Consider the following 94021-nt stretch of genomic DNA (forward strand, 5'->3'; position numbering starts at 1 on the left):
AGATTGTCTTTTCGTGCGGATGGTCGATGAGCACCTTGCGCACCAGCGCCTCGGCGATCTCGGCCAGCATGGCGGTTGCCGAAATCGGCTGGTCGAGCGTGATCGAGCGCGTCACCGAGCGCAAATCGGCAAAGCGGACGCGAACCGTCACCGTGCGGCCGGGCCGGGATTTCGCCCGCAATCTTGTGGCGACCCTGTCGGCCAGATGCAGCAAAGCGGGCACGAAGACCTGCTCCTCGGCCGGTTTTCGGCCAAGCGCCGACTGCGCACCCGCCGAGCGCGCCCGGCGCTGCGTCTCGAGCTTGCGCGGATCGCGGTTCCACGCCAGCGCGTTGAGTTTCTCTCCCGCCGCCGGCCCGAGCAGGCGCTCAAGCGCCCCACCATTGGTCTTCGCCAGCTCGCCGATGGTGTTGACGCCGATGCCGGCCAGCCGCTGCCTGGTGACCGGGCCGACGCCCCACATCAACTCGACCGGCAGGTGGTGCAGGAACTCCAGCTCGTGGCGCGGATCGACCACCACCAGCCCGTCCGGTTTTGCGACCTGTGAGGCGATCTTGGCCAGATGCTTGGTGCGGGCTACGCCGACCGAGATCGGCAGGCCGAGCTCGGCCCGCACGCGGCCGCGGATCTTGCCGGCGATCTCGGCCGGCGAGCCGAACAAATGGGTGCAGCCGGCGACGTCGGCAAAGGCCTCGTCGATCGAAATCCGCTCGACCACCGGCGTGAAATCGCCGAGCACCTTGATTGCCGCATCGCCCAGCCGCTGATAGTCCTTGAAATGGCCGCCGACGAAGATGAGTTGCGGGCAGAGTTCCCGCGCGCGCCGTCCCGGCATACCGCCGCGCACGCCGAACGCCTTGGCTTCATAGGAAGCGGCAAGCACTACCCCGCCGCCGACGGCAATCGGCTTGCCGCGCAAGGCCGGGTCGAGCAACTGTTCGACCGAGGCATAGAAGGCATCCAGATCCGCGTGGAGGATGTTGGCTTCCATCCGGCCCGTTCGCCCGCGGCGGTTCGAACGCCGCATTGTCTCGAGTTGTGATGAGAACATAAAGAGAACATTGTGGGTGAATTGTCAAGCAGCGCGGACGACAGGTGAAGGGGCAATCGCTTCAGGTTGGCGCCGCCCCTCATCGCCCTGCCGGGCACTTCTCCCCGTATAGTGACGGGGAGAAGGACGCTTTCGTCGATGGCTTCGCCAATCACTAACGTTGCAGGAAAGTGCCGAGTTTGCGGACAGCCCCTTCTCCCCGTCGCTATACGGGGAGAAGGTGCCGGCAGGCGGATGAGGGGCAGCGCCGACTTCGGCAATCAGCCGAGCGCTACAGCGCCATCTTGTAGCCGAGATGACTGGCGGTGAAGCCGAGGCGCTCGTAAAAAGCGTGCGCCTCCCGTCGACCTTTGTCCGTGGTGAGCTGGACGAAGCTGCAATTGCGCGAACGGCATGTTTCAATCGCCCATTCGATCATCAGCTTGCCGAGGCCGCGCGAGCGCCATTGCCGGGCGACGCGAACGCCTTCGATCTGGCCGCGCCAGGCGCCTTTTCTCGAAATGCCTGGAAGGAAGCTGAGCTGCAGCGTTCCGACCACTTGCCCGGCGTTGACGGCGACGGCCAGCAACTGGTTGGGATCGGTATCGATTGCGCTGAAGGCATCGAGATAGGACGGCGCAAGCGGCGTGGACGGGTCTTCCCGGTCTGCGCCGAGCACATCGTCGGCAAGCATTGCAACGATCGCCGGCAGGTCGGGCGCCTGCGCGCGACGGAATTCGATCTCGCTCATCGCGTGGAGACATACGGCGCGGATTTGGGGACGACAAGCGTGAAGGGATGCAACTTTGCCGGTCTACTGGAAAGCAGCCGTTGAAAGACCTATGACAGGCGAGATCGGGAGGCTACGATATGGATGTTCCAGCCAGCATGAAGGCTGAATTGGCAGCCTGGAACAATGGGTCCGGCATCGATCTACAAAGCTGGGTCGGGTGCGAGGGCCGATTTGCGCTTGCTGTGGGATACAGCACCATTTTCTGGCCGAAATTCGTGACGTTCGAACGCTACGTTTTGATGGAAGGGTTTAGCGAGGAAGGCCTGCGAAGCTTTGAACGAGACCCCAACGCCACACGACAGTCCGTGGAAGCGGTTATGAACCACCTGCACATTGCCGACATTCACGCCTTGGGCGCCGCCGACATCTCTCGCGACAAACTCGTGTTTCTCGGCTCGGTTCTCAAGGAGATTTATGAGGCAAAACTGCAATGGCAGTTTGCGAACCGAAGGTTTGTCGTCGAGTTTTTCGCTTCAGACTCCAGAGACCTGGAGGATTATCAGCTGTCTTTCTGGCAAGCAGACTAGGGCAATGGGCGAGGCGAGCAACTTAGCGAGGGTCAACCCTTCAATGCGGATCGAAATCGAGGGTGTCTCCCTGGAGACGTTGAGGGCGCTGTCGCGCGCGGACCAGGATGCGTTGCTGGCCTTCGGCCGGCCGATCTCCTTCGCCATGGGCAGCGCCACCGTCCTGGCCGAATTCAATCGCAATGGCGGCACGCTTCTGGTCAATTTTGCCCATATCGACGGCGGTGGCGAAGGCGTCCTGCTCGTCTTGTGGAGGCTTGTCCGGGCCTATGCCATCGATCGGCAATTCAAGCTGATCCGTTGGAATGTCCATGCCGCCACCTGCGCCACACCGAATCCCCGGCTGCAGCGTTTCCTGCGCTCCCATCACTTCGCAGAGATCGACGATGCCAGCTACGGCCGCATTTTCGCTCGCAGCCAGCAGCTTTGATCGGCTGGCTGGCCGCTCCGCTCGGGCTTACGCCGCCTCGAGCGCCCAGAGGCGGTGGCCGTAGCGGCGGAAGAAGCGGGCGAACAGGCGCTGCTGCCTGGCGCGGGTGAGGTCGGCGGCGCGCCTTTCCTGTCGCCAGTACGGCATGTTGCGGAACATCGACAGGAAGCGGGCGGCATCCTCGAGTGCCTCCTCGGCTGACTGCGCCGGGCGGATCGCCGCCAGGAACAGAGCGCGGCTCGGCTTCAACCGGTCGATCGCCGCCTTGCGCTGGCGATGACCCTGGCGTGCCTTGCGGATGCCGTCCTGGCGGATGGCCGCGAAAGCGGCAAACATGGCCGGGCTGTCGCCGCTATAGCCGCAAGCATGGGCGAACTGGGCTGGGTCCATCGTCATTCCCTTGCTGCCGGCCGGCTGCGGTTCTGTTGCTCGCGCCGATTCCAGTCCACACCATGTATAAGCATAACTCAAATAATCGAACAAGTGAAACTTTCACGTTGATGTAAGCGGAACCGACTCGACTCCGCTCCAAAAACCGATAATGTTGCGAACAAAGCAGGAACGATGATGGGGATGACCATGGCATTGGCAGGCAAGGAAGCGACGATCGCCGATGTTGTCTCGATTGCCGTCGAATGCATCGACTGCGGCCGTAACAGGTGGTGGAAGCCGGCCGAGCTCAAGCGGCATGGGGTGAGGCCGGAGACGCCGCTATCAGCACTTTCGGGGCGCCTGATTTGCAAGGCCTGCCGGGCCGACGGCCTGCCGGGCGCCGCCGTCTCGATCCAGGCCGCCTTCATCGACGACCGGCAACGGACCCGCGCCGAGGCGCGCCTGCTCAACGGTCGAGAGCTGCAGTCGAGGCGGGCTTGAGGGGGCGGGCGTGCTGCTCTTCCCTTCTCCCCTTGTGGGAGAAGGTGGCCGAGCGAAGCTCGGTCGGATGAGGGGTGTTGGACGGATCGCTACCTTGATGGCGTAAGTGCTTAAAAATCGCTTCTACATTTCCTCCGCCGCGTTCCTTCCAGCACCCCTCATCCGGCTCGGCGCTGTGCGCCGATCCACCTTCTCCCACAAGGGGAGAAGGCAACAAGCCCTCAATACCCCAGCAATTCCTTGAGCGGGATGACGCGGAAGACGTTCTTGATGGCGTAGCGGTTGAAGGACAGCGTCTTGGGCGGGTTGTACTGCTCGACGATCAGCTCGGCGGCGGTGCGCTTGACCAGCTTCTTGATGAAGGCCTTGCCGTTTTGCTCGTTCTCCTCGGGCAGGGTCTCGATCACCACATGGTCGCCGGGCAACGCTTCGCGGCCGCCGCAATAGATCATCTCGCCGGGCTCGTAGCGCGGCACCATCGAATCGCTCAGCACGTGCAGCGCAAACACGTTGCGCAGATGCCGGATCCCCGGCGGCCGCTGGACATAGCCGGCCGGCTGGCCGTTGAAGGTGAAGTCGCCATCGTCGCCGCCGACGGCGGTGCCGAGAAGCTGGATGTCCATCGGCCCGGCGGGCAGGGGGCCGGGATCGGTGACGATCTCGGCATCGGCGACCGGTCCGGCATCTTCGAGGAAAACGACCTCGCCCTTGCCGAGTGCCACCGGGTCGACGCGCAGGAACGCGGCGGTCTTCAAAAGGTTCTCGGTCTTGGGCAGGTTGCGCCCGGTTTCCCAATTGCCGACGGCAGCGACGTCGGTGTCGTTGTGCTCGGCAATGTGGCGCATCACCAGGCCGCGCTGCTTGCGCGCCCGGCGGATCGCCGCTCCGACCTTGATCGACAGTGCAGTTTTCGCCATGGCTCCATCTGAGGCATAAGAATCGGTTTCGTCTATGCAAGAATCGCTTGCATAATTGATTGAGTTATGCTCTTATACGGTCATGCACAAGTCGCTTCACCAGCTTTCGGTCCTCGAATCCGCCCTTCAGCGCGCCGGCAGCGCTCTCCTGGAGGCGGTACCACAACCGGTCGCCAAGGCCATGCATGTGCCAAACCTTTCCCCTTCGTCGCGGCTGTCCTCCTCCCCGGCCGGGACGATGCCCGAGGCTCGCGCCTCGGATCCGGCAGCGCAAGCGGCCGGAACGGCCGGAGCCGTTCCCCTCACGGCTCCGGCCACGAATTACCTGCCGGCCGGCAATGCGGATGCCGCAGTTTCCTGCACCCGCACCGAAGACGGCGCGGTCATCGCCTTCGACGAGCGGACGGGCAAGGCAGTGTCCGGCGCAACAAGGCAGGCGGCCGAGATGAAGCTCGATCGCAGCAGACCACGCGAAGGCTGACCGGCTTTCGAGCCTGAGGCCGGCGAAGCCGGCGCCGCACACAACCATTTTTGCAGGAAATGAAACATCATGGCCGCCCGCTATTCCGCCTCGGAACTGGAACAAATCGAGAACTGGCTGATGAGCGGGCTGTCGGCCGCGAAGATCGCCACCCGGTTGACCGCGCTGCGCGGCCGCCCGGCCTCGCGCGCGGCCATCATCGGCATCGTCCACCGCACCGCCCGTCTGCGCGCCATCGGCCTTGCCAGATCCAAAGGCTGGTGTGGCCGACGCTCTGGCGGCCGGCTCGGAAATTCGGCGCCTGAGCCATCAAGCACTGCTGATCAAGCGGAGTCGGCTCCGAAGGCCGAGCCACGCTGCCGCCCGGCAAGGCTGTCGGCCAGGCTGGCGCCGCCGGCCTGGCAGCCGGGTCCGGCTCGGATCACCGGGTCAGATGGCGCGCCGCTCGAAATGCCGGCGCCGCGCCCGATCGCCGCCGGCGGTCGCCAGCCGCATTTCGTTGCCATGCGCTTCATCGATTGCCTGTTCGAGCGCTGCCGCGCGCCGCTCGACACGACGCTGCAGGAGGATGCGGAAAACGATGCCCCCGGCAGCCGGCCCGGTTTGGACATGCTGTGCTGCGGACTGCGCACGAACCCATCGAAAAGCTACTGCGCCTATCACGCGGCGCGCTTCCTGCGCACGCTGCCGGCCGAAGCGATTTGAGCCCGTTGGATGACGGAAGTTCGCCAGAGCCCGACGACCAAAACCCAGGAGGACCGAGCCGATGAGCACCAAAACCGTCCAGAAGATCAAAGCCAGGCCGCCGCGATTGCCGAAAGGCGAGGCCGAGCAGGTGCGCATCCGCAAGGAGATCGGCCATGATTTCGCGCTGAAGGACGACAGGTTCGGCCGCAAGCGGCTGGCCAAGGGGACGCAGGAGGGCGCGCGCCTCTATGAGGTTTCCAATGACGGCCACACAGCGACCGGCGGCATCGTGCGGGTGCGCAACGTCGACCCGCTGAGCGGCCTCACCTCGCTGTCGCGCCAGCAGCGCGAGGCGGGCATGCGCTACCGCCAGGATTTCCGCAACTCGTCCGAGGCAACCGCCAAGCCGATGGCTTGGGCCGAGCGCGTCGACGGCGGCCGTACCGGCAGCGGCGTCGCCGAACACATCCTGTCCGCCGGCCGCGACCATGCCGAGGCAACCAGGGCGCTTGTCCATTGGGAGATCGCCGGCATCGTGCAAAAGGTCTGCTGTGCCGACGCAACGGTCAAGAGCCTGGCCGAACAGGCCGGCGAGCCGCGCGACGTGGTGGTGAAACTACTCAAGATCGGGCTCGACATATTGGCCGTGCATTACGGCATGATGCTGATGCGCAAGCCGAGGTGAGAAGCCCCGCCGATCCGGCCGGCAATACCGGCCGGATCGATCCGTCAACGACGGCAGACACGGATTCTTTCGATAATCCGGTGGTGATGACGCCAGTGCTTGATGACTTCGGTGTGGCAGCGCCGGTGGTGGTACCGGTAGCGCGGCCTGTAGTCCTCGTCGTAGACATCATAGCGGTAACGGGGGACGTACTCATCGTCGTAATCGGAATATCGATGGTGGCGATAATAATAGTCGTCGTCATAGCCGTTGCCGATGCCGATCGTGACGCTGCCGCCGGCATTCGCCGGGCCGATCACGGAAGCCGCCGAGGCGATGGCGATCACCGAGGCAAGCAGGAGCTTCTTCATAGCTACCTCCTTCTTTAACGTCCCTCTAATAGAAAAACCCCCGAGGGGCAGCCTCGTTCCATAGATTGGCAAGATGTAAGGAACGGACGGGCCCGAAGTTTAGCGCCTGCTGGCGCGAAAACGCCGCTGGCTGCGCCGGGGTCGGATCGTCGACGCAGCGTGGCCGCTCCTCTCATCAAACAGCGGCAATCGCGCGTCAGTCCCGTCTTTTGCCGACGTCTGCCTACAGAACATGGCCCAATTCCAGCAAAACGAACGCGGTCGCACCCAGCACAGCGAGGGCGTAGGCCGCATAAAGAACAAGCAGCATTACCTCAAAGTCCCGGACGAAGCTTGTGGCAATCCTGGTCTCCTTAGGCTCCGCTTTCTCGATGCGGTCGGTTTCCAGTTGCTCCGTTGCCACAACGAGGCAGACAATCCTGTCGTTGTCGGCCGCCTGTAATATCCGTTCCGTCAAATCGACTGCAATCACTGGATCATCGGCCAACTGATCTCGCGATAGCCGGCTTTCAGTGACGGTCTGGATTTCACGCTTTCTCACGCACGCATAATTGCGTCGACTAAATTAGGTTCCACTAAAATAGATAGATTGCCTCGACCCGATCACGACGTGGTGAGGCGTGAGCCCAGCTGGGCGGTGAACTCCGCCTGAGGCCGCCATTTGCCGACCGTCGAGGCGAATCTCGATCGGCGCATCCTCCGATCAAAGGGCGCGGGCTTCTTTATAGGCTGCTACGGTGCGCCATTGCTGGTAGGTCGCAATGCCAAAGCCGCCAAACTCTCATATCGCGAACGCAGCGCCGACGTCTTCAGTGCCGACCGGTTATGACGAAGATCGCATGCTTACTTATATCCGGCTGCTCGACGCGTCGGCTGAAGGGACCGATTGGCGTGAGGTCGCCCGCATCGTTCTGCACATTGATCCGGAGCAGGAGCCGGAGAGGGCTTTCCGGGCGTGGGCGACACATCTGGCGCGTGCACGATGGATGACCAGGAAGCGGAACGAGTTGCGCCAATTGCATGATGAGTGGTGGGGGTGAGCACTATCTAAGCGGAACTGCCGTCTCGGTCTGGCCGTTGAGGGAGGAGGCCAACATGGAAAAGCGCCCAATGACTTCTTGGCGAGCTTTCGAGCTGTGCTGCCTTCTTGCAGTTCCGCTGTCGCTTATCCTTACGGTTTTCCTGGCGGGTCTTATCCTTAGCTGACCCCCGCATGGTTGCTTGCCGAGGGCTGGGTCGTGATCCGACAAGATCCGGAACCGTTACTTTACGGCCGCCGCCATCACATCCGAAAACAGCGCCCGCTCCACTGCCGGTTCCAGCGTTTCGGCGAAGGGCGTCGCCAAGTGGTGGCGGTCGCGGAAGGCTAGTTTGCCGTCGATGAAGACATGGCAGGTGGTCTGGTCGCAAAAGCGGTCGGTCATGTCGATGTAAGCAGCGTTCGGTGTCGAGCGCACGATATCGCGCTCGATGGTGGCGATGTCGTCGTTTGCCGCCATGATCCTCGGCGTGTCGCATGTCGCGGGCGTCTGGCCCCGCCACAGCGCCCGCGCCACGCATTTGTCGGCGTAGCTTGCATTGTAGGGAACGTCCCTGATGACCGCGACCTTGATGCCGGCCTGGCTGAAGGCTTGAAGCGTCCAGCTGAGGCCGGTCCGCCACTGCGCTTGCCAATCGGCGTGCTTCAACTCCTCGGGCGATTCTTTCATCACATTTCCGATCGAGAACTCCGAGATCACCACCAGTTGCGGGTGGAGCGCGATGATGTCCTTGACCGACTGCTCGCGCCATTGATCGCATTCGGTGTAGTCGCGCTTCAGCCGCCAGTTCCAGGTCGTCACCCGCGAAGCCCGGCAGGAGGATTTGAGAAAGGTGACGACGCGAAAATTGTTCTTCTCGGCCGCCTTGATCAGCGGCGTCGACCAATGGTCGGCATGCGAGTCGCCGAACAGCACGACCGAGCGCTGGGCATCCTTGCGGCCGAACATGCAGGGCTTCGGCTTGACGGTCTCGAAATCGAGCACGCAGCCGCCATTGGTCGCGCGCACGGTGGAGAGCTGGGCGGCGCTGTCGGCGATGACGTGCTGTTCGGGGCTGAGATTGTGCTCGGCAAAGCGCGCATTGCCATAGGCCGCGACCACGCCGGCGCCGGTCAGCGCGACGGCGGGCACCAGCGCCCGCGCTGCTCCGGCCATCAGCCAGCCGTTGCGGCGGATCGGGTTCTCGATGAAATGATAGGTGAACATCGATAGAAGCAGCGTCAGCGCCGCGCAGGCAAGGCGGTCCAGGATGGACAGGCTGGGAACCACCATCGCCGCATAGACGATGACCGGCCAGTGCCAGAGATAGAGCGAATAGGACAGCCGGCCCAACCATTGCATGGGCGGCAGCGCCAGCACGGCGCTCGCCAGATTGCGGCCGCCGCTGCCGCTGAGCAGCAGCAGCACGGTGCCGGCAACAGGCGCCAGCGCATTCACCCCGGGAAACGGCGAGTCTTCGTCCAGCATCAGATAGGCCCAGGCGATCAGTGCCAGACCGAGGCATGCCTGGAGCGTGGCCAGCAGCGGCCGGTCGCGCCAGATCTTTGCCGGCGCCATGGTCGCGAGGCCGCCGGCGGCGAATTCCCAGGCCCTGAGCGGCGAGAAATAGAACGCCCAGGGCTGCGACACTTCCGTCAGCCAGGCGCAGGCGGCGAAGGAGGCCGCGCCGGCGACGCCGATGACGATTATAGCGGCGCGCTTGCCGGGACGCAGCCAAGCGGCGGCAAGAAGCAGCGCCGGCCATGCCAAATAGAACTGTTCCTCGACCGAGAGCGACCAGAAGTGGATGAACGGGTTGTTGGTGGCGTCGGCGGCGAAATAGTCGAACGACCAGCGGATCAGCCAAAGGTTGATCATGTAGGCGGAGGCGAACATGGCGCCTTTCGAATAAAGCGCCTGTTCCTCCGGCGACAGGATGAAGTAACCCGTGAACAGCGTGGCGAGGATGACGAACAGTGCCGCCGGCAACAGGCGCCGGGCGCGCCGGGCGTAGAAGCGCCAGAGGTTCAGCCGCCCGGTCTCGGTGATTTCCGTAACCAGGTGACGGGTGATCAGATAGCCGGAGATGACGAAGAAGATGTCGACGCCGGCAAAGCCGCCGGGCAGGCCGGACAGACCAAAATGGAAGGCGATGACACCCGCCACCGCCAGCGCGCGCAGCCCTTCGATGTCAGGCCGAAATGATGCCGACACAATCACCTCATGCAAGGAATGCCCACCTCGCAGAGGCTCGACCCGATGCGACGATATTGCAATGCAACAAATCTAACGCAGTGCAACATAGGGGGAGGGCGCGGCTCCTCCAGTTCCTCGCGTGGGCGATTCACTCACATGAGCGATTCGAGAGCGACTGATATGGAAGCGAAGCGAAGGGTGCCGAGGCGATCACGCCTTTTTCAAAAACTCGGTCTTCAGCACCAGGCCCTTCACCTGCCTGGTGCTGCATTCGATCTCGCCGGGATTGCCGGTGAGGCGAATATTCTTCACCAGCGTGCCGCGCTTGATCGTCTCCGACGTGCCTTTGACCTTGAGATCCTTGATCAGGGTCACGGAGTCGCCCTCGTGCAGCGCCGTGCCATTGCTGTCTCTTATGATCGCGTCGGTCATGGCAGGTCTTTCGTGGGACTCCGGTGCGGAGGTGGTTGGCTCATTACCCGGCCTATCCCACGGTTGGCGGCGAGGTCAAGCGTGCCGGGGGCAGCGTGCCGGTAACCAAGCGTGCCGGCCGCTAATGCCAGGCGGACGGCCGACCGGAAAACCCGGATTGTGAGCAGACTGGGACCCCTGGGCGGTAGTGGCATTGCCGCTTCGCGACATGCGCTCAGGCCAGGCCATGCCAATGGCGCCACGGCAATCGAAGTCGTGGCCTTTTACGCGGATATTCCGGCACGAGTTCAAATAGATGAGCGCCCGCCCGTGCGGACAGGAAGGTCGCAGTGACAGACCTGCCCGCCCTTTCGCTTGGTGCGTTATTTCAATTGGCAACGATCACTTGTTGGCGCCACCGAGCTGGTTGGCCATCTTGCAGAAGTCGGCATGCATCGTGGCAATGCCTGCGTCGCTGCATTCCTTCAACATCATGGCCCGGTCGCTCGTGGACATGGCCATCCATGCCGCCTTGAATTCGGCTTCCGACTTCATGGTCTTCATGCCGGCGTCGGTGAAGAAGGGGTTCATTTTCTGCGGATCGTCGAGCGCCGAAGTGCCAGTGGCACCGGCGGCAAGCGCTGCGCCGGTCATCATCGAAAGCGCCATCGCGCCCATGCAAAGCGTCTTGATGTTCATGATCATTCCTCCTGAGCTGCTGCTTTGAGGTTGTCCATCAGCGATCTACGAAGGAACGGTGTTTTGACCCAAAAGTTCCACGTTCTGGCGCAGACATGGAACAGGATTGCCCGTGACGTCATTAATGCAAAAAATTCTACCATGACTGAATTTGCCGCGCTGCCGACCAGGGCAATCGGCGTCCAGCTGGGTGAGACGCTGCGAAGTTGCACGCCGGCTCAATATGCCCGATCATGGCGACGGCGGGGCGGAGGTATCAAGTGGCGGCAAATCGTCGAAACGACGCGCACCTGTCGGAGCCCCGGCGGGCGGGCATTGTTTCCGCGGCCAGGGCGCTTCCGCGCACATCGTTGCCCAGCGTAGCGTCGGTCGTGACGGCCGTCGCGGCGCTCTATTTCGGGCGCGAGGTCTTTCTGCCGATCGCAATCGCGCTGCTGCTTACCTTTGCGCTCGTGCCCATGGTGTCGGCACTCAAGCGAGCCGGCATTCCGCGTCTTCCTGCCGTGATCGCCAGTGTGCTCGGCGCATTCACGGTGCTGGCTCTGTTCTCCTTCATCGTCGCCACGCAGGTCAGTGAACTGGCGCAGAACATTCCGCTTTACCAGGCGAATATCCTGACCAAGGTCCGGTCGCTCAAGGAAACCGGCGTCGGCGGCGGCATCGTTTCCAGATTGAGCCGGGTGATCGAACGCGTCGGCCAGGAGCTCGACAGACCCGAGCCCGCACAACCCGCCGCCGATCAGCCTCCGCGGGAACCGATCCCGGTCGAAATCGTCGCGCGCGAACGACCGCTCGAGGTTCTCCAGAATCTGATCGGCCCGCTGCTGAGCCCGCTGGCATCGGCCGGACTGATCGTCGTGGTCGTCATATTCATGCTGCTGGAGCGGGAGGACCTGCGCGATCGTTTCATACGCCTCGTCGGCTACGGCGATCTGCACCGAACCACCGAGGCGCTGCAGGATGCCGGCAAGCGCGTCGGCCGCTATCTGCTCATGCAACTGGTCGTGAACATCGTCTATGCCGTCCCAATTGCAATCGGACTTTGGCTGCTGGGCATACCCAATCCATTGCTGTGGGGCTTGCTGGCGCTGGCGCTGCGCTTCGTTCCCTATATCGGCCCGGTCATAGCGACGCTGTTGCCTCTGTTCCTGGCGCTGGCCGTGGCGCCCGGCTGGTCGCTCGTGCTCTGGACTGCAGGGCTTTTCGTCGTGGTGGAACTGATCACCGGCAACGTGATCGAACCTTGGCTCTACGGCTCGCGCACCGGGCTGTCGCCATTGGCCATCATCGTTGCGGCGATCTTCTGGACCTGGCTTTGGGGGCCATTGGGCCTGGTTTTGTCGACGCCGCTCACGGTCTGCCTCGTCGTGCTCGGCCGCCATGTGCCGCAGTTCGAATTCCTCGACGTTCTGTTCGGCAACGAACCCGTGCTCGAACCGCACGCCCGGCTTTACCAGCGGCTGTTGGCCGGCGATCCCGAGGAAGCGACGGACCATGCCGAGGAGATGCTGGAGGAAGAATATCTGGTCGAGTTCTACGACAAGGTCGCGATTCCCGCACTTCTGCTCGGCGAGCAGGACCGGGTGCGCGGTGTGTTGAGCGATGAGCAAAGACAGCAGGTCGCGGGCAGCGCGCTGACGATGGTGGCGAACCTCGACGACAGCGCGCAGGAGGAGGCGGAAGCGGACGACACGGCCGCGGCCGAGGACCACGGCTCACGCGAGGACAAGCACGTTCAGGGGGAGGTTCAGGGCGAGGAAGACACCGAACTGCCGGATGGCACGGGCATGTCGGTGCTGTGCGCCGGAGGGCGCGGCGAACTCGACGACGCGGCTGCCGCCATGCTGGCGCAGGTGCTCGAAGTCCAGGGCGCTACGGTGTTGAGAGCGAGCTTCGCCGAGATGGAACCGGGGAGCATTCGCCGCCTTGAGCTCGACGCCGTCGATACTGTCGTCGTCGGATTTTTGAACCGGGATTCCGTCAAGCACGGGCGGTTCCTGGTCCGTCGGCTGAAACGCGCCAAACCAAGGTTGCGAGTGGGCATCGTGTTGTGGTCGGAAGCCGACAGCGACAACCAGGAGGCAGATGCCAGATTGGCCAACGAGATCAACGCCGATTTCGTCGCACATGGCATGGTAGGCGCGGTGCTCGGTGCGTTGTCCAGCGCTGCGCCGGTGGCGCTGAAGACCACCGCCAAACGCCGCATGCGCCGCCTGACGCCGGCGCGCAAGAAAGAGCCGCTCGCCGCGGCAAAATGAGCGCGGCGAAGACTGCGGCAGGTCGGGTTATTACCGCTTTCGCGAAAGTGGTAACAACGAAACGGATCAGGTTATCTTCGCAAGGTCGCGCTGAACCGTCCGCCGCGGCAAACGGCGCCAACCTTCATACAGTCCAGAAATAGCGCACCGTATGGAAGAAGACCGGGGCGGCGAAGACCAGGCTGTCGGCACGGTCCATCATGCCGCCATGGCCTTCGATCAGATGGCCCCAGTCCTTGACGCCTTGATCGCGCTTGATGGCGGAGGCGACCAGCCCGCCAAGGAAGCCCATCAGGCAGGCGATGAAGGCGACGCCGGCTGCCTGCAGCGGCGAGAACGGCGTCAGGAACGACAGCAGCGCGCCGAGCAGGCTCGATGCCGCCAGCCCGCCGACCAGCCCCTCCCAAGTCTTCGACGGCGAGACCGTCGGCGCCAGGAGATGCCGGCCGAACAGCTTGCCGAAAATATATTGCAGCACGTCGCTGCCTTGCACGGTGATGATCAGGAAAGCGATCAGCAACAGGTTGCGGCCTTCGAAGCCTGGCACCTCGAGCGTCAGCAGCGCCGGCACGTGGCTGACGCAGTAGACCGAAATCATGACCGCCCATTGCTGCGCCGAGACGCGCTCGAGAAAGCGTTCGGTGTCGCCGTGCAGCGCGGTGATCGCCGGCATCAGCAGGAAGCAGTAGACCGGGATGAAGATGGTGAACAGGCCGTACCAGGCGGTCCACACCAACCAGTACTGGAACGGGATGACGATGCCGAACATGCCGAGCAGCACCCAGTGGTCGCTGCGGCGGCTGTGCGTCAGCGTCACGAATTCGCGCAACGCGGCGAACGAAATCAGCGCGAACAGGATGGTCATGCCGGGGCGGCCGAAGAAGAAGGCGACGGTGATCGCCACCACCATCACCCACCAGGCATTGATGCGCTGGGTGAGATTGACCAGCGTCGGCGACAACGGCTTTGGCGCGCGCCATGACAAGACGCCGGCGACGACGCTGGCGCTGATCAGCACCGCCAGCAGGCCGACAATCAGAATGAGGGTTTCGTGCATCATCGGCAGCATTTTGCCTTGGTCCTCAATCGTCTCGCTGCGGCCGGGGGTTCAGCGCCAGCAGCGTTTCGCGGGCGCGGTCGAGAAAGGCGCGGCGTTCCTCACCCGGTTGAATGGCGATCGGCGCGCCGAAGACGACACGGCAAAGCAGCGGCACCGGCACGAATTGCCCCTTGGGCAGCACCCGCGACATGTTCTCGATCCAGCACGGGATGAGCTCGACATCGGGCCGCGCCATCGACAGATTGTAGAGGCCGGAGCGGAACGGCAGCAGCGGTTCGTCGGTCATGTTGCGCGTGCCTTCGGGAAACAGGATCAGCGAATGGCCCTGGTCGAGCACCGACAGCATGATCGAGATCGGGTGCTGCGTTTCATCCGTCCACTGCCGGTGGATCAGCACGGAAGACAGCATGTCCTCGGCAATGAAACGGCGCAGCCGCGTCTTGCTCCAATAATCGGCGGCCGCCACCGCATGGGTACGGGCGCGCTCCTTCTCGCTGAGGCAGGCCGACAGCAGGATGAAATCGCCGTGGCTGGCATGGTTGGCGAAGTAGATGCGCTGCCGGTCCGATGGCTGGCTGCCGTTCCAGATCGGCCGCACTCCGGTGACCACCCAGGCCAGCGCCGACAGGCCGACCGAGGTCACCGTCTGCAGCAGGGTATAGGTGCTGACGCGAAGCTTTGTCATGGACGGGCTCAAAAGAATGCCGCGACGACCGAGGCCGCCGCGAACAGGCTGAAGGCGATACGCTGCTTGGCGAGCAGACGGCGCGTGCCGGCCATCCGCTGGTCGAGCGAGCGGCCAGCGGCCGCCGTGGGTTTCAGCCGCATGCGCGCCAGCACGTCGTCGATCGCCGCACCACCGCCTGCCTCGCTGGCGTGGCTGGCCATCAGCCGGAACAGCAGCGCGTCGAACAAAAGCAGGGCCGAGAGAATAATTGTGGCTATGGCACCCGCGGCGGCGATCAGCCAGGCCGCCGCGGACAGCGACGATGTTTGCGGCGCAGCCGCCAGGCCGATGACCGGCGCCGCCAGCAAGGCAGCAGCAATCAACAGCAGCGGCCACGCAACCTGCACCATCAGTCCGGCGGCGAACGTCTCGGCCTTATCTCGAAAGGCGGTCATGTCGGCGCGTCCATGCCAAGATGCACAGGCCGGCCGGCGGCGGCGAGCTGGCCTCGCGCCTGATCCGGCGTGGCGGCCCGGCCGCTGGCGACCAGCCATTCGGCGACGACGGCGGCGCTGCGCTGGAAGCCGAGCGCACAGCAGACCAGCACCGTGCCCTTGCTCTGCGCCGTCTCGATCGCCGCCACCGCTTGCGCACGCGCCTCGCGAGACGGCGGCAAAAGGTCGACCATGGGCAGGCTCAACCAGCGGATCGAGGCGCCGCGCGGCCTTTCCAATTCGCCGGCAAGGTCGATCACCGTGCCGAAGGCGTCGGCCTCGGCGGCGGTCGGAAAACGGCCAAGGGAAACACCGTCGGCAATGACGATCTGCGCCGGAAGCTTTCGCGTCCATGCCCACACATTGACCTTGGCGGCAACCCGGTAGGGCCACAGCAGAAGACGGCTGGCCAGCGACACGCGGCCATCGGCTGTTTTCTGGAACACCTTGGCGCCGGCGCCGGCATAGGCGAAAGCGACTATGGCCAGCGCCAGTGCCGGCCACAACAGGATGAGCCACAGCGCCGAGACCAATGCGCCGGCAGCGGCGCCGGCCAGCGCAAGGCTTGCGCCGAGCGCATAGAACAGCGCCAGAAGCCGCGCCTTCGGATCAGTGCTCAGGCGGAAGCCGGCGAACGGCAGCTCGCCGTCGCGCGAAAACAGCCACAGCGCGAAAAGGCCGAGCAGCGCGCCGGTCGGAATGTCGATGAAATGGTGCTGCCACGTCGTCAGCACCGAGGCGCCGATCAGGAAACACCAGACATGCCAGGCGACGCCGGCGATGCCGGTCAATCGGTGACGCCAATGGTCCCAGATGATGACCAGCAGCGCAATATGCAGCGACGGCGCCTGGTTGAAGGGTTTGTCGAAGCCGCCGAGCACGGCGAACATGAAGCCGGGCAGGCCGCTCGTCTGCGGGCGCACGAACGTCGCAGTCAGCGGGAACAGGATGAAGCAGGCGACGGCGACGATCTGTGCCGTCAGATAGCGGCCGGCAAGGCGGTCGACGCCGCTCTTCGAACTGTTCAACAGCAACGACAAGCCATAGAACAGGTTGATCGACCAGTAGGGCACGATCGTCCAGGCAAGGAACGCGACGCCATGCTCCCAGCCGAACACGATGCTGCCGAGGTCGTCGCGCCGCGACGCCAGCCAGTTGGCGAAGCCGTAGGTAGCGTAGAAGAACGGCGCCAGAAATGCCAGCCACAGCGCGGCGCGCAGGACTATCCCGGGATACGGCTCGTGCGGCAAGGCCGGAAGGGCAGGGGCATCGCGAGGTAAGGCAGAGGCAGGCAAGTCCATGTTCAGACGCGCCGCGCGACCGAAACGGTGAAGATGCCCCACTGGTCGATGCGCTGGTCGAGCTTCTCGAAGCCGGCGGCCGCCACCAACTGGTCCATCTCGGTCTGCGTGCGGCGGCGCATCACCCAGGCCTGGCCGCCGCGGTGCGAGGTCAGGCTGCGCGCGATCATCTCGAGCTGCGGATGCCAAGGCTGGTTGGTGTAGACGAGCAGGCTTCCGGGCTGCATGGCGCTGGCCAGTCCACCGAGCGAGCGGGCGATCATGGCATTGTCGGAAAACAATTCGTAGAGCCCCGAGACGATGGCGAGATCCGGCGCCGGGTCGAGCCCGGCCAGCATCGTGGCGTCGAAGGCGTCACCTTGATGGAAAGTGACGCTCGCCGGCAGCTTGCGCTCGGCGGTCAGCTTGCGGCCGAGCGAGACGTTGAGCTCGGAGAAATCCTGCAGCCGCACGCTTGCCGGCGGCGCGGCGCCTTTCTGCACGGCATCGAGCACATAGCGGCCATGGCCGGCGGCGATATCGACGATATGGACCGGCCGGCCGGCGGCCTTGAGCGAGGCGGCGGCGCTGCCGATCAGCTCTTCCAGATGCAGCTTGCGCTGGCGGATGCCGCGCCAGCCGATGGCATCGAGAAAGGTGCGGTCGATCATGCGGCCAATGGGGCTGATGCCGCGCGCCTCGTTCTCATAGACATAGTCGAGCGTCGAGCCGGAATCGAAGCCGGTGGCAATCCCCGTCTTCATGCCGGACGACAGCCAGGCGCCCATGCGGATCGAAGCGCGGCTGATTGTCCAGTAGAGCCCCCTGGGAGACAGCAGCGGCAGCGGCGAGGCCAGCCGGTCGGCCTCGTCGCGTGTGTAGCCGGCACGGTCGGCCTCGGTCAGGTCGACCGGCTTTTCCGGCGCTGTGAACTGCCTTTCGAGGAAAGGCCTGATCAGGTCGAGTGCCTTGTGGCGGTCGCGCTCGCCCAGCGTGTCGTGAAAGAAGCCGGGCAAAATATGCCGCTCCTTGGCCGGGCTCGCCAGATTGACGAAAAACTCGTGCTGCGGTCCATGGCGCACCACCCAGTCGCTGCCGGAGATCAGAAGCTGTGTCGGCACGGTGATGGCGCGGGCGTCGGCGACGATGCGCGCGGCATGGTCGTAGAGCTCGACCAGGATGTTGGAGGCGATCGGCCGGGTGATCAGCGGGTCGGCGTCGAAGGAGGCGATGCGCTCGGGGTCATGCGTCAGGAATTTCGCCTTGACGTAGGAATTGACGAAGAAGCGGCCCTTCAGCTTCTGCCACAACGCAATGCCTTGCTTCGCGAAGGGCACGTAGAGCTTGACCGAGAAGGCCGGCGAGGCCAGCACCAGGGCGCGAATGTCGGGCGCGTAATCGTGCACCCAGGCGGCGGCAAGCACGGCGCCGAAGGATTGCGCGATCAGCGCGATGTCGCGCCGGGCAAAGCCGTCGCTGCCAATCTCGCGCACGAAACAATCGATGTCGCGCACCAGCGTCGCAAACGACGGCGCATAGCCGCGTTCGCCGGCGGAGCGGCCATTGCCGCGCGCATCCCAGGCATAGAACGCGTGGTCGGGCATCTCAAGCTCGTCGACCAGATGCGCCATGCGGCCGCCATGCTCGTGGCCGCGATGGAACAGCAGGATGGCACCCTTGCGGTGTTCCGACAGCGCCGGCCAACAGCGGTAAAAGATCTCGGTGCCGTCATGGCTCTTGAAGCTGCGCTCCTGCGCCACCCGCTCGATGTTGGCTGAAGCCACTGCCGCAACCGTCTGTTGGTGAAGCATGTTGTTCTCCCTGGCGAGACCGGAATTCAGCTGCCGCTCCCGTTAAGGCCGCTGTGTATCCGGTTGATGGCGGTCGCCAGCGAGAGTGTAGCCATGGCCGGAAACACGAGCGGCGTGAGCGCCGGGACCCACAGGCCGGACGCGATAAGCACGGCGAGGATGCCGAGCGCCAGCGCCCGGTCGCTTTTGCCGAACGGGCCGGCATAGTTGCGCCCGGTTCCTGCGGCGATGCCGAGCACGCCGGCGAACTCCGTGATCATAGCCGCGATCGCAAATGCAACGACGCCCCAGGCAGGAAAAATGACGGCAAAGGCCAGGATCAAAGCGAGATCGGAGACAACATCGCAGAGCTCGTTGAGATACATGCCGAGCTTCGAGGCCTGGCCATGTTCCCTCGCGAGCATACCGTCGATCGCATTCAGCGCCATTCGCGTAAACAGCACGAGCGGCATCAGCAGAAAGACCACGCGGTGGCCGGCAAGGGCTGCCACCACAAGGCCGGTGGCGAGCGAGAGGGCAGCGGCCAGCAACGTGATCTGGTTGGCGGTGATGCCGGCTCTGGCCAGTCCGTCGGCAAGCGGCCGCAACCTGGCCTGGAAGGCCGGTTTCAGCGCATAAAGCGTTGGCATATGCGAACCCCCCGGCCGCGGTGCAAATTGATGTTGGCGAGGATGGTCAATTGGCGCGCAAGACGCAAGGGCGGCGCCCACTACTTTCCGCAAACTTGCCGGACGGCTATGTCCTCGCTTTGACCGTGTCGCCCGGGAACAGTGCGGGCAAACTTTGTTCGGCCGCCGCCCAGGCGCGACTATGGTAACGCCGCAGGATGAGAATGCATGCGGCGAAGACCAGCAGCCCGCAAATCACGCCGGGCGTCATGCCCCCGCCGAAAGCAGACTTTACAACGATGCCGGTGAAGACGCCGGCAATGGCGCCATTGATCGTGCCCACCATCCCCGCGGTGGTCATGAAATATTGCAGCGGCGAGGGTCTGAGGCCCTTGTCGACCAGCACCGCCGAGGGGTCGTCATGCGTGGAATTGACAAGGTATTTTTGCAGCACGGGCGCCAGCTCGACGAAATAGTGGCGGATCCGGGCCATGCCGCGGGCATGCACCATGTCCTCGATGGCAACCTGCACAGCGCGTACGAAGGTGACCAGGCCGATGAAGAACAGGCAAGGCAGCAAGATCAGGCTGAACAGGATGAACGGCCTGCCCATCTCCGTGACCTGCGCGACGAAGGACAAGGCAATCGTTGCGCTCGAGACCGAGGTCAGGAACAGATCGGCTCGCTGGTTCGCTTCCTGAATGGTCGCGGCGCGAGCGTTTTGCAGCACGAAATGCTCGGTCGTCAGGCACTGCAGGGCGTGCTGCGCCTGGTCAGGCGGAACCGGAGCGTCGGGAGAACGGGTCATCGACATTTGCCCGCTTCTGCCCGCCGGAACCGGCAGGCAGAAGGGGGCGTCGTCCTGCGAGCTGTCAGGTCTTGCCGTCGCCGCCGCTGATGGCGATACGCTTGGCCTTTGCCTGGGCGCGCTCCGTCTTGGGCAGCGTCACGCTGAGCACACCGTTCCGGAACGCGGCGTTCACCTTGTCTTCGTCGACTTCGTAGCCGAGCGGGATACGCCGCTCGAAACGGCCATAGAAGCGTTCGGAGAACTGCCTGTCCTTGTCCTCGGTCTCTTCGCGCTTCTCGCCGCGCAGCGTCAGCACGCCGTCATCGAGCAGCAGCTCGACATCTTTCGCGTCCATGCCGGGGATCTCGGCGGTGACGCGGATCTCCTTTTCGCCATCGGCGATGTCGATACTGGGCCAGCTGGCGCTGGCCGCGGAGAGGCCACCGAGCGACGGCAGCCGCGTGTCGAAGCCGCGGAACGCCTCGTCGAACAGGCGGTTCATTTCGCGATGCAGCGTCAGGAAGGGATCGCGATCGGCGTCACGGAACAGGCTGGGGCCTGATTGTTCTCCCGGCCCCAGGGAATGAGATCACGAATAGCCATTGCATAGTCTCCTTTCTCGACTGGTGCATTCAGGCAGCCTGCTCGACCTGCGCGACCTTCGGCCCGGTCTTCGGCGAGGCGACATCGGTCGCGATGGCGATGCGCCGAGGCTTCATCTCCTCGGGCACCTCACGTACCAGATCGATGCTGAGCAGGCCGTTGTCGAGCGAGGCGCCTGCGACCTTGACGTGATCGGCAAGCTCGAAACGGCGGGTAAAGGGCCGTGTGGCGAGGCCATGATGCAGATACTCCGCGTTGTCCGGCTCCTTGTGCTGGCCGGAGACAATCAGGAGGTTGGGTTCATGGGTGATTTCGAGGTCGTCCTCGGAAAACCCGGCTACGGCGATAGTGATGCGGTAGTTGTTCTCGCCGCTGCGCGCGATGTCATAGGGCGGCCAGGCGTCGAAAGCCTGCGGCGCATTTTCCAGCAGGTTGAAGACGCGGTCGAAGCCGATGCTCGACCGATAGAGCGGGGAAAAGTCGAATGCGGTTCTCATAGCTACATCCTCCATCGAGCAACATAGATACGAGGAGCGCCAAAGAGCTGGCGCTCCCTGGCTTCGCCGGCCCCATTTCGGCGACCGGTGCCTTCGATCTGGTTATTGTCCGCCGCAAGTCAAGACCCGGTGGCTTTCGCTTTGCCGGTTTTTCGGGCCGGTTTTCGGTCGGCTCGGCGAGGCTGCCAATCTCGCCACAAGTGGGGAGATGTCCGGCAGGAGATTGCCTGTTTGGTTTCAATTGCCAACGCTGACTTCCCCGGCCGGTTATTGTCTGCAGCAGGTCAAGACCCAGATTTCTTGTGTTGCCGGGCCCGTTCCCGGCACTCGCAGATGGAGCTGACCATGACACGCGACGAGATCATTTCTGTGTTGGGCCCGGTCGACGAAGCCGTGATCGCCGACATTGCGGCGACGGACGGGACGGTCCAGGAATTGCGCGAGGCCCTGGCCTGGATCGCCGCCGACGAGGCGTTGGTGAACGAGGGCCGACCGCTGCCGACGGCAAGAGTAGCGACGCTGATCGAACTGCTGCAAGGGCCCGACGAGGAGGAATAACCGGCTGTTGCCGCGATGCTCTTGAACCGCGCAGAGAGACGAACCATGTCCTTCAGCGGCGTCGGCCGGCCGCCGGTGCCTGCCAGCATAACGTTGCTTGCTCAAACAAGAAGACGATCAGAAAACAAGGAGGAAGTGATGGACGACGTCCGCTTTGCCGAGCCAATCACGTTGAAATTCCAATCCAGCGAGCGCAAGGTCGCCAGCAGTTGGGAAGCCATCGAATGCATGCGCCAGCAGTGGCCGGACCGTGCACGCGGCCGGAGCTGGCGCGCCGCCTATCGGACCTGCCGCGACGCGCTCGACGGCTGGCGCACCGCGCGTGATGCGCGCAAGGCCTTCGTCAGGGCGGCGCGCAAGGCTGGATTGCTCGCATCGGCCCGCAAGCCTGTCGACCACGCCGGCTAGCCCGGACCTTTCCGACATTGTGAGACCCAAAACAAGTGGGGGAGAGTCAGCTACCTCTCTCCCCCGCTTCGGAGACTTTGTCCGCTGTCTAGCGGCAGATCGGCTTGCTCCTCAGTGGACGGTTATAATGCCGTTTACGGCCCGCCATTCGGAGGGCTGGATCAGGTGATGATGGGCGACGCGCACCGAATGCAGCGGGCCTTCGATCTCGCGCTCCCAGAAATCGAGGAAATGCTTCAGCGTCGGGAAATCAGGGGCGATATCGTATTCCTGCCAGATATAGAGCTGAAGCAGGCTTCGATGATCGGGCAGACGGTAGTGGATCTCCGCCGTGGTGAGGCCAAACCCTTGCATCTGGAGCTGAAAGTCCCTGCTGGTCATGCAATCCTTCCTTTCCCAATGAACCTCGGTCTGCAAAACGCCTCGCCTTCCACATAGGTTCCAGCCGCCGGCAAGCGGCTCAGGAGACGGACAGATTTGGAAATCCGGCCGGGTCATCGCGCCGGAAACGGCGAATGTGCGAACAATTACAGCGTATTGGCACTCTCAGGCGTCGAGTGCTAAAATTTTTGCATGATCCTCTTGAAAGCTGAAAAAAGCGCGACTAGTTCGTATGCGCGCGATGCCTGATGAAGGGGTCGCGCACCCCGTGCCCGGCCGATATTGCCGGTCCGGTCAGGAGGATGTTCGAAAATCTGTTTGTCCCGAGAGGAGAACGACATGGCGTTCCGTCCATTGCATGACCGCATCCTGGTCCGCCGCATCGAGGTCGACGAAAAGACCGCGGGCGGCATCATCATCCCCGATACCGCCAAGGAGAAGCCGCAGGAGGGCGAGGTCATCGCCGCCGGCCCCGGCGCGCGCGACGACAGCGGCCAGTTGCGGCCGCTCGACGTCAAGGTCGGCGACCGCATTTTGTTCGGCAAATGGTCCGGCACCGAGATCAAACTCAATGGCGAGGATCTGCTCATCATGAAAGAGAGCGACGTGCTGGGCGTGATCGAAGCCACGGGCGAAATGAAGAAGGCTGCCTGAGCGGAGCCTGAACAAGCATTCCAGTCAACGAAAAGCTGCCTATCGAAGGAGTGTTCCAATGGCTGCCAAAGATGTGAAATTTCATACCGAAGCCCGCGAGAAGATGTTGCGCGGCGTCGACATCCTCGCCAATGCGGTGAAGGTGACGCTCGGTCCCAAGGGCCGCAACGTTGTCTTGGACAAATCGTTCGGCGCGCCGCGCATCACCAAGGACGGCGTGACGGTGGCGAAAGAGATCGAGCTTGAGGACAAGTTCGAGAACATGGGCGCGCAGATGGTGCGCGAGGTCGCCTCGAAGACCAGCGATACCGCCGGCGACGGCACCACGACCGCGACGATTCTTGCTCAGGCCATCGTCAGGGAAGGGGCCAAGGCCGTCGCTGCCGGCATGAACCCGATGGACCTGAAACGCGGCATCGACAAGGCGGTCGACGCCGTCGTCGCCGACCTGAAATCCAATGCCCGCAAGGTGACCAGGAACGACGAAATCGCCCAGGTCGGCGCCATCTCTGCCAATGGCGATGCTGAGATCGGCCGCTTCCTTGCCGAAGCGATGGAAAGGGTTGGCAATGAGGGCGTCATCACTGTCGAAGAAGCCAAGACCGCCGAGACCGAGTTGGAAGTGGTCGAAGGCATGCAGTTCGACCGTGGCTATCTCTCGCCTTATTTCATCACCAACCAGGACAAGATGCGCGTCGAACTCGAAGAACCCTATGTGCTGATCCACGAGAAGAAGCTCTCCAACCTCCAGGCCATGCTTCCCGTGCTCGAAGCCGCCGTGCAATCCGGCAAGCCGCTGCTGATCATTGCCGAGGACGTCGAAGGCGAGGCGCTGGCGACGCTGGTCGTCAACAAGCTACGGGGCGGCCTGAAGGTTGCGGCCGTCAAGGCGCCGGGCTTCGGTGATCGCCGCAAGGCCATGCTCGAAGACATTGCCATCCTGACCGGCGGCACGGCGATCTCGGAGGACCTCGGCATCAAGCTCGAGAACGTCACATTGGAGATGCTCGGCCGCGCCAAGAAGGTGCTGATCGAGAAGGAGAACACCACCATCGTCGACGGTGCCGGCCCCAAGGATGAAATCCAGGCGCGCATCAGCCAGATCAAGGCGCAGATCGAGGAAACCACCTCCGACTACGACCGCGAGAAGCTGCAGGAGCGGTTGGCCAAGCTCGCAGGCGGTGTCGCCGTCATCCGCGTCGGCGGCTCGACCGAGATCGAGGTCAAGGAGCGCAAGGATCGCGTCGACGACGCCATGCACGCCACACGAGCGGCGGTTGAGGAGGGTATCCTGCCCGGCGGCGGCGTGGCGCTGCTGAGAGCGGCGAAGGCGCTCGACAATATCGAGGTCGACAATCCCGACCAGAAGACCGGCGTCGAGATCGTGCGTCGCGCGATCGAGGCCCCGGTGCGCCAGATCGCCGAAAATGCCGGCGCCGAAGGTTCGATCATCGTCGGCAAGCTGCGCGAGACGGCCGATTTCGGCTATGGCTGGAACGCGCAGACCAACGAGTTCGGCGACCTCTACAGTCAAGGCGTCATCGACCCGGCCAAGGTCGTGCGCACTGCTCTGCAGGGCGCCGCCTCTGTTGCCGGCCTGCTGGTGACGACCGAGGCCATGGTGGCCGAGAAGCCGAAGAAGGAAACGCCCATGCCTCCGATGCCCGGCGGTGGCGGCATGGACTTCTAAGGCCAGGCTTCCAAAGCGCGACTTCGAAACGGCAAGTGGACCGTGTCCGCCTTCGTCGCCCTCGCCCGCCGCAACGACCTGCTTGCGCCGCAGACGAGCGGGATGGTTGCCGGCGAGAGCGTTGCTGGCGCGACGGTTGCCGACTGGGCAACGCGCGCACAGCGCGTCAACGCCCCGGTCTGAGCGGTCGGAGAAGTCGCCAATCTCCCCCCTTGAGGGGGAGATGTCGCCGAAGGCGACAGAGAGGGTCGGTACGTCCTGGCGCGACGCCCTGTGGGACGAAAGAGAAGGTTGGCGCTTCACGCGAGGCGCCCCCCTCTGTCCTGCCGGACATCTCCCCCTCAAGGGGGGAGATTACGCGCTCAGCCGCTTTCGCTTGCTAAGCCATCGGTAGCAGCCGGCGCATGATCAGCGAGGCGTGGCCGCCCACGCCGTGTGCAGCCGGCCGGCGCTCGACGACCTCGAAGCCGTGCTTGCGATAGAAGGCGATTGCGCGGTCGTTGCCCTCGATCACTTCCAGGGCGATGCTGGGAATACCCGCATGCGCGGCAAGAACGGCATGCAGCAGGTCGGCGGCAAGGCCGGTGCCGTACTCGCTTTTGTCTATATGGAGCCGCTCGAGCATGACCTCGCCTTTGTCGTCCATCGCGGCCATCGCATAACCGGCGAGCGAGCCGTCAGCCCGCTCGGCGACGAAGGACATCTTGCTGTCGTCCCTGAGCTCGGCCGCCAGCCGCTCCGGCGCGTGCCTCTCATCCGACAGCCGCGCCGTGGTCTCGGCACCCAGGATCGGCGAATAGGTGTGTCGCCAGGACCCTCCAAGCAGCCGCGACACCGCCGGAACGTCCTGTTCGGTCATGGTTCTTATCTGGGTCATTGGCACCTCGCCTCAGAAACCTGCCCCTTTTGAGCGGAGATGTCCCGCAAGACAGAGAGGTGCTGTCCCGCCGACCCTGCACGGCTGAGTTCAGCGCACATCCGCGCCGGCCACCATGACTATGTGCTGGCAGACATTATCGATATCGCGAATGACGTCGTCGTTCCAGAACCGCAGGATAGTCCAGCCCAGCGCTTCAAGCCGTGCGCTTCTGGTAGCGTCCCATATTGAGGCATCGGCCCGGGCATGCTGGGAGCCATCCAGTTCGACAATCAGCTTTTTGTCCGGGCAGGCAAAATCGACAATATGGCCTGCAATTGGCATCTGCCGCCGAAATGCCAGCCCCATGAGTCGATGCGCCCTGACCTCATTCCAGAGCTTCAGCTCGGCATCCGTCATGGCCTTGCGCATCTTGCGCGCATTGCCGCGGCTACGGGGAGGTACGGGATAGTGATTCACTACTTCTATTCCTCAGCGCGAAACTTGCCCATCTTCCCTATGCTGCGCTTGAACACCCCCCTCTGTCCTGCCGGACATCTCCCCCTCAAGGGGGGAGATTGGCAGCTTCGCCGAAAGTTCTCCCTTCTTTAGAGATTGGCGAAAGCTGGAGCGACGTCCAATCTCCCCCTTGAGGGGGAGATGTCCGGCAGGACAGAGGGGGGGTGCTGGCCCGCCGACCTGGATAGGTATGGCACCTGTATCACCGCCTCACCCGCGATTTCAGCCAGCGATCGAAGGCCACCGCGAGGATGAGGATCAGGCCGATGACGATGCTTTGCGTGTAGGACGAGACGTTGTTGAACTGCAGCCCGTTCTGCAAGACGCCGATCAGTCCTGCACCGACCACCGTGCCGCCGACGCTGCCGATGCCGCCGAACAGCGAGGTGCCGCCGATAACGACCGCCGAGATCACCGTCAACTCGTAGCCGATGCCGGCGACGGCTTCGGAGGAGTTGAGCCGCGCCGACAAAACGAAGGCGGCAAGGCCGGCGAAGAAGCCGACGATGATGTAGACCGAGATCAGGATGCGGTCGACACGCAGGCCGGAGAGCCGTGCCGCCTCGGCATTGCCGCCGACGGCATAGACCGCGCGGCCGTAACGTGTGTAGCGCAGCACGATATGGCAAAGGATCGCGGCAATCGCGAAGATGATCGCCGGCACCGGCACCGGGCCGATCAGGCCGGTACCGAACCAGCGCATCGAGGCGTCGAAGCCGGAGATCGGGCCGCCATTGGAAATCGTCAAGGTCAGGCCGCGAAACACGGTGAGGCCGCCGAGCGTGACGACGAAGGGCGGCACTTTCAGCCTGGTGATGGCAAAACCCTGGACGCCGCCGGCCATGGCGCCGACGACGACGGCGGCGAGAAGGGCGGCGAACCAGCCGTAGCCTTGCGTGCCAGACGTCGACAGCGACAGCGTGTTGGCGGTGCCGCCTTTGGCCACCACCGCCGCGACCATGCCGCAGAAGGCGAGCAGCGAGCCGACCGACAGATCGATACCGGCCGTCAGGATGACGAAGGTCATGCCGAGCGCGATCAGCCCGGTGATCGAGATCTGGCGCATGATGTTGAACAGGTTGATCGGGTCGATGAAGCTCGGCTTCAGCACGGTGAAGACGACAATCAGCAACGCCAGGAACATCAGCGGGCCGAAGCTCATCAGCAGGCGCGCAAGATTGACGCCGCCGCGCTGGCTTCGTTCGGTCGTGCTGGTCATTGCGTTGCTTCCTGCTTCTGGTCGAGCGCCATCAGTTCCATCAGTTTCTCCTCGGTCGCCTCGATGCCGGGCATCTCGCCGGTAATGCGCCCGCGCCGCATGGTGACGATCCTGTCCGACACCGCAAGCACTTCGGGCAGCTCGGACGAGATCATCATGATGGCGATGCCGCGTGCCGCGAGCTCTACCAGGATCTGGTGCACCTCCGCCTTGGCGCCGACATCGACACCACGCGTCGGTTCATCGACGATCAGCACCTTGGGATCGCGTGCCAGCCAGCGGGCAAGGATGACCTTCTGCTGGTTGCCACCGGACAGTCCCTCGATCGCCTGCTCGGGCGAGGCCATGCGGATCGACAGCGTCTTCCTGTAGTTCGCCAACGCCTCGCGCTCTCGCCGCTCGGCCATGAAGCCGACATTGGAGTAGCGGTCGAGCGCGGCGATCGAGAAATTGGTGAGGATGGCGAGTGCTGCGAAGATTGCCTGGTGCTTGCGGTCTTCCGGAACCAGCCCGATGCCGAGCTCGATGGCGTCGGCGGGTGAGGCGGGCGCGATCGGCTTGCCGTCGAGCATGATGGTGCCGGCTGCAATGCGGTCGGCGCCGAAGATGGCGCGGGCGAGCTCGGTGCGGCCGGAGCCGACGAGCCCGGCGACGCCGAGGATTTCGCCCGCCTTGAGGTCGAGATCGACGCCTTCGAGCACGATGGCGTGCGGCGCCTGCGGATCGCGCACCGTGCGCAGGCCGCGCACCGAGAGCCGGACGTCGCCGGCGACATCGCGCTGCGTCGGCCTGGCATAGAGCTCGGAAGCGGCACGGCCGACCATCTTCTCGATGATCTTCGGCAACCTGATCGGCCCGCCTTCGCGGTCGAGATGGCCGGCCAGCCTGCCGTCGCGCAGCACCGTCATGCGGTCGCAGATCGCCGATGCCTCCTCTAGCCGGTGGGTGACGAACATGATGGCGACGCCATCCTTGCGCAGCCGGTCCATGATCGACATCAGCCTGTGCACTTCGGTTTCGGTCAGCGCCGAGGTCGGCTCGTCCATGATGATCAAGCGGCTCTTCAGCGATAGCGCGCGGGCGATCTCGACCAGCTGCTGCTCGGCCACCGACAATGCGGAAACCGGCGTCGCCGGGTCGAGGTCGAGACCGACGCGGGCGATGATCGCGCGCGAATCTTGCTCCATTCGCCGCCAACTCACCAGCCCGAACCGGCCGAGCGGCGCGCGGCCGATGAAAATATTCTCCGCCACGGTCAGCGTGGGGATCAGGCTCAGTTCCTGGTAGATGGTGACGATGCCGTGGCGCTTGGCATCCTGCGGATTGTGCGGATTGAATTCGACACCGTCGAAGACGATGCGACCACTGGACGGCGGCATCACGCCGGACAGGATCTTGAGCAGCGTCGATTTGCCGGCGCCGTTCTCGCCGAGCAGGCCGAGTATCTCGCCGGGGCGGACTTCGAGCGAAACGTCGTTCAGCGCGGTGACGCCGGCAAAGCGCTTGGTCACGCCCTCGACGGTGAGCAGGGCGGGAGAGGGCGCGATGGCGGCTGCCTTGGGCAAAGTTTGCTCCTCGATCATTCGGTTGTCACGCAAGGCTGGCGGGGCAGCGCCCCCCTCTGGCCTGCCGGCCATCTCCCCTCAAGTGGGGAGATTGGCAGCTTCATTGGCTTCGCCTCTTCTGCAAGATCGAAAACTAGCGAAAGCCGACGTGACATCCAATCTCCCCCCTTGAGGGGGAGATGGCCGGCAGGCCAGAGGGGGGCTGTCCCGTCGGCTTCGCCTACTTCGTCTCGCCCAGCCTCTCCGCCTTGTCGAGATTGTCCTTGCCGATGACGATCGGCGTCAAAAGCACCAGCTTTTCCTTTGGCTCGGTCTTGTCCCTGGCGTAAGCGACCGCGATCTGCACGGCGGTGCGCGATTGTTCGCCGGGGAATTGCTCGACCGTGCCGGCCAGTTTGCCGTCGCGCACGGCGACCAGCGCTTCGGGAAGCGCGTCGAAGCCATAGATTTTGACGTCGGTGAAGTTGCGCGCCGCGCAGGCTTCAACCGCGCCAAGCGCCATGTCGTCGTTGGCGCAGATGATCGCGTCGGGCTTGCCGTTGGCGGCAAGGCCGGCCTCGGTGACGGACAGCGCCTCGGCGCGGGCGAAGTTGGCGGTCTGCTCGAAGATGATCTGGTACTTGTCCTTCATGGGATCGAGGACGTTGTGCACACCCTTGTTACGGTCGATCGCCGGGCCGGCGCCGGGCTGACCCTGCAGATGGAAGATCTTGGCGCCGTTCGGGAACGCCGCCACCATGGCCTGTGCTTCGGCCTCGCCGCCCTTGACATTGTCGGCGCCGACATGGGCGAGGATGCCTTCGACGCCTTCGACGCGGCGGTCGATGGTGACGACGGGAACGCCGGCCTTGACCGCTTCCTCGATGGCTGGGGCCAGCGCGTTGACGTCGAGCGGCGAGATGACGATGGCGTTGACCTTCTGCACCAGCGCCGCTTCGATATCGGCGGTCTGCTTGGGCGCCGAATTCTGGCCGTCGCTCTCGACCAGGTTGACGCCTTGCGCCTGGGCCTCAGCTTTGATCTGGTTCAGCATGTGCACGAAGAATGGAAAGCCGAGGCTCGGCACCGAACCAAGGATGGTCAGCTTGTCCTGCGCAAAAGCCAGTCGCGGAGCGGCTAGCGCCAAGGCGCCCATCGCCGCCGACGACAGCAGGAATTCACGTCTGTTGATCAATTTAGTCTCCTCCCAGATGAGCGCATGACCCCGAAACCGGAATGGGTTTTCCGGAAGGTTCCTTGCGTCGATTCAAAAATGGAGTGTCCTTTGAGCGCCCAACTCGCTTTGAAGGGACGCACGGCGCTCCAGCCGGTCCACCGCGACGTTCTCCTCCGCTCGGTGCCTGCCGGCGGATGCTAGCCAAGGCCGGAGCTTTGCGCAAGAACGGGGGCAGGCAAGACCTACCGATCGATCATCACCATGGTGCGCTCGCCGTAGCGCGGCCCGGCGACCTTTCCCGGCGCCAGCGCGTCGTCGAGCACTTGCATCTCGGCTGGGTCGAGCCTGATCGAAGCCGCGGCGACGTTCTCCTCGAGGTATTTTCTGCGCTTGGTGCCGGGGATCGGGACGATGTCGATGCCGAAGTCGCTCCCCTTGTGGAGCAGCCAGGCCAGCGCGATCTGACCTGGCTTGACGGGCTTCGCCGCGGCGATGTCGAGTACCGTGGCCGCCGCCCGCATGTTGGCGTCATAGTTGGCGCCCTGGTAGCGCGGATCGCCGCGCCGGTAATCGCCCTCCGGATAGTCTTCGGCGCGCCTGACATCGCCGGTGAGAAAACCGCGGCCGAGCGGCGAGAACGGCACCAGGCCGATGCCGAGCTCTTTCAGCAGCGTAATGATTTCCGGCTCCAGATTGCGCTCCCACAGCGAATATTCGCTCTGCACGGCCGACACCGGATGCACGGCATGCGCCCGGCGGATATTGGCGGCGCCGGCTTCAGAGAGGCCGAAGAAGCGGACCTTGCCCTGAGCGATCAGCTCGCCGACAGCGCCCGCCACATCCTCGATCGGCACCGCCGGATCGACGCGGTGCTGATAGAGGAGGTCGACGTGGTCGGTGGCGAGCCTCCTCAGCGAACCTTCCAAAGCCTCGCGGAGATGTTCGGGCCGGCTGTCGCGCTCGGTGCCGACTTGCTTGCCGTTTTCAATGCGGAAGCCGAATTTCGTCGCGATCGTCACCTCATCGCGCCGGCCCTTCAGCGCGCGGCCGAGCAGTTCCTCGTTGGTGAACGGCCCGTACACTTCCGCGGTGTCGAGGAAGGTGCAGCCGAGTTCGATGGCGCGGTGCAGCGTGGCGGTCGATTCCGCCTCGTCGGCCGGGCCGTAGGACTGGCTCATGCCCATGCAGCCGAGACCGATTGCCGAGACTTGCAGCCCCTGGCTGCCGAGTTTGCGCATCGTCACTGTCATGTGAAGCTCTCCGGACCAGCATCGCGTTCCAAGCCGCCAGGGCAATATAGCGCACCGGCTCGATTTCCACAGAGCGGGAGGCGCCACCGCGCGAGGGCTCAGTGCGGCCGCCAAATTGACAGCCGAGCCGCTCTCGGCCATCCTTAAGGCACGCCGCCTTGCGGCTTGTGCGTGAGTAACCAGCATGGCCAGTTCCGTCGCCAGTCAGAAATCCAAGCGCGCCGCGGTGCGGAACGCGCTCGACCGCCACAAGGTGTACATCACTGCGCAGCGTTTTTCGGCCGGCAGCTACAGCGCGCGCGTGCTGGTCGACGGCGAGGCCTATTGGGTCGACGAATTCCGGCTCAGCCAGCTGCAGCAGGGCCTGTCGCCGGCCGAACTCGAATTGACGCCGGCCACCGACGATTGAGCGGCGTGACCTGCCATCCTTCGTCATCCCAGGGCGGAGCAGGAGCTAAGCGACGTCGCGGAGACCCTGGGATCCATGCCGTGACATTGGAGCGCCGCTGCGATGGGATTTTGATGCCGCGCTCGTTGCTTTTGCCCACCACCCGCGCCTAGTCCATGCCAGCTCCTTCGAAGCTCAAGGCTTATCGCGCCAAGCGCGAGTTCACGAGGACGCCGGAACCAGCCGGCGGTCTGGTTGAGGGCAATCGTTTCGTTGTCCACAAGCATCACGCCACCGCCGACCACTACGATCTGCGCCTGCAGGTCGGCGACGTGCTGAAGAGCTGGGCGGTGCCGCGCGGCCCGTCGCTCAACCCCGCCGACAAACGGCTGGCGGTCGAGACCGAGGACCATCCGCTCGAGTATATCGACTTCGAAGGTGTCATTCCCGAAGGCGAATATGGCGGCGGGCCGATGATCGTCTGGGACACCGGCGTCTGGGCGCCGATGGACGATGTCGAGAAGAGCCTGCGCACCGGTTCCTTCAAGTTCCGCCTCGCCGGCGAAAAGCTGAATGGCGGCTGGATGCTGACGCGGCTGAAACCGAAGCCCGGCGACGATGAGGGCAAGAAGAACTGGCTGCTGTTCAAGGAGCGCGATCTCGCCGCCGACGCCAAGCTCGACATACTGGAAGCCCGGCCGGAAAGCGTCAAATCCGGACGCCGCATCGAGGAGCTGGTGGCAACGCCGAAGCCTGCCGCCAAACCTGCCAGGCCGGTGGTGCTGAAACCCGGCGCTTTGCCGGGCGCCGTCAAGGCGCCGCCGCCTTCCCGGATCGAGCCGCAGCTGACCACGCAGGTTCCGAAGCCGCCGGGCGGCGATGACCCAGCGGCCCGAACGCGCGAAGCCTGGCTGCACGAGATCAAGTTCGACGGCTACCGCACCATGGCGCATGTTTCCGATGGGAAGGTCAGGCTGATCACCCGCGCCGGCCTCGACTGGACGAAGCGCTATGGCGACCTTCCGCTTGCCTTCGCCAGGCTGCCGTGCCGCGAGGCGATCATCGACGGCGAGGTCGTCGCGCTCGACGCCAAGGGCATCAGCCGCTTTGCCCTTTTGCAGGATGCGCTGGCCGAAGGCGCCGGCAACAAGCTCCACTTCTATGCCTTCGACCTTCTCTATCTCGACGGCTGGGACCTGAGGCAAGTGCCGCTCCGCCGGCGCAAGACGCTGCTTTCGCAGCTGCTGTCCGGTCTCGGCGCCAACTCCGCCATCCAGTACAGCGATCACGCCGAGGGCGACGGCCAGGCGCTTTATGACCAGGCATCGGAAATGGGGCTGGAGGGCGTCGTCTCGAAACGTGCTACGGCGGTCTACCAGAGCGGCCGCACCAAGACCTGGACCAAGACCAAGGCGCTTCAGACCGGCGATTTCGTTATCGCCGGCTACACAGTCTCCGATGCGGCCGAGGGGCTGGCCGCACTCGGCCTCGGCGAATTCGAGGATGGCGAATTGCACTATCGCGGCAAGGTCGGCACCGGCTTCGACGCCGCCACCGCCGGCGAGTTGCTGGCGCGGCTGGAGCCGTTGCGCGCCGGGGCATCCGCGCCCGAAGGGGTTCCCCGCGAAATCATGCGCGAGATGAACTGGGTGCGGCCGCTGCTTTCGGCGCATATCCACTACGCCAACCGGACCACCGACAATGCGCTGCGCCATGCCGTGTTCCGCGGCCTGCGCGACGTCGGCCTGTCGACGCCGGTTTCGGCCAAGCGCAAGCGGCTGATCGCCGAGGCCGACCTCGCCACCATCTGGGTGACCAACCCGACGCGACGGCTGTTCGGCAAGACCGGCCCGACCAAGCTCGACATTGCCGTCTATTACGCGCTGGTCGGCGATTTCATGCTGCCGCACATTCTCGGCCGGCCGGTGTCGCTGGTGCGCTGCCCGACCGGCAGGCCGCAGGACTGTTTCTTCCAGCGCCACGCCTTCACCGGCATGCCGTCCTCTGTGGCGACTTTCGAAGCGACCAATTCGGAGGGCGAGACCAAATCCTATCTCTCGGTGGAAGACGCCAAGGGCTATCTGGCGCTGGCGCAGTTCGGTGTCGTCGAGTTCCACACCTGGGGCACCCATCGCACGCGGCTCGACAAGCCGGACCTGATCGTTTTCGACCTCGACCCGGGCGAGGGGATCGCCTGGCGCGAGGTGGTTGAGGCGGCGGTGCACATTAAGGGCGAGCTGGAAGCGCTAGGGCTGGTGCCGTTCGCCAAGACGTCCGGCGGCCACGGCATCCACATATCAGTGCCGGTGACGCAAAAGCAGAACTGGAAGAAATTGCACCAGGCGACCAGCGCCATCTCGACGCATCTTGCCGCCACCGCGCCCGACACTTTCACCACCACCATGGGCAAGGATAACCGCAAGCGGCGTATCTTCATCGATTATCACCGCAATGCGCGCGGCCACACTTCTGCGGCTCCCTATTCGCTGCGCGCCCGCACCAATTTGCCGGCCTCGACGCCGGTGAGCTGGAGCGATCTGGAATCCATCGACGCTCCGCAGGATCTGAATTATTCGTCGCTGCCGGGCCTGCTGGCGACGTCAGGCGATCCCTGGGCCGACATGGAAGATTTCGCCAGGGATTTGCCGCCGGTTGGACCTGAGGCTGGCTGACTGTTGATTCATGTTTCGGGAAACAGCCTCGGGAACAGCGTGTCCAAGGCCTTGGCGGGAAAGCGCAGGGATACCGGCCCTTTGGGCGTCTCGGATTCCAGCAGCCCAAGCGAAATGACATCATTGAAAACCCGCCGCGCGGTCCGCTCGGGCAGTCCGGTAATGCGCGAGATTTCGCCTCGCTCGAATTCGCCGCGTATCAGCGCCTCTTCCAGCAGACGGCTGGCTTCCGGCTTCAACTCGCTGCTTGTAGCGTAGGCGCGAAGACGCTTTGCCAGCGTGGCGAGATCAAAAAGGCCGGACATGAAGGTCACTTGGTCAACACAGACGCGCAGGAACCACAGGGTGAAATCCGCTAGCGCGCGCTGTGAGAGATTGCCTCTGCCGTCGAGATCGCCCTGGCGCGGCATGTCGGCATGATCCATCATGGTCTTGTAGTCTTTGCGACTCTTCAGCCCTCGCGCCAGTCCACGTGAAATCGACCACAATCCATGAGCGGCGATACCTGCCTCATGTGCCATCGCATGGCTCATCAAGCGGCTGACGCGCCCGTTGCCGTCGGGAAATGGATGGATGAAATTGAAGCGATGATGCGCAGCAGGAATGGCGAGTATCCGGCCTGCCTTGCCGAGCTTTGCGAAGCCGTAGCGCGTTTCGAAATAGCACATGAAATCGTCGACGCGGACGCTGGATGGCGGTTGATGCCTGCCGACCGCAACATCGTGCTCAAGTTTCGATCGCCATTCCCCGGGCACCATGAGAAATTCGCGCCCTGCACCCTTGACACGCAGCATGAGTTCCTCGGCATCCCGATAGAATTCCTGATGCAGCCACAGGATGAAGGCGCGGGAAGCCGGATCAGGTAATCGGCCCCGCGCAGCCATCCGGTCGATCTCGGCCTGGAGCCTGACGTGAGTGGCGGCTTCAAGTTGCAGGTTCCGCCGTTCCTCATCCTTGTCGAAATTTCCTGCCAGCGCGCGCTCGATGTCGCGCGGACGCGTGTCATGGCCCTCTATGAGGTTGCTGTAATAGGTATTCATGATGCGCACGAGATCGGCGAGGTTGGCAGCTGTACGGGGATGAAGGCTGCCGCCCAACGTAGCGGACGCCGCCGACAATTCCGCCAGGGCATCCGAGATTTCCTCGGATACTTCCTCCAGACGGGCCGGTTCGATCCGCTGTACGCCTTCTTCCATGGTACGGCTGCCTCCAATTTTTGGCCGATCTTCAGAATTAATAAGTACATAATCATAAATAGTTTTTTTCTAGATTAATAGAAAAATTGGCCGATCATTTGGCCGATTGTCTGCCAGCCGGCCGGCGATCGGTCATGGCCGATCGCAAACGGCGTTATCAGATTGAAACTCCAGCATCAAAGCGGGTCGAGGCACAGGTTTGGCCGATCTTTTGGCCGCTGCACAGAGCCGTCCGGTAGAATGGTGACGGCGGTGCGCCGGTCCGATCTGCAATCCATCGACGCTCCGGAAAATTTGAATTATTCTTCGCCACGGATCCCTTGCCTGCAGGCGGCTCTCAGCGGAGGAAGATTTCGCTAGGGATTTGCCGGTATTGTAAGGGGCAATGTAGGATTTCGGCAGTCCCGTTCGTCCTCCGGACGAATGAACGCTGCGAACAGTTCGACAGCACAAGGCCGCGTAGGAGTATTTCATGGCGCCCAGGGCAAGTTGGAAAGGTTACCTCAAGCTCAGTCTGGTCAGCTGTCCGGTCCGGCTCTATCCGGCGACCAGCGCCAGCGAGCGCATCAGCTTCAACCAGCTGCACAAGAAGACGCACAACCGCATCAACATGAAGCCGGTCGACCCCGAACTCGGGCTGGTCGAGCGTTCAGACCTGGTCAAGGGCTACGAATACGAGGACAAGCAGTACATCATCATCGAGGACTCCGATCTCGATGCGGTACGCATCGAATCCAATCATACGATGAACATAGAGGCCTTTGTCGACGAGCATTCGGTCGACGTCATCTATCAGGACGCGCCCTATTACCTGGCGCCGGACGGCGCAATGGCCGAGGAGACCTTCGCCGTGCTGCGCGAAGCCATGCGCAAATCCGGCAAGCTGGCGATCGCCCGCCTGGTGCTGTCCAGCCGCGAGCGCGTGGTGACGATCGGCGCGCGCGAGAACGGCATGTTCGTCTGCACCTTGAGGAATCCGAACGAAGTGCGTGCCACGGCTGAGTATTTCGGCAATATCCCGGCCGGAAACCCCGATCCCGAAATGCTGCAATTGGCCGAGGCGCTGATCAAGCAGAAGGAAACCACCTTCGAACCGAAGAATTACGAGGACCGCTACGAGATCGCGCTGATGGCGATGATCCGCGAGAAGCTGAAGGGCCATAAGCCGATCATCGCGGCGGCCCCCGAGCGCGGCAATGTCATCAATCTCATGGATGCGCTGAAGGCGAGCCTGTCCCAATCGGCCAAGCCGCCGGCCAAGTCCAAGAGCAAGGCCGATGAGGCGACGAAACCGGCAGCCAAAGCAAAGTCCGCCAAGGGCGGCGCCAAGGAAAACCCGCTCAAGGCCAATCTGCTGCAGGCCGTCGGTAAGAGCAAAGGGTGACGGCGCCCACTGGCACGATCTTCGGCACTATCGGCGCGCTCGCGGCGTTTCCGCTTCGCATGGCGGCGCGCGAGGTCGCGCGCCGGCAGGGCCAATTGCGGCGCGGAGTCACCAGACGGACCACCCATGTGGTATTCGGGCGGACGTTCCTCGCCAAGGCCGATGATGCCGAGATTGAGCGCCGCGTCGTCACCGAGCGCGCGGCCGGGCGCAAGCTGGTCAGCGAGAACGGCTTCCTGCGCCTGCTCGGCCTGATGAAAGCGCCGGAGGCTTCGGCGCTGTCGCGGCAGTCGCTGATCGACCAGTCGCGGCTGACCGGCGAGGATCTCGACCTTTTGTCGCTGTTCGATGCCTTCGAGCATGATTGCGAACCGTATTCCTTTCGCGACCTGATCCTCGCCCGCAAATATGCCGGGCTGGTTGCCGGCGGCGCCTCATGGGGGGCGATTGCGCGCTCGGTGCACCGGTCGGGCCCGGTCGCCTCGCTCACCGCCAAGTCGCTCGCCGTCGGCTCACAGCATGGGCGGGCCGATGCGATCTATCTCGAGGGCGGCCAGAGCGAACTCGACGGCCAGCTGCTGTTCGATCTGGGAACGCAGGATGACGACACGCTGGAAGAGCTGTTCGCCGATGCCGAGGCGGCGGAAGGGGCTGAAGACCACGAGCAGGCGGCGGCGCTCTACCGGCGCTGCCTGGTCATCGACCCAAGCGATGCCATCGCCGCTTTCAACCGCGCCAACTGCCTGCGCGCCGCCGGCCACGCGGCCGAGGCGGCGCACGACTATGCCCGCGCGATAAAGCTCGATCCCGGCTTCGTAGAGGCCTGGTTCAATCTCGCCGGGCTGATGAGCGAAGAGGGGCGGGCGGCGTCGGCGCGCCGGCATTTGCTCAAGGCGATCGCACTCGATCCCAATTATGCCGACGCGGTATTCAACCTTGCGAGGCTGGAGTTCGACGCCGGCAATCTCGCCGAGGCGCGGCGTCGCTGGGTGCGCTACCTCGAACTCGATCCCAACTCCGAATGGGCGCGCACGGCCGCCAAGGGGATACAGTTCGTGGATTTGCAGCTGGCGCGGATGTCGGCGGGGTGAGGTAGTAGCGCCTCCTTCTCCCCTTGTTGTGGGAGAAGGTGGATCGGCGCGCAGCGCCGAGACGGTTGAGGGGTGTTGGAAGAAATGAGGCGTCGGCGTTCCCTGGAACACCCCTCATCCGACCGAGCTTCGCTCGGCCACCTTCTCCCACAAGGGGAGAAGGGGTCACCAGCGTTGGAGTCCCCATGACAACCTTCCTCTTCGACGGCCCCGACACCGCCCCAATCACCATCTTGCTCGCCCATGGCGCAGGCGCTCCTATGGACTCCCCCTCGCTGACAGCCACGGCAAAGGCGCTCGCGGCGGCCGGCTTCCGCCTTGCGCGCTTCGAATTCCACTACATGGCGGCCCGCCGCTATGGCCACCGCAAGCCGCCGCCGCGCGCCGAGACGGTTAACCCGGAATACGTCAAGGCGATCGCCGACCTCCGGGCGAAGGGCGTGAAGGGTCCGCTGATCATCGGCGGCAAGTCGATGGGCGGACGCGTCGCTTCGATGATCGCCGACGAGATGTTTTCAAAGGGCGAGATCTCGGGCCTGCTTTGCCTTGGCTATCCCTTCCATCCGCCGGGCAAACCGACGCAGCTTCGGACAAAGCACCTCGCCGATCTCAAGACGCCGACAGTGATCTTCCAGGGCACGCGCGACGAGTTCGGGACCAAAGACGAGGTCGCGACCTATGCTCTGTCCGACGCAATCGAGATTTTCTGGCTGGAAGACGGCGACCATGATCTGAAGCCGCGCAAAAACATCTCCGGCTTCTCCACCGCCGATCATCTGAAGACGCTCGCTGAAGCAGTGAAAGCGTGGACCGAACGCATCGTGCGCTGAAGCAGGCCGATGAAGATCGCCACCTTCAACGTCAACAACATCAACAGCCGGCTGCCGAACCTGCTCGCATGGCTGGCCGCCGCCAAACCCGACATCGCCTGCCTGCAGGAGCTCAAGGCGAGACAGACGCAGTTTCCGCGCACTGCGCTGGCGGCGGCCGGCTACGGCGCGGTTTGGGTCGGGCAGCCGACCTGGAACGGCGTCGCCATCCTTTCGCGTGGCGCAGAACCCGTTCTGACCCGCGAGGCGCTGCCCGGCGACGATAGCGACCAGCAGGCGCGCTACATCGAAGCTGCGGTCAACGGCATCGTCGTCGCCTGCCTCTACGCGCCGAACGGCAATCCGCAGCCCGGCCCGAAATTCCAGTACAAGCTCAAATGGCACGAAAGGCTGGAGGCGCATGCGGCGCAGTTGCTCGACACCGGCCTGCCGGTGGTGCTGGCCGGCGACTACAACATCGTGCCCGAGCCGCGCGACATTTACCCGACCCGCTCCTATGACGACAACGCGCTGGTCCAGCCGGAAAGCCGCGCATCGTTCCAGCGGCTGCTCGATCAGGGCTGGCTTGACGCGCTGCGCAAGAAGCACCCGAACGAGACGCTCTACACATTCTGGGATTACCGCCGCAACCGCTGGCCGCGCGATGCCGGCCTGCGCCTCGACCATATCTTGCTCAGCAAGAAGCTGTCGCGCCGGCTGGTAGCGGCGGGCATCGACCGCGACGTGCGTGGCGAGACCGGCGCCAGCGACCACGCGCCGGTCTGGGTGGAATTGAAGTGAGGGGGACATTGGCCGTCATTGGCGCTTTCGTCAGGTTGGTCGCGCTGCTTCGCGGGCGAACGCCTCGGCTTGCCGGCAACCCTCGACGATCTCGAAGGCCATCTGATGGTCGGCTTCCGCTCGTCGCGGACCGGCGAGGTCATGCCGCTCGAATTCACCGTCGGCGGCGCGTTGAGTTATGTCAGCCTGCCCAACCGGGTGACGGTCAACGGCTCCGACACGATGGCGGAGCTGGCGCGTCTCGGCTTCGGCCTGGTGCAGGCGCCGCACTACCGCTTCGCCGGTGATTTCGCACGCGGCACGCTTGTCGAAGTGCTGCCGGATTACCCGCCGTCGCCGACACCGCTGTCGGCGCTCTATCCGCAGAACCGCCAGCTGGCGCCACGGGTACGCGTGTTCATCGACTGCGTGACCGGGATTTTTGGCGAGGATGGGACATCGGGCCAGGTGTGATCGTCCGGGCCGCCGGCTACTTTGCGAAGGGCGATCGGACGAGATAAACATCGCGCTTGGGTTTAGTGACAAGCGCACCGCCGGCACCTATGCCGTGATGGGCGGGATTGGGTGAGGACAAAAGCTGCGCTCTCCCCGCGTTCATCATCCTCGGGCCGGCAAACTGTAGGAGTTCACCGACATCGTTGCGCTGATCGAAGCGAGGGAAACCGAAAAGCCGATGGTCGCGGAAGGTACAAAAACGGACCGCCTCACCTTCACGATGGAAAATTCGGACAGTTAGCCGACAACTCGGCCCATGCTCGATCCAATTCGAGTTTCGATTGGGTCTTTTCAATGCTTTTCGCGGTAGCGTTGTCGATGAAGTTGCTTACGACCCGCATGACTCGAAAATTTCCACCTGACGGCCGCTGATAGAGGACAATATAGCCGCAGTAACGATCGATGTTTTCAAACTTCGCCGCTATGTCGACTGCGGCATAGACGCCAGGAAAGGCAGCGTTCTCTGGGTCCTTCAACCACGTGAATTTGAGTAGCCGGCGCTCGCGCACAGCGCCGGCCTGAGAATGAAAATGTTTACTTTGCTCCACGAAGGCGTTCGATGGGATCGAAGCTTTGGCGGTATCAGTTATCATTTCGTATACCCGCCCATACTCTTGGCTATCGAGCGAAAGGAAATAGCGACCAACCGTTTCCGTTGCATCTCGAACCGCGTCCTCCGAGGGCGTCCACTCTTGCGATTGTGCGGGTAGGATCGCGACCAACACCGAAGTCACGATCGCAAGGAAAGCTACGGCTGCATGTGTCATGGTAATTTCTTCGCAGGAGCTTGCCACGAATGCAATCCGGTCACGGCCGATAGCCAGAATTTCGAACTGACCCACATCCCAATGGCGCGCTATGTTAGCGCTGCCGCAAGCGGATTGTCACATATCTCGAACTCCAGCCACTTGCGGTTGCCCGTGCGCGCCATCGCGGCCCTGATCCTTGATCAGCTCCGCCCTCGTGCTATAAAAAACCATGTCAGGGACCAGCCCCGCGGCCACCGCGCCGCTCATCGTGATTGACCTTCAGACCGGCATGTTCGACGGTGTCGCCGAACCGCCGATCCATGATGCCGACGGCATGGTTGCCCGCACCCGCGCGCTGATCGAATGGGCACGGCGCAGCGGGCGCAAGATCGCCTTCATCAGGCATGACGGCCCGCAGGGCGATCCTCTGGCGCCGGGTGAGCCGGGCTGGTCGGTGTGGCCGGCGCTCGGCCAGGCCGAGGACGAGCCGACTTTCGCCAAGCGTGTCGGCGATGCGTTCAGCAATGCCGCCCTTGCAGAATGGGTGGCCGGGCAGGGCGCCGGCGAGGTCGTTCTGATCGGCGCGCAGACCGATTTCTGCGTGGCGGCCACGGTGAAGGGCGCCTTTGCAGCGGGCCTGGGCGTCACCGTGGTTTCCGACGCCCACAGCACGCTCGACGCCGCCAGCGAGACCGCCGCGGAGATCATCGCCCGACACAATGCGGCATTTGCCGCCGCCGGGGTCAAACTGGCGACGACAAAAGCCCTGACCGATAGCTGATCCGCCGGCTCATCCCTACGCCGTCAAAGCCTGATCCAGCCGGGAAGCAACTGGCGGGTTCAGACAATTTGGCGCGGGGCGCCTCATCAATTGCGGGCTTCCGCAAGCGCGGCCTATCGCGTATTGGCGCGGGAACTCTCCTTTGGCCTTCCCCGGAAAACCATGATTCGTCTCGAAAATATCAGCAAGCAGAACGGCAGGCAGATTGTCTTCATCGAAGCCTCCGCCGCGTTGCAGAAGGGCGAGAAGGTCGGGCTGGCCGGGCCTAACGGCGCGGGCAAGACGACGCTGTTTCGCATGATCAACGGCGAGGAGCAGCCCGACGAGGGCCAGGTCTCCGTCGATCGCGGCGTCACCATCGGCTATTTCAGCCAGGATGTCGGCGACATGGAGGGCCGCAGTGCGGTGGCCGAAGTGATGGACGGCGCCGGGCCGGTGAGCGAAGTGGCGGCCGAGATGCGCGAGCTCGAGCACGCCATGGGCGACCCCGATCGCGCCGGTGAAATGGACGAGATCATCGTCCGTTACGGCGAGGCACAGCACCGCTTCGAGGAGCTCGACGGCTACGCGCTGGACGGGCGCGCCCGCGAGGTGCTCGACGGGCTCGGCTTCAGCCAGGAGATGATGGACGGCGACGTCGGCAAACTGTCCGGCGGCTGGAAAATGCGCGTGGCACTGGCCAGGATCCTTTTGATGCGGCCCGACGCCATGCTGCTCGACGAGCCGAGCAACCATCTCGACCTCGAAAGCCTGATCTGGCTGGAGCAGTTCCTGAAGAACTATGACGGCGCGCTGCTGATGACCTCGCACGACCGCGAGTTCATGAACCGCATCGTCAACAAGGTGGTCGAGATCGACGGCGGTTCGCTGACCGCCTACTCCGGCAACTACGAATTCTACCAGCAGCAGCGGGCGATTGCCGACCGGCAGCAGCAGGCGCAGTTCGAGCGCCAGCAGGCGATGCTGGCCAAGGAGATCGCCTTCATCGAGCGCTTCAAGGCGCGGGCTTCACATGCCGCCCAGGTACAGAGCCGGGTGAAGAAGCTGGACAAGATCGACCGGGTCGAGCCGCCCAAGCGCCGCCAGAAGGTATCGTTCGACTTCCAGCCGGCGCCGCGCTGCGGCGAGGACGTGGTGACGCTGAAGAACGTGCACAAGGGCTATGGCAGCCGCTCGATCTACGAGGGATTGGATTTTCAGGTGCGCCGCCGCGAGCGCTGGTGCATCATGGGCGTCAACGGCGCCGGCAAGTCGACGCTGCTGAAGCTGGTCGCTGGCGCTTCCGAGCCGGACAATGGCACGGTGGCGCGCGGGCCCAGCGTCAAGATGGGCTATTTCGCCCAGCACGCCATGGAAGTGCTGGAGGGCGAGCGCACCGTGTTCCAGACGCTGGAAGATGCATTTCCGCAGGCCGGCCAGGCGCCGCTCAGGGCGCTGGCCGGCTGCTTCGGCTTTTCCGGCGACGAGATCGAGAAGAAATGCCGCGTGCTGTCGGGCGGCGAGAAGGCGCGGCTGGTGATGGCGCTGATGCTGTTCGATCCGCCCAATTTGCTGGTGCTGGACGAGCCGACCAACCACCTCGACATCGCCACCAAGGAGATGCTGATCACGGCACTGTCGCAGTACGAGGGAACCATGCTGTTCGTCTCGCACGACCGCCATTTCCTGGCGGCGCTGTCGAACCGGGTGCTGGAACTGACGCCCGAGGGCATCCACACCTATGGCGGCGGCTATACCGAATATGTCGAGCGCACCGGGCAGGAGGCGCCGGGGTTGCGGAGCTGAGGCCGGCTCTGCCGCTCACGGTCACGTAGACGCTCGGTTCCGGAGGCCAAGCACGAGGTGCTCAGCCATGTATCGCAATTTCGCGCAGCGGATCGCCGCCGTCGATGAACAGCCGGCCTTGCGCGGTCAACGCCGCCTTGAGCCGTCGCAGGGCAATTTTTCCTGCTTCGGGATGACGCCCGTCCAGCGCGCCGACGCGCACCGCAACGGCAATGTCGAAGTGCTTCTCATCGGCCTCCAACTCGAAATCCTCGATGGCGATCTGGCGAAGGCTCAGCCGGCCTGCCGCAATCTCGGCGCGCGAGGCGGCCCCGGCCTGCGCGATGGCCTTGGCCGAGCGGTCGATCGCCAGCACGTGCCCACCGCCGATCCGGCGCGCGATCTCGCGCGCTGCAGCACCCGGTCCGCAGCCGATCTCCAGCACTCGCATGCCCTGCCGCAAGGGCAGCGCATTGACGATCTCCAAAAGCCTTGGCGACAAGTCGTTCGCCATACGCTCTTCTCCAGCTTTTTCGCAATCCGAGATTAGCGACCGCGGCCGGCGACGGGAAGGCCGAGAGACGCGGGCATCGCCGATGTGTTCAGCTGGTATGTTCAGTTGGGTGCTGCTTGAGGGGGATGATCGACATCGAAGAGGTCGACGATCCGGTCTCGACCGCGGGCGACCGGGCGAACCCGAGCGGCCCGGCGTCGTTGACCTGAGGGGTAGGGAGGGAACTGGCGCCGAGCCTAACCGGTTGGGGGGTAGATCACCGGCCGTTTATGTGTATACGCTCAAGCTAATATAAGAGCAAGCTAATGTTTTGCGTCAGCGATGTTGGACGATTGTTCTGATCAGTGGCCGGTTGTGGCTTCCTGCCGCGCCCTCCAACCCGGCCAAACACCGCTTATTGCCTTCAAGTCCTGGCTCCAATGCTGTACCCCGGCCCGAAATTCAAGGAGCCTGCGATGACCTCACATCCCGACATCCCCGACGCCAGCATGGCGGTCGATGCGGCCGGCGTGGCAGCCGATGACCGGCGCGCTCGCGAGGCGGATGCCGCATGGCGGGACGATGTTCGCGAGGGCGTGCGGCATGTAGGCGATCTGGATTCGCTGCCGCTGTCGCCAGCCGAGCGGGCGGCGGCCGAAGCCGCGGCCACGCGCCACAAGGTTCGCATTCCCAAGGCCTATCTCGACCTGATCGACTGGAACGACCCCGCCGATCCGATACGGCTTCAGGTCATCCCGTCGCCCGACGAACTGGCAGAGCAGGAGGGCGAACTCGACGATCCGATCGCCGACCACGCCTTCAGTCCCGTGCCTAGATTGACGCATCGACATGCCGACCGGGTTCTGTTGTTCCCGACCTATCAATGCGCGGTCTATTGCCGGTTCTGCTTTCGCAAGGAGCAGCTGACGTCGATCGGCCGCGGCTATACGCGCGAAGCTCTCGACGAAGCCTTCGCCTATATCGCGGCCCATCCGGAAATCCGCGAGGTGATCCTGACCGGCGGCGACCCGCTATCGCTGCCGGACAGGGCGCTGGCGGAAATCCGCGCCCGTGTCGAGGCGATCCAGCATGTGCGGCTGTTGCGCATCCACACTCGCGTACCCGTCGCGCTGCCGTCGCGCGTCACCGGCGGGTTGATGCAAGCCTTGCAGGGCCGGCTGATGGTCACTGTCGTCACCCATTTCAACCATCCACGCGAAATCACGGAGGCGACCGAGCGGGCCTGCCGCACGTTGCGGCAGGGCGGCTTCGTGCTGCTGAACCAGAGCGTTCTGCTGAAAGGCGTGAACGATACGGTCGAGGTGCTGGAAGAGCTGTGCCGCGAGCTGATGTATCGCCTTGGCGTCAAACCCTATTACCTGCACCACGGCGATCTCGTGCGCGGCATGGCGCACCGGCGCACCACGATCGCCGAGGGCCAGGCGCTGGTCAGCGCCTTGCGTGCGCGCCTGTCGGGCATCTGCAATCCCGTCTACGTGCTGGACCTGCCGGACGGCGGAGGGAAAGTCCCGCTCGGCCCGTCCCATCTTGAGGCACGGGAAGGGGAGACGTGGCGAATACGTGGGCTTGATGGGGCGGTGAGGGGGTATGGAGAGCTGGTTGGGGAGGAGGGGACGCGCAGCCGCCGTCCAAGCCAGCCCACCTTGGTGACCTGACATGCAGCCCTTGATCACGGAAGCATGCGTTAACTGCTGTTCTATTTGGTGCTTGCGCAATTGCTAAAATGGTGGAAATGTTGGTGCGGGGTAATGGGTTAGGGGAGTTCGTCCCGGCTGTAGCGAGTTCCGGGGCGGCGCAGAAAAATCATGAACTTTCCACAGTTCCTGGTGGGGCTGACCACCACATCGTCCATCGTGGCGATCTCGACTTACCTTGCGACGGGTTCAATCTGGAAGACGCTGGCCTGGACGATCTTGACCTTGATCGTCATGCAGGTTGGATATTTCCTGTTCGTCGTCCGGTTGATCTACGGATCCGGGGCGAAAAGCGCGGAGGCAAAGCCGCGGCGTCTGAGGGCTGTGCCGCCGAACCGTCGAGGTCGCGTTCAGCTTATGTAGTAATGTCCCATATAGATATCATGGTCTAGACAGGACATGTTCGGTTCTGGGAATGTGCATTGGACGTTCCGCTAGTTTAGTCAACTAATATATATCGCCCAACTCATATCGTCGTTTTTGGGCTAGCGGGAAAACCTGCCTGCTGCTTGTAGGACGGTGCCTAAGGCCACATTTTACAACCGGCTGGCAAGCTGCCTTTTGTTGATGCCAGCTTAAATCCGGCTGGTGTTTTCGATGGGCCATTGAGGCTATAAAGCCGTTCAACCGGGCGGCATCGAGATGCATTTCGGCCGGTCGAGAGGGTTGTGGTGATCGACGGAACGCCAAACGTGATCTTGCTGATCGGTAGCGCCCCCGATGTGGTGCGCTCCGCCGCCTGGCCCAAGCAGGCCTTCGGCAAGATCGTCGCCATCAACAACGCCTGGCGCGTGCGCCCCGACTGGGATTTCCTCGTCCATGCCGGCGATTTCCCGGCGGAGCGGATGCCGCAAGGCGGTCCCCTGCAGCAGGCGCAGATCTTCAGCGCCTCGCATTACGTGCCGGCGCAAAACAGCTTTGGCGGCTTCGTCTATGCCGGCGGCACCATGTCGATGACGGCGGCCTACTGGACGATCCACAGTCAGAAGCCGGACGTGCTGGCATTCCTTGGCTGCGACATGATCTACGACCAGCCCGGCAACACGCATTTTTACGGCGTCGGCCGCGCCGATCCGCTGCGCAACGACGTCACCCTGCGCAACCTCGAGGCGAAGTCGGCCCGCCTGCTCATCCATGCGCTTCGGCGCGGCTGCCTGTGCGTCAACCTATCCGACCTGCCGCGCAGCCGGCTGATCTTCCCGCGGCTGACGCTCGATGAACTCGGCGCGCTTTCTTCCTCGCAGCTTTCGGAAATGAAGGCCGAGATGCTTGCCGGCCTGCGGCTCGATCAGGCGGAGGAGGCCGACAGGATCGAGAAGGAACTCGGCTATCTCTTCGAGGACGGCATGTACTGGAAGCACCTCGACAAACTCGACGAGAAATTCCTGGCCAACATCGACCGGCTGTGGATGGCGGCGGTGAAGGCGAGCTTGAGCAGTCGGCCGAAGCTGCCGATCTCCCCTACAAGGCGGGAGATCGGCGCGTCGTCCGCTTAGCTTTTGGCCGCCGCGAGCTTGTCTTGCGTCTTGGTCTCGAAATCGCTGGCGTCATGGCGCTCGTGCAGCTGCATCGAAGGCTCGCCGAAGGTGCGGTTGACCATGCGGCCGCGCTTGACCGCCGGCCGCGCGTCGATGGCGTCGGCCCAGCGTTGCACGTTCTTGTATTGCTCCACCTGCAGGAACTCGCCGGAATCGTCATACATACGGCCCTTGGCCAGCCCGCCATACCAGGGCCACACCGCAATGTCGGCAATCGTATAGTCGCTGCCGCCTAAATACTCGCTTTCGGCGAGGCGTCGGTCGAGCACGTCCATCTGCCGCTTGGTTTCCATGGCGAAGCGGTCGATGGCATATTCGATCTTCGTCGGCGCATAGGCGTAGAAATGGCCGAAGCCGCCACCGAGATAGGGCGCCGAGCCCATCTGCCAGAACAGCCATGACAGGGTCTCGGCGCGAGCCGGCCGCTCCGTCGGCAGGAATTCGCCGAATTTTTCGGCGAGGTAGAGCAGGATCGATCCGGATTCGAAGATGCGGACCGGCTTTTTCCCACTGCGATCCATCATGGCCGGGATCTTCGAGTTGGGGTTGACCTCGACGAAGCCGCTGCCGAACTGGTCGCCGTCGTTGATCCTGATAAGCCAGGCGTCGTACTCGGCGCCGCTGTGGCCGAGCGCCAGAAGTTCCTCCAGCATGATCGTCACCTTGACGCCGTTCGGTGTCGCCAGCGAATAAAGCTGCAGCGGATGCTTGCCGACCGGCAGTTGCTTGTCATGTGTCGGGCCGGCGATCGGCCGGTTGATGCTGGCGAAAGCGCCGCCATTTGCCTTGTTCCAGGTCCAGACTTTTGGCGGCGTGTATTGGTCCGTTGCGTAGTCGTTCATTTGGGAGGCCTTTGGAAGGGTTGGGTTGGGAGGATATCAGATATCAACGTGGGCAATGGCGGAGGAACTTTGCATAGGGCAGCTTGGGATAGCCGTAGGTACAGATAGGGCTGCCGGCGCTGTTGCAAAACCCCGGCGCGAACGGCGCGGCGCCGGTCCACGCCAAAGCCGGCGCCGCCTCTTGCGCCTGATCACCTGCGCCATACCTATAGCCCATATCAGCCTGCGAACATTGCCAGGAACCAAAGCATGAATATCGAACCCCTTTTGCGATCCATTGTGGCCGTCCGCGCCACCGTGCCAGAGGACGCCTTCACGGCAAATACACTTGGCACCCGCCGCGAGGGCAGTGGCGTGGTCATCCGCGGCGACGGGCTGGTACTCACCATCGGCTATCTCATCACTGAGGCCGAGGAGGTCTGGCTGGCCGACCAGGACGGGCGCGTGGTTCCCGCCCATGCGCTCGCCTACGACCAGGAGTCGGGCTTCGGCCTGGTGCAGGCGCTGGCGCCGCTCGGGCTGCCCGCCATTGCGCTCGGCGATGCGTCCAGGGCCAAGATCGGCGATCCCGTCGTGCTCGCCGACGGCGTCGGCCGCTCCGTGCGGGCGCGGATCGTCACCAAGCAGGAATTCGCCGGCTATTGGGAATATCTGCTCGACGAGGCGATCTTCACGGCGCCGGCTCACCCCTCATGGGGCGGCGCCGGCCTCATCGGCGCGGATGGCAGGCTGCTCGGCATCGGTTCGCTGCGCCTGCAGATGAGCCGCAACGGCGAGGTCGCCGACATCAACATGGTGGTGCCGATCGATCTTCTGCCGCCCATCCTCGACGATCTGCTGACGCGCGGGCAGGTCGCCAGGCCGCCGCGGCCGTGGCTCGGCGCCTTCTCGGCCGAGAGCGACGGCAAGGTCGTGGTGATGAGCGTCGCCGAGGGCGGTCCAGCCGCCCAGGCGGGCCTTCGCCAAGGCGATGTCATCTCGGATGTCCGCGACACGGCGGTCGATGGGCTTGCCGATTTTTATCGCAAGCTTTGGAAGAGCGGCCCGGCGGGTGCCGAGATCCCGCTCCGGGTGCTGCGCGATGGCCGCGAAACCTGGCTGCGCGTCAAGTCCGCCGATCGCAACAGCCTGCTGTGGAAGCCGCCGCTGCAGTGAGGCAACCGAAACCTCTCACTCTCCGCAAACGCTGAAGCCAGTGCCCGGGGTCCACTCCGCGAATGGGATGACCTTGCCTTCGACCGATACGGTCGCTTGCCTGGTGGTGCCGTCCGCCAGCTTCTTGCTGCTTTTGCCCTTGCCGGTCAGCACATTGTAGTCGCAGTCGCCGGCAACATTGTCGTCCATGTAATCCCAATACTCGTAGGCAAAACCGGCGACGACGAACGTGCCGTTGCGCCAGGCGAGCGTCAGCGTCTTGTTGGTCCGCTCGCTGCCGATCTCCATCGCCGGAATATAGAGCTTGATCGAACCGTTGGGGAGCGTAGTGAGTTCGGGCTCGGTGTCGGATGTGGCGGGGCCCGGCCGGTCGTAATCCTTCCATTCCCCGTCAATCTGATCATGCACGATCCCGGCAGGTTTTAGAAAATCGCCATTGCGATCTTTGAGGAAAAAATACAGGTCCATGGGAGAGCCGGGCTCGGTCTCGACGATCATCGCCAGATCGGCGGCGCCGTCGCCGTTCCAGTCGCCGGTCGCCGCCGTGATGATCTTCTGGGTCTCGATCGGCTCCGCCAGGGCGGCGGCCGGCAGCAGCAGGACCAGACCGAATATTGTCGATCGCATGTAAAATCCTCTTAGCCTGGGCAGGCCTGAGACGCACGCGCTTCTCAGGAGGCCCGGCTCTGCCGCGTCTCGGAACGGCTCGTCTCGTTGAGCAGCCGGCAGAGCGAAACCGCTTCACGACGGCTCAGGCCGATCAGCGCGATTTCCGAAAATTGCGCCGGCAGATCGTGAACGATGTCCCACACCATCCAACGGCCGTTCGGCTCCATGACACATTCGTAGCGCAATAATTGTTCCTGCATCCGACCCCCGGCTTTGCTCACCGGACTGGTACAGCGTCGAGGTAAATGAGTTGTTGCGCCGCGCGAGTATTCCGCGGCTGTCAAAACCAGGCGTTGAATCCCACAGGGGCGAACCCGACAGGTCACGGCTGACGGTGCCGATACTCTCGACAAGGCGGCAGGGCAGCGACGCTTCCGGCATGAAGGCGGCCGCCGCCAGAATTGGATCAGGCGTTGCGGCTCGCCATATGCGCGTCGAGCTTCCTCCTCGAGGGGCCGTAACGCTTGATGATGGTCGCGGCCTCGCTTTGCGGTATGCCGTATTTGCGGGCAAAGGCAGCGACCTCGTAAGGCTCTTCGCCTGAGACCAGTTTGCGATCCTGCTTGGTCTTGGATTTGTCGTCGGCCATGGCGTCCTCCATCACATCTGGTCGTTATAGGGCTCCTTGGTCCGGCCGACCATCCTGGCCAGTTCGGCAAAGGACGGTACGCCGGTTTCACCCTGGGCATTGTTGGCCGCCTGCAGCAGCCTGAGCGGAAAGCAGACGGCGTCGCGGTTGGATGGCGACATGTCTTCATAGAGACGCTCGTCGCTGGTCATCGCCGCCTCGGCGCGGCGCAACGCCATGTCGACCTCGTCGACCGACAGCAGGCCCTTGTGGACCAGCGCGTTGTTGACGGCCGCGATCGCCATCATCAATCCTTCGAGCTGGAGATTGGCGACGTTCATCGTCTTGCGTCCTTGCCGGGCTTCTTGGCGGTAGCCTTGCCGTCTGGCCGGATCGCTGTGCGCGGCGGGTTCTGGCCCTCCGAATGCCGGGTCTTGTCGTCGAAATCGTCAGCCGGCCTGGTCAATCCCATGCCGCCGGGAGGCGGCTTGTTGCCGGCCGCATCCTGCGAGAATTCGTCGGCCGCGTCGGGGCTCGTCTTTGCCGGATATTTCCTCGCGCCGGTCTCGTAGCGGTTCTGGTCGTCGGCCATGTCCTGTGCTCCGGTTGCAATGAGCAGATAACTTTCAGGCGCCGCCAGCGGTTCCGTGGTGAAATCGACCTTGCCGGCGCCGAAGGCTTCGCAATCTGTCGGGTTTTAGTGCATTCTTGTGCATGCCAACAATGCTTCGCCCCGACGCGCCGGCACAATGCTGCTCCTACTGCGGCGGGCGCGACCACAATTACGAGGATTGCCCGAAGCGCAAAAGCGATGCCGAACGGCAGAAGGAGACGCCAGGCAACGCGTCCCAGCCCGCTGCGGCGGCTGCAGGGGAAATCCGCTAGGGCGGTTCCGGAAACCAGGGCGGTTCCAGGAAAGTGTCGGCGGTCTTCCGTCCGGAACTGCGCCAAACAGACAAGCGGCTTCAAAGCCGATCTCCATTGTCCGCCTAGCCTGACGGCGAGCTGCCAACAACTACCTTGCATAAACAGGTAGCGTGTTATATACACCCCTTGAATTTTGGACGTTGCGCATGACCGAATCGATCCAGGTGCAGTTGCGAAAAGGCGCTCTCGAGCTGTGCGTCCTGGCCGTGCTGTCGCGGGGCGAAAGCTATGGCTACGAGATCGCCAGCACGCTGGTCGCCGCTGTGAACATGGGAGAAGGCACGATTTATCCGCTGATGCGGCGGATGCAGAATGACGGCCTCGTCGCCACCCGCATCGTCGAGTCGAGCAGCGGGCCGCCGCGCAAATATTACCGGCTCACGCCGCTCGGCCGGCACGCTTTCGAAGCCCATCGCCGCGACTGGCGCTCGCTCGCGGGCGCGGTCGACAAACTTCTTGAGGATTTGCCATGACCAGGGATGCCTTCCTGCGTAAATTGAGACTGGAGCTCGCCGGCCTGCCGCCTCAGGAGATCGAGGATATCATTGGCGACTACGCCGCCCATTTCGCCGATGCCTCGGGCCGCAGCGAAGCGGACGTCGCCGCGGCCCTGGGTGACCCGGCCAGGCTTGCCCGCGAACTCCGCGCCGAAGCTGGGCTGCGCCGTTTTGAAACGCATTGGAGCGTATCGAACATGTTGGCGGCGACGTTCGCGCTTGCCGGCCTTGCCTTCGTCGACGTCGTCTTCCTGCTGCCGCTGCTCATCACCGCGGTCGTGCTTGCGCTCGGCCTTGGCATCACGCTTGTCGCCATCGGTGCGCTGGGCATCAAGATCATTCTCACCACGCTGCTGTTCGAGCCCGGCGCCACGCTCACGGCGACGCTTGGCCGCGTCTTCATCGGCGCCGGACTGGTGTGCGGTTTCCTCGGCGGCGGCGCCCTGCTGTTGCTGGGCTCGAGCGCGGGCATACAGGTCTTCGGGCGCTATGCACGGATGCATTCCCGTCTGACCCAGCCGGACCGCAACCAGGCTTGAGCGGTGCCAAGCTCGCAATTTGTCATCACGTTGAAGGAAACGGACCATGACTGGAAAACTGGCATTCGTCGCGGCGGCCGGACTGGCCGGCGCCGCGCTCTTCCTGGCCGTGGGCATCGGGCTAGCCGGGCCGGACTGGATCAACGCCGGGGGTTCATGGATTGGCGGACAATCAACCTGCGGAGCAACCACATCGACTAGAAAAGAGGTTACGCTGCCGTTCCGCAACGACGGCAGTTTCGCGATCGCTTTGCCAGCATCAGTCCGTTATCAGCCGGGTGACAAGGCTGAGGCCGTCGTCAGCGGCAAGTCGACCCTGATCGACCATGTGCGGATGGAAGGCAGCAGACTCACTTTGGATTGCGAACCGGGCTGGTTCGCATCCCGGCTCGATGTCAGGGTGTCGGGGCCGGCAATTTCAGACTGGAAAGTGGTCGGCAGCGGCGACCTTGCCCTGTCGCAGATCAATCAGCCCGGGTTGCGGCTGAACATCCGCGGCAGCGGCAGCGTTACCGCAACCGGAACCGCCCAGACGGTCGATCTGGAGATCCGCGGTTCGGGCACCGGCCGGCTCAGGAATCTTATCGCCCAATCCGCTCGGATCGAGATTCGCGGCAGTGGCGACGCAGAGATTACCGCACAGGCGGATGCGGATGTCACGATTTCCGGCAGCGGTGACGTCGACGTCTACGGGCACCCGACCATGCGGCGTTCGGAGGTCCGAGGCAGCGGCAGCATTACACAGGTGCCGTAAAGCAATTCCGGCGTAGGGAATTGCCCTGGACCGCCTGAACCACCCCGCCGGTCCGGCCGGCTGGCGCGAAGGTCCTTCCATATCCAGAGGATTGCAATGCCGCCACTATTGTGGGCAAAAGCAGCACGGGCAATCAGGTTGGGGTGGGGTGATGACCGAAACGCAAGGCAATTCAAGCCGTCCGCAGGGCAAGCCGGGGATGGCATCGGGGTCGATCGGTTCCGGCCTGATCGCACTCGTCATCGTGGCGCTCGGCGTCTTTGCGCTCCTGGGGTCCTGGTACACGATCGACCAGGGCGACCGCGGCGTGCTCTTGACCAACGGGGCGCTGAGTTCGGTCGTCGATCCCGGACTGCATTTCAAGCTGCCGTGGCTGCAGCGCGTCGAGAAGATCAGCTTGCGCCAGCAGGTGCTCAAATGGGGCTGCGAAAACCAGAACGATTGCAGCGGCCTGCCGGCCATGCAGGCCTATTCGCGCGACCAGCAGCCGGCCGACATGCGCGTTACCGTCAACTTCCACGTGCCGGCCGCCGAAGTCAGCAACGTCTACACCAATTATGGATCGATCGAGGCACTGGCCGACCGTGTCATTGCCAGGAAAGCACCGCAGGAGATCAAGACGGTGTTCGGCCAGTACGACGCGGTGTCGGTTATCCAGAACCGGGCGAAGTTCAACAAGGACGTCGCCGACGCCATCGCGGCGGTAACCGACGGCCCGGTGATGATAGACAGCGTGCAGGTCGAGAACATCGACTTCTCCGACGCCTACGAGCAGGCGGTCGAAGCCAGGATGACGGCGCAGGTCGAGGTGCAGAAGCAGGAACAGAACCTGCAGCAGGAAAAGATCAAGGCCGATATCGCCGTCACCCAGGCCAAGGGCCGCGCCGACAGCGTCAAGGCCGAAGCCGAGGCCAGCGCCTACAAGACCAGGGTCGAAGGCGATGCGACCGCGGGCGCCATCAAGGCTCGCGCCGCCGCAATCGCCAACAATCCGCTGCTGGTCGAACTGACCAAGGCGGAGAGATGGAACGGCGAATTGCCGAAGTCGATGATCCCGGGCTCGACCGTACCGTTCCTCGAACTCAGCACGCCTGCCGCAGCATCGAACTGAGGCGCGGCGCAAACCAGATCAGGGCGGCGGCGCGATAGCCGTCCTGGTGCGGTTACGGCTGAAGCACGGCGCCTCGGGCGATTGCCTGCGTTTGACTTAGAAAAGCTGTCAGCAGCTCCATTCCCGCCGGCCAGTCGCCGAGCCCGCTGTCGCCATTGATGTGGCCAAGCGGTCCGGCGATATGGAGATCGCTGCCCCATCGCTCGGATTTCGCCCTGGCATAGTCCAGCGAGCCGTAGGGATCGTTGGTGCTGGCGACAATCAGCGACGGAAAGCGAAGCCGTTGTTGCGGTGCGTCGGCGAAGGCCCGGGCAGAGGAGGGGAAGGCCGGCGACGCAGGGTCCGGAACCGCGACCAGCAACGCGCCGCCGATAGAGCGGGGGGAGATCCGCTGCCAGTGTACGACGAGCAGACAGCCGAGGCTATGGGCGACGAGCACCGGCGGTGTCCTTGCCTGGCATACAGCGGTTTCCAGCGCAGCCACCCAGTCGTCGAGGTCCGGCGCGTCCCAACTCGCCGGGTTGAACCGCCGCATCGCCGGGTTTGCCTGCTGCCAACGTGTCTGCCAGTGGGCTTTGCCCGATCCGCCGATGCCCGGCACAATGATGAAGTCGGTCATGCGAAGCCCTTCTTTCCTGATGCAGCGCGTGCAATTCTAGGTCTTCTCCCAGGTGGCGGAATGAGAGATCATCGGAAAGCAGCGACGAAATCCGATGGATTAAAGGCGATCATGCGGAACGGCGATTATCGGCCAAGGCTCGACCCCACCGATCTGGCGATCATTGAGATCATGCAGGAGGATGGCCGCATCGGCATCTCCGAGCTTGGCCGCCGCGTCGGACTGTCCCAGCCCGCCACCTCGGAACGGGTGAAGCGGCTGGAGGAGCGTGGCGTCATCACCGGTTACAAGGCGGTGATCAATTCGGCAGCGCTCGGGCTCGGCACCATGGCGGTCATCCGCCTGCGCACCACGCATGAGCATATCCAGGCCTGCCTGAAGAAGTTCGCCCAATTGCCGGAGGTGGTCGAGGTGCTGCGGGTGACCGGCGAGGATTGTTTTCTGGTCAAGGTCGTGGTCCCGTCACCGCCCGATCTTGAAAGCATCGTCGACAGCATCGGCCACTACGGCACGGTGACGACAAATGTGGTTCTGCGCGCCGAGCAACCGAAGCGGCTGGGACGCGAATTGATGACCAGGGCCTGACCGGTCTATCGCTTGGTCTGCGTATGCCCGACGGCATTGGCGAACGAGATGCCGCCCTTGATCTCGCGCATCGCCATCGAGGTGATCGTGCGCCGCACGCCGGGCAGCCGGCTGAGCTCCTCGCGCAGCATCCTGTCGAGCGCCATCATGTCGACGGTGACGATCTGCAGGAGATAGTCGGCCTCGCCAGTCGTGGCGTGGCAGCGGCGGATCAGCGGATGCTTTTTGACCGCCGCCTCGAAGGCGTCCGATAGCTCGAAATCGATCGACACCTGGATGAAGGCTTCGATGCCGAAGCCGAGCTTGGCCGGGTCGATCCGGGTCGAGTAGCCGCGGATGACGCCGGCGTCCTCAAGCGCCTTGACCCGCTTCCAGCACGGCGTCTTGCTCAAGCCGACCTCATCGGCGAGCGCGGCAAAGGAGATGCGGGCCTCGCGTTCGAGCGCCGCGACGATCTTCCGGTCGACCGCATCCAGCATCATTCGTTCTTCCAATCTGCTTCAGTGACAATTTTCGTCCTTCGTTTCCCGCCAATCGAATAACAGAAAGGGACAATGTTCGGCAAGAAAGCGATTAGACTCGGGCTGGGATCCAACAAACGCCTGCGGCCCAACGGCCGCGGCAAGGAGCATGGCCATGGACAAGCAGGATTACTACGCCCGCATCGAAACGCCTGAGATGCGCGACTATGGCGTCTACCTCAAATGCGACAGGCTGCTTGCCTGCCAGAAGCCGCTGGCCGAGATGGTGAATGCCGACGAGCTGCAGTTCCAGATCGTTCATCAGGTCGAGGAGCTGTGGATGAAGCTCATCGCCTATACGCTGGTCGATGTCGTCGATTTCCTGGAAAAGCAGGACACGCATCGCATCGTCACGCTGATGGGGCGCGTGCATCGGCTGATGCGGCTGATGACGGCGCAGCTCGACCTGCTCGAAACCATGTCGCCCAAGGAGTACCAGCAGATCCGGCTGCAGCTCGGCAATGGCAGCGGCCAGGAATCGCCGGGTTTCAAGCAGCTGCTGCGCCTGCCGCCCGATCTGTGGCGGGCCTTCAAGGCGTCGTACCTCGACGACCGCGGCCTTTCGGTCGAGGATGTCTACGATACCGGCTACGATCACGGCGACAGCTATGTCGTTGCCGAAGCGCTGATCGAGTTCGACGAGCTGTTCCAGAAATTCCGCGCCAACCACCTCTATCTCATCCACCGCACGATCGGCCTCGGCGCGAAATCGCTGAAGGGCCGGCCGGTCGAATTGCTGGAAGCCGGCGCCCGCCACCGCTTCTTCCCGGAACTCTGGGACATACGCTGGGCGATGACCGACCGCTGGGGCAGCCAGTATGGAACGGTACGGGAGCCGATCAGCAAGCCGGGGGTCAAGGTGGGGTAGTACAACCTTCCTTCTCCCCTTGTGGGAGAAGGTGGATCGGCGCGCAGCGCCGAGACGGATGAGGGGTGTTGGACGGAGTGCCGCCGGCGCCAAGCTGGAGCACCCCTCATCCGTCGCCTTCGGCGACACCTTCTCCCACAAGGGGAGAAGGGAAGGCGCCACTTTGGTGTCGCCGGCTTGTATCCCTCAGGTTTTTCGGGGGATGATGTCGGGCTTGCGGCTGGTGGTGCGTCCTTGGGGCACAACCATCGTAACTCTTGGGAGGACATCATGACCTTGGAAACCGCTCAATCAACCGTTCAGTCGCCGTGGCAGACCGCGGCAATCCTTATCGCCCGCCTGATCTTCGCCGCCGTCTTCCTGATGGCCGTGATCTTCAAATTCGTCGATATCGGCGCCACCGCTGGCTATATCGCGGCGGCTGGGTTTCCATTCCCGCTGTTCCTGGCCTGGTGCGCAGCCCTGCTCGAGGTCGTCCTCGTTCTATGCTTCCTGACTGGCGCCTTCTTCTCATGGGCAGCACTCGTCGCGGGCGCCTATGTGCTGTTCCTCGGCATTGCCTTCCACGGGCCGTCGCACTGGGCCGGCAACCAGGCGGAGTTCGGCTTCTTCGTCGATCACTTCACCTTCCTGGCCGGGCTGCTGTTCGCCGCCGTGCACGGGCCGGGCCGCGTCCTGGCGCTGAGGCTAGGCAGGGGATGATCCCCAACCTCGGATCCGGCGTTCTCGTAAAGGCGCTCAGAAGGGTGGCTGCGACAATGGCGGTCGGGTCTATGACCGCAACCATGGCCAGATCGGCAGCACGATCCGCACCAGCATCGTCGTGACGATCGAGAGCGGCCGGATACCGTCATTCAGGCCATTCGCAGGTCGCGCGCAATAAAAGCGACAGCTAAAGTACGAGCGTTCGAGGTTTATGCTTTTTGTAGATGCGCCTGCATTCCCTCTGTACTTCCAACTTTCGGCGGGCTAAGCAAGACACGGGTCTTGAGGGGGAATTCATGAACATCGCTACGCGTTTTGCTGCCGCCATGATCGGCGCGTCACTGCTTGCCGGCTGCACTACGTTGACCGAAGGCGAATTCAACACGATGCATACCACGCTTGAAGGCAGCCCTGTCACCAAGCGCGTGGCGATCAACGAATGCATTGCACGCGAGAGGTCCACGCCGCTCAACGAAAGAAAGACTTACGCAGCAATCATGAATGTCAGTGTCGCAAAATACGATAGCGCCTTTTGTAACCGGCTCTTTAATGCCGTTGCTAATGGCAGGCTAACTTACGCGGACTACCGCAGGCTTTCCTCGCCGGGGGCCGACAGCAGCAAGTTGATCAAGATCCTGCAGGGCCGCTAGCAGGCGCCGCCAGCAGTCTTGCCACCCCGCCGCGGCAAGCCGTTGTGGCGGCGTCAGTTATGATCGCCGCATCACATCTGGTCGTTGTAAGGTTCCTTGATCTGACCGACCATGCGTGCCAGTTTCGAGAAGGACGGCATGTCCGTCTCCGGCTGACATTGATTGGCCAACTCCAGCAACCGGATCGGGAAGTTGACGGCGTCGCGGCTCGACGCCGACATGCCTTCGGACCTTTCCTCGTTGGTCTCGCTGGCTTCGGCCTTGCGCAAGGCGATGTCTATCTCCTCGACGGAGAGCACGCCCTTGCGGACCAGGACCTGATTGATCGATGCGATGGCCATCAGCAGGCCTTCGAGTTGCAGATTGGCGACGTTCATGGCTTTTGCTCCCATTGGCTGGGGTTCAAACGCGCGAATGCCTGTTCTGATCCGCGGCTGCGGCTGCTCGTCGGCCGGTGAGATGCCTCGGCAAATGGAGGAAGCGCCAATTGCCGACGCTGCGTTCGCGCCCACAAAGTGGCTGGCGGGCAACGCGAGGCGCCGAAGAGAATTCGGTTTTTTTGTCGCAACGCCACATTTTGTTCTTGCTTTGTGCCGGCAGCTATGCTACTAATTTGGGTATGGTCCTAATTGGCTCCAACGACCCGCCCACAGAGGCGGGTTTTTGTTTTCAGGCTTCTTTTCGATCGAACGTTGCTTGTGTTGCCGGCTTTAAGTCGGCGGGACAGCGCCCGGGACAGTACCCCCTCTGGCCTGCCGGCCATCTCCCCCTCAAGTGGGGAGATTGGCGGTTTCGGCGCTGCGCTCTTCCTGCAACGTTGGAGATTGGCGAAAGCCGGCGCGAAAGCCGATCTCCCCCCAAGTGGGGGAGATGTCCGGCAGGACAGAGAGGAGCGCGAAGGAATGCAGCCTAGCGGTCTTCTTGGAAGGTCAATCGGGAGGCGGACAAGGCGAGGCGCTGAAAGGAAATCGCATTTTTTGGTCGCCGCGCCACATTTTGTTCTTGCTTTGTGCCGGCAGCTATGCTACTAATTTGGGTATGGTGCCAATTGGCTCCAACGACCCGCCCGCCGAGGCGGGTTTTTTGTTTCAGGCCGGTTTGGAGACGATCACGGCGAGCGAGGCGAGTTTTCCGTCACTCAGGCTTCGGATGTAGTTGCGGCGGCGCTGCAGGAATTCCGCGCCCATGACGACTTCATTTGCCTGCTGCTGCGCCGGCGAGGGCACGATGCCGGAATTGGCCCTCTTCAGCGCCAGCTCAACATGTTCGCCGGTTTCGTCGACGATTTCGTCGATGCGAAATCCGGCATCGACAAACAGGGTTTTCAATTTTTCCCGATCGGCGAGGTGGCTGGTCGCCGCAGAAACCGCCCAGGGCATGGGATAGTAGGGCTCGCCGCCGGCGAGCACGGCTTCGGTCCAGATCAGCCTGCCTCGCGGTTTCAGCACGCGCCAGGCCTCGTCGATGACCGCGGCCTTGTTCTCGATGTTCATGCCGACATAGAAGCAGATCGCCGCATCGAAGGTGCTGTCGCCAAAAGGCAGTTTCGTCGCGTCGGCCTGATGGAAGCGAACCTTGTCTGCCAGTCCGCTGAGTGCGGTCAGTCGGCTCGACGCGGCGACAAAGGCTGGTGTCAGGTCGATGCCGTCGACCTGGCAGCCATAGGTCGAGGCCAGAAACCTTGCCGGCCCGCCAATGCCGCTGCCGATATCCAGGATCCGATCTGTCGGCGAAGGAGCAAGACGGGCCGCATGCTCCCGCGTGGCGATCAGTTCGCGGCCATGGAGCTGATCGAATGGATAGAGTTGCGCGGCCGCGAGTTTTCCGGCCGGGTCGGCGTCCGGGATCGCGGCCAATATGCGATCGACGATGCCGTCGCTGCCGTAGTGACTGGTGACATTGCCCATGACGCGTTCCCCTCAAGCGCAACCACCATCCCATCAACGCAAGTCTCACGCAATGCCCGCCCTTTTCGCCCTCCTTCCAGCCGTTCACCGACGAGGGTGCGAGGTCGTCAGTGCATTTTCTTCCACCGCGCCACATTTTGTTCTTGCTTTGTGCCGGCAGCTATGCTACTAATCTGGGTATGGTGCCAATTGGCTCCAACGACCCGCCCGCCGAGGCGGGTTTTTCATTTCGGGCTCCTGTTCGACCGAATGTTGCGTGTGCTGCCGAGGTATGTCGGCGCAAATGAACGCGACCGACTATCCCGGTCCGCAACCACCTATCGTCCATAGATTTCCCAACGCGCCCGTGCGCCCACTTCAGAGAACACCCCATGTCCAACCGTTATGCCACCATCATCACCGACGATGACGGCCGCGAGGTCGTCAGCGCCATTGGCGAGTTCGCCGGCACCGCACCCTATGCACGCCATGGCCGCTTCGAGCAGGTGGCCGCCGGCGTGCGGATCGGCATGGTGCGCGGCGGTACCGTCGATGCGGTCGGCGGCTTTGGCTTCCCGTCGGGAGCACTCGACGGCAAGGCGGTGGCAATTCTCAGGGCAAGGCTGAATGCCTTGCCTGACGCCGGTGCGATGAAGCCCGGCACGACGACTGATGCGAAACCGGCAAGCCAGCCGCGGAAGCCGAAGTCGGCACGCGCCGGCAAGAAGGCCAGGCCGCGCAAGCGCATCGTGCGGCCAGTCAACAAGAAGCCGGCGGTCTCCGCTGGGACGGCGGAGTAGGGCATGGCCGAAGCTCCTTCCACCGGCGATCCGCAGCCGCACGATCAAGCACCCGGCAGCCGAACCAAGCGGGCGAAGAAGACGCTGGCCGACGGCTTTCTCGAAGCGATCCGCGCCGATTTTCGCGCCCATGGCGCCGGCGTTATCGCCGAGGTGCGCGCCGAAAAGCCCGACCAGTACCTGAAGCTCGTGCTGTCGGTGCTGCCCAAGGATATTAGTGTCAACATCAACAATCTGGATGCATTGAGCGATGACGAAATCAGGCAGCGCATCCGCGGCCTCGAAGCCGTCCTTAGGCCGTTCCTCGAGAAGCCGGGCTTCGCAAAAGGCCTCGCACAGCCGGGCGGCAAGGACGGAATATCTCAGCCTGCTGGCGGAGCTGGACCGCAGGCGCCGCACTAACCAGCTTGCCGCCTATCGGCCCTATCCCAGGCAGGCCGAGTTCCATGCAGCCGGCGCGACCAATCGCGAGCGCCTGTTCATGGCCGGCAACCAGCTCGGCAAGACCAGGGCCGGCGGCGCCGAATGGGCGATGCACCTCACCGGCCGCTATCCAGATTGGTGGCAAGGCAAGGTTTTCGATTGTCCGGTTCGGATGTGGGCGGCCGGCGTCACCGGCGAAAGCACGCGCGATAACCCGCAGCGCATCCTGATCGGCCCGCCGCAGCAGCAGGCGGCCGGCACCGGCATGATCCCGGCCGACGCCATCGTCAGCACGATGGCGGGACGGGCGCCGGGCGCGCTCGACAGCGTCGTGGTGCGCTGGGGCGGCGGCGGCGACGTCCAGGCCGGTGAATCGGTGCTGTCGTTCAAGAGCTACGAGAAGGGTCGCGAGAAATGGCAGGGCGAAACGCTGCACGGCGTCTGGTTCGACGAGGAGCCGCCGCTCGACATCTATTCCGAAGGGCTGACCCGCACCAACGCCACCGGCGGCATCACCATCGTCACCTTCACGCCGCTGCTCGGCATGTCGGACGTGGTGTTGTTGTTCTTGTCGGCTGAGCAGGTCGAGTTCATTGGTGAAGGGGAAGCAATCGGCTGAATAAGCCAGCCCGGCGCAATCATTATCCCAACTGACTGTGGCGCACGGAATAAGTGTGGAGCACTTCTCTTGCAGCAAAATTGTAGTTATTTGGACAGAGGATGAGAGCCGTAACGGAGGGGTGGGCAGTGGGAAATCACTATCGGTCGCTAGTCGTGATCGGTGCAATAATGCTTTCAGGATGCGTAGTGACTGAGAGCCGGTTCAACACAATCAACGCTGGAATACAAAGAAGTCCAGCTTTCAAAAAGGATTTTATGACTCAGTGTGCGGTGGGATTAGGGGCAAAGCCACTAGCTTACCGCAAACAATGGGCAAGAATAATAAACACAAGTGTTGAAGCGTTGCCAGAGGTGTACTGCAAACGCTGGACTGATGCGGCGATGAGCGGGCGAATGACGTATGCGGATTACAAAAATGGATTGTCGCGACCTACCTACGAAAGTAAGTTGATCAAGATACTTCAGGGCCATTAGCCGGCCCGCCTGTGTTCGTGGCGCGCCGTCCCGGTTTTGCTCCAGCAAGGTATCTCGCATGAGCCGCGACGTCCCCTTCATGACCAGCGCGGTTGCCAAGCCATGATCCGGAACTAGACTGGCTACATTGGGCGGGAGATCACAACTATGAATAGACGAATGGTGTTGATCGGCGGCCTTTCGTCAATTGTCGTATCACCAGAAGGCAACGTCGGCATGTCAGCGACCTTTCCTCCCGTTCCGAAATGGCGGCCATCGTTTTCGCAGCCCATCGATCGCATCGAGGAGCGCTTTGGCTACTACTTCAACCAGGAGCGTGACTTTGCCATCCTTGAAAACGGCACCTGTGTGCTGACGGAGGCTGGTCTTTCCGATGGCGCTGCATCCTTGGCAGCCATCCAGACGCTTGCCGAGATCTACAACTACCACCCGGACATGAAACCATCTGATATGGACGATGGCAATTTGTTGGTCAGTTACAATCATCCTGCCTTCAACGTCGTGCTGACCGATATTGCCAAGGCGCATTGGCCAGAGATCGAGGCTCGCCACCAGGACGGACTGACGACCGACGAGGTGTTGTTCACGCCGCTCGGGCAGAACGTATTCGATGATTTTGGCAAAAAGGCGCTGCTAGGCCGGTGCTACATGTTCATGGATGCACAGGCGCCGAAAGTCGTGCGCATCAAACGTCGGGCGATCTGATCCCGACTTTTCGACCGGCTCCGTGGCAGGTGTTCCGAGCGATGCAAACGGAGCTGCGAGGCGGGGCGTTGGAGCGCGCACCCGCCACCACGATTCAATGCCGCGAGGGTGAAAAACAATGACCCGTCACGTCACCTTCATGACCATCGACGATGCCGAGCACTATACGCCGCAGCAGCGCGCCGAGATCATTGCCGCCTATCCGGCGCATGAGCGCGAGGCGCGGGCCAAGGGCATTCCGGTGCTGGGCTCCGGCCGCATCTTTCCGGTGGCCGAGGAGCTGATCGCCTGCGAGCCATTCCCGCTGCCGCGCTATTGGCCGCGGCTCGGCGCCCTCGATTTCGGCTGGGACCATCCCTCGGCCGCGGTCGAGCTCGCCTGGGATACGGAGGCCGATGTCGTCTATGTCACCAAAGCCTGCCGCGCCTCGCAGCAAACTCCGGCAATGCAGGCGCTGACGTTGAAACCATGGGGCGAATGGCTGCCATGGGCATGGCCGCGCGACGGCCGCCGCGAGACGCTGGAAGGTGCCGGCACCGCCCTTGCGAAGCAATATTCGGCAAATGGGCTGAACATGCTCGCCAGCCATGCGCAGTTCGCCGATGGTTCGGTTTCGGTGGAGGCCGGGCTGATGGAGATGCTCGACCGCATGCAATCAGGCCGGTTCAAGGTGTTCTCGACGCTTTTGCCGTGGTTCGAGGAGTTCCGGCTCTATCACCGCCGGGATGGCCAGGTGGTGAAGCTGCGCGACGATTTGATGGCGGCGACCCGCTACGGCGTGATGATGCTGAGGGAAGCGGTGGTCGACCCGGCTCTGTTCAAGGCCGCGCGGCGGAAGGCGGGGCAGAGCGATCCGCTGGGGGCGTTTCGGTGAGGAAAATCGGGGAGGGAGGCAATGCGCTCCGGCTCCGATTGGAAAACTGTAGTGAACGTCCGTGGACGTGGTGTAGCATCGAATGATCCCGCTCAAGGGACGCATCGGCGTGGCCTCACGGGGGCATTCGCCGATAGGGGAGGATCAGATGAAAAACGGAATTTCTCCAGACCACATACTGCAAATTGGCTTTGGGTTCTGGCCAGCCAAGACATTGTTGAGCGCCGTGGAACTGGGACTCTTCTCGCTGCTTGCGGACGGCCCCAAAACGGGCCTCGAACTGCAAGGCGCGATGGGGCTGCATCCGCGCGCAACGTATGATTTTCTCGACACCCTCGTCGCGCTCGGATTGCTGCAGAGGGACGGCGCCGGTGAAACCGGCAAATACGGCAATACGCCATCGACCGCGCTGTTCCTGGTCAAGCGGAGCCCCCAATACATCGGTGGAATCCTTGAGATGGCGAACGCACGACTGTATCGGTTCTGGGGCGATCTCACACCGGCATTGCAAACCGGAAAGCCTCAAAACGAGATCAAGGAGACAGGCAAGTCGATGTTCGGCGAGCTCTATGCGGACCCGGCGCGCCTGGAGCAGTTCATGGACGCGATGAGCGGCATCTCCATGGGCAATTTCACGGCGTTTGCCGAGAAATTCGACTTTTCCAAATATAAGACGCTGGCCGATATAGGCGGCGCAACCGGGCAGCTTTCGGCCATCGTCGCGGCGCGGCATCCGCACATGCAATGCCGGACGTGCGATCTCGCCGATGTGCAGCCGATCGCCGAACGGCGCTTGAGGGAGCGCAATCTCGGCGGCCGGGTCATCGCCGAGACGATGGACTTCTTCGCGGACGAATTCCCCAAGGCGGACATCATCACGATGGGAATGATCCTTCACGACTGGAATCTCGAGAACAAGAAAATGCTGATCGCCAAGGCCTATCGTGCATTGCCGACCGGCGGCGCGCTGGTCGCCATCGAGAACATCATCGACGATGAACGCAGGCAAAACGGCTTCGGTCTCATGATGTCGCTGAACATGCTGATCGAATTTGGCGAGGCGTTTGACTTCACCGGCGCCCAGTTCACCGAGTGGTGCAAAGTGGCAGGGTTTAGTCGCTGCGAGATTATTCCATTGGCGGGACCTGCAAGCGCAGCAGTGGCTTACAAATAGAGGCTTGGCACCCGCGCGCAGTTCGCCGGCGGCTCGGTGGCGGTCGGGCCGATGCTCGGCCGCATGCAATCAGGCCGCTTCAAGGTGGTTTCGACGCTCTTGCCCTGGTTCGAGGAGTTCCGTCTCTATCATCGCAGGGACGGCCAGGTGGTGAAGCTGCGCGACGATTTGATGGCAGCGACACGCTACGGCGTGATGATGCTGAGGGAAGCGCAGGTCGACCCCGCGGTGTTCAAGGCCGCGCGGCGGAAGGCCGGGCAGAGCGATCCGCTGGGGGCGTTTCGGTGACGATGCTTGCGTTTATGCACGCCCGGCGGCAAAACGACGATGTAGCGGCAACATCATGTTAGGGGGCAATATGGAATCGGAAAACTCGCTGCTCGGGATATTCATCTCCTGGATGCCGATGCTGATTTATCTCGCAGCAAGCCTTTGGGTAACGATCTGGCTCACCTTCAAGCTGATCCGCGTTCAACAGGCGATGGTGCAGGCGCAGGAAGGCATTCTCGCCAAGCTGACCGAGATCGACAGCCGGATGTCCGCGAAGATACGCCAGGACTGAGATTCGCGGCGGACGCATAGGACGAAGCGCCGAAAAGCTTAGCCGGGCTCCTTAGCCCATTCGCCGCCGCTGCCATGATAGGTCTCTGCGGAGAGCAAGAAAACCTGTGCGCAGGTCGTGCACCGAAAGCGGTAACGAAGCAGATCGTCCCATGGTCCATCCGGGTTGAGATCCGAAAACGGGATGACACTCGACATAGGACCACCCGGTACTTCCTGCAGAATACCGTCGCGTATGGCCTCTTTGGCCATCGTGATCGCCGCCGCGAGACGACCGGTGCTAAAGATCGTACGGGTCTCCTTGATCGGCGCACAGTTACGACAAGTCATGCGCTTGTCCCATAGGTACATCCACAAGTCACAGGCCAAGGAAATCCAGACGGCAAAGAGAGTCAATCTAGCTTGGCGGCCTCGTTTCCCTAGGGCTCTCCGCTTCGCAGCGTGCCGGAAAATGACCCAACATGACCGTCCGCATCATCCCTGCCACTTTGCGCGATCTCTCCTACATCGCCGCCAACCTCCGGCCCGAAGACCGGGCCGAGATCGATTGCCAGTTCGATGACTGGTCGCCGGCGCTGCTGGCGTTGACGGCGCTGCAGGGGTTTGCCTATGTCGCCGAGCTCGACGGCAATCCGGAGGCCGGCTTCGGCGCTGCCGAACAGCGCGGCGGCTTATGGATCGCCTGGAGCTGGGGCACGCGCCGCATGAGGCGCTGCGTGCCTGGGATTACGGAATTCTTTCATGCCGTGCTCGGGCCTGAAGTTGCCGCGCGCGGCGCGTGGCGGGTCGAGGCGCGAGCGCTGGCCGCCAATCAACTGGCGCTGCGCTGGCTTGCCCGGCTGGGTGCAACGCAACGCTGCCGCCTGCCGGGCTATGGCCGGAACGGCGAGGATTTTCTGCTCTACGACTGGACAAGAGCCTCTCACTTTGGAGAAAACCATGTGCCTCTTCCAAAAACCGCCGGCGCTGAAGCCGTTGCCGCCGACGCCGACCATTGCCGACAAGGACGTGCAGGCGCGCGAAGCCGCTTTGCGGGCCCAGCTTGCGGCCAATGACGGCACCGCCGGAACCGTGAAGACCGATTTGTCGCCCAGTGAGCTCACCGGCCAGCGCCGCGTGCTGCTGGGGGTGTGACATGGGCGCCATGAGAAGAGTGTTCCGCAACCGGGTGCTGGCGTGGTGGTACTGGCGGCGGCATGCGCGGTTGGTGAAGAAGAGAGGCGGGATGAGGGCTCTTCCTTCTCCCCTTGTGGGAGAAGGTGGATCGGTGCGGCAGCGCCGAGCCGGATGAGGGGTGCTGGAAGGAATGAGGCGAAAAAACCTTTAGCGATTTGAAGAGCTTACCTCTGCAAAATAGCGATCGGTCCAACACCCCTCATCCGACCGAGCTTCGCTCGGCCACCTTCTCCCACAAGGGGAGAAGGTCAAGGCAGCTTCCGCCTTTTCCGTAACAGCACAGCGCAAATCGTGTTCCTTCCGCACGGTTGACATTCCTCCCTCAGCCGCCATGCTGCATTGCAACATGGCAATCGAGGAGTTCGGCATGACAGAAGCCCGGTCATCGCGCATCGAGTGCCTGGACGGGCTTCGGGCGCTTGCCGCGATCTGGGTGCTCATCGGGCACTGCTTGTTGTTGACCGGCTGGCAGATTCCTGTTCTTGGCGAACCGGATCTCGGCGTCGATCTGTTCATCATGCTGTCCGGCTTCCTGATGGTGTTCCACTACCAGCTGCGACAGGACAAGGAGCCCTGGCAAAGGCCGGAAACCTGGCTGAAATTCTGGACCCGCCGCTATTTCAGGATAGCGCCGCTGTTCTACATCATGCTGTTCGTTGCCCTGGCGCTTGGCCCCTATCTCTACGGGTCGAGAATGGTCATCGACGAGTTCCTGCTGCGGTCGCCGCAGGCGCCCGAGCGTTATCTCGACAGCGGCCTGAAGAATATCGGCGCCCATCTGCTGTTCCTGTTCGGCCTGGTGCCGAATTTCGCCTATCGCACGCCGCTGCCGGACTGGAGCCTGGGCTTGGAGATGCAGTTCTACGCACTGTTTCCGGCCATCATGCTGCTGGTCCGCAGGCTTGACTGGCTATGGGCGGCCATGCTGGTCGCGGCGACCGGCAGCGCGATGGTGTTCTTGATGGGGCAGTTGTCGGTGCATTTTCCGATGCCGTCGTTCCTGCCGCTGAAGATGCAGATTTTCCTGTGCGGGATGCTGCTGGCGGGCGTCGTCCATCAAAGGCAGAAGCGGCCCTTCGTGCATCTGGCATTGGCCATGCTGCTGGCGGCGCTGCCGTTCGGCGGCGGCTATGGGCTGAGCAAGCTGTTGATGCGCGAAGCGCTCGTCCTGGGGTTCTTTGCCTTGGTTCTCTACCGCATGCTGCCGGGAATGGCGGGTATCGTGGCCAGAAACATCGCCATGATGCTCGCCAACAGGTTCTTTCATTTGATGGGTGAGCTTTCCTTCAGCATCTATCTGATCCATCTGCTGGTTCTCCAGCCGGTTGCGGCTCTGGTCATCACCCAGTTCGGCCACGAGCTGTCGGCGCCGCTGCGCTTCGCGATCGTCACTGTCGTCGTCTTGCCAGTGGTGTGCCTGCTGTCCTGGATCACCTACATGCTGATCGAAGTACCCGGCCAGAAGATGGGCCGTTTCGTGGTGCAGCGCTTTGGGCGGAGCCCGGCGCTGGAGACGACGCCGGCGGAATAAGGCGCTTCCAATCTCCCCCTTGAGGGGGAGATGTCGCCGAAGGCGACAGAGGGGGTCGCCGATCCACGCGAGACGACCCCCTCTGTCCTACCGGACATCTCCCCCTCGAGGGGGGAGATCGGCAGCCTCGGCGTCCCGCCATTTCTTTCTTTTCCCCATTGAGTTCATCAAGCGAGGCTGACCATGAGCGATTCCCGTGCCCGCGATATCCTGGCGCGACAGGCTGAACTGGAGAGCGAGCGCAGCCAGTATGAGCATGTCTGGGAGGCGGTGTCCGAATTCTGCGATCCCGACGCGCCCGATATGTGGAGTGGCCGCCGCCAGGCCGGCGTCGATTCGCAGGCTGAGCGGCAGGAGCGGCGCGGTGCGCGCGTCTACGCCAACACCATCAACTCGGCCGCCAACCGGCTGGCCGCGGGGCTGGAAAGCCTGATCATTCCGCAGTCGGAGAAATGGCATGGGTTGTCGACTGCAGCCATCAACGACGAGGAGACCGACGAGGAAAAGGAATGGGCGGAAGCGCTGCGCGACTTCCTGTTCTCGCTGCGCTATTCCGCCAATTCCAATTTCGTGCCGGCAACGCAGGCTTGCCTGCGCAATGTCGTGCGCTACGGCCCGGCCTATCTCTATGCCGAGGAAGGTTTTGGCGGCACGCTGATCCGCTATGCCTCGATCCCTGTGGTCGAAGGCTATCTCTCACGCAACCGCTGGGGCCAGGTCGACATCTTCCACCGCCGCTACGAGCGCACGGCGCGGCAGGCGGCGCAATTGCTCGGCTACGACAGACTGCCGGCGCGGATCAAGATTCTGGTCGACGACCCCGTCAAATGCGAGACGAAAATCTCGCTGATCCAGTGCGTCCAGCCGCGCGACGAGCGCAAGATGTACAGTCTGAGCGGCTCCTACCAGTATCTCGATACGGCGTTCGCTTCCTATCACGTGATCGAGGACGAGGAGGCGATCGTCAGGGAAAGCGGGTTTCGCTCGTTCCCGGTGTCGTGCTTCAACTGGCGCCGCTACGAAGGCGATCCGTACGGCATCTCGCCGACCATCGAGGCACTGACGACGGTGCGCGAAGAGAACGCGGTGCGGCGCTCCGGCCTTCGCGCGCTGCAGCAGATCACCGATCCGGCGACCGCCTCCAAGGCCAGGCTCGACTATGTGCCGGTGCTCAATCCCGGCGAGAACTATCCCGGCCTCATCGACGATGCCGGCCGGCCGCTGATCGCGCCGATCGCCACCGGCCAGAACCCGACCTATGCGTTCAATTATGCCGACAGCCGGGCCGAGGAGATCCGCGACATGATGTTCGTCAACCTGTTCCAGACGCTGGTGCAGAACCCGCAGATGACGGCGACCGAAGCCTTGATCCGGCAGGAGGAGAAGGGCGCGCTGCTCGGGCCGTCCGGTTCGATCATCCAGGCCGGCTTTGCCAGCAATCTCGACCGCGAGCTGGGTATTCTGGAAGACAAGGGACTTTACGAGGAAGACAGCCGCTTCCTGCCACCCGCGAGCCTCGCCGGCAAGGCGCTGCGGCCGACCTTCACCGGTCCGCTCGACGTGCTGCGCCGCTCGGCCGAGGCGCGCGACACCATCCAGGTGGTCACCACAGCCATGCAGATGGCGCAGTTCGACCCCGGCGTGATGGACAATATCGACGGCGACGAGGCGCTGAAGATCGTGCAGGGCGCCGGCCGCAGCCCGCAGCGCATTTTTCGCCGCCAGGACGAGGTGGCCGGCATCCGCGATGCCAGAGCCAAGGCTCAAGCTGAACAGGCCGGCATGGCGGCGATGGCTGCCGCCGGCAAGGTCGCCAGGGATGCCGTGCCGGCGGCAGTGCAGGCGCGCGACGGCGGCCTGCTCGACGGGCTGATGCCGCAGGCTGTGCAAGATGCTTCGGGCGGGCAGGGCGCATGAGCGGCAAACGCTTCGCCCATTCCAGCCAGGCCGGCGGCCCGGCCAAGGCGCGGGATGCGCTGGCCAAGGCCTATCTCAGGGTGTTCTCGGGCCAGGACGGCGAGATCGTGCTGGCCGACCTGGCGGCCGCAACCGGCTATTACCGCCGCCCGTCCTATGGCGAGTGGTTGGCCAAGACCAAGACGCCGAACGGCTTCGAGCTGCACAGCGCGCTCAGCAATGCGCGGGCCGAAGTGGTGCAGCATATTATGGGGTTCCTGACACTGGACGAGGCGCAGTTGGCTGCGCTGGAGAAGGCGGCGAGGGCGGAGGGGAGGTAGGATAAGGTCCGAAAGGCGCGAGGCGCCCCCCTCTGGCCTGCCGGCCATCTCCCCCTCCAGGGGGGAGATCAGCAGCTTCGCCCTAGCCGCCAATCCTGCAACGTTGGTGATTGGCGGAAGCAGACAAGATACCCAATCTCCCCCCTTGAGGGGGAGATGGCCGGCAGGCCAGAGGGGGGTGCTGTCCCGCCGGCCTTGTCGTGATTTGCAGCCCGCGCCGGCTCAATAATCGCCGTTATAATACCGGTCGTCGCAGGGGGCGGTGTAGATGCGGCCGCTGGTGCGGTCCTGATAGCGGCAAAGCTGTTCGCCGGGCGGCGGCTGCGGCGTGGTGGCGTTGCCGACGACGGCGCCCAGCAGGGCGCCGGCTCCGGCACCGATGACCGTGCTCTTGGTGTTGCCGCCGATCGCCTGGCCGGCGAGCGCGCCGGCGCCGGCGCCGAGCAGCGCGCCGGTGCTGGTTCTCTGCTGTGCTTCGGTCTGCGCACAGCCTGCCAATGCGGCGGTCACGAGCATGGCGGCAATGGCTCTGGACATGGTCATCGTCTGGTACTCCCTTGAAACCTATGAACTAATACACGGGGCGATTTTGCCAAGTGCGGTCGCATTTGCGGCGGAACATAGGCACCGTGCCTCACGAAATAAGACATGGTTGTTTTGTCTGACGGCCTGATCCGCAAAGAAAGTAACCGAACAAGACCCAAAGAGCTTCATCTCCAGTCGACCTTCGAGAGCCCTACGCTGCCTCGATCTGCATTACCTTCTTCGCCGCAGCGGCCAGAAATCCGGATCGGCTGTAGCCGTGGCGCTCCGCATATCGGTCAATCTGATCGAGGACATCTTCCGGAATGGTGACGTTGACACGCACGACCTTCGCAGCTTCAGCTTTCAAGGGAACCAGGATGGCGACACCGCTCAGATTGTCCTTGTCCGACATCACTTCCTCCAGGGATGACGGCTCGGGAATGGCCTCGCCATCCTCGACCAGCCCCTCGACATGAAAGGCCAGTGCTTCCCCGGCCATGGCACGGGCATCATCCAGGTTGACGCCGGCTGTCACCAGGCCCGGAAAATCGGGAAAGGAGACGCCGAAGTCGCTGTCCGCTTGCTTGTGGATCAATCCGATATAGTTCCGCATTTCTCTACCTCAGCTTCACGCCGGATTGTTTTTCAATACTCTTGAGAGTGCCGATCGGGATGTCGCGCTTGGGATGCGGAACTGTCACCCGGCCCGGCCTGGATTTGTGCTTGAACTGGGCGTGACTTCCTTTTCGAGCCACTTCGTACCAGCCATCCGCCAACAGCCTGTGGATGACATCGGCGCTCTTCATGTTGTGTATAGATACACATAACTGATCCAAATGTCCATGCGCTTTTGCCGCTGTTGCGTGCGGCGGCCCAGCCGACCCCGTTTTCAATTCCGCAAGAATGGAGATACCAAATGACCCGAGGTCTTGCCCGGACGCTTTCGCGTGCCGCCGCCAGAGAAGCCGGCCTTGCCCCACCCAGGGCAGGGCTGATAGCCAGGACGACCGGACAGGGCGGCGCCTACCGCACCGCCTTTTCGTTCAATGCCATGCCGGTGCCGGTCACCGATGCGCAGGGCTTTGCCAGCCAGAAGCTCTTCGACTTTCTCGATGGCAAGGTGCGGATCAAGGGCGGCACGGCAAGACTGCAGTTCGCCGTGCTGACGCCGCGCGCCTCGACCATCAACGACAATGCCGCGCTGACCTGGTCGCTCGGCTCGGCGGCAGCGTCGAGCGCTGTGCTTGCCGGCACCATGGTGAACGTGCTGGCCGCGACCGGACGTACGCTGGATGGCGCGGGTGCCGCGCCGTCGAGCGCGTCGATTGCCGATGTTGCCGCAGCCTTGACGCTCGACGGCACCGTGACGCCGGTCGACCTCTATCTCAACCTGGCGTTTGCGACCGGCACCGATATCGACGCCGACGGCACGCTGGCGGTGTCGGGCACCATCACGCTGCTCTGGGAGAACTGGGGCGATAATGCGTAGGCGCTAATCTCCCCCCTTGAGGGGGAGATGTTGCCGAAGGCGACAGAGGGGGTCGGTTCGACCGGGCGCGACGCCCGGCGACAGATGAGGTCGGCGCTCCACGCGCGGCTACCCCCTCTGGCCTGCCGGCCATCTCCCCTCGAGGGGGGAGATACCAAGCTTCGCCGCCAGTGCTCTCATCACCGGCCTTTAATTCTGTAACAAAAGGAATCTTCTCATGACAGATCTGGCAGACGCCGGGTCCGTGGTGGCGGCGCCACCGGCGGGCAACCTTGCACGGCCACCGGCCAACGGGGACAACGGGTCCGCCCCGCCTACGGCCACAAGCTGGTTTGACGGTCTTTCCGAAGGCAACCGCAAGCTCGCTGAAACCAAGGGCTGGACCAAGCCTGAAAGCCTCGATCGAGTCTTCGCCTCCTATGCGGAGCTGGAGCGGCAGCAGGGCGAGAGCCTGCGCGTTCCGGCAGCCGATGCAGCCGCGGAAGACTGGGACAGGTTCCATGCCCGGCTGCCCGAGGCGATGCGTCCGCTGACCTCACCCGAGAAGGTCGAGTACCGGCGCCCCGACGGGCTCCCCGAAAACTTCGCCTATTCGGACGAGCTCGCCAATGCGTCCAAGGCCTGGGCGGTCGAGGCAGGTGCTACCCCGAAGGTCGCACAGGCCTATCACGACCGCTTCGTCGGCTACATGGCCGAGCAGGCCAAGGCACAGCAGATCGCCCTTGCCCGTTCAGTCGACACGACGCATGACGATCTCGTCAGGGATTGGGGGCCGACCGGCAGCGATGGCTTTCGCCAGAAGCTCGAGGTCGCCAACCGGGCGATGAAAAAGCTCGGACTGGTCAATGCCTACAAGGCGAAGGGCATCCTTCTGCCGGACGGTGCCTTGACCGACCCGCAGATCGCCAAGGCGTTCCACGCCATCGGCGAGGCGATGTTCCGCGAAGACACGATCGACGGCAATGCTGCCTTGAGCGGAGGCAATCCCTTCAAGCGCAATGCCGCCGGCGAGCGCAACCTGACTGGCATCTCAGCCCTGGTCAAAAGCGACCCCGCCCGCGCCCGGCGGCTGGCACGCGAGGCCGGCGAAAATCCCGACCTGTGGATGCCCAACAATCCTCTTTAACCCAAACCTGAAGGAAGACAAAAATGGCAGACGCCTATACCCGTATCGCGGACGCGATCGTTCCCTCCGTCTATGCGCAATACTCGTTCGAGGAGCACGTCCAGTCGCTGGAGATTTACCAGGCCGGGATCCTGTTTTCCGACCCGTCGATCGCCTCGAAGCTCAGCCTGGGCGGACGTTCTGTCGACATGCCCGGCTGGAAGGACCTCGGCAACGATCCGTCCGAGCCGGTCAATGACGACCCGGCCGACTCGATCGAGATGAAGAAGATCGGCGCGCGCCGCGAAGTCGCGGCCCGCAATGTGCGTGCGCAGGCCTGGGGCATCCCGGATCTGACCTCGATCCTTGCCGGCGACGATCCGCAGAAGCTTATCGTGCGCCGCCAGACCGACTACTGGCAGCGCGCCAACAAGCTGACGCTGCTGGGCATACTGAAAGGCGTGCTGGCCGACAACATCGCCAATGACGGCAGTGACCTGGTGCGCGTCACCGGTGCTTCCATCGTCGACACCGACATCATCGAGGCCGCCTACCTGATGGGCGACCGCGCCGACAAGTTCAAGACGATCTGGATGCATTCGAAGCAGATGAAGGCGCTGAAGCTCGCCGACCTCATCGACTATGTGCCGTCGTCCGAGCAGGGCGGGCCGCTGATCCCCTATTACATGGGGCTCAGAGCCGTCGTCGACGACGACATTCCGGTTGCCGGCGGCGTCTACACGGCGTTAATGTTCAAGGACAAGGCGATCCTGTGGAACGAACTGCCGGTCAATACCGAAGGCGGCCCGCTCGAGTTCGACCGCAAGCCGCGGCAGGGCCATGGCGGCGGCGTCACCGAAATGGTCGGCCGCCGGCATTTCGTGCCGCATGTGCCGGGCACCCGCTTCCTCGATGCGTCCTCGGCCGGTGAATTTGCCACCGATGCGGAACTGGCGCTGGCGGCGAACTGGGACCGCACGGCGTCGAGCGTCAAGCACATGACGTTCATCGCGCTGAAGACGACGGAGGCCTGATCGGGCTGGAAGGGGGCAGGAGTGAAGAACTCCCGCCCCTTCTGGACGGTAGGTCGGCCGATGTGGCGAACCCCAAGTTCACCCACTGCGCTGCGTAGGAGTGATGTGAATTTTGGCGTTCGCTACAACATTCATGTTGCCCTTTGGCCAATCGACGGCACCAAACAGTTACAAGAAAGGGCGATGCTGCCTTGTCTTGGTAAGGGAGGTCACCATGAACATGAAGTACAAAACAGTTCAGGAAGTGCTCCGAAAAGCGGGCATTGTCATGAGCAAGAAGGGGGAAGTTCATCGCATAAACTTCTTCAGCGGCCTGGAAGACACCGCCTACTACACGCCAAGTCTTCAGGATGCCCTGGACAGGGGCTTGGCTTTGGCGGGAGGTGCCGGAAGGGTGAAAGCAAGCGTCTTTGCCAAGTCAGCTGAAACAGGGATCTCGACCGGCGCACACGTCGGCTGACACAATTCATGCAAGACATCGCCGCGTTGCGCGGCGGTGTCCTGAAACTGCAACAACCGAAGTTTTGCCGTCTTCCTTACTTCGAACGGAAAAGAGGCGGATCACGCAGCGCCTGCCACCCGTGTCCTGACGGGCGGTTGGAGTCGTGACGTTCGATGCACGAGCCGTGCAACGTTCTGCCCAAGCCACAAATCACAAAAAATCCCCAGCCGCTTCGAAGCGGCTTTTTGCCGTGGAGGCACCATGCCCCGTTTTCCCCGACCAACCACACAGCCGGAGGCCTGAGCCATGGCCATCACCCCGCTCGACATCGCCAACATGGCGCTCGCCCTGCTCGACGAGGCGCCGATCGACAGCCTCGACCAGGACGCCAAGGCGGCGCGCCTGCTCAATCTGCATTTCGACCTGACCCGCGAGGCCGAATTGACCAAGCATGCCTTTGTCTTCGCCATCCTGGCGGCCTCGGTCGCCGGCTTCGACACCGGCAGCGGCGCCGGCACGCTGAACTTCGCCTATGAGCTTCCCGCCGATTGCCTGCGGCCCTTGCCGCTGACCCATAGCGGCGAGCCGGACGGCGTTCCGCTCTCATGGCGGCAGGAGGCCGGGCTGATCTATTCGGATCAGGCCGGACCGCGCGTCATCCGCTATGTCGCCAATCTGACCGACCCCAACGACTGGGACGCGCTGTTCAGCGAAGTGCTGGTGGCGGCGCTCGCCATCAAGATCGCCCATCCGTTGACCCACAAGGCCAGCATGATCGACGTCGCCCGTAGCGCCTATGACAGGGCGCTGGACGCCGCCTATTCAGCCAATGCCATCCAGCGCGGCGGCAGATTTTCGACGACGTCCTGGGCTTTCCAGCGCGGCGACAGCCGGGGCGACGGCCGATGACCACGCTCTATCCGGTCCAGGACGCTTTCATCCGCGGCGAGATTTCTCCCCGCTTGCATGCTCGCGCCTCGCTCGACCTCTACCGGGCGGCGCTGTCGAAATGCACGAACTTCGTCACGCTGCCGCATGGCGGCATCAGGAAGCGTGGCGGCACCTATTTTTGCGCGGAGGTGAGGGACTCATCAAAGGCGACACGGCTGATCCCGTTCATCTTCTCGGCTGATCAGGCCTATGCGCTCGAATTCGGCGATCTTTACATCCGCGTCTACGCCTATGGCGCGCGTGTCGGCACGGTCGAAGTCGTTTCGCCTTATCCCGAGGCCGATCTGTTCGACCTGCAATTCGTCCAGTCGGCAGACCAGATGTGGATCACCCACAAGGATCATCCGGTCAAAGTGCTGACGCGCACCGCGCACACGACCTGGACGCTGGCCGATTTCGTCTTTCTCGACGGCCCTTACGACAAGATCAACACCACGGCCACGACGCTAACGCCGGCCGCAACCGGCAACGCCATGCCGGTCATGGTCGCGAATACGCTGCCAAGCGGCACGGTCAGCAACAGCAACGGCTCATCCGACGTGTGGCAGGTGTTCGATGGCGACAAGCAGAAGGGGGAGAACATAGCGGGCTTTCCGAGCGGGTATCTGCGCTACCAGTTCGGCGGCGGCGGGGCCAAGACAGTCGACGCCTACTGGATTACCGCGACGAATGATCACTCTGACACTGCATCGCCGACCCAGTGGCAATTCCAGGCCTCGCACAACGGCACCGACTGGACGACGCTCGACAGCCGGGACGGAGAGACCGGCTGGTCCAAGTCGGAAACCCGCTTCTTCGACGGCTTCAACAACACGGTTGCCTACGAATATTATCAGCTGCTGTTTTCAGGTGGCGGCAGCGACGGAACCGCTATCGCCGAACTGGCCCTGCACGAATACGCGCCGTCGCAAACGCCGTTTGATCTCTCGGCCTCCTCGATCGTCGGCATCAACGACGGCATCGGCTTCCAGACCAGCGATGTCGGCCGTGCCATTCGTCTGCTTGGCGCGGATGGCTTCTGGCGCTGGGCCAAGGTCGTTGCCCGGACCAGCACGACGGTAGTCACGGTCCAGTTGTACGGGCACGCTCTGCCCGATCTCAGCCCGATCATCCGCTGGCGTCTCGGCACGTTCGTGCCCGGCAAGTACGTCCAGAGCGGTTCGCTTTACGAGGAGCGTCTGGCGTTCAGCCGAAAATTCTCGGTCTATGCCTCGCAAACCGGCGATTTCGATAACTTCGCCACCGGTGAGAAAGACACCGACGCGCTGGAATTCGTGCAGGCAGGTGGCGGCCAGGCCAATGACATTACGTGGGTGGCGGAATCGGACGGTGCGCTGATCATCGGAACGCTTGGCGGGGTGAGAGCGCTGTCGGGCTCCGGCATCGACGAGGCGCTGACGCCGTCCTCGTTCAAGAACCGCCGGTCCCGGACTTTCGGTTGCGCCCCGCTGCGTCCCGTCGATGCGGGGCAGTCGTTCCTCTATGTCACCCGCTCCCGCAAATCGATCGCCGAGCTGACGCAAAACGCCACCGGCCGCTTCACCTCCGACGATGTCGGTCAGATATCGGAGCACATTCCCAAGAAAGGCGTCGTCGAACTCGCCTTCCAGACCGACCCCGATCCGCTGCTCTGGTTCCCGCTCGGGGATGGCGAGCTCGGTGGCTACACGCACCAGCCGTCGCAGGACGTTCGCGGCATGCATATCCACCAGATCGCCGGAAGCTTCGCAGGATCGAACTGGGCCGTTGTCGAAAGCGCCATGGTGACGCCCGGCCAGGACGGCAACGACGATCTCTGGCTGATCGTCAAGCGCACGATCGGCGGCGTGACCAGGCGCTATATCGAAATAAAGACCGCGCCGTTCGAGTATGGCGGGATCGGCGATGCATTCGAAGTCGACTGCGGCCTGACCTATTCGGGCGCCGCTGTGGGCACGGTCTCAGGGCTTGATCATCTCAACGGCGAAACACTCGACGTCTTGGCCGATGGCAAGGTCTACAAGGGCCTTGCTGTGGCTGCTGGCGCGGTTTCGCTGCCCGGTGGGGCTACGGCAGCCAAATGGCAGGTCGGGCTCGGCTACCAGTCCGAAGCCAACACGCTGGAGCTCGACGTCGGCGGCCGCGACGGATCGATCGTCGGGCGGCGCAAGAAGGTGGCCAAGCTCATTCTTTCGCTGCTGGAAACCGACACAACCGGGCTTCAGGTCCAGTCGTTCATCCGCGGCCGCTGGGAGCAGGTTCGCATCCCGTCCGTGGTTGCACCCGACGGCATGGCGAAATTGTTCACCGGCAATGTCGAGGTGCCGATCGACGATAGCTGGGAAGGGCAGGGGCGGGTGAAGATCCGCCACGTCAATCCAACGCCCTGCACGATCAGGGCGATGACACCAGTGTTCGACGCCGAGCCTTAGGAACTGCTGATCTCCCCCCTCGAGGGGGAGATGTCGCCGAAGGCGACAGAGGGGGTCGGTTCGTCCTGACGCGGCCTCCTATCGCCTCCATCGCGGGGGAAGAACGCCGGCGCTCCACGCGAGACGACCCCCTCTGGCCTACCGGCCATCTCCCCCTCGAGGGGGGAGATCACCCGCTCCGTCTTCCATCGCTTCCCCAACCAAGGAACCCACCAGTGACCCCAACCCATGCCGAAGACCTCGGCAAGGCGCGGACGGCTGCCGATTTCGCTGCCATCCGCGCCTTGCTCGACACCGACCTCAACGATGCGATCGCCCGCAAGGGCGAGCTGGAAACGGAAAAGTTTCACGCGATCTTCGGCGCCGGCAATTTGACGGCGGCGCGTGCCGCATTGGACGACTGCAACGCTGAAATCGCGCTGATAGAGAAAACCATCGAGAACGCGGACGAGCGCCGCGTTGGCGCCCCCCTGGACGAACCCCCCGCCGAAGCCGTCGCCGCCACGCCGGCGCCCGGCGACGAGGTCAGGACAAAGGCCGAGGCTCTCGGCGAGCGCTGGCGCACGGTCCACTGGCTGATCGAACAGCTGCGCCAGGAGCTGTTCGCGGCCGATGCCTTGAGCCGCGCCGTCACCGCCGCCAACGGCCTTTTCGATGCCGACGGCGCCGTCGGCCTGAAGGTCAACCTGACCACCATCCGGCGCACCGCCATGGCCGGCCCGCGGGCCGCCGCGCCGTCGCGTCTCAGCCGCCCGGCGATCCAGGCCGACCGGCTGCTTTTGTCCTTCCTCAGCCCGGGCGGCGTGCTCGACCGGCGCCCTGCGATCGGCGCGCCGGTCGACGGCATCAAAAGCAAATTCATTCCCGCCGGCGAACGAGGCTGACCATGTGCACACTAGCTCTTATCGGTACGGCGCTTTCGGTCGGCGGCGCGCTGGCGGAAGGCCAGCAATCGAAGCAAATGGCCGAGTACCAGGCCAAGGCCTATGAACAGCAGGCGCGGGCCGACGCCCAAAGCTCGGCCTTCGAGCAGGGCCAGGAGCGCCACAAGCAGGATCTGCTGCAGGCGCAGGCGCGTGTCCAGGCCGGCGCTTCGGGCGTCGCCATTTCTGGTTCGCCGACCGAGGTGCTGGCGGCCAATGCCAGGCAGGGCCAGCTCGACCTCAAGGCGATCCAGTACGGCTCGCAGCTGCGCCAGAACGGTCTCGCAACGCAGGCGGCGATCGCGCGCTTTTCCGGCAGGCAGGCGGTGGGCGCCTCGATCTTCAAGGCCGGCGGCAATCTCGTGTCCGGCATCTCCAGCCTCTACGACCCGGCCAAGGCGGTGACGTTCGGCAGAAGCGCCTTCCCGCCGGCGCCGGGTGGAGGCCTCTACTGATGGCCACCATCCCGCTCCAGCTTGCCCAGCGCCGCCTCGATACCGGCACTGTGGTCTCATATCCCAACGGCTCGCCGGTGGGCGCTGCCATGCAAGGCTTTGGCGACGAGCTGTCGGCGATAGCCGAACGCTTCCGGCAGCAGAAGCAGCAGCAGGATGCGTTCGACGCCGACATTATCGGCCGCGAGCTGAACGCACGCATCGCCCACGCCGAGGCCGTGGCGGTGCAGACCGCGCCGGCCGACGGCAGCGGCCTGCACGACTTCATGTATGGCCAGCTCGATCCGCGCAGCGACGGCGTCGTCAGGCCCGGCCTGTTCGACCAGATCTTCGACGACACCGCGGCGAAAGTGCCGGAGGGCGAACGCGCCAATTTCCTCGCGCAAAAGCAGGCTCTGCGGCTCGCCGGCTCGGCGCGCATGGCCGCGCAGCAGCACGCGCGGCGCCAGAACTATGAGCAGGCCGAGTGGAGCAAGGTCGAGGACGGTTACACAAGCGCCATCGCGCAGGGCGACCCGGACGACAGCGGCACGTTCGAGGCGATCCGGCAGAGCGGGCTCGAGCTGATCGGCAAGATGGGCAACCCGCTTGCCCGGCAAGCCGCCGAGGCCGCCTGGCGCAGCAACACGGCAAAGGCGCTCGCCCAGGCGATGATCGCCAAGGACCCGAAGCGCGCTGCGGAGATGCTGGGGACTGGGCCGGGTGCCGGCCGGTTGGCCGACCTCACTCCTGACGAGAGGCAAGCGTTGGTCCGACAGGCTCACGCAGCGGCGGTACGGGTGGCCGAGGTGCCGGCCGGTATCCAATAGTTCCCTCGAAGCCGAACCGCGCCTTGGCTTCAGATTAGCGCCAAGGGCCGTCTCCCCTCCGGTTAACTGGAGGCGGGTTGAAATTCCCAGTTTGCTCGTCAAAACCGCAGGAGTGGCATTTCCAATGAGTTCTTCCGTTGTACGTTCCGGTGTTGTGCAGCAGCGATTTGACGCCCTTGTTATAACAATTGGCACATATCTTATGAGGCGGTTCGCCGTTCTCCATGCCGCTCTTCAGGCGGTACATCAAAATACCGGGTGGCAGTTCTTCAAGCTGATAACGCTGTTTCTCAGCTTCCCATGTTTCGAAGCGTCGCACTTGTGCTTCAAGCTCGCTTACGCTGCCGGCCAGCGTCGCATAAGCTGTCTGCGCTGTCATGATCCTGTCCTGCAAATCCATGACAGCGTTATTCCGAATGTTCGCGGCGTCCATCTCCTTAAGAGCCTTCGCCAAATCGAACATGGTCTTAAAAGCGGCTATACCCGCAAAGACTTCGCCCACCATCGCCATACCCCAAGAATCGAGAGATGAGGAGCATACTTCTTTTTTCATACTTTTAGCAGTCGGCGTCTTTTGTTTAGGCGATACCGACTCACCCGAAGATGATGAGGCTAGACAATCGGCCGGCTAATTCCTCGGCAGGCTGTGGATCTCAAGGCTGACCGGTCCGCCTCGATCGCAACTCGTGCAGAAGAGCGCTCGTTCCACGGTGCTGAACAGCGCATCTTTTCCATATCGCCGGATGAGACTCGCGGGCTTTACTTCGGCATGATGCGAACAGTTTTTGCACCATGCTCTCAGGGTATGCCATTCGCGTAGATCGCCAAGGGAGGCATCGAGGCCGGCGTGGACACTGCCGTCGACTATAGTCTGGGACTCAACCTTCGTCTCGCCGGGTGTTATGATCCTTTCCATTACATGCCGGCCGTTGTAATGAATGAGCAGCATTCCGGGCCGCCGGCGGATAGCTGCCTGCCATGCGGCTTGGCTGACCACCGAATCCGGCGACCGCCCGATGGTCTCGACCAGCCGTTTTTCATCGCGGTCCCAAACCTCGATCCGGAAATTGTCCTCTGCTGTTTTTGCCATAGCTTCGCCGGCCAGCGCTTCTGGCGCCTCGCCACCATTCCTCCCTGCTCAGATGAAAGAGGAATAAGGAATGTTTTCCTCTCAGGTCAAGAGGCCCTTGACCCTATCGTTCGCTTTTTGTTCACTTTGGCAAATCGAGCGAAATCAGGGAGCCGATTCATGCGAGCACCGCGGCGACGGCAAGGTCTCTCTGAGGAAATGATGATTACCCCGCCAAGGCGACAGGGCGAATACGCTAATTGCTTTTCACAAGAAACTCGCGGCTGTGAATCGCGGGCATAGAAGTGATATTCTATATTTTCATGATCTGTTCTCGTGTCGGGAGGCATATGAAGGTGGTCATCTGACTCAGCGAAAAGGATTCGCGCCCATGACCCTGCTTCAAATCGCCTACGCAATGCTTGCCGTTTCGTATATCGTCGCCGTTTTGGCGCTGGCGGTGGGACATTGATGAGTACTAATCCGTTTGTCGGGGTTATCTTCTTCGGCTTGTCGGCCAAGCAACCGAGCTGGAGAGCGGCCTTTTGGAGTGAAACGGCGGCTTCTAAAAAGCGGCGCACGTAGCCGCGAAACTGCGTCAATATTGATAGTGTAGGGCGCAGTCTCCTAGGCGCAGCCCCAGAGCTAAGGTCGGAATCGGCTAGATGCGCTAGCGGAAAGGTCAGGGCCACAAGGGCGCACGTGACGGTAAATTGACAATCTGAAAGCGCGAATGCTCGCCCGACGGGCCCTAAACGACAACAACAAGCAAAGGGAAATGCCAAAGGTCGAGGCGCAGATGGCCATTGCGCGCGAGGATGCGCTTGGACCGATCTTGACGATCGCCAGACCTGCGCCAGAATCATGACGATGAACGACCCGGCCTGTGACGCCCGGAACTGCCTCAACCTCATTCGCATGGTCATCGAGGAGAAGTGCCCGCCCGGCGTGCTGCCGAGCGAGGAGGCCGTATTGGGACTTTACGGTCCCTTGCCTATCCATGAGGCCGAAGCCCTTGCAAAGGCAATCATCGATACTGTCGAGAGGCTGACCCGCGACGCAAAATGAGCAAGAATGTACGCCTTCTCACCCCGACTATCGCCACTGAATGCGATCGCCGCTTGAGCGGTGACTAGATGCATTACTCCTCCTAGCAAGTAACACCGCCCCCGCACGACATAGAACTATGAGCAGCTTGGCAAGCTGCCTGTCGACTTGTGTACAAGACGCCGCCGTCGCCATAGTCGTCTGGACAGAGGTTCTGAGTTCTATTTACGACGATACAGTCGTCGTGGCCGGAGCTCTGGCTCATGCAATAGCCCCAGTGATCTTCCTGGGCCATAAGTGTATCTTTCTTTTGATCCGCATCTTCAGCGAGCGCGGTAAAGGAAAATATAACGGCAGCGGCTAAAATAGAATAACGTACTTCCATGTCATCCCCCTATCGACACTAGTTTGTTCTCCATGCCACCCAAGTAGCGGTAGCAGCTACCCGGGGCAAAATAAGTAGCATAGTCTGCGTCCTCCGAATACAAGTTCCTCTCTGATCGCCCCGCGTCTCGCAGCAGCGCCGCGGGAGGCCGCCACTCGCAGATTCCGGGTCTGCGCAACTCGGCGGCCCAGTCTTGCGAGATATCTAGGTTTAGGCGTTGCGGATTAGCAGCCTGTTATTTTTTGGCAATTGGCGTATTTCGGATCACCGCTCTGCATTCGTCGGCAAGCCTCCTCCCTACTCCCTCCGCCATCCCCAATTCTTGTCCAAGGGAAGACGCACACGCCAGCCCCAGTGGTCCAACGACATTGCAAGAAGGTGCCATTTGCCCCTAGCTCTCCACAGATTTGGATGTCCTCTGCAAAGGCTGGTCGCCCGAAAACTAGAACGGTGCTGAGTAGTATTCCGCTGACAAGCAGGTTTACCGAAATCTTCATGAGTCCCCCCTCTCAAGATTACGAAGAACATCATATCAGGCCGCTTGCAATTAGATAGGCCTCACGTGTCGACGCGCGGCTCGACAGGAGTGGTAAGGTATTGGCCGGCCAATCGCCGCTCCTCGAACTTGCCAGATTGACGCGGCAAGCTTGGATCACTCATCGACCCAGAAATCCTGCAGCGAAGCGTGCCGAAGGTCTTCCTCGCCCCTGAGATGTTTGACGCGGGCTTTGATCCCCGGCTTCACCCATTGCGTTGCCGGCCGCTTTGGCATGTTCTTTGGCGGTGGGCCGGCATGTTCCTGGACCCGCTTCCACAGCCGCTCGCGCATTTCACGATTGACGCTGACGAAAGCGCTGCCGACATATTTGCGCGTGCCGGGCTCGGCCATCAGGGCGAAAGCCGGTTTGCCGCGCTCGCGTTCAACGCCGAGCAATTCGTATTCGCCAGTTGTGTAGCACTTGGTTTTCAGCCAGTTGTTGGTGGGGCCGCTGACATACTTGCTCTCTATTCGCTTAGACACCATGCCCTCTAGGCCGGCCTTGTCTACCAAATGATAGATCGCGTTTGCCTCGCCTGGCAGCGCCTCGCTGAATTGAATACGGCCACCGGCCTCTATCACGCCGGCGAGGATTTCGCGTCGCTCCTCCAGCGCCATGTCGCGTAAATCATGGCCGTTGAGGTGCAGCAGATCGAAGGCGACGAAATAGAGATCGTGCTGGCGCCGGGTGATCGCCTTGCGCAACTCGGCAAAGTCCGACAGGCCTTTGTCATTGAGGACGATGATTTCACCGTCGATGATGGCGCTCTGGACGTCCGTCTCTTTGGCTGCCGCAGCCAGGTCGCGGTATTTCGATGTCCAGTCCAGGCCATGCCGGGTGAAGATTCGCGCGCGGCCGGCGTCGATGATGATCTGGGAGCGGTAGCCGTCGAACTTGACCTCGTGACTCCATCCGACGCCCTGGGGCGGCTTCGCTACCAGAGTAGGCATCATCGGAGGGATGAACTCTAGACCTCCGGCAGTCGGTCCCTTTATCACGACTAGGGTCTAGGTCTTGGTATCTCGTAACGCATCCCTCGAACGGGGGATGATCGTCAAAGGTAGTCACCCGTCGTCGGTAGCGACAAGCCGGTAGCGGAAGTGGTTGCGAATGTGATCGTTAAAGTAGCGGCCCTTGGCGAAGGCCGCTTTGAACGCAGCATAGGTCTCCGGCGGCACGCCCTCAAACTCGTACCGTTTGCCACTGGCCACGAACCAAATCGAAAGGATTCTGTTCTCCGGATCGTATTCCGTCTTGCGTATCGACGTGGATGGCATCACCGCGCTCGACCAAAAAGCTATCAATGGTCAAGAAGGCGGTCGCGTTCCCTAGATGCTCCTCGCTAAGTCTTCGGCGCGCCACAGCGTCCCTTGAGGACTGCAATTTCGGTTTCGTGGTCGCCGCCTGAAAGAGAAGAGACGGGTATGCCTATGAGAAATACGCCCAAGGCATCGCCGCTCGCAGCTTTGTTTTGCTGATTTGATATGACGGCCAAACGCTCTCTGTCAGCCTGCGTGCAAGGGCCGGCATTCGGAACTCCTGCAATCTTGTCGGGGGGCGTGGCGCACCCTACCAAGCCGGCCAAAATCGAGACTAGAAAACCTAGTCGCTTCATAGTGCACCCCCGTTATGCTTGCCCACCGGCAACATCAACTAGTGCAACATGACGCGCAAGCCCGCCGAGGACATCTTTTCCGAAGTTCGAGGAACGCATGCTGATTTTCTGCTTACCGCGGTCTGATTGTGGTCACGATGCTGGCTTATGGCCTGATAACCGCAGAGCGGTCCCAGTCGGTGGTGCCTTCTGGATCGCCTCCTATCTCAGATGAAGGATTGACCTGTTGCGCACGGACTCTTTTTCGACCATGGCAAGGATCGTTTTTCTGCTCACCTTGGCCGGCGTTCTCCTGCTCGCGCTTTCGCCGGTGCGGTTCCTGCAGGAGTTGGACATGGGCTTCACCTTCCAGCACGACAAGCTCAACCACGCCGCGGCGTTCGCGGTGCTGGCGGCGCTCGGAAGCCTCGGCTGGCCGGAGCAGAAGACGAGACTGGTTTTGCTCCTCGCCATTACCGGCGCGGCGATCGAGCTGCTTCAGGGCGCGCAGCTGATCGCGCGCGATATGGATATCCTCGACTGGGTCGCCGACTGCGCCGGCATGGCCTGCGGGCTGGCGGCAATGGGCGGCACAAGAAGGCTCATCGGCGGATTGCTGTAGCCCTGGAGCGCGCTGCTCACTATCCGCAAAATCGTCCGTGAATACACCGGCTGCGCCGAATAGCGCGGTGTCCGGCCGCGTAGCTTAGCTTTCTCACACCAGCACCGAACCCCTTCCAGCCTCGCTTAGCGGGGCTTTTTTTATGGAGCAAGCCCTCATGTCCCGACCTGCAACTGCCGCCGTTCGTCTCCTGACCGGCGAACGCGAACCCGTGCGCCTCGCAACTACGGGCGGCATCCTCCTGCACGGCCTGCAGGCCATCGACGGCGTGCCGGCCGAAATCGGCGACCGCGTGCTGGTCAAGGACCAGGCCGACCCGACGCAGAACGGCATCTACACGGCGAGCGAAGGCGACTGGTTCCGCGCCGCCGACGCCCGTTCTACGCGCACCCTGCAGAAGGGCACGACCGTTCACACCCAGATCGGGTCGGTCAACGCCGGCCGCGTGTTCGAGTTCACGGCCGACGAGCCGGCCGTCGGCGCCGATGCCATCACCATCGCCGCGTCCGTTCCGCCCGACATCGCCGACGTGGTCGAAGAGGTCGAAGCGCTGCGCGATGAAATCCAGGCCTTGAAGGATGCTGCCGCAGCCAGCGCCGGCCAGGCATCCGCCAGCGCAGCCGCTTCCGCCGCGAATGCCGGACAAACCACAGCCGACCGGGCTGCCACCAATTCCGATGCCGTCGCCGCCGCGGCCGCCGTCATCAGCGCTCAGGCCGCACGCGACGCTTCGCTCTACGGCAAGGGCATTTTCCCGACGACTGCGGCGGCAATCGGCTTCGGCGTCGTCGGCAACGGTGCGATCACGGCAGGCTCGGGCGGCGCCAATGGCACGTTCGACCTGGCGTTTACCGGCGGGACCGGTTCGGGCGCCGCCGGCCGCTTCGTCGTGGCGGGCGGGGCGCTGACGCAGATACTGATCACCGCGCCGGGCTCCTACACAGTGGCGCCGACGTTGAGCTTTGCGGCGTCGGCAGGGCTCGCCGGCGCCGCGGCGGTGGCGGTGCTTGGCAGGAATGTCGATGTCGGCGAGTATTTCTGGACCGAAGCTTCGACTGGTTCGTTGGGGTTGTACAATGTCGGGGCAGGGCCTGTGGCGGCCGACACGGGCGTTCGCGCGGCAACGGCTGCTCTCCTTTCGAGCGTCGATAGCCTAGCAATGATCGAAGGCCTTAGCGTTCCGACCGCCAGGCTAACTGAGGCGGCCGGATCAGTCAGCCCATCTGTATACCGATCCTACTCTTTTGTGTCGGGCGACACGATCGAGCACATTGCCATTGCCAAAGCTGGAGAGCGAAGCATTCTGCAGCTTATTCACGCGGGGGCTGGTGCGGCCTATACAGCCAACTTCAATCTTGAGGAGGGTATCGTCTCAAGCAGTTCTGGCGCGAACCTCGTCAGCGCTGCCATCATGGATATTGGCTCCGGCTGGTACGAGTGCAAGGCTGTCGTCCTGGCTGCGGCAAATATTACGAACAATGTGCAGGCACGCATGTCGGCTGCTGGCGTTTTTCCGTTCACCGGCGATGGAACCAGCGGTATGTACATTCGCAGTATCGTGCTGCGCAAGCAGGGCCTGCCGGCTAACCTGTTCCCGAGCAGCGACCCCGCCAACGCCGCCTTCACGAAGCAGAACGTGACGGTTACCACCACGGTCAGCCCTTATGAACCGGTGCTGATCTCCCTGCCTCCGCTTGTCGATGGCCTCGACGTGACCGTCAGAGGCCGAATGACGGCATCGAAGCTTGTCGAAATGGTCGGCTCTGGCAATCCTTCCGTTTATCAGGGCAGGTCCGTGGTCAATGGCGACAATATCGTCTGGAAAGTCACCGCCAAAAAGGCCGAACGCAATCGTCTCAATCTCTACTCCAACAACGCCGTCATCTTCGACTGCACCTTCAATCTCGACACCGGGACTGCGACCGGCACGGGCGCGAGCATCGTCGCTCTTGGCAACGGCTGGTACGAATGCACGGTCACGAAGACGGCAACGGCCACGGCCGCGACGAACTGGCAACAGCGTATTTTCCCGTCTGCTGGCGGTCACCCGTATGTCGGCGATGGTGTGTCTGGATTCTATGTCCAAAGGTCGGCTCTAAGCATCAATGGTGGGCCGAATGTCTTCTCGTCTTCGGAAAACCTCTCCAACTCGGCCTGGACCAAAAGCGCCGGCGTGACGGCAGTCGCCAATGGCGCTCTGTATCTTGGCCTACTGTCGGATCCGGCCAACATCGGCGGCGATCCATATGACGACGGCTCGGCCGCCCTGGTTGGTAAGAAATTGACGCTGATCGGCTCTAGTATTTCGGCCGGAGCCTACTACGTTCCCGTCCTCGCCGGTCTGACCGGTATGGTCCCTACCAATCTAGCAGTCAGTGGCTCGGCCTTGGGGCTGAGCACCACCGCCTATCCGAGCTACGGAATGTCCAATGCGATCACCAATATTCCGGTCGACGCGGAGTTGGTAATCCTGGAGCCGGGCCCGAACGCCTTTGGCGCGCAGGAGACGCCCCTGGGCGCTCTCGGCGACACGACCTACGCCACTCACTATGGTTCGCTGTGGGCGGCGTGCGCCGCCATCCGAGCGCGTGCGCCGAACGCCAAGATCGTCATGATTGGCACCTACAGCGGCGGCCCTGGACACGCGACGCACCGGATAGGTCGGGTGAATGGCCAGGGCAACACCATGGACCAGTTCTTCAACGCCGAGCGCGAAGTGGCGAAGCTGCTGTCCATACCGTTAATCGACGTAGGTGGTGAGAGTGGCATCGGCTACCTGACCTCGTTGCTTTACATGGGCGATGAGCTCCATCCGAATGCTGCGGGCAGTCTGCGTCACGGAACTTTCGACGCTGAGGAACTCCGTTGTCTGTCGCGCCGAGGCTTCTTCGGAGCCTAGACTGGAATGGTCCTGTGTGGCAGATGTTCGCGAATGCGCGTCTTCTCCACCGTTCTCACTCTTCGCCGCCGCTTTTGGTCGTGGATCGCCACGGGCGCCGCTAGGGAGAATGCCGTCATCGGGCCGCGCACGAAGTTCGGCGCCGGGGCAGAGATCTTTAATATCCACGGTGACCGGTCTCGCGTCTCAATCGGCGCGGACAGCCATTTGGATGGGCATTTGCAGGTCTTTGCCCACGAGGGTCGGATCAACATTGATGATTGGTTCTATCTTGGCCCAAGCTCGACGATTTGGTCGTCAGACCCGGTGGGGATCAAGATCGGAAAGCGGGTACACGTCTCATGGGGTGTGGCGATCCACGACACCAACTCGCATCCTATGGACCCGAAGAAGCGCTTCGCGCAGATGCAAGCCATCTTCAAGCGGGGCCATCCTAGAGTCGACCCTGGCATCCGCTCCGCTCCGATCGTGATTGGAGACGATGTCTGGATTGGGAACAGTGCCATGATCATGAAGGGTGTCACGATCGGCGATCGGGCGATTATCTCCGCCGGTTCCATAGTGCGAACCGACGTCCCTGCTGACGCCCTGGTGCGGCCTGACCGGGTCGTGAAATGATGCCTTTGGGTTAATGCTCATCACACGGTTAGCTCACAGTCACGAAGGGCATGTGCTTGATCCGCTCCCATTGCTCCTTCGCCGTGGTTCCTGACCAGCCGTTGCGAAGTGCACTCTCGCGGTACGCCTCCACAGGCTCTAGTCCGGGCAAGGCCACAGTCTGCGGCAAGAAGAACAGGTTGCCGCCAGCCGCCGAGACAGCGACGAGTTTGTAGCCGTGACTATTGCAGAGCTGCGTCAGAGCGGTGATCGAGGCGCCGTGATACCAACCGCTTTCGTGCTTTGCGGCCCTATCGAACGACGGATCGTATGGCACGGTGACGGGGTTGAGCCCGAAGCTGGCATTGTACTCCGCGACAATGACGGCCGGGCGCACTGGCAGCAAGGCTTGCAGAAACCAGTAGTCGTTTCCATCGACATCGACGGAAAGCACTCCAAGTTGCGGAAAATGCGTGGCGAGACTTTCGATGTTGTTGAGATCAATGAAGCTCTGGCGCACTTCAATCCGCTTTGGAAGCAGCGAGCGCGCCAACCGCACGGTCGTTGCGTCGCCGTCGACGAGCAGACCCCTGAATTCACTAAGCCCAATGCAGTTGTACTCCGTCGGATGGAAACCAAATTCCAAGAACGTTTTCGGGCTTTGGCCAACAATCTGCGACAGGATCACACTTTCGTCTGATTGCGGAGACCCGGCAAGGCGAGCCTTTGCGAGGTGAAAATAATATCGGAGGGGGCTTGAGCGAAGGAAAGCATGCATGCGCGATTGGACATTCATCAATGGATGACTCCTGATCGCCCGCCCGCGGACAATTATTTGCGACAAGCGGCGGCGGTTTGCAAGCTTGCAAACGCGCGTGTCCGCCTGTCTGGAGGCCATTTGAAAATCGCCGAAAAGTTCGTCAGAAGAATTGCTCTGCGAGGCCGCTCGGGATGCTGTGCGCACCAACAATGGCACAGCAGGCCGACCAGAAATCCTACAGCTGGGCAGTATTTCGGAATTGTCAGGGTTCATCGCCGACGCGGACCCACCGCGGGCAGAGCCGCTACCGTCTGCTGTCCTGCGGCTTCTGGTGCGGGTCCTGGGATTTCGACCACCAGACAAAATACAGCGAGCCCATCTTCATCACAGGCACGCGGCGGTCGCGTTCCCTGGCCCGCAACTCACGATAGGTCTTCATCTTCAGAGTGCCGCCCGGCAACCTGATACGCACTGCCATCGGTCCAACTCCCGTTGTGCAACGCAGCAATTTTCGTGCAATGCGGTAAGTAGAGACCTTCCGTTGCGGAAGAGTCAACAGCAGGGTCATCAACTTATTTTGCAAGCTGGCCGGCGGAGGTCGGGGCGGGCTTTCCCAGGCGCATGGCAGCCGAAAAAATTCATGCGTCACCCTGGCGACTGATCATCAATCAGGCGCTGGCGGTTCGACCACCAGGTGAAATAGATCCGGCCGATCTTGACGACGGGTATGCGGCGGGCGCGTTCGCGGTCGCGCAATTCGCGGTACACCTTCACCTTCAGTGTGCCGCCAGGCATCCTGATACGCACCGCCATCGATTCCGCCACCCCATTGTGCAATGCAGCATCAGAGACCTTCCGCTGCGGAAGAGTCAATGCCTGCCCGCTGACTATTTCTGGGACTAGTCGAGCGGTCTTGAGGTTTGGCGCGCACGGCGGTTCCCGATCCCGCACGGAGGCGTCATTGCTCAGTCGGCATCGTCTGGTGCGCGGGCTATTTCCTCGGCGAGGATTTTCTGGGCGAGGATGGGCGATCGGACACGCCGCTCGGCCACCAGATGACGAAGTAATTGCCGACCTGCCAAACCGGCACCTCGCGATTCTGCTCGCGGCGCCGCAGCTCGTCCCTTTTCTTGATCTTCAAAGTCCCGCCTGGAAGCCTGATTCTTATCGTCACGTGTCCTCCCGTACCCGCTACAGGTACGAACGATAGACGGGAACAGTTTCATCCCGGCTAAGCAATTTCATCCAGGTCGAGCAATTTCGGGCGCGGTAGACGCAGGAACCGGGACCTGAGCGAGATCGCCGGAACTGGCTTCATTTGAAGAAATCCGCAATGCCGTTGATGGCCAGTACCGCATAGACGATCGGTCCGGCGATAAACGCACAATAGAGGCAGAGGATCGCCGCCAGCACCGCGAGCAGCGGCTTGTCGCGACCGACGGCGCGGAGCTCGGACTTCACCGACCAGCGCGCCGCAGCGGTTTGTTCATCATCAGACATGTGCACCATCCCGCGGCCATTTCACACGGCAGGTCGAAAACATCAACCTTCCTTGCAACATCGGCACGGGCTGCCGCCCAATTCTGCTTTGCCGCCACGCATCTGCTTTTTCAACCTCAAAACCTTGCCCGCGAGGGCGGAAAGGACTGCCCATGGACATGACGTTCAGGGGCGCCGCCAGGCGCCTCGATGATATAGACTTGCCGAAACTCGGTGCCCGGATCGGCGTCGGCGAGGACGAGATGCACGCGTTCCTCGATGTTGAAACCAGCGGGCACGGCTTCGACGCCGTTGGCCGGCCGGTCATCCTGTTCGAACCGCACGTCTTCTACCGCAGCCTGTCGGGTGCCAAGCGGGCACAAGCGGTAGCCGCCGGCCTCGCTTATCCGAAGTGGGGCGAGAAGCCCTATCCCAGGGATAGCTACCCACGGCTCAGGGCAGCTTGCGCGATCGACGAAACCGCGGCGCTCAAATCCGCTTCGTGGGGGCTGGGTCAGGTCCTCGGCGAGAATTTCAAGGCGGCAGGCTTCCTTACCGTGCAGGCGATGGCCGAGGCAATGATGGCAGGCGAGGCGCTGCAGCTCGGCGCGGCGATCGACTACATCGTCGAGAAGCGGCTCGACGACAATCTGCGCAATCATGACTGGTCGGGATTCGCTAAGGGCTACAACGGCGCCGGCTATCGCAAGAACTCCTACGATACCAGGCTTGCCGAGGCCTATCGCAAATGGAGCCGCATCAAGGACACGCCGTGGCCGTCTGCCGGCCCGGCGTCATCCGCGGTCGTCCCTGCAGCCCCGCCAGAGCCCGCGAAGCCGATTGCCGTTCCACAACCGACCGCCGCGCCCTCTGCGCCTTCCGTGGCTGTCGCCAAGCCCGGCTTCTGGGCGCTGATCGCAGCCATCCTGAAACTATCAGCCATCCTGAAACTGTTTGGAAGGAAATGACATGTGGACCCGGATCAAGAGCTTCTTCTGCGACAGCGAAACAATATTCTGGGCGCGGCTTCAGACGGCCATCGGCATCGCTGCGACCATCATCACCTATGTCGACCCGCAGGTGCTTTCGCCGATCATTCCGGGGGAATGGTTCCCCTGGTTTCTTGTCATCAACGGCGTTTTGACCGAGTTCCTGCGCCGCCGCCGCGCGGAGGATTTGTGATGGCAGCGCTTCTCAGCATTCTCAGCGCCATCATCGGCAACAAGGTCGTCATGACGGTATTCGCTGCTGCGGCCGGCGGCATCGGCCTTTACGTTGCCGGCGGCATCAACCGGGCGAAGAAGGAGGCGGTCAAACAGGCCGAGGCAAAAGTCGCGGCCGCCGAGGACCGCCTCGAAATGAACCGCGAGGCCGCCGCCGAAGGGCGCAAGGCCGCCGGCATGACCGATGCGGCAGCAAGAGCGGAGGCTGAGAAATGGGCAAGGCGCTGATCCTCTGCGTGGTGCTCGCCGGCTGCACGACAACCGCACCGGCCGGCGATCCGCGCCAGGTCTGGTGCGACCACAACCAGCCGCGCCGGCCATCGGCGGCCGTCGTTGCCGCCATGAGCCGGCCCGAGCTCGACGAGATGAACGCCTTCAACGGGCAGGGTGCCAGATGGTGCGGGTGGACGCCATGATGCACGAGTTGCTCGACGTCCTGGGCATCAAGGCGCCGGTGTTGGTCGCCGGCCTGTCCGGCGGCATTTTGCGGGCCTTGTCGCGCCATCGCTACAAGGTCCGCGAAATGGTGGCCTCGCCGATCTGCGGCGCGCTGGCGGCGGCCTATCTGACGCTGCCGGTCGTGCATTATTTCCGCGCCGCCGGCCTGCCCATTCCTTCTCCGGACGACGACACCACGACGCTGGCCGCGGCGTTCCTAATCGGCGTCTCGGCCATGTGGATTTCGGACATCGTCTTCGAAATGATCGTGCGCCGGTTCGGGCCGGTGAAGGAGGAGTAAGCCGCCCAAGCCCGACGAAATAGTGACGTTCAGTTGGAGCCCGGCCCCACCCAACGGGGGGCGGGGGGTTTGGAGTTTGCCGCGCCTTGTGGGGGCGCTGTGTGTGGGCGCCGGGGGGGGGGCACCCGCGCGGCGCGGCCAACCTGGGGGGGTG

Annotated in this window: 110 protein-coding genes and 4 pseudogenes (1 of these 114 only partly in view); 64 read left to right on the plus strand and 50 right to left on the minus strand. The window is 63.0% G+C overall.

Features of this window, described 5'->3' with window-relative positions; all coding sequences use genetic code 11:
* Window positions 1-991: the 5' portion of a DNA polymerase IV gene (gene dinB / locus NKI52_RS23150; RefSeq protein ID WP_352569171.1), read on the minus strand. It extends 251 nt beyond the left edge of the window; 991 of the gene's 1242 nt are visible here — the first part of the coding sequence; it begins with the start codon at window positions 989-991; its stop codon lies off the left edge, out of view.
* A 331-nt stretch (window positions 992-1322) separates the two neighbouring features.
* Window positions 1323-1781 (minus strand): GNAT family N-acetyltransferase, encoded by a 459-nt coding sequence (locus NKI52_RS23155; protein WP_352569172.1) that lies wholly within the window; start codon window positions 1779-1781, stop codon window positions 1323-1325.
* Window positions 1782-1900: 119 nt separating this feature from the next.
* Between NKI52_RS23155 and NKI52_RS23160 the strand changes: the two genes are divergently transcribed.
* Window positions 1901-2350, plus strand: a complete 450-nt coding sequence (locus NKI52_RS23160; RefSeq protein WP_023675649.1) for a hypothetical protein — start codon at window positions 1901-1903, stop codon at window positions 2348-2350.
* Window positions 2351-2393: 43 nt separating this feature from the next.
* Window positions 2394-2780, plus strand: a complete 387-nt coding sequence (locus tag NKI52_RS23165; RefSeq protein ID WP_051406100.1) for a hypothetical protein — start codon at window positions 2394-2396, stop codon at window positions 2778-2780.
* Window positions 2781-2807: 27 nt separating this feature from the next.
* On the opposite strand, the gene NKI52_RS23170 is transcribed toward NKI52_RS23165, so the two are convergent.
* The gene (locus NKI52_RS23170) at window positions 2808-3176 is read right to left on the minus strand and encodes a hypothetical protein (protein ID WP_352699787.1); all 369 of its coding nucleotides are present in this window, start codon (window positions 3174-3176) and stop codon (window positions 2808-2810) included.
* A gap of 177 nt (window positions 3177-3353) precedes the next feature.
* Between NKI52_RS23170 and NKI52_RS23175 the strand changes: the two genes are divergently transcribed.
* Window positions 3354-3653 (plus strand): hypothetical protein, encoded by a 300-nt coding sequence (locus tag NKI52_RS23175; RefSeq protein WP_352569174.1) that lies wholly within the window; start codon window positions 3354-3356, stop codon window positions 3651-3653.
* A gap of 221 nt (window positions 3654-3874) precedes the next feature.
* Here the strand turns inward: NKI52_RS23175 and NKI52_RS23180 are convergent, their stop codons facing one another.
* Window positions 3875-4570 carry an XRE family transcriptional regulator gene (locus NKI52_RS23180; RefSeq protein ID WP_352457320.1) on the minus strand — a complete coding sequence of 232 codons (696 nt, stop codon included), beginning with the start codon at window positions 4568-4570 and terminating at the stop codon, window positions 3875-3877.
* Between the two features lie 82 nt (window positions 4571-4652).
* On the opposite strand from NKI52_RS23180, the gene NKI52_RS23185 reads away from it, so the two are divergent.
* The 3 genes from NKI52_RS23185 (at window position 4653) to NKI52_RS23195 (ending at window position 6423) form a co-directional block, all read left to right on the plus strand.
* On the plus strand, window positions 4653-5051 hold the full coding sequence (locus NKI52_RS23185; RefSeq protein ID WP_352569175.1) for a hypothetical protein: 399 nt from the start codon (window positions 4653-4655) through the stop codon (window positions 5049-5051).
* Between the two features lie 69 nt (window positions 5052-5120).
* Window positions 5121-5756: a high mobility group family protein gene (locus NKI52_RS23190; RefSeq protein WP_352569176.1), complete on the plus strand. Its 636-nt coding sequence runs from the start codon at window positions 5121-5123 to the stop codon at window positions 5754-5756.
* Window positions 5757-5817: 61 nt separating this feature from the next.
* Window positions 5818-6423 carry a DUF6456 domain-containing protein gene (locus tag NKI52_RS23195; RefSeq protein WP_352569177.1) on the plus strand — a complete coding sequence of 202 codons (606 nt, stop codon included), beginning with the start codon at window positions 5818-5820 and terminating at the stop codon, window positions 6421-6423.
* A 44-nt stretch (window positions 6424-6467) separates the two neighbouring features.
* On the opposite strand, the gene NKI52_RS23200 is transcribed toward NKI52_RS23195, so the two are convergent.
* Window positions 6468-6773 carry a hypothetical protein gene (locus NKI52_RS23200; RefSeq protein ID WP_023675656.1) on the minus strand — a complete coding sequence of 102 codons (306 nt, stop codon included), beginning with the start codon at window positions 6771-6773 and terminating at the stop codon, window positions 6468-6470.
* Window positions 6774-6996: 223 nt separating this feature from the next.
* Entirely contained in the window at window positions 6997-7260 is a 264-nt protein-coding gene (locus tag NKI52_RS23205) for a hypothetical protein (protein WP_245274650.1), read from the minus strand.
* A 274-nt stretch (window positions 7261-7534) separates the two neighbouring features.
* On the opposite strand from NKI52_RS23205, the gene NKI52_RS23210 reads away from it, so the two are divergent.
* Window positions 7535-7813, plus strand: a complete 279-nt coding sequence (locus NKI52_RS23210; RefSeq protein WP_352453505.1) for a hypothetical protein — start codon at window positions 7535-7537, stop codon at window positions 7811-7813.
* A gap of 222 nt (window positions 7814-8035) precedes the next feature.
* Here NKI52_RS23210 and NKI52_RS23215 read toward each other — a convergent pair whose 3' ends face one another.
* The 3 genes from NKI52_RS23215 to NKI52_RS23225 all read right to left on the minus strand — a co-directional run bounded on the left by NKI52_RS23215 (window position 8036) and on the right by NKI52_RS23225 (window position 11098).
* The gene (locus tag NKI52_RS23215) at window positions 8036-10006 is read right to left on the minus strand and encodes an acyltransferase family protein (RefSeq protein ID WP_352569179.1); all 1971 of its coding nucleotides are present in this window, start codon (window positions 10004-10006) and stop codon (window positions 8036-8038) included.
* 192 nt (window positions 10007-10198) lie between these two features.
* Window positions 10199-10420 (minus strand): alkylphosphonate utilization protein, encoded by a 222-nt coding sequence (locus NKI52_RS23220; protein ID WP_023675660.1) that lies wholly within the window; start codon window positions 10418-10420, stop codon window positions 10199-10201.
* A gap of 381 nt (window positions 10421-10801) precedes the next feature.
* Window positions 10802-11098 (minus strand): hypothetical protein, encoded by a 297-nt coding sequence (locus NKI52_RS23225; RefSeq protein ID WP_023675661.1) that lies wholly within the window; start codon window positions 11096-11098, stop codon window positions 10802-10804.
* A 260-nt stretch (window positions 11099-11358) separates the two neighbouring features.
* On the opposite strand from NKI52_RS23225, the gene NKI52_RS23230 reads away from it, so the two are divergent.
* Window positions 11359-13356, plus strand: coding sequence for an AI-2E family transporter (locus NKI52_RS23230; protein WP_023675662.1), 1998 nt, complete (start codon window positions 11359-11361; stop codon window positions 13354-13356).
* A 124-nt stretch (window positions 13357-13480) separates the two neighbouring features.
* Here NKI52_RS23230 and NKI52_RS23235 read toward each other — a convergent pair whose 3' ends face one another.
* From NKI52_RS23235 to NKI52_RS23275, 9 genes and pseudogenes are all read right to left on the minus strand, one after another.
* Window positions 13481-14416 (minus strand): phosphatidate cytidylyltransferase, encoded by a 936-nt coding sequence (locus tag NKI52_RS23235; protein WP_023675663.1) that lies wholly within the window; start codon window positions 14414-14416, stop codon window positions 13481-13483.
* Window positions 14417-14438: 22 nt separating this feature from the next.
* Window positions 14439-15101: a lysophospholipid acyltransferase family protein gene (locus tag NKI52_RS23240; protein ID WP_031211476.1), complete on the minus strand. Its 663-nt coding sequence runs from the start codon at window positions 15099-15101 to the stop codon at window positions 14439-14441.
* A gap of 8 nt (window positions 15102-15109) precedes the next feature.
* Window positions 15110-15538, minus strand: coding sequence for a hypothetical protein (locus NKI52_RS23245; RefSeq protein ID WP_352587012.1), 429 nt, complete (start codon window positions 15536-15538; stop codon window positions 15110-15112).
* Window positions 15535-16878 (minus strand): phosphatase PAP2/dual specificity phosphatase family protein, encoded by a 1344-nt coding sequence (locus NKI52_RS23250; RefSeq protein WP_352587009.1) that lies wholly within the window; start codon window positions 16876-16878, stop codon window positions 15535-15537. The genes NKI52_RS23245 and NKI52_RS23250 overlap by 4 nt, the downstream gene beginning before the upstream one ends.
* A 2-nt stretch (window positions 16879-16880) precedes the next feature.
* Window positions 16881-18668, minus strand: a complete 1788-nt coding sequence (locus tag NKI52_RS23255; protein ID WP_352699791.1) for a bifunctional alpha/beta hydrolase/class I SAM-dependent methyltransferase — start codon at window positions 18666-18668, stop codon at window positions 16881-16883.
* Window positions 18669-18694: 26 nt separating this feature from the next.
* Window positions 18695-19297, minus strand: a complete 603-nt coding sequence (locus tag NKI52_RS23260; protein ID WP_023675668.1) for a CDP-alcohol phosphatidyltransferase family protein — start codon at window positions 19295-19297, stop codon at window positions 18695-18697.
* Window positions 19298-19403: 106 nt separating this feature from the next.
* Complete coding sequence (locus NKI52_RS23265; RefSeq protein WP_031211478.1) at window positions 19404-20084, minus strand: hypothetical protein; 681 nt, start codon at window positions 20082-20084, stop codon at window positions 19404-19406.
* A 64-nt stretch (window positions 20085-20148) separates the two neighbouring features.
* Window positions 20149-20669, minus strand: a pseudogene (locus NKI52_RS23270) (Hsp20/alpha crystallin family protein).
* 29 nt (window positions 20670-20698) lie between these two features.
* Window positions 20699-21166, minus strand: coding sequence for an Hsp20 family protein (locus NKI52_RS23275; protein ID WP_352569185.1), 468 nt, complete (start codon window positions 21164-21166; stop codon window positions 20699-20701).
* Between the two features lie 345 nt (window positions 21167-21511).
* Between NKI52_RS23275 and NKI52_RS23280 the strand changes: the two genes are divergently transcribed.
* Window positions 21512-21724 carry a hypothetical protein gene (locus NKI52_RS23280; protein WP_245274651.1) on the plus strand — a complete coding sequence of 71 codons (213 nt, stop codon included), beginning with the start codon at window positions 21512-21514 and terminating at the stop codon, window positions 21722-21724.
* Between the two features lie 138 nt (window positions 21725-21862).
* On the plus strand, window positions 21863-22132 hold the full coding sequence (locus NKI52_RS23285) for a DUF982 domain-containing protein (protein WP_352569186.1): 270 nt from the start codon (window positions 21863-21865) through the stop codon (window positions 22130-22132).
* A gap of 111 nt (window positions 22133-22243) precedes the next feature.
* On the opposite strand, the gene NKI52_RS23290 is transcribed toward NKI52_RS23285, so the two are convergent.
* Entirely contained in the window at window positions 22244-22513 is a 270-nt protein-coding gene (locus NKI52_RS23290; protein ID WP_023718102.1) for an usg protein, read from the minus strand.
* 339 nt (window positions 22514-22852) lie between these two features.
* On the opposite strand from NKI52_RS23290, the gene NKI52_RS23295 reads away from it, so the two are divergent.
* The 3 genes from NKI52_RS23295 to NKI52_RS23305 are packed head-to-tail and all read left to right on the plus strand — an operon-like array spanning window position 22853 to window position 25040.
* Window positions 22853-23167 (plus strand): co-chaperone GroES, encoded by a 315-nt coding sequence (locus NKI52_RS23295; RefSeq protein WP_352453513.1) that lies wholly within the window; start codon window positions 22853-22855, stop codon window positions 23165-23167.
* Between the two features lie 58 nt (window positions 23168-23225).
* Entirely contained in the window at window positions 23226-24857 is a 1632-nt protein-coding gene (gene groL / locus NKI52_RS23300; protein WP_352699794.1) for a chaperonin GroEL, read from the plus strand.
* A 42-nt stretch (window positions 24858-24899) separates the two neighbouring features.
* Window positions 24900-25040, plus strand: a complete 141-nt coding sequence (locus NKI52_RS23305; RefSeq protein WP_352699796.1) for a hypothetical protein — start codon at window positions 24900-24902, stop codon at window positions 25038-25040.
* Window positions 25041-25236: 196 nt separating this feature from the next.
* Here NKI52_RS23305 and NKI52_RS23310 read toward each other — a convergent pair whose 3' ends face one another.
* The 6 genes from NKI52_RS23310 to NKI52_RS23335 form a co-directional block, all read right to left on the minus strand.
* Window positions 25237-25734: a GNAT family N-acetyltransferase gene (locus NKI52_RS23310; protein WP_352457301.1), complete on the minus strand. Its 498-nt coding sequence runs from the start codon at window positions 25732-25734 to the stop codon at window positions 25237-25239.
* Between the two features lie 90 nt (window positions 25735-25824).
* Window positions 25825-26193 carry an endonuclease domain-containing protein gene (locus tag NKI52_RS23315; protein ID WP_352457300.1) on the minus strand — a complete coding sequence of 123 codons (369 nt, stop codon included), beginning with the start codon at window positions 26191-26193 and terminating at the stop codon, window positions 25825-25827.
* A gap of 241 nt (window positions 26194-26434) precedes the next feature.
* Window positions 26435-27451 carry an ABC transporter permease gene (locus NKI52_RS23320; RefSeq protein WP_352571364.1) on the minus strand — a complete coding sequence of 339 codons (1017 nt, stop codon included), beginning with the start codon at window positions 27449-27451 and terminating at the stop codon, window positions 26435-26437.
* Entirely contained in the window at window positions 27448-29016 is a 1569-nt protein-coding gene (locus NKI52_RS23325) for a sugar ABC transporter ATP-binding protein (protein ID WP_502896743.1), read from the minus strand. The genes NKI52_RS23320 and NKI52_RS23325 overlap by 4 nt, the downstream gene beginning before the upstream one ends.
* A gap of 220 nt (window positions 29017-29236) precedes the next feature.
* Window positions 29237-30187, minus strand: coding sequence for a substrate-binding domain-containing protein (locus NKI52_RS23330; protein ID WP_023675680.1), 951 nt, complete (start codon window positions 30185-30187; stop codon window positions 29237-29239).
* Between the two features lie 227 nt (window positions 30188-30414).
* The gene (locus tag NKI52_RS23335) at window positions 30415-31422 is read right to left on the minus strand and encodes an aldo/keto reductase (protein WP_352699799.1); all 1008 of its coding nucleotides are present in this window, start codon (window positions 31420-31422) and stop codon (window positions 30415-30417) included.
* A 184-nt stretch (window positions 31423-31606) separates the two neighbouring features.
* Between NKI52_RS23335 and NKI52_RS23340 the strand changes: the two genes are divergently transcribed.
* Together NKI52_RS23340 and ligD are read left to right on the plus strand one after the other, a co-directional pair.
* Window positions 31607-31831, plus strand: a complete 225-nt coding sequence (locus NKI52_RS23340) for a hypothetical protein (protein ID WP_023675682.1) — start codon at window positions 31607-31609, stop codon at window positions 31829-31831.
* A 155-nt stretch (window positions 31832-31986) separates the two neighbouring features.
* Complete coding sequence (ligD, locus tag NKI52_RS23345; protein ID WP_352699801.1) at window positions 31987-34482, plus strand: DNA ligase D; 2496 nt, start codon at window positions 31987-31989, stop codon at window positions 34480-34482.
* An 8-nt stretch (window positions 34483-34490) separates the two neighbouring features.
* Here ligD and NKI52_RS23350 read toward each other — a convergent pair whose 3' ends face one another.
* Entirely contained in the window at window positions 34491-35678 is a 1188-nt protein-coding gene (locus NKI52_RS23350; protein WP_352699802.1) for a Fic family protein, read from the minus strand.
* Window positions 35679-36150: 472 nt separating this feature from the next.
* On the opposite strand from NKI52_RS23350, the gene ku reads away from it, so the two are divergent.
* The 5 genes and pseudogenes from ku to NKI52_RS23375 form a co-directional block, all read left to right on the plus strand.
* A complete protein-coding gene (gene ku, locus NKI52_RS23355) occupies window positions 36151-37062 on the plus strand; it encodes a non-homologous end joining protein Ku (RefSeq protein ID WP_352638110.1) in 912 nt (303 codons plus the stop codon).
* Window positions 37063-37121: 59 nt separating this feature from the next.
* Complete coding sequence (locus tag NKI52_RS23360) at window positions 37122-38153, plus strand: tetratricopeptide repeat protein (RefSeq protein ID WP_352699877.1); 1032 nt, start codon at window positions 37122-37124, stop codon at window positions 38151-38153.
* Window positions 38154-38338: 185 nt separating this feature from the next.
* Complete coding sequence (locus NKI52_RS23365; protein ID WP_352699803.1) at window positions 38339-38983, plus strand: alpha/beta hydrolase family protein; 645 nt, start codon at window positions 38339-38341, stop codon at window positions 38981-38983.
* A 9-nt stretch (window positions 38984-38992) separates the two neighbouring features.
* The gene (locus NKI52_RS23370; protein WP_352699805.1) at window positions 38993-39763 is read left to right on the plus strand and encodes an exodeoxyribonuclease III; all 771 of its coding nucleotides are present in this window, start codon (window positions 38993-38995) and stop codon (window positions 39761-39763) included.
* 57 nt (window positions 39764-39820) lie between these two features.
* Window positions 39821-40216, plus strand: a pseudogene (locus NKI52_RS23375) (LysR substrate-binding domain-containing protein); the annotation flags it as partial.
* 257 nt (window positions 40217-40473) lie between these two features.
* Here the strand turns inward: NKI52_RS23375 and NKI52_RS23380 are convergent.
* Complete coding sequence (locus NKI52_RS23380; protein WP_352699807.1) at window positions 40474-41025, minus strand: DUF4019 domain-containing protein; 552 nt, start codon at window positions 41023-41025, stop codon at window positions 40474-40476.
* 211 nt (window positions 41026-41236) lie between these two features.
* On the opposite strand from NKI52_RS23380, the gene NKI52_RS23385 reads away from it, so the two are divergent.
* Together NKI52_RS23385 and NKI52_RS23390 are read left to right on the plus strand one after the other, a co-directional pair.
* Window positions 41237-41788, plus strand: coding sequence for an isochorismatase family protein (locus NKI52_RS23385; protein WP_352699809.1), 552 nt, complete (start codon window positions 41237-41239; stop codon window positions 41786-41788).
* A 162-nt stretch (window positions 41789-41950) separates the two neighbouring features.
* On the plus strand, window positions 41951-43573 hold the full coding sequence (locus NKI52_RS23390) for an ABC-F family ATP-binding cassette domain-containing protein (RefSeq protein ID WP_352699811.1): 1623 nt from the start codon (window positions 41951-41953) through the stop codon (window positions 43571-43573).
* Between the two features lie 61 nt (window positions 43574-43634).
* Here the strand turns inward: NKI52_RS23390 and NKI52_RS23395 are convergent, their stop codons facing one another.
* Window positions 43635-44066, minus strand: coding sequence for an SAM-dependent methyltransferase (locus NKI52_RS23395; RefSeq protein ID WP_023675692.1), 432 nt, complete (start codon window positions 44064-44066; stop codon window positions 43635-43637).
* Between the two features lie 488 nt (window positions 44067-44554).
* Here NKI52_RS23395 and NKI52_RS23400 point away from each other — a divergent pair, with 488 nt between their 5' ends.
* The 3 genes from NKI52_RS23400 to NKI52_RS23410 all read left to right on the plus strand — a co-directional run bounded on the left by NKI52_RS23400 (window position 44555) and on the right by NKI52_RS23410 (window position 47256).
* Complete coding sequence (locus tag NKI52_RS23400; RefSeq protein ID WP_502896728.1) at window positions 44555-45721, plus strand: KamA family radical SAM protein; 1167 nt, start codon at window positions 44555-44557, stop codon at window positions 45719-45721.
* Window positions 45722-45871: 150 nt separating this feature from the next.
* Window positions 45872-46123, plus strand: a complete 252-nt coding sequence (locus NKI52_RS23405; protein ID WP_023675695.1) for an exopolysaccharide production repressor protein — start codon at window positions 45872-45874, stop codon at window positions 46121-46123.
* Between the two features lie 329 nt (window positions 46124-46452).
* Window positions 46453-47256, plus strand: coding sequence for a hypothetical protein (locus tag NKI52_RS23410; RefSeq protein ID WP_352571352.1), 804 nt, complete (start codon window positions 46453-46455; stop codon window positions 47254-47256).
* Here NKI52_RS23410 and yghU read toward each other — a convergent pair.
* Window positions 47253-48140 (minus strand): glutathione-dependent disulfide-bond oxidoreductase, encoded by an 888-nt coding sequence (gene yghU, locus NKI52_RS23415; RefSeq protein ID WP_352699815.1) that lies wholly within the window; start codon window positions 48138-48140, stop codon window positions 47253-47255. The genes NKI52_RS23410 and yghU overlap by 4 nt on opposite strands.
* Before the next feature lie 249 nt (window positions 48141-48389).
* Here yghU and NKI52_RS23420 point away from each other — a divergent pair, with 249 nt between their 5' ends.
* Window positions 48390-49295 carry a S1C family serine protease gene (locus NKI52_RS23420; protein WP_023675699.1) on the plus strand — a complete coding sequence of 302 codons (906 nt, stop codon included), beginning with the start codon at window positions 48390-48392 and terminating at the stop codon, window positions 49293-49295.
* 15 nt (window positions 49296-49310) lie between these two features.
* Here the strand turns inward: NKI52_RS23420 and NKI52_RS23425 are convergent, their stop codons facing one another.
* From NKI52_RS23425 to NKI52_RS23445, 5 genes are all read right to left on the minus strand, one after another.
* Window positions 49311-49922 (minus strand): hypothetical protein, encoded by a 612-nt coding sequence (locus NKI52_RS23425; protein ID WP_352699817.1) that lies wholly within the window; start codon window positions 49920-49922, stop codon window positions 49311-49313.
* 44 nt (window positions 49923-49966) lie between these two features.
* Window positions 49967-50149: a hypothetical protein gene (locus tag NKI52_RS23430; RefSeq protein WP_245274654.1), complete on the minus strand. Its 183-nt coding sequence runs from the start codon at window positions 50147-50149 to the stop codon at window positions 49967-49969.
* Between the two features lie 221 nt (window positions 50150-50370).
* Window positions 50371-50553, minus strand: a complete 183-nt coding sequence (locus NKI52_RS23435; RefSeq protein WP_023675702.1) for a DUF3606 domain-containing protein — start codon at window positions 50551-50553, stop codon at window positions 50371-50373.
* 11 nt (window positions 50554-50564) lie between these two features.
* Window positions 50565-50873 (minus strand): hypothetical protein, encoded by a 309-nt coding sequence (locus NKI52_RS23440; RefSeq protein ID WP_023675703.1) that lies wholly within the window; start codon window positions 50871-50873, stop codon window positions 50565-50567.
* The gene (locus NKI52_RS23445) at window positions 50870-51124 is read right to left on the minus strand and encodes a hypothetical protein (RefSeq protein WP_023675704.1); all 255 of its coding nucleotides are present in this window, start codon (window positions 51122-51124) and stop codon (window positions 50870-50872) included. Before NKI52_RS23445 ends, NKI52_RS23440 begins: the two co-directional genes overlap by 4 nt.
* A gap of 481 nt (window positions 51125-51605) precedes the next feature.
* Here NKI52_RS23445 and NKI52_RS23450 point away from each other — a divergent pair, with 481 nt between their 5' ends.
* From NKI52_RS23450 to NKI52_RS23465, 4 genes are all read left to right on the plus strand, one after another.
* Complete coding sequence (locus NKI52_RS23450; protein ID WP_352699819.1) at window positions 51606-51932, plus strand: PadR family transcriptional regulator; 327 nt, start codon at window positions 51606-51608, stop codon at window positions 51930-51932.
* On the plus strand, window positions 51929-52495 hold the full coding sequence (locus NKI52_RS23455) for a DUF1700 domain-containing protein (RefSeq protein WP_352699821.1): 567 nt from the start codon (window positions 51929-51931) through the stop codon (window positions 52493-52495). Before NKI52_RS23450 ends, NKI52_RS23455 begins: the two co-directional genes overlap by 4 nt.
* A gap of 46 nt (window positions 52496-52541) precedes the next feature.
* On the plus strand, window positions 52542-53249 hold the full coding sequence (locus NKI52_RS23460; protein ID WP_352699823.1) for a GIN domain-containing protein: 708 nt from the start codon (window positions 52542-52544) through the stop codon (window positions 53247-53249).
* 151 nt (window positions 53250-53400) lie between these two features.
* Window positions 53401-54360 carry a prohibitin family protein gene (locus tag NKI52_RS23465; protein WP_352571346.1) on the plus strand — a complete coding sequence of 320 codons (960 nt, stop codon included), beginning with the start codon at window positions 53401-53403 and terminating at the stop codon, window positions 54358-54360.
* 52 nt (window positions 54361-54412) lie between these two features.
* On the opposite strand, the gene NKI52_RS23470 is transcribed toward NKI52_RS23465, so the two are convergent.
* Window positions 54413-54979, minus strand: coding sequence for an RBBP9/YdeN family alpha/beta hydrolase (locus NKI52_RS23470; protein WP_352638128.1), 567 nt, complete (start codon window positions 54977-54979; stop codon window positions 54413-54415).
* A gap of 111 nt (window positions 54980-55090) precedes the next feature.
* On the opposite strand from NKI52_RS23470, the gene NKI52_RS23475 reads away from it, so the two are divergent.
* Window positions 55091-55564 carry an Lrp/AsnC family transcriptional regulator gene (locus tag NKI52_RS23475; protein WP_352453704.1) on the plus strand — a complete coding sequence of 158 codons (474 nt, stop codon included), beginning with the start codon at window positions 55091-55093 and terminating at the stop codon, window positions 55562-55564.
* A 5-nt stretch (window positions 55565-55569) separates the two neighbouring features.
* Here NKI52_RS23475 and NKI52_RS23480 read toward each other — a convergent pair whose 3' ends face one another.
* Entirely contained in the window at window positions 55570-56046 is a 477-nt protein-coding gene (locus NKI52_RS23480) for an Lrp/AsnC family transcriptional regulator (RefSeq protein WP_245274655.1), read from the minus strand.
* A gap of 154 nt (window positions 56047-56200) precedes the next feature.
* Here NKI52_RS23480 and NKI52_RS23485 point away from each other — a divergent pair, with 154 nt between their 5' ends.
* From NKI52_RS23485 to NKI52_RS23495, 3 genes are all read left to right on the plus strand, one after another.
* Complete coding sequence (locus NKI52_RS23485) at window positions 56201-56953, plus strand: tryptophan 2,3-dioxygenase family protein (RefSeq protein WP_352472085.1); 753 nt, start codon at window positions 56201-56203, stop codon at window positions 56951-56953.
* Window positions 56954-57223: 270 nt separating this feature from the next.
* Entirely contained in the window at window positions 57224-57655 is a 432-nt protein-coding gene (locus tag NKI52_RS23490) for a DoxX family protein (protein ID WP_352699825.1), read from the plus strand.
* Between the two features lie 299 nt (window positions 57656-57954).
* Window positions 57955-58308 (plus strand): hypothetical protein, encoded by a 354-nt coding sequence (locus NKI52_RS23495; RefSeq protein WP_352638345.1) that lies wholly within the window; start codon window positions 57955-57957, stop codon window positions 58306-58308.
* Between the two features lie 71 nt (window positions 58309-58379).
* On the opposite strand, the gene NKI52_RS23500 is transcribed toward NKI52_RS23495, so the two are convergent.
* Window positions 58380-58685, minus strand: coding sequence for a hypothetical protein (locus NKI52_RS23500; protein WP_023675713.1), 306 nt, complete (start codon window positions 58683-58685; stop codon window positions 58380-58382).
* A gap of 711 nt (window positions 58686-59396) precedes the next feature.
* Window positions 59397-60215, minus strand: a complete 819-nt coding sequence (locus NKI52_RS23505; RefSeq protein ID WP_352699827.1) for a class I SAM-dependent methyltransferase — start codon at window positions 60213-60215, stop codon at window positions 59397-59399.
* Between the two features lie 371 nt (window positions 60216-60586).
* On the opposite strand from NKI52_RS23505, the gene NKI52_RS23510 reads away from it, so the two are divergent.
* From NKI52_RS23510 to NKI52_RS23565, 12 genes and pseudogenes are all read left to right on the plus strand, one after another.
* On the plus strand, window positions 60587-60994 hold the full coding sequence (locus tag NKI52_RS23510) for a hypothetical protein (RefSeq protein WP_352699829.1): 408 nt from the start codon (window positions 60587-60589) through the stop codon (window positions 60992-60994).
* A gap of 3 nt (window positions 60995-60997) precedes the next feature.
* Window positions 60998-61396, plus strand: a complete 399-nt coding sequence (locus NKI52_RS23515; RefSeq protein ID WP_245274656.1) for a hypothetical protein — start codon at window positions 60998-61000, stop codon at window positions 61394-61396.
* Window positions 61374-61988, plus strand: a pseudogene (locus NKI52_RS23520) (terminase large subunit domain-containing protein); the annotation flags it as partial. The gene NKI52_RS23515 and the pseudogene NKI52_RS23520, both read left to right, overlap by 23 nt.
* 683 nt (window positions 61989-62671) lie before the next feature.
* Window positions 62672-63217: a hypothetical protein gene (locus tag NKI52_RS23525; RefSeq protein WP_352458173.1), complete on the plus strand. Its 546-nt coding sequence runs from the start codon at window positions 62672-62674 to the stop codon at window positions 63215-63217.
* Window positions 63218-63329: 112 nt separating this feature from the next.
* Window positions 63330-64091, plus strand: a pseudogene (locus tag NKI52_RS23530) (phage terminase large subunit family protein); the annotation flags it as partial.
* An 82-nt stretch (window positions 64092-64173) separates the two neighbouring features.
* A complete protein-coding gene (locus NKI52_RS23535) occupies window positions 64174-65265 on the plus strand; it encodes a methyltransferase (RefSeq protein WP_352699832.1) in 1092 nt (363 codons plus the stop codon).
* A 36-nt stretch (window positions 65266-65301) separates the two neighbouring features.
* Window positions 65302-65553 carry a hypothetical protein gene (locus tag NKI52_RS23540; RefSeq protein ID WP_031211505.1) on the plus strand — a complete coding sequence of 84 codons (252 nt, stop codon included), beginning with the start codon at window positions 65302-65304 and terminating at the stop codon, window positions 65551-65553.
* A gap of 70 nt (window positions 65554-65623) precedes the next feature.
* Window positions 65624-65827, plus strand: coding sequence for a hypothetical protein (locus tag NKI52_RS23545; RefSeq protein WP_023675723.1), 204 nt, complete (start codon window positions 65624-65626; stop codon window positions 65825-65827).
* A gap of 460 nt (window positions 65828-66287) precedes the next feature.
* Window positions 66288-66881, plus strand: coding sequence for a hypothetical protein (locus NKI52_RS23550; protein WP_352699834.1), 594 nt, complete (start codon window positions 66288-66290; stop codon window positions 66879-66881).
* 488 nt (window positions 66882-67369) lie between these two features.
* Complete coding sequence (locus tag NKI52_RS23555; protein WP_352699836.1) at window positions 67370-68533, plus strand: acyltransferase family protein; 1164 nt, start codon at window positions 67370-67372, stop codon at window positions 68531-68533.
* 183 nt (window positions 68534-68716) lie between these two features.
* The gene (locus NKI52_RS23560) at window positions 68717-70450 is read left to right on the plus strand and encodes a portal protein (RefSeq protein WP_352699838.1); all 1734 of its coding nucleotides are present in this window, start codon (window positions 68717-68719) and stop codon (window positions 70448-70450) included.
* A complete protein-coding gene (locus NKI52_RS23565) occupies window positions 70447-70770 on the plus strand; it encodes a Bbp19 family protein (protein ID WP_352699840.1) in 324 nt (107 codons plus the stop codon). The genes NKI52_RS23560 and NKI52_RS23565 overlap by 4 nt, the downstream gene beginning before the upstream one ends.
* Before the next feature lie 222 nt (window positions 70771-70992).
* On the opposite strand, the gene NKI52_RS23570 is transcribed toward NKI52_RS23565, so the two are convergent.
* From NKI52_RS23570 to NKI52_RS23580, 3 genes are all read right to left on the minus strand, one after another.
* A complete protein-coding gene (locus NKI52_RS23570; protein WP_352472074.1) occupies window positions 70993-71313 on the minus strand; it encodes a YMGG-like glycine zipper-containing protein in 321 nt (106 codons plus the stop codon).
* Window positions 71314-71506: 193 nt separating this feature from the next.
* The gene (locus NKI52_RS23575; protein ID WP_352541138.1) at window positions 71507-71908 is read right to left on the minus strand and encodes a type II toxin-antitoxin system HicB family antitoxin; all 402 of its coding nucleotides are present in this window, start codon (window positions 71906-71908) and stop codon (window positions 71507-71509) included.
* Window positions 71909-71912: 4 nt separating this feature from the next.
* Entirely contained in the window at window positions 71913-72101 is a 189-nt protein-coding gene (locus NKI52_RS23580) for a type II toxin-antitoxin system HicA family toxin (protein ID WP_352699843.1), read from the minus strand.
* A gap of 110 nt (window positions 72102-72211) precedes the next feature.
* Here NKI52_RS23580 and NKI52_RS23585 point away from each other — a divergent pair, with 110 nt between their 5' ends.
* The 9 genes from NKI52_RS23585 (at window position 72212) to NKI52_RS23625 (ending at window position 80914) form a co-directional block, all read left to right on the plus strand.
* Entirely contained in the window at window positions 72212-72784 is a 573-nt protein-coding gene (locus NKI52_RS23585) for a hypothetical protein (RefSeq protein ID WP_352699845.1), read from the plus strand.
* A gap of 217 nt (window positions 72785-73001) precedes the next feature.
* Window positions 73002-73910 carry a hypothetical protein gene (locus tag NKI52_RS23590; protein ID WP_352699847.1) on the plus strand — a complete coding sequence of 303 codons (909 nt, stop codon included), beginning with the start codon at window positions 73002-73004 and terminating at the stop codon, window positions 73908-73910.
* Window positions 73911-73933: 23 nt separating this feature from the next.
* Complete coding sequence (locus tag NKI52_RS23595; protein WP_352699849.1) at window positions 73934-74923, plus strand: Coat protein; 990 nt, start codon at window positions 73934-73936, stop codon at window positions 74921-74923.
* Between the two features lie 214 nt (window positions 74924-75137).
* The gene (locus NKI52_RS23600) at window positions 75138-75383 is read left to right on the plus strand and encodes a hypothetical protein (RefSeq protein WP_031211513.1); all 246 of its coding nucleotides are present in this window, start codon (window positions 75138-75140) and stop codon (window positions 75381-75383) included.
* Between the two features lie 288 nt (window positions 75384-75671).
* Entirely contained in the window at window positions 75672-76274 is a 603-nt protein-coding gene (locus NKI52_RS23605) for a phage connector family protein (RefSeq protein WP_352699851.1), read from the plus strand.
* Complete coding sequence (locus NKI52_RS23610; RefSeq protein WP_352699853.1) at window positions 76271-78727, plus strand: phage tail protein; 2457 nt, start codon at window positions 76271-76273, stop codon at window positions 78725-78727. The genes NKI52_RS23605 and NKI52_RS23610 overlap by 4 nt, the downstream gene beginning before the upstream one ends.
* A gap of 215 nt (window positions 78728-78942) precedes the next feature.
* Window positions 78943-79611, plus strand: a complete 669-nt coding sequence (locus tag NKI52_RS23615; RefSeq protein WP_352699855.1) for a hypothetical protein — start codon at window positions 78943-78945, stop codon at window positions 79609-79611.
* A gap of 2 nt (window positions 79612-79613) precedes the next feature.
* On the plus strand, window positions 79614-80105 hold the full coding sequence (locus NKI52_RS23620) for a hypothetical protein (RefSeq protein WP_352594187.1): 492 nt from the start codon (window positions 79614-79616) through the stop codon (window positions 80103-80105).
* Window positions 80105-80914: a hypothetical protein gene (locus tag NKI52_RS23625; protein ID WP_352699857.1), complete on the plus strand. Its 810-nt coding sequence runs from the start codon at window positions 80105-80107 to the stop codon at window positions 80912-80914. The genes NKI52_RS23620 and NKI52_RS23625 overlap by 1 nt, the downstream gene beginning before the upstream one ends.
* A gap of 34 nt (window positions 80915-80948) precedes the next feature.
* On the opposite strand, the gene NKI52_RS23630 is transcribed toward NKI52_RS23625, so the two are convergent.
* Together NKI52_RS23630 and NKI52_RS23635 are read right to left on the minus strand one after the other, a co-directional pair.
* Entirely contained in the window at window positions 80949-81467 is a 519-nt protein-coding gene (locus NKI52_RS23630; RefSeq protein ID WP_352699859.1) for a hypothetical protein, read from the minus strand.
* 75 nt (window positions 81468-81542) lie between these two features.
* On the minus strand, window positions 81543-82004 hold the full coding sequence (locus tag NKI52_RS23635) for a hypothetical protein (protein ID WP_352699861.1): 462 nt from the start codon (window positions 82002-82004) through the stop codon (window positions 81543-81545).
* A gap of 849 nt (window positions 82005-82853) precedes the next feature.
* Between NKI52_RS23635 and NKI52_RS23640 the strand changes: the two genes are divergently transcribed.
* Window positions 82854-83051 carry a hypothetical protein gene (locus NKI52_RS23640; protein ID WP_352699863.1) on the plus strand — a complete coding sequence of 66 codons (198 nt, stop codon included), beginning with the start codon at window positions 82854-82856 and terminating at the stop codon, window positions 83049-83051.
* A gap of 1016 nt (window positions 83052-84067) precedes the next feature.
* Here the strand turns inward: NKI52_RS23640 and NKI52_RS23645 are convergent.
* Window positions 84068-84907, minus strand: a complete 840-nt coding sequence (locus NKI52_RS23645) for an ATP-dependent DNA ligase (protein WP_502897792.1) — start codon at window positions 84905-84907, stop codon at window positions 84068-84070.
* Window positions 84908-85018: 111 nt separating this feature from the next.
* Window positions 85019-85231, minus strand: coding sequence for a KTSC domain-containing protein (locus NKI52_RS23650; protein ID WP_254820486.1), 213 nt, complete (start codon window positions 85229-85231; stop codon window positions 85019-85021).
* 588 nt (window positions 85232-85819) lie between these two features.
* On the opposite strand from NKI52_RS23650, the gene NKI52_RS23655 reads away from it, so the two are divergent.
* The 3 genes from NKI52_RS23655 (at window position 85820) to NKI52_RS23665 (ending at window position 89687) form a co-directional block, all read left to right on the plus strand.
* A complete protein-coding gene (locus tag NKI52_RS23655) occupies window positions 85820-86170 on the plus strand; it encodes a hypothetical protein (RefSeq protein ID WP_352699865.1) in 351 nt (116 codons plus the stop codon).
* 142 nt (window positions 86171-86312) lie between these two features.
* Window positions 86313-89069: an SGNH/GDSL hydrolase family protein gene (locus NKI52_RS23660; protein ID WP_352699867.1), complete on the plus strand. Its 2757-nt coding sequence runs from the start codon at window positions 86313-86315 to the stop codon at window positions 89067-89069.
* Between the two features lie 33 nt (window positions 89070-89102).
* Window positions 89103-89687, plus strand: coding sequence for an acyltransferase (locus tag NKI52_RS23665; protein ID WP_352571265.1), 585 nt, complete (start codon window positions 89103-89105; stop codon window positions 89685-89687).
* 28 nt (window positions 89688-89715) lie between these two features.
* Here NKI52_RS23665 and NKI52_RS23670 read toward each other — a convergent pair whose 3' ends face one another.
* The 5 genes from NKI52_RS23670 to NKI52_RS23690 form a co-directional block, all read right to left on the minus strand.
* Window positions 89716-90462, minus strand: a complete 747-nt coding sequence (locus NKI52_RS23670; RefSeq protein ID WP_352474245.1) for a hypothetical protein — start codon at window positions 90460-90462, stop codon at window positions 89716-89718.
* Between the two features lie 268 nt (window positions 90463-90730).
* Window positions 90731-90904 (minus strand): hypothetical protein, encoded by a 174-nt coding sequence (locus tag NKI52_RS23675; protein WP_352452704.1) that lies wholly within the window; start codon window positions 90902-90904, stop codon window positions 90731-90733.
* Between the two features lie 167 nt (window positions 90905-91071).
* Complete coding sequence (locus tag NKI52_RS23680) at window positions 91072-91239, minus strand: hypothetical protein (RefSeq protein WP_023675755.1); 168 nt, start codon at window positions 91237-91239, stop codon at window positions 91072-91074.
* Window positions 91240-91417: 178 nt separating this feature from the next.
* A complete protein-coding gene (locus NKI52_RS23685; RefSeq protein ID WP_352458143.1) occupies window positions 91418-91567 on the minus strand; it encodes a hypothetical protein in 150 nt (49 codons plus the stop codon).
* A gap of 173 nt (window positions 91568-91740) precedes the next feature.
* A complete protein-coding gene (locus tag NKI52_RS23690; protein ID WP_352564268.1) occupies window positions 91741-91926 on the minus strand; it encodes a hypothetical protein in 186 nt (61 codons plus the stop codon).
* A gap of 152 nt (window positions 91927-92078) precedes the next feature.
* Between NKI52_RS23690 and NKI52_RS23695 the strand changes: the two genes are divergently transcribed.
* The 5 genes from NKI52_RS23695 to NKI52_RS23715 are packed head-to-tail and all read left to right on the plus strand — an operon-like array spanning window position 92079 to window position 93867.
* Window positions 92079-92873, plus strand: a complete 795-nt coding sequence (locus NKI52_RS23695; RefSeq protein WP_352699869.1) for an N-acetylmuramidase family protein — start codon at window positions 92079-92081, stop codon at window positions 92871-92873.
* 1 nt (window position 92874) lies between these two features.
* Window positions 92875-93087 carry a hypothetical protein gene (locus tag NKI52_RS23700; protein ID WP_352699871.1) on the plus strand — a complete coding sequence of 71 codons (213 nt, stop codon included), beginning with the start codon at window positions 92875-92877 and terminating at the stop codon, window positions 93085-93087.
* On the plus strand, window positions 93087-93356 hold the full coding sequence (locus NKI52_RS23705) for a hypothetical protein (RefSeq protein WP_352699873.1): 270 nt from the start codon (window positions 93087-93089) through the stop codon (window positions 93354-93356). Before NKI52_RS23700 ends, NKI52_RS23705 begins: the two co-directional genes overlap by 1 nt.
* The gene (locus NKI52_RS23710; RefSeq protein WP_352699875.1) at window positions 93341-93544 is read left to right on the plus strand and encodes a hypothetical protein; all 204 of its coding nucleotides are present in this window, start codon (window positions 93341-93343) and stop codon (window positions 93542-93544) included. The genes NKI52_RS23705 and NKI52_RS23710 overlap by 16 nt, the downstream gene beginning before the upstream one ends.
* Window positions 93544-93867 carry a hypothetical protein gene (locus NKI52_RS23715; RefSeq protein ID WP_023675762.1) on the plus strand — a complete coding sequence of 108 codons (324 nt, stop codon included), beginning with the start codon at window positions 93544-93546 and terminating at the stop codon, window positions 93865-93867. The genes NKI52_RS23710 and NKI52_RS23715 overlap by 1 nt, the downstream gene beginning before the upstream one ends.
* Window positions 93868-94021: the final 154 nt, after the last annotated feature.

The sequence above is a fragment of the Mesorhizobium sp. M0590 genome, from assembly GCF_040320905.1.
Lineage (GTDB): Bacteria > Pseudomonadota > Alphaproteobacteria > Rhizobiales > Rhizobiaceae > Mesorhizobium.

Excerpts from the sequence above, each read along its gene's own strand:
- NKI52_RS23155 (WP_352569172.1), bottom strand. The coding sequence starts at position 1,781 with ATGAGCGAGATCGAATTCCGTCGCGCGCAGGCGCCCGACCTGCCGGCG.
- NKI52_RS23160 (WP_023675649.1), top strand. The coding sequence starts at position 1,901 with ATGGATGTTCCAGCCAGCATGAAGGCTGAATTGGCAGCCTGGAACAAT.
- NKI52_RS23165 (WP_051406100.1), top strand. The coding sequence starts at position 2,394 with ATGCGGATCGAAATCGAGGGTGTCTCCCTGGAGACGTTGAGGGCGCTG.
- NKI52_RS23170 (WP_352699787.1), bottom strand. The coding sequence starts at position 3,176 with ATGACGATGGACCCAGCCCAGTTCGCCCATGCTTGCGGCTATAGCGGC.
- NKI52_RS23175 (WP_352569174.1), top strand. The coding sequence starts at position 3,354 with ATGACCATGGCATTGGCAGGCAAGGAAGCGACGATCGCCGATGTTGTC.
- NKI52_RS23180 (WP_352457320.1), bottom strand. The coding sequence starts at position 4,570 with ATGGCGAAAACTGCACTGTCGATCAAGGTCGGAGCGGCGATCCGCCGG.
- NKI52_RS23185 (WP_352569175.1), top strand. The coding sequence starts at position 4,653 with ATGCACAAGTCGCTTCACCAGCTTTCGGTCCTCGAATCCGCCCTTCAG.
- NKI52_RS23190 (WP_352569176.1), top strand. The coding sequence starts at position 5,121 with ATGGCCGCCCGCTATTCCGCCTCGGAACTGGAACAAATCGAGAACTGG.
- NKI52_RS23195 (WP_352569177.1), top strand. The coding sequence starts at position 5,818 with ATGAGCACCAAAACCGTCCAGAAGATCAAAGCCAGGCCGCCGCGATTG.
- NKI52_RS23200 (WP_023675656.1), bottom strand. The coding sequence starts at position 6,773 with ATGAAGAAGCTCCTGCTTGCCTCGGTGATCGCCATCGCCTCGGCGGCT.
- NKI52_RS23210 (WP_352453505.1), top strand. The coding sequence starts at position 7,535 with ATGCCAAAGCCGCCAAACTCTCATATCGCGAACGCAGCGCCGACGTCT.
- NKI52_RS23220 (WP_023675660.1), bottom strand. The coding sequence starts at position 10,420 with ATGACCGACGCGATCATAAGAGACAGCAATGGCACGGCGCTGCACGAG.
- NKI52_RS23225 (WP_023675661.1), bottom strand. The coding sequence starts at position 11,098 with ATGAACATCAAGACGCTTTGCATGGGCGCGATGGCGCTTTCGATGATG.
- NKI52_RS23235 (WP_023675663.1), bottom strand. The coding sequence starts at position 14,416 with ATGATGCACGAAACCCTCATTCTGATTGTCGGCCTGCTGGCGGTGCTG.
- NKI52_RS23240 (WP_031211476.1), bottom strand. The coding sequence starts at position 15,101 with ATGACAAAGCTTCGCGTCAGCACCTATACCCTGCTGCAGACGGTGACC.
- NKI52_RS23245 (WP_352587012.1), bottom strand. The coding sequence starts at position 15,538 with ATGACCGCCTTTCGAGATAAGGCCGAGACGTTCGCCGCCGGACTGATG.
- NKI52_RS23250 (WP_352587009.1), bottom strand. The coding sequence starts at position 16,878 with ATGGACTTGCCTGCCTCTGCCTTACCTCGCGATGCCCCTGCCCTTCCG.
- NKI52_RS23255 (WP_352699791.1), bottom strand. The coding sequence starts at position 18,668 with ATGCTTCACCAACAGACGGTTGCGGCAGTGGCTTCAGCCAACATCGAG.
- NKI52_RS23260 (WP_023675668.1), bottom strand. The coding sequence starts at position 19,297 with ATGCCAACGCTTTATGCGCTGAAACCGGCCTTCCAGGCCAGGTTGCGG.
- NKI52_RS23265 (WP_031211478.1), bottom strand. The coding sequence starts at position 20,084 with ATGACCCGTTCTCCCGACGCTCCGGTTCCGCCTGACCAGGCGCAGCAC.
- NKI52_RS23275 (WP_352569185.1), bottom strand. The coding sequence starts at position 21,166 with ATGAGAACCGCATTCGACTTTTCCCCGCTCTATCGGTCGAGCATCGGC.
- NKI52_RS23280 (WP_245274651.1), top strand. The coding sequence starts at position 21,512 with ATGACACGCGACGAGATCATTTCTGTGTTGGGCCCGGTCGACGAAGCC.
- NKI52_RS23285 (WP_352569186.1), top strand. The coding sequence starts at position 21,863 with ATGGACGACGTCCGCTTTGCCGAGCCAATCACGTTGAAATTCCAATCC.
- NKI52_RS23290 (WP_023718102.1), bottom strand. The coding sequence starts at position 22,513 with ATGACCAGCAGGGACTTTCAGCTCCAGATGCAAGGGTTTGGCCTCACC.
- NKI52_RS23295 (WP_352453513.1), top strand. The coding sequence starts at position 22,853 with ATGGCGTTCCGTCCATTGCATGACCGCATCCTGGTCCGCCGCATCGAG.
- groL (WP_352699794.1), top strand. The coding sequence starts at position 23,226 with ATGGCTGCCAAAGATGTGAAATTTCATACCGAAGCCCGCGAGAAGATG.
- NKI52_RS23310 (WP_352457301.1), bottom strand. The coding sequence starts at position 25,734 with ATGACCCAGATAAGAACCATGACCGAACAGGACGTTCCGGCGGTGTCG.
- NKI52_RS23320 (WP_352571364.1), bottom strand. The coding sequence starts at position 27,451 with ATGACCAGCACGACCGAACGAAGCCAGCGCGGCGGCGTCAATCTTGCG.
- NKI52_RS23335 (WP_352699799.1), bottom strand. The coding sequence starts at position 31,422 with ATGACAGTGACGATGCGCAAACTCGGCAGCCAGGGGCTGCAAGTCTCG.
- NKI52_RS23340 (WP_023675682.1), top strand. The coding sequence starts at position 31,607 with ATGGCCAGTTCCGTCGCCAGTCAGAAATCCAAGCGCGCCGCGGTGCGG.
- ligD (WP_352699801.1), top strand. The coding sequence starts at position 31,987 with ATGCCAGCTCCTTCGAAGCTCAAGGCTTATCGCGCCAAGCGCGAGTTC.
- NKI52_RS23350 (WP_352699802.1), bottom strand. The coding sequence starts at position 35,678 with ATGGAAGAAGGCGTACAGCGGATCGAACCGGCCCGTCTGGAGGAAGTA.
- ku (WP_352638110.1), top strand. The coding sequence starts at position 36,151 with ATGGCGCCCAGGGCAAGTTGGAAAGGTTACCTCAAGCTCAGTCTGGTC.
- NKI52_RS23360 (WP_352699877.1), top strand. The coding sequence starts at position 37,122 with ATGGCGGCGCGCGAGGTCGCGCGCCGGCAGGGCCAATTGCGGCGCGGA.
- NKI52_RS23365 (WP_352699803.1), top strand. The coding sequence starts at position 38,339 with ATGACAACCTTCCTCTTCGACGGCCCCGACACCGCCCCAATCACCATC.
- NKI52_RS23370 (WP_352699805.1), top strand. The coding sequence starts at position 38,993 with ATGAAGATCGCCACCTTCAACGTCAACAACATCAACAGCCGGCTGCCG.
- NKI52_RS23380 (WP_352699807.1), bottom strand. The coding sequence starts at position 41,025 with ATGACACATGCAGCCGTAGCTTTCCTTGCGATCGTGACTTCGGTGTTG.
- NKI52_RS23385 (WP_352699809.1), top strand. The coding sequence starts at position 41,237 with ATGTCAGGGACCAGCCCCGCGGCCACCGCGCCGCTCATCGTGATTGAC.
- NKI52_RS23390 (WP_352699811.1), top strand. The coding sequence starts at position 41,951 with ATGATTCGTCTCGAAAATATCAGCAAGCAGAACGGCAGGCAGATTGTC.
- NKI52_RS23395 (WP_023675692.1), bottom strand. The coding sequence starts at position 44,066 with ATGGCGAACGACTTGTCGCCAAGGCTTTTGGAGATCGTCAATGCGCTG.
- NKI52_RS23400 (WP_502896728.1), top strand. The coding sequence starts at position 44,555 with ATGGCGGTCGATGCGGCCGGCGTGGCAGCCGATGACCGGCGCGCTCGC.
- NKI52_RS23405 (WP_023675695.1), top strand. The coding sequence starts at position 45,872 with ATGAACTTTCCACAGTTCCTGGTGGGGCTGACCACCACATCGTCCATC.
- yghU (WP_352699815.1), bottom strand. The coding sequence starts at position 48,140 with ATGAACGACTACGCAACGGACCAATACACGCCGCCAAAAGTCTGGACC.
- NKI52_RS23420 (WP_023675699.1), top strand. The coding sequence starts at position 48,390 with ATGAATATCGAACCCCTTTTGCGATCCATTGTGGCCGTCCGCGCCACC.
- NKI52_RS23425 (WP_352699817.1), bottom strand. The coding sequence starts at position 49,922 with ATGCGATCGACAATATTCGGTCTGGTCCTGCTGCTGCCGGCCGCCGCC.
- NKI52_RS23435 (WP_023675702.1), bottom strand. The coding sequence starts at position 50,553 with ATGGCCGACGACAAATCCAAGACCAAGCAGGATCGCAAACTGGTCTCA.
- NKI52_RS23440 (WP_023675703.1), bottom strand. The coding sequence starts at position 50,873 with ATGAACGTCGCCAATCTCCAGCTCGAAGGATTGATGATGGCGATCGCG.
- NKI52_RS23445 (WP_023675704.1), bottom strand. The coding sequence starts at position 51,124 with ATGGCCGACGACCAGAACCGCTACGAGACCGGCGCGAGGAAATATCCG.
- NKI52_RS23450 (WP_352699819.1), top strand. The coding sequence starts at position 51,606 with ATGACCGAATCGATCCAGGTGCAGTTGCGAAAAGGCGCTCTCGAGCTG.
- NKI52_RS23455 (WP_352699821.1), top strand. The coding sequence starts at position 51,929 with ATGACCAGGGATGCCTTCCTGCGTAAATTGAGACTGGAGCTCGCCGGC.
- NKI52_RS23460 (WP_352699823.1), top strand. The coding sequence starts at position 52,542 with ATGACTGGAAAACTGGCATTCGTCGCGGCGGCCGGACTGGCCGGCGCC.
- NKI52_RS23465 (WP_352571346.1), top strand. The coding sequence starts at position 53,401 with ATGACCGAAACGCAAGGCAATTCAAGCCGTCCGCAGGGCAAGCCGGGG.
- NKI52_RS23470 (WP_352638128.1), bottom strand. The coding sequence starts at position 54,979 with ATGACCGACTTCATCATTGTGCCGGGCATCGGCGGATCGGGCAAAGCC.
- NKI52_RS23475 (WP_352453704.1), top strand. The coding sequence starts at position 55,091 with ATGCGGAACGGCGATTATCGGCCAAGGCTCGACCCCACCGATCTGGCG.
- NKI52_RS23480 (WP_245274655.1), bottom strand. The coding sequence starts at position 56,046 with ATGATGCTGGATGCGGTCGACCGGAAGATCGTCGCGGCGCTCGAACGC.
- NKI52_RS23485 (WP_352472085.1), top strand. The coding sequence starts at position 56,201 with ATGGACAAGCAGGATTACTACGCCCGCATCGAAACGCCTGAGATGCGC.
- NKI52_RS23490 (WP_352699825.1), top strand. The coding sequence starts at position 57,224 with ATGACCTTGGAAACCGCTCAATCAACCGTTCAGTCGCCGTGGCAGACC.
- NKI52_RS23495 (WP_352638345.1), top strand. The coding sequence starts at position 57,955 with ATGAACATCGCTACGCGTTTTGCTGCCGCCATGATCGGCGCGTCACTG.
- NKI52_RS23500 (WP_023675713.1), bottom strand. The coding sequence starts at position 58,685 with ATGAACGTCGCCAATCTGCAACTCGAAGGCCTGCTGATGGCCATCGCA.
- NKI52_RS23505 (WP_352699827.1), bottom strand. The coding sequence starts at position 60,215 with ATGGGCAATGTCACCAGTCACTACGGCAGCGACGGCATCGTCGATCGC.
- NKI52_RS23510 (WP_352699829.1), top strand. The coding sequence starts at position 60,587 with ATGTCCAACCGTTATGCCACCATCATCACCGACGATGACGGCCGCGAG.
- NKI52_RS23515 (WP_245274656.1), top strand. The coding sequence starts at position 60,998 with ATGGCCGAAGCTCCTTCCACCGGCGATCCGCAGCCGCACGATCAAGCA.
- NKI52_RS23525 (WP_352458173.1), top strand. The coding sequence starts at position 62,672 with ATGGTGTTGATCGGCGGCCTTTCGTCAATTGTCGTATCACCAGAAGGC.
- NKI52_RS23535 (WP_352699832.1), top strand. The coding sequence starts at position 64,174 with ATGATCCCGCTCAAGGGACGCATCGGCGTGGCCTCACGGGGGCATTCG.
- NKI52_RS23545 (WP_023675723.1), top strand. The coding sequence starts at position 65,624 with ATGGAATCGGAAAACTCGCTGCTCGGGATATTCATCTCCTGGATGCCG.
- NKI52_RS23550 (WP_352699834.1), top strand. The coding sequence starts at position 66,288 with ATGACCGTCCGCATCATCCCTGCCACTTTGCGCGATCTCTCCTACATC.
- NKI52_RS23555 (WP_352699836.1), top strand. The coding sequence starts at position 67,370 with ATGACAGAAGCCCGGTCATCGCGCATCGAGTGCCTGGACGGGCTTCGG.
- NKI52_RS23560 (WP_352699838.1), top strand. The coding sequence starts at position 68,717 with ATGAGCGATTCCCGTGCCCGCGATATCCTGGCGCGACAGGCTGAACTG.
- NKI52_RS23565 (WP_352699840.1), top strand. The coding sequence starts at position 70,447 with ATGAGCGGCAAACGCTTCGCCCATTCCAGCCAGGCCGGCGGCCCGGCC.
- NKI52_RS23570 (WP_352472074.1), bottom strand. The coding sequence starts at position 71,313 with ATGACCATGTCCAGAGCCATTGCCGCCATGCTCGTGACCGCCGCATTG.
- NKI52_RS23575 (WP_352541138.1), bottom strand. The coding sequence starts at position 71,908 with ATGCGGAACTATATCGGATTGATCCACAAGCAAGCGGACAGCGACTTC.
- NKI52_RS23580 (WP_352699843.1), bottom strand. The coding sequence starts at position 72,101 with ATGAAGAGCGCCGATGTCATCCACAGGCTGTTGGCGGATGGCTGGTAC.
- NKI52_RS23585 (WP_352699845.1), top strand. The coding sequence starts at position 72,212 with ATGACCCGAGGTCTTGCCCGGACGCTTTCGCGTGCCGCCGCCAGAGAA.
- NKI52_RS23590 (WP_352699847.1), top strand. The coding sequence starts at position 73,002 with ATGACAGATCTGGCAGACGCCGGGTCCGTGGTGGCGGCGCCACCGGCG.
- NKI52_RS23595 (WP_352699849.1), top strand. The coding sequence starts at position 73,934 with ATGGCAGACGCCTATACCCGTATCGCGGACGCGATCGTTCCCTCCGTC.
- NKI52_RS23600 (WP_031211513.1), top strand. The coding sequence starts at position 75,138 with ATGAACATGAAGTACAAAACAGTTCAGGAAGTGCTCCGAAAAGCGGGC.
- NKI52_RS23605 (WP_352699851.1), top strand. The coding sequence starts at position 75,672 with ATGGCCATCACCCCGCTCGACATCGCCAACATGGCGCTCGCCCTGCTC.
- NKI52_RS23610 (WP_352699853.1), top strand. The coding sequence starts at position 76,271 with ATGACCACGCTCTATCCGGTCCAGGACGCTTTCATCCGCGGCGAGATT.
- NKI52_RS23620 (WP_352594187.1), top strand. The coding sequence starts at position 79,614 with ATGTGCACACTAGCTCTTATCGGTACGGCGCTTTCGGTCGGCGGCGCG.
- NKI52_RS23625 (WP_352699857.1), top strand. The coding sequence starts at position 80,105 with ATGGCCACCATCCCGCTCCAGCTTGCCCAGCGCCGCCTCGATACCGGC.
- NKI52_RS23630 (WP_352699859.1), bottom strand. The coding sequence starts at position 81,467 with ATGAAAAAAGAAGTATGCTCCTCATCTCTCGATTCTTGGGGTATGGCG.
- NKI52_RS23635 (WP_352699861.1), bottom strand. The coding sequence starts at position 82,004 with ATGGCAAAAACAGCAGAGGACAATTTCCGGATCGAGGTTTGGGACCGC.
- NKI52_RS23640 (WP_352699863.1), top strand. The coding sequence starts at position 82,854 with ATGAACGACCCGGCCTGTGACGCCCGGAACTGCCTCAACCTCATTCGC.
- NKI52_RS23645 (WP_502897792.1), bottom strand. The coding sequence starts at position 84,907 with ATGATGCCTACTCTGGTAGCGAAGCCGCCCCAGGGCGTCGGATGGAGT.
- NKI52_RS23650 (WP_254820486.1), bottom strand. The coding sequence starts at position 85,231 with ATGCCATCCACGTCGATACGCAAGACGGAATACGATCCGGAGAACAGA.
- NKI52_RS23655 (WP_352699865.1), top strand. The coding sequence starts at position 85,820 with ATGGCAAGGATCGTTTTTCTGCTCACCTTGGCCGGCGTTCTCCTGCTC.
- NKI52_RS23660 (WP_352699867.1), top strand. The coding sequence starts at position 86,313 with ATGGAGCAAGCCCTCATGTCCCGACCTGCAACTGCCGCCGTTCGTCTC.
- NKI52_RS23665 (WP_352571265.1), top strand. The coding sequence starts at position 89,103 with ATGCGCGTCTTCTCCACCGTTCTCACTCTTCGCCGCCGCTTTTGGTCG.
- NKI52_RS23670 (WP_352474245.1), bottom strand. The coding sequence starts at position 90,462 with ATGAATGTCCAATCGCGCATGCATGCTTTCCTTCGCTCAAGCCCCCTC.
- NKI52_RS23675 (WP_352452704.1), bottom strand. The coding sequence starts at position 90,904 with ATGGCAGTGCGTATCAGGTTGCCGGGCGGCACTCTGAAGATGAAGACC.
- NKI52_RS23680 (WP_023675755.1), bottom strand. The coding sequence starts at position 91,239 with ATGGCGGTGCGTATCAGGATGCCTGGCGGCACACTGAAGGTGAAGGTG.
- NKI52_RS23690 (WP_352564268.1), bottom strand. The coding sequence starts at position 91,926 with ATGTCTGATGATGAACAAACCGCTGCGGCGCGCTGGTCGGTGAAGTCC.
- NKI52_RS23695 (WP_352699869.1), top strand. The coding sequence starts at position 92,079 with ATGGACATGACGTTCAGGGGCGCCGCCAGGCGCCTCGATGATATAGAC.
- NKI52_RS23700 (WP_352699871.1), top strand. The coding sequence starts at position 92,875 with ATGTGGACCCGGATCAAGAGCTTCTTCTGCGACAGCGAAACAATATTC.
- NKI52_RS23705 (WP_352699873.1), top strand. The coding sequence starts at position 93,087 with ATGGCAGCGCTTCTCAGCATTCTCAGCGCCATCATCGGCAACAAGGTC.
- NKI52_RS23710 (WP_352699875.1), top strand. The coding sequence starts at position 93,341 with ATGGGCAAGGCGCTGATCCTCTGCGTGGTGCTCGCCGGCTGCACGACA.
- NKI52_RS23715 (WP_023675762.1), top strand. The coding sequence starts at position 93,544 with ATGCACGAGTTGCTCGACGTCCTGGGCATCAAGGCGCCGGTGTTGGTC.